The organism is Parageobacillus sp. KH3-4, assembly GCF_022846435.1.
Lineage (GTDB): Bacteria > Bacillota > Bacilli > Bacillales > Anoxybacillaceae > Parageobacillus > Parageobacillus thermoglucosidasius_A.
In genome coordinates this window covers 1,568,361-1,683,703 of the sequence record NZ_AP025627.1, presented here as the reverse complement: position 1 = coordinate 1,683,703, position 115,343 = coordinate 1,568,361, and the positions used below count along the sequence as shown (strand labels likewise).

At 43.9% G+C, this 115,343-nt stretch carries 108 protein-coding genes, 2 other RNA genes, 9 pseudogenes and 1 riboswitch (2 of these 120 cut by a window edge); of the genes and pseudogenes, 22 read left to right on the top strand and 97 right to left on the bottom strand.

Annotated elements, in window-relative coordinates:
- Together MWM02_RS08760 and MWM02_RS08755 are read left to right on the top strand one after the other, a co-directional pair.
- Positions 1-595, top strand: partial view of an LLM class flavin-dependent oxidoreductase gene (locus MWM02_RS08760; RefSeq protein WP_064551818.1) — the 3' portion only. The gene continues 410 nt to the left of window position 1, outside the view; only the last 595 of its 1,005 coding nucleotides appear in the window; its start codon lies beyond the left edge, outside the window; it ends in the stop codon at positions 593-595.
- A 9-nt stretch (positions 596-604) separates the two neighbouring features.
- On the top strand, positions 605-1,252 hold the full coding sequence (locus MWM02_RS08755) for an MOSC domain-containing protein (protein WP_244403474.1): 648 nt from the start codon (positions 605-607) through the stop codon (positions 1,250-1,252).
- Positions 1,253-1,282: 30 nt separating this feature from the next.
- Here the strand turns inward: MWM02_RS08755 and MWM02_RS08750 are convergent, their stop codons facing one another.
- From MWM02_RS08750 to MWM02_RS08715, 8 genes are all read right to left on the bottom strand, one after another.
- Positions 1,283-3,079: an ABC transporter ATP-binding protein gene (locus tag MWM02_RS08750; RefSeq protein ID WP_244403473.1), complete on the bottom strand. Its 1,797-nt coding sequence runs from the start codon at positions 3,077-3,079 to the stop codon at positions 1,283-1,285.
- Positions 3,079-4,797 carry an ABC transporter ATP-binding protein gene (locus MWM02_RS08745; RefSeq protein ID WP_244403472.1) on the bottom strand — a complete coding sequence of 573 codons (1,719 nt, stop codon included), beginning with the start codon at positions 4,795-4,797 and terminating at the stop codon, positions 3,079-3,081. The genes MWM02_RS08750 and MWM02_RS08745 overlap by 1 nt, the downstream gene beginning before the upstream one ends.
- A 153-nt stretch (positions 4,798-4,950) precedes the next feature.
- Positions 4,951-5,382 carry an anti-sigma factor antagonist gene (locus tag MWM02_RS08740; RefSeq protein WP_064551814.1) on the bottom strand — a complete coding sequence of 144 codons (432 nt, stop codon included), beginning with the start codon at positions 5,380-5,382 and terminating at the stop codon, positions 4,951-4,953.
- A complete protein-coding gene (locus MWM02_RS08735; RefSeq protein WP_244403471.1) occupies positions 5,375-5,806 on the bottom strand; it encodes an ATP-binding protein in 432 nt (143 codons plus the stop codon). Before MWM02_RS08735 ends, MWM02_RS08740 begins: the two co-directional genes overlap by 8 nt.
- Before the next feature lie 39 nt (positions 5,807-5,845).
- The gene (locus MWM02_RS08730; protein ID WP_244403470.1) at positions 5,846-7,309 is read right to left on the bottom strand and encodes a SpoIIE family protein phosphatase; all 1,464 of its coding nucleotides are present in this window, start codon (positions 7,307-7,309) and stop codon (positions 5,846-5,848) included.
- A gap of 197 nt (positions 7,310-7,506) precedes the next feature.
- Positions 7,507-8,607, bottom strand: a complete 1,101-nt coding sequence (locus MWM02_RS08725; protein WP_064551967.1) for a GerAB/ArcD/ProY family transporter — start codon at positions 8,605-8,607, stop codon at positions 7,507-7,509.
- 14 nt (positions 8,608-8,621) lie between these two features.
- Positions 8,622-9,830 (bottom strand): Ger(x)C family spore germination protein, encoded by a 1,209-nt coding sequence (locus MWM02_RS08720; RefSeq protein WP_064551811.1) that lies wholly within the window; start codon positions 9,828-9,830, stop codon positions 8,622-8,624.
- Positions 9,831-9,874: 44 nt separating this feature from the next.
- Positions 9,875-11,467, bottom strand: coding sequence for a spore germination protein (locus tag MWM02_RS08715; protein WP_244403469.1), 1,593 nt, complete (start codon positions 11,465-11,467; stop codon positions 9,875-9,877).
- Positions 11,468-11,600: 133 nt separating this feature from the next.
- Here MWM02_RS08715 and MWM02_RS08710 point away from each other — a divergent pair, with 133 nt between their 5' ends.
- Entirely contained in the window at positions 11,601-11,825 is a 225-nt protein-coding gene (locus tag MWM02_RS08710; protein ID WP_064551809.1) for a YczF family membrane protein, read from the top strand.
- Positions 11,826-11,860: 35 nt separating this feature from the next.
- Here MWM02_RS08710 and MWM02_RS08705 read toward each other — a convergent pair whose 3' ends face one another.
- The 6 genes from MWM02_RS08705 to MWM02_RS08680 form a co-directional block, all read right to left on the bottom strand.
- The gene (locus MWM02_RS08705; protein WP_244403468.1) at positions 11,861-13,993 is read right to left on the bottom strand and encodes a heavy metal translocating P-type ATPase; all 2,133 of its coding nucleotides are present in this window, start codon (positions 13,991-13,993) and stop codon (positions 11,861-11,863) included.
- Complete coding sequence (locus tag MWM02_RS08700; RefSeq protein WP_244403467.1) at positions 13,983-14,348, bottom strand: ArsR/SmtB family transcription factor; 366 nt, start codon at positions 14,346-14,348, stop codon at positions 13,983-13,985. Before MWM02_RS08700 ends, MWM02_RS08705 begins: the two co-directional genes overlap by 11 nt.
- A 128-nt stretch (positions 14,349-14,476) precedes the next feature.
- Positions 14,477-16,192, bottom strand: a complete 1,716-nt coding sequence (locus MWM02_RS08695; protein ID WP_244403466.1) for a DUF6449 domain-containing protein — start codon at positions 16,190-16,192, stop codon at positions 14,477-14,479.
- On the bottom strand, positions 16,167-17,066 hold the full coding sequence (locus MWM02_RS08690; protein WP_244403465.1) for an ABC transporter ATP-binding protein: 900 nt from the start codon (positions 17,064-17,066) through the stop codon (positions 16,167-16,169). Before MWM02_RS08690 ends, MWM02_RS08695 begins: the two co-directional genes overlap by 26 nt.
- On the bottom strand, positions 17,032-17,448 hold the full coding sequence (locus MWM02_RS08685; RefSeq protein WP_244403464.1) for a GntR family transcriptional regulator: 417 nt from the start codon (positions 17,446-17,448) through the stop codon (positions 17,032-17,034). Before MWM02_RS08685 ends, MWM02_RS08690 begins: the two co-directional genes overlap by 35 nt.
- Before the next feature lie 118 nt (positions 17,449-17,566).
- Positions 17,567-18,244, bottom strand: a complete 678-nt coding sequence (locus MWM02_RS08680) for a YetF domain-containing protein (protein ID WP_064551803.1) — start codon at positions 18,242-18,244, stop codon at positions 17,567-17,569.
- Positions 18,245-18,444: 200 nt separating this feature from the next.
- On the opposite strand from MWM02_RS08680, the gene MWM02_RS08675 reads away from it, so the two are divergent.
- A complete protein-coding gene (locus MWM02_RS08675) occupies positions 18,445-19,701 on the top strand; it encodes a sensor histidine kinase (RefSeq protein WP_064551802.1) in 1,257 nt (418 codons plus the stop codon).
- Positions 19,702-19,860: 159 nt separating this feature from the next.
- Here the strand turns inward: MWM02_RS08675 and MWM02_RS08670 are convergent, their stop codons facing one another.
- Both MWM02_RS08670 and MWM02_RS08665 read right to left on the bottom strand, forming a co-directional pair.
- The gene (locus MWM02_RS08670; protein WP_244403463.1) at positions 19,861-20,289 is read right to left on the bottom strand and encodes a hypothetical protein; all 429 of its coding nucleotides are present in this window, start codon (positions 20,287-20,289) and stop codon (positions 19,861-19,863) included.
- A 92-nt stretch (positions 20,290-20,381) separates the two neighbouring features.
- Positions 20,382-21,317 carry a DMT family transporter gene (locus MWM02_RS08665; protein ID WP_064551966.1) on the bottom strand — a complete coding sequence of 312 codons (936 nt, stop codon included), beginning with the start codon at positions 21,315-21,317 and terminating at the stop codon, positions 20,382-20,384.
- A gap of 270 nt (positions 21,318-21,587) precedes the next feature.
- Between MWM02_RS08665 and MWM02_RS08660 the strand changes: the two genes are divergently transcribed.
- The 4 genes and pseudogenes from MWM02_RS08660 to MWM02_RS08645 all read left to right on the top strand — a co-directional run.
- Complete coding sequence (locus MWM02_RS08660; RefSeq protein ID WP_064551799.1) at positions 21,588-22,673, top strand: endospore germination permease; 1,086 nt, start codon at positions 21,588-21,590, stop codon at positions 22,671-22,673.
- A 2-nt stretch (positions 22,674-22,675) separates the two neighbouring features.
- Positions 22,676-24,202 (top strand): spore germination protein, encoded by a 1,527-nt coding sequence (locus tag MWM02_RS08655; RefSeq protein ID WP_064551798.1) that lies wholly within the window; start codon positions 22,676-22,678, stop codon positions 24,200-24,202.
- Positions 24,199-25,341, top strand: a pseudogene (locus MWM02_RS08650) (Ger(x)C family spore germination protein). Before MWM02_RS08655 ends, MWM02_RS08650 begins: the two are co-directional and overlap by 4 nt.
- A 168-nt stretch (positions 25,342-25,509) precedes the next feature.
- Positions 25,510-25,827 (top strand): annotated as a pseudogene (locus MWM02_RS08645) (MFS transporter); the annotation flags it as partial.
- Between the two features lie 520 nt (positions 25,828-26,347).
- Here the strand turns inward: MWM02_RS08645 and MWM02_RS08640 are convergent.
- The 12 genes and pseudogenes from MWM02_RS08640 to MWM02_RS08585 all read right to left on the bottom strand — a co-directional run bounded on the left by MWM02_RS08640 (position 26,348) and on the right by MWM02_RS08585 (position 41,700).
- The gene (locus tag MWM02_RS08640) at positions 26,348-26,968 is read right to left on the bottom strand and encodes a hypothetical protein (protein WP_244403462.1); all 621 of its coding nucleotides are present in this window, start codon (positions 26,966-26,968) and stop codon (positions 26,348-26,350) included.
- A 10-nt stretch (positions 26,969-26,978) separates the two neighbouring features.
- Positions 26,979-27,920: pseudogene (locus MWM02_RS08635) on the bottom strand (RHS repeat-associated core domain-containing protein); the annotation flags it as partial.
- Positions 27,921-27,965: 45 nt separating this feature from the next.
- Positions 27,966-28,697 (bottom strand): immunity 26/phosphotriesterase HocA family protein, encoded by a 732-nt coding sequence (locus MWM02_RS08630; protein WP_244403461.1) that lies wholly within the window; start codon positions 28,695-28,697, stop codon positions 27,966-27,968.
- Positions 28,698-28,701: 4 nt separating this feature from the next.
- Positions 28,702-29,430 (bottom strand): annotated as a pseudogene (locus MWM02_RS08625) (RHS repeat-associated core domain-containing protein); the annotation flags it as partial.
- A 12-nt stretch (positions 29,431-29,442) separates the two neighbouring features.
- Positions 29,443-30,357, bottom strand: coding sequence for a hypothetical protein (locus MWM02_RS08620; RefSeq protein WP_244403460.1), 915 nt, complete (start codon positions 30,355-30,357; stop codon positions 29,443-29,445).
- 61 nt (positions 30,358-30,418) lie between these two features.
- On the bottom strand, positions 30,419-30,856 hold the full coding sequence (locus tag MWM02_RS08615) for a hypothetical protein (protein ID WP_244403459.1): 438 nt from the start codon (positions 30,854-30,856) through the stop codon (positions 30,419-30,421).
- A pseudogene (locus tag MWM02_RS19605) lies at positions 30,853-30,976 on the bottom strand (RHS repeat-associated core domain-containing protein); the annotation flags it as partial. The gene MWM02_RS08615 and the pseudogene MWM02_RS19605, both read right to left, overlap by 4 nt.
- Positions 30,977-31,119: 143 nt before the next feature.
- Positions 31,120-31,773: a hypothetical protein gene (locus tag MWM02_RS08610; protein ID WP_244403458.1), complete on the bottom strand. Its 654-nt coding sequence runs from the start codon at positions 31,771-31,773 to the stop codon at positions 31,120-31,122.
- Positions 31,774-31,796: 23 nt separating this feature from the next.
- Positions 31,797-32,405: pseudogene (locus MWM02_RS08605) on the bottom strand (RHS repeat-associated core domain-containing protein); the annotation flags it as partial.
- A gap of 317 nt (positions 32,406-32,722) precedes the next feature.
- A complete protein-coding gene (locus MWM02_RS08600; protein ID WP_244403456.1) occupies positions 32,723-33,520 on the bottom strand; it encodes a hypothetical protein in 798 nt (265 codons plus the stop codon).
- Positions 33,521-33,543: 23 nt separating this feature from the next.
- On the bottom strand, positions 33,544-39,759 hold the full coding sequence (locus MWM02_RS08595; RefSeq protein WP_481861769.1) for a DNRLRE domain-containing protein: 6,216 nt from the start codon (positions 39,757-39,759) through the stop codon (positions 33,544-33,546).
- A gap of 1,806 nt (positions 39,760-41,565) precedes the next feature.
- Positions 41,566-41,700 (bottom strand): phage holin family protein, encoded by a 135-nt coding sequence (locus tag MWM02_RS08585; RefSeq protein ID WP_232509567.1) that lies wholly within the window; start codon positions 41,698-41,700, stop codon positions 41,566-41,568.
- Positions 41,701-41,904: 204 nt separating this feature from the next.
- Between MWM02_RS08585 and MWM02_RS08580 the strand changes: the two are divergent.
- Positions 41,905-42,450 (top strand): annotated as a pseudogene (locus MWM02_RS08580) (RNA-guided endonuclease InsQ/TnpB family protein); the annotation flags it as partial.
- A 212-nt stretch (positions 42,451-42,662) separates the two neighbouring features.
- Here the strand turns inward: MWM02_RS08580 and MWM02_RS08575 are convergent.
- From MWM02_RS08575 to MWM02_RS08510, 14 genes are all read right to left on the bottom strand, one after another.
- A complete protein-coding gene (locus tag MWM02_RS08575) occupies positions 42,663-42,866 on the bottom strand; it encodes a DUF6501 family protein (RefSeq protein ID WP_064551793.1) in 204 nt (67 codons plus the stop codon).
- Positions 42,867-43,066: 200 nt separating this feature from the next.
- Positions 43,067-43,216: a DUF2639 domain-containing protein gene (locus MWM02_RS08570; protein ID WP_081260297.1), complete on the bottom strand. Its 150-nt coding sequence runs from the start codon at positions 43,214-43,216 to the stop codon at positions 43,067-43,069.
- Positions 43,217-43,465: 249 nt separating this feature from the next.
- The gene (locus tag MWM02_RS08565; protein ID WP_244403454.1) at positions 43,466-45,160 is read right to left on the bottom strand and encodes a DHA2 family efflux MFS transporter permease subunit; all 1,695 of its coding nucleotides are present in this window, start codon (positions 45,158-45,160) and stop codon (positions 43,466-43,468) included.
- Positions 45,161-45,170: 10 nt separating this feature from the next.
- Positions 45,171-45,809, bottom strand: a complete 639-nt coding sequence (locus tag MWM02_RS08560; RefSeq protein ID WP_064551791.1) for an HlyD family secretion protein — start codon at positions 45,807-45,809, stop codon at positions 45,171-45,173.
- A gap of 4 nt (positions 45,810-45,813) precedes the next feature.
- Complete coding sequence (locus tag MWM02_RS08555) at positions 45,814-46,254, bottom strand: MarR family winged helix-turn-helix transcriptional regulator (RefSeq protein WP_064551790.1); 441 nt, start codon at positions 46,252-46,254, stop codon at positions 45,814-45,816.
- Positions 46,255-46,434: 180 nt separating this feature from the next.
- Positions 46,435-46,625: non-coding RNA, 6S RNA (ssrS, locus tag MWM02_RS08550), on the bottom strand.
- A gap of 74 nt (positions 46,626-46,699) precedes the next feature.
- On the bottom strand, positions 46,700-48,262 hold the full coding sequence (locus tag MWM02_RS08545; protein WP_244403453.1) for an acyl-CoA carboxylase subunit beta: 1,563 nt from the start codon (positions 48,260-48,262) through the stop codon (positions 46,700-46,702).
- A gap of 13 nt (positions 48,263-48,275) precedes the next feature.
- Positions 48,276-49,058 (bottom strand): enoyl-CoA hydratase, encoded by a 783-nt coding sequence (locus MWM02_RS08540; RefSeq protein WP_244403452.1) that lies wholly within the window; start codon positions 49,056-49,058, stop codon positions 48,276-48,278.
- A gap of 16 nt (positions 49,059-49,074) precedes the next feature.
- On the bottom strand, positions 49,075-49,974 hold the full coding sequence (locus MWM02_RS08535) for a hydroxymethylglutaryl-CoA lyase (RefSeq protein WP_244403451.1): 900 nt from the start codon (positions 49,972-49,974) through the stop codon (positions 49,075-49,077).
- Positions 49,975-49,988: 14 nt separating this feature from the next.
- Positions 49,989-50,201: an acetyl-CoA carboxylase biotin carboxyl carrier protein subunit gene (locus MWM02_RS08530; protein ID WP_064551786.1), complete on the bottom strand. Its 213-nt coding sequence runs from the start codon at positions 50,199-50,201 to the stop codon at positions 49,989-49,991.
- Between the two features lie 26 nt (positions 50,202-50,227).
- Positions 50,228-51,574, bottom strand: a complete 1,347-nt coding sequence (gene accC, locus MWM02_RS08525) for an acetyl-CoA carboxylase biotin carboxylase subunit (RefSeq protein ID WP_064551965.1) — start codon at positions 51,572-51,574, stop codon at positions 50,228-50,230.
- Positions 51,575-51,650: 76 nt separating this feature from the next.
- Positions 51,651-53,285, bottom strand: a complete 1,635-nt coding sequence (locus MWM02_RS08520) for an AMP-binding protein (protein WP_244403450.1) — start codon at positions 53,283-53,285, stop codon at positions 51,651-51,653.
- Between the two features lie 60 nt (positions 53,286-53,345).
- Positions 53,346-54,488 (bottom strand): acyl-CoA dehydrogenase, encoded by a 1,143-nt coding sequence (locus MWM02_RS08515; RefSeq protein ID WP_064551784.1) that lies wholly within the window; start codon positions 54,486-54,488, stop codon positions 53,346-53,348.
- 139 nt (positions 54,489-54,627) lie between these two features.
- Positions 54,628-55,278 carry a TetR/AcrR family transcriptional regulator gene (locus MWM02_RS08510; protein WP_064551783.1) on the bottom strand — a complete coding sequence of 217 codons (651 nt, stop codon included), beginning with the start codon at positions 55,276-55,278 and terminating at the stop codon, positions 54,628-54,630.
- A gap of 142 nt (positions 55,279-55,420) precedes the next feature.
- Here MWM02_RS08510 and MWM02_RS08505 point away from each other — a divergent pair, with 142 nt between their 5' ends.
- A complete protein-coding gene (locus tag MWM02_RS08505) occupies positions 55,421-55,966 on the top strand; it encodes a flavodoxin family protein (RefSeq protein WP_244403449.1) in 546 nt (181 codons plus the stop codon).
- Between the two features lie 71 nt (positions 55,967-56,037).
- On the opposite strand, the pseudogene MWM02_RS19600 reads toward MWM02_RS08505, so the two are convergent.
- Positions 56,038-56,217 (bottom strand): annotated as a pseudogene (locus MWM02_RS19600) (GNAT family N-acetyltransferase); the annotation flags it as partial.
- A gap of 327 nt (positions 56,218-56,544) precedes the next feature.
- A complete protein-coding gene (locus MWM02_RS08500) occupies positions 56,545-57,303 on the bottom strand; it encodes an alpha/beta hydrolase (RefSeq protein WP_064551781.1) in 759 nt (252 codons plus the stop codon).
- A 147-nt stretch (positions 57,304-57,450) separates the two neighbouring features.
- On the opposite strand from MWM02_RS08500, the gene MWM02_RS08495 reads away from it, so the two are divergent.
- The 3 genes from MWM02_RS08495 to MWM02_RS08490 all read left to right on the top strand — a co-directional run bounded on the left by MWM02_RS08495 (position 57,451) and on the right by MWM02_RS08490 (position 58,685).
- Positions 57,451-57,699 (top strand): hypothetical protein, encoded by a 249-nt coding sequence (locus tag MWM02_RS08495; RefSeq protein WP_064551780.1) that lies wholly within the window; start codon positions 57,451-57,453, stop codon positions 57,697-57,699.
- Between the two features lie 5 nt (positions 57,700-57,704).
- Entirely contained in the window at positions 57,705-57,839 is a 135-nt protein-coding gene (locus tag MWM02_RS19380; protein WP_256462211.1) for a hypothetical protein, read from the top strand.
- A 594-nt stretch (positions 57,840-58,433) separates the two neighbouring features.
- The gene (locus tag MWM02_RS08490; protein WP_064551779.1) at positions 58,434-58,685 is read left to right on the top strand and encodes a DUF6154 family protein; all 252 of its coding nucleotides are present in this window, start codon (positions 58,434-58,436) and stop codon (positions 58,683-58,685) included.
- A gap of 45 nt (positions 58,686-58,730) precedes the next feature.
- Here the strand turns inward: MWM02_RS08490 and ilvA are convergent, their stop codons facing one another.
- A complete protein-coding gene (gene ilvA / locus MWM02_RS08485; protein ID WP_244403448.1) occupies positions 58,731-59,939 on the bottom strand; it encodes a threonine ammonia-lyase in 1,209 nt (402 codons plus the stop codon).
- Positions 59,940-60,620: 681 nt separating this feature from the next.
- Here ilvA and MWM02_RS08480 point away from each other — a divergent pair.
- The gene (locus MWM02_RS08480) at positions 60,621-61,979 is read left to right on the top strand and encodes an MATE family efflux transporter (RefSeq protein ID WP_244403447.1); all 1,359 of its coding nucleotides are present in this window, start codon (positions 60,621-60,623) and stop codon (positions 61,977-61,979) included.
- Between the two features lie 418 nt (positions 61,980-62,397).
- Here MWM02_RS08480 and MWM02_RS08475 read toward each other — a convergent pair whose 3' ends face one another.
- From MWM02_RS08475 to MWM02_RS08455, 5 genes are all read right to left on the bottom strand, one after another.
- Entirely contained in the window at positions 62,398-62,538 is a 141-nt protein-coding gene (locus tag MWM02_RS08475) for a YjcZ family sporulation protein (RefSeq protein WP_081260295.1), read from the bottom strand.
- A 31-nt stretch (positions 62,539-62,569) separates the two neighbouring features.
- Positions 62,570-62,668, bottom strand: coding sequence for a YjcZ family sporulation protein (locus MWM02_RS08470; protein WP_081260335.1), 99 nt, complete (start codon positions 62,666-62,668; stop codon positions 62,570-62,572).
- A 208-nt stretch (positions 62,669-62,876) separates the two neighbouring features.
- Complete coding sequence (gene rarD, locus MWM02_RS08465) at positions 62,877-63,812, bottom strand: EamA family transporter RarD (protein ID WP_064551775.1); 936 nt, start codon at positions 63,810-63,812, stop codon at positions 62,877-62,879.
- A gap of 123 nt (positions 63,813-63,935) precedes the next feature.
- On the bottom strand, positions 63,936-64,880 hold the full coding sequence (locus MWM02_RS08460; RefSeq protein WP_244403446.1) for a magnesium transporter CorA family protein: 945 nt from the start codon (positions 64,878-64,880) through the stop codon (positions 63,936-63,938).
- 90 nt (positions 64,881-64,970) lie between these two features.
- A complete protein-coding gene (locus tag MWM02_RS08455) occupies positions 64,971-65,849 on the bottom strand; it encodes a cation diffusion facilitator family transporter (protein WP_064551773.1) in 879 nt (292 codons plus the stop codon).
- A gap of 329 nt (positions 65,850-66,178) precedes the next feature.
- On the opposite strand from MWM02_RS08455, the gene MWM02_RS08450 reads away from it, so the two are divergent.
- A complete protein-coding gene (locus tag MWM02_RS08450) occupies positions 66,179-66,427 on the top strand; it encodes a hypothetical protein (RefSeq protein WP_064551772.1) in 249 nt (82 codons plus the stop codon).
- Between the two features lie 712 nt (positions 66,428-67,139).
- Here the strand turns inward: MWM02_RS08450 and MWM02_RS08445 are convergent.
- The 3 genes from MWM02_RS08445 to MWM02_RS08435 form a co-directional block, all read right to left on the bottom strand.
- Positions 67,140-67,943, bottom strand: a complete 804-nt coding sequence (locus tag MWM02_RS08445; protein ID WP_244403445.1) for a M15 family metallopeptidase — start codon at positions 67,941-67,943, stop codon at positions 67,140-67,142.
- Positions 67,944-68,108: 165 nt separating this feature from the next.
- Positions 68,109-68,816 (bottom strand): purine-nucleoside phosphorylase, encoded by a 708-nt coding sequence (deoD, locus tag MWM02_RS08440; RefSeq protein WP_064551770.1) that lies wholly within the window; start codon positions 68,814-68,816, stop codon positions 68,109-68,111.
- A 435-nt stretch (positions 68,817-69,251) separates the two neighbouring features.
- Positions 69,252-69,653 carry a hypothetical protein gene (locus MWM02_RS08435; RefSeq protein WP_244403606.1) on the bottom strand — a complete coding sequence of 134 codons (402 nt, stop codon included), beginning with the start codon at positions 69,651-69,653 and terminating at the stop codon, positions 69,252-69,254.
- A gap of 107 nt (positions 69,654-69,760) precedes the next feature.
- Between MWM02_RS08435 and MWM02_RS08430 the strand changes: the two genes are divergently transcribed.
- A complete protein-coding gene (locus MWM02_RS08430) occupies positions 69,761-69,919 on the top strand; it encodes a hypothetical protein (protein WP_198401580.1) in 159 nt (52 codons plus the stop codon).
- A gap of 133 nt (positions 69,920-70,052) precedes the next feature.
- On the opposite strand, the gene MWM02_RS08425 is transcribed toward MWM02_RS08430, so the two are convergent.
- The 4 genes from MWM02_RS08425 to MWM02_RS08410 all read right to left on the bottom strand — a co-directional run bounded on the left by MWM02_RS08425 (position 70,053) and on the right by MWM02_RS08410 (position 71,756).
- The gene (locus MWM02_RS08425; protein WP_198401579.1) at positions 70,053-70,211 is read right to left on the bottom strand and encodes a hypothetical protein; all 159 of its coding nucleotides are present in this window, start codon (positions 70,209-70,211) and stop codon (positions 70,053-70,055) included.
- A gap of 114 nt (positions 70,212-70,325) precedes the next feature.
- Complete coding sequence (locus tag MWM02_RS08420; protein ID WP_244403444.1) at positions 70,326-70,643, bottom strand: YodL domain-containing protein; 318 nt, start codon at positions 70,641-70,643, stop codon at positions 70,326-70,328.
- Positions 70,644-70,725: 82 nt separating this feature from the next.
- Positions 70,726-71,556, bottom strand: coding sequence for a serine/threonine protein kinase (locus tag MWM02_RS08415; RefSeq protein ID WP_064551766.1), 831 nt, complete (start codon positions 71,554-71,556; stop codon positions 70,726-70,728).
- Between the two features lie 2 nt (positions 71,557-71,558).
- On the bottom strand, positions 71,559-71,756 hold the full coding sequence (locus MWM02_RS08410; RefSeq protein ID WP_064551765.1) for a hypothetical protein: 198 nt from the start codon (positions 71,754-71,756) through the stop codon (positions 71,559-71,561).
- Between the two features lie 99 nt (positions 71,757-71,855).
- Between MWM02_RS08410 and MWM02_RS08405 the strand changes: the two genes are divergently transcribed.
- Positions 71,856-72,968: a DUF2515 domain-containing protein gene (locus tag MWM02_RS08405; RefSeq protein ID WP_064551764.1), complete on the top strand. Its 1,113-nt coding sequence runs from the start codon at positions 71,856-71,858 to the stop codon at positions 72,966-72,968.
- Positions 72,969-72,985: 17 nt separating this feature from the next.
- On the opposite strand, the gene MWM02_RS08400 is transcribed toward MWM02_RS08405, so the two are convergent.
- The 6 genes from MWM02_RS08400 to MWM02_RS08375 all read right to left on the bottom strand — a co-directional run bounded on the left by MWM02_RS08400 (position 72,986) and on the right by MWM02_RS08375 (position 78,183).
- Positions 72,986-73,171: a YozD family protein gene (locus MWM02_RS08400; RefSeq protein WP_064551763.1), complete on the bottom strand. Its 186-nt coding sequence runs from the start codon at positions 73,169-73,171 to the stop codon at positions 72,986-72,988.
- Positions 73,172-73,522: 351 nt separating this feature from the next.
- Complete coding sequence (locus tag MWM02_RS08395; protein WP_064551762.1) at positions 73,523-73,741, bottom strand: YozE family protein; 219 nt, start codon at positions 73,739-73,741, stop codon at positions 73,523-73,525.
- A gap of 272 nt (positions 73,742-74,013) precedes the next feature.
- Positions 74,014-74,919 carry an NAD(P)/FAD-dependent oxidoreductase gene (locus MWM02_RS08390; RefSeq protein WP_244403443.1) on the bottom strand — a complete coding sequence of 302 codons (906 nt, stop codon included), beginning with the start codon at positions 74,917-74,919 and terminating at the stop codon, positions 74,014-74,016.
- A 113-nt stretch (positions 74,920-75,032) separates the two neighbouring features.
- Positions 75,033-76,028, bottom strand: a complete 996-nt coding sequence (gene bioB / locus MWM02_RS08385; RefSeq protein WP_244403442.1) for a biotin synthase BioB — start codon at positions 76,026-76,028, stop codon at positions 75,033-75,035.
- 126 nt (positions 76,029-76,154) lie between these two features.
- On the bottom strand, positions 76,155-76,631 hold the full coding sequence (locus tag MWM02_RS08380; protein ID WP_244403441.1) for a tetratricopeptide repeat protein: 477 nt from the start codon (positions 76,629-76,631) through the stop codon (positions 76,155-76,157).
- Between the two features lie 112 nt (positions 76,632-76,743).
- On the bottom strand, positions 76,744-78,183 hold the full coding sequence (locus tag MWM02_RS08375) for an NAD(P)/FAD-dependent oxidoreductase (protein ID WP_064551758.1): 1,440 nt from the start codon (positions 78,181-78,183) through the stop codon (positions 76,744-76,746).
- Positions 78,184-78,362: 179 nt separating this feature from the next.
- Between MWM02_RS08375 and MWM02_RS08370 the strand changes: the two genes are divergently transcribed.
- Positions 78,363-78,956, top strand: coding sequence for a DUF502 domain-containing protein (locus MWM02_RS08370; RefSeq protein WP_244403440.1), 594 nt, complete (start codon positions 78,363-78,365; stop codon positions 78,954-78,956).
- Positions 78,957-78,976: 20 nt separating this feature from the next.
- Here the strand turns inward: MWM02_RS08370 and MWM02_RS08365 are convergent, their stop codons facing one another.
- Positions 78,977-79,918 (bottom strand): magnesium transporter CorA family protein, encoded by a 942-nt coding sequence (locus tag MWM02_RS08365; RefSeq protein ID WP_064551756.1) that lies wholly within the window; start codon positions 79,916-79,918, stop codon positions 78,977-78,979.
- A gap of 273 nt (positions 79,919-80,191) precedes the next feature.
- Positions 80,192-80,329: a hypothetical protein gene (locus tag MWM02_RS08360; RefSeq protein ID WP_198401578.1), complete on the bottom strand. Its 138-nt coding sequence runs from the start codon at positions 80,327-80,329 to the stop codon at positions 80,192-80,194.
- Between the two features lie 137 nt (positions 80,330-80,466).
- On the opposite strand from MWM02_RS08360, the gene MWM02_RS08355 reads away from it, so the two are divergent.
- On the top strand, positions 80,467-80,754 hold the full coding sequence (locus tag MWM02_RS08355) for a HesB/YadR/YfhF family protein (protein WP_064551755.1): 288 nt from the start codon (positions 80,467-80,469) through the stop codon (positions 80,752-80,754).
- Positions 80,755-80,866: 112 nt separating this feature from the next.
- On the opposite strand, the gene MWM02_RS08350 is transcribed toward MWM02_RS08355, so the two are convergent.
- The 16 genes from MWM02_RS08350 to MWM02_RS08275 form a co-directional block, all read right to left on the bottom strand.
- Positions 80,867-81,271, bottom strand: a complete 405-nt coding sequence (locus MWM02_RS08350; protein WP_244403439.1) for a hotdog fold thioesterase — start codon at positions 81,269-81,271, stop codon at positions 80,867-80,869.
- Positions 81,268-81,591 carry a hypothetical protein gene (locus MWM02_RS08345; protein WP_244403438.1) on the bottom strand — a complete coding sequence of 108 codons (324 nt, stop codon included), beginning with the start codon at positions 81,589-81,591 and terminating at the stop codon, positions 81,268-81,270. Before MWM02_RS08345 ends, MWM02_RS08350 begins: the two co-directional genes overlap by 4 nt.
- A 14-nt stretch (positions 81,592-81,605) precedes the next feature.
- A complete protein-coding gene (locus MWM02_RS08340; protein WP_062755979.1) occupies positions 81,606-82,022 on the bottom strand; it encodes an acyl-CoA thioesterase in 417 nt (138 codons plus the stop codon).
- 111 nt (positions 82,023-82,133) lie between these two features.
- On the bottom strand, positions 82,134-82,367 hold the full coding sequence (gene tlp, locus MWM02_RS08335) for a small acid-soluble spore protein Tlp (protein WP_064551752.1): 234 nt from the start codon (positions 82,365-82,367) through the stop codon (positions 82,134-82,136).
- 56 nt (positions 82,368-82,423) lie between these two features.
- The gene (locus MWM02_RS08330) at positions 82,424-82,567 is read right to left on the bottom strand and encodes an acid-soluble spore protein N (protein ID WP_043904966.1); all 144 of its coding nucleotides are present in this window, start codon (positions 82,565-82,567) and stop codon (positions 82,424-82,426) included.
- A gap of 55 nt (positions 82,568-82,622) precedes the next feature.
- On the bottom strand, positions 82,623-82,754 hold the full coding sequence (locus MWM02_RS08325; protein WP_081260293.1) for an FbpB family small basic protein: 132 nt from the start codon (positions 82,752-82,754) through the stop codon (positions 82,623-82,625).
- 127 nt (positions 82,755-82,881) lie between these two features.
- Positions 82,882-83,397 (bottom strand): peroxiredoxin family protein, encoded by a 516-nt coding sequence (locus MWM02_RS08320; RefSeq protein WP_064551751.1) that lies wholly within the window; start codon positions 83,395-83,397, stop codon positions 82,882-82,884.
- Between the two features lie 91 nt (positions 83,398-83,488).
- Positions 83,489-83,629 carry a hypothetical protein gene (locus tag MWM02_RS08315; protein ID WP_099458897.1) on the bottom strand — a complete coding sequence of 47 codons (141 nt, stop codon included), beginning with the start codon at positions 83,627-83,629 and terminating at the stop codon, positions 83,489-83,491.
- 65 nt (positions 83,630-83,694) lie between these two features.
- Positions 83,695-84,531, bottom strand: a complete 837-nt coding sequence (locus MWM02_RS08310) for a sulfurtransferase (protein ID WP_064551750.1) — start codon at positions 84,529-84,531, stop codon at positions 83,695-83,697.
- Positions 84,528-84,806 carry a YpbS family protein gene (locus tag MWM02_RS08305; RefSeq protein ID WP_064551749.1) on the bottom strand — a complete coding sequence of 93 codons (279 nt, stop codon included), beginning with the start codon at positions 84,804-84,806 and terminating at the stop codon, positions 84,528-84,530. The genes MWM02_RS08310 and MWM02_RS08305 overlap by 4 nt, the downstream gene beginning before the upstream one ends.
- A complete protein-coding gene (locus MWM02_RS08300; RefSeq protein ID WP_244403437.1) occupies positions 84,803-85,147 on the bottom strand; it encodes a hypothetical protein in 345 nt (114 codons plus the stop codon). The genes MWM02_RS08305 and MWM02_RS08300 overlap by 4 nt, the downstream gene beginning before the upstream one ends.
- Before the next feature lie 30 nt (positions 85,148-85,177).
- A complete protein-coding gene (locus MWM02_RS08295) occupies positions 85,178-88,867 on the bottom strand; it encodes a dynamin family protein (protein ID WP_244403436.1) in 3,690 nt (1,229 codons plus the stop codon).
- Positions 88,868-88,958: 91 nt separating this feature from the next.
- Entirely contained in the window at positions 88,959-89,516 is a 558-nt protein-coding gene (locus MWM02_RS08290) for an isoprenylcysteine carboxyl methyltransferase family protein (RefSeq protein WP_064551964.1), read from the bottom strand.
- 8 nt (positions 89,517-89,524) lie between these two features.
- Entirely contained in the window at positions 89,525-90,598 is a 1,074-nt protein-coding gene (locus tag MWM02_RS08285; protein WP_064551746.1) for a type III polyketide synthase, read from the bottom strand.
- Positions 90,599-90,710: 112 nt separating this feature from the next.
- Positions 90,711-92,018, bottom strand: a complete 1,308-nt coding sequence (locus MWM02_RS08280; RefSeq protein ID WP_244403435.1) for a nucleobase:cation symporter-2 family protein — start codon at positions 92,016-92,018, stop codon at positions 90,711-90,713.
- Entirely contained in the window at positions 92,015-92,602 is a 588-nt protein-coding gene (locus tag MWM02_RS08275) for a xanthine phosphoribosyltransferase (RefSeq protein ID WP_064551744.1), read from the bottom strand. Before MWM02_RS08275 ends, MWM02_RS08280 begins: the two co-directional genes overlap by 4 nt.
- Before the next feature lie 123 nt (positions 92,603-92,725).
- Positions 92,726-92,827, bottom strand: a riboswitch (purine riboswitch).
- 402 nt (positions 92,828-93,229) lie between these two features.
- Between MWM02_RS08275 and MWM02_RS08270 the strand changes: the two genes are divergently transcribed.
- The 3 genes from MWM02_RS08270 to MWM02_RS08260 are packed head-to-tail and all read left to right on the top strand — an operon-like array spanning position 93,230 to position 95,529.
- Entirely contained in the window at positions 93,230-93,379 is a 150-nt protein-coding gene (locus tag MWM02_RS08270; protein WP_064551743.1) for a cytochrome c oxidase subunit 2A, read from the top strand.
- Positions 93,380-93,408: 29 nt separating this feature from the next.
- On the top strand, positions 93,409-93,879 hold the full coding sequence (locus tag MWM02_RS08265) for a cytochrome c oxidase subunit II (RefSeq protein WP_064551742.1): 471 nt from the start codon (positions 93,409-93,411) through the stop codon (positions 93,877-93,879).
- Positions 93,880-95,529: a b(o/a)3-type cytochrome-c oxidase subunit 1 gene (locus MWM02_RS08260; protein WP_064551741.1), complete on the top strand. Its 1,650-nt coding sequence runs from the start codon at positions 93,880-93,882 to the stop codon at positions 95,527-95,529.
- A gap of 44 nt (positions 95,530-95,573) precedes the next feature.
- Here MWM02_RS08260 and MWM02_RS08255 read toward each other — a convergent pair whose 3' ends face one another.
- From MWM02_RS08255 to MWM02_RS08175, 16 genes and pseudogenes are all read right to left on the bottom strand, one after another.
- The gene (locus MWM02_RS08255; RefSeq protein WP_064551740.1) at positions 95,574-97,082 is read right to left on the bottom strand and encodes a carboxypeptidase M32; all 1,509 of its coding nucleotides are present in this window, start codon (positions 97,080-97,082) and stop codon (positions 95,574-95,576) included.
- Between the two features lie 93 nt (positions 97,083-97,175).
- Positions 97,176-99,116 (bottom strand): ATP-dependent DNA helicase, encoded by a 1,941-nt coding sequence (locus MWM02_RS08250; RefSeq protein ID WP_064551739.1) that lies wholly within the window; start codon positions 99,114-99,116, stop codon positions 97,176-97,178.
- Between the two features lie 396 nt (positions 99,117-99,512).
- Positions 99,513-99,683, bottom strand: a complete 171-nt coding sequence (locus MWM02_RS08245) for a hypothetical protein (RefSeq protein WP_198401577.1) — start codon at positions 99,681-99,683, stop codon at positions 99,513-99,515.
- A gap of 207 nt (positions 99,684-99,890) precedes the next feature.
- Entirely contained in the window at positions 99,891-101,027 is a 1,137-nt protein-coding gene (locus MWM02_RS08240) for a THUMP domain-containing class I SAM-dependent RNA methyltransferase (RefSeq protein WP_244403434.1), read from the bottom strand.
- A gap of 119 nt (positions 101,028-101,146) precedes the next feature.
- Positions 101,147-102,872, bottom strand: a pseudogene (locus tag MWM02_RS19450) (putative bifunctional diguanylate cyclase/phosphodiesterase).
- Between the two features lie 149 nt (positions 102,873-103,021).
- Positions 103,022-103,420: RNase P RNA component class B (rnpB, locus tag MWM02_RS08225), an RNA gene on the bottom strand.
- Positions 103,421-103,537: 117 nt separating this feature from the next.
- Entirely contained in the window at positions 103,538-103,834 is a 297-nt protein-coding gene (gpsB, locus tag MWM02_RS08220; protein WP_003250052.1) for a cell division regulator GpsB, read from the bottom strand.
- Positions 103,835-104,062: 228 nt separating this feature from the next.
- Entirely contained in the window at positions 104,063-104,296 is a 234-nt protein-coding gene (locus MWM02_RS08215; RefSeq protein ID WP_244403433.1) for a spore coat protein, read from the bottom strand.
- 349 nt (positions 104,297-104,645) lie between these two features.
- Complete coding sequence (locus tag MWM02_RS08210) at positions 104,646-105,911, bottom strand: ribonuclease H-like domain-containing protein (RefSeq protein ID WP_244403432.1); 1,266 nt, start codon at positions 105,909-105,911, stop codon at positions 104,646-104,648.
- A 13-nt stretch (positions 105,912-105,924) separates the two neighbouring features.
- A complete protein-coding gene (locus MWM02_RS08205; RefSeq protein WP_244403431.1) occupies positions 105,925-108,186 on the bottom strand; it encodes a DEAD/DEAH box helicase in 2,262 nt (753 codons plus the stop codon).
- Positions 108,187-108,281: 95 nt separating this feature from the next.
- Complete coding sequence (locus MWM02_RS08200; protein ID WP_064551734.1) at positions 108,282-109,067, bottom strand: IclR family transcriptional regulator; 786 nt, start codon at positions 109,065-109,067, stop codon at positions 108,282-108,284.
- A 98-nt stretch (positions 109,068-109,165) separates the two neighbouring features.
- A complete protein-coding gene (locus MWM02_RS08195; protein ID WP_244403430.1) occupies positions 109,166-109,945 on the bottom strand; it encodes a fumarylacetoacetate hydrolase family protein in 780 nt (259 codons plus the stop codon).
- A gap of 13 nt (positions 109,946-109,958) precedes the next feature.
- The gene (locus tag MWM02_RS08190) at positions 109,959-111,167 is read right to left on the bottom strand and encodes an NAD(P)-dependent malic enzyme (RefSeq protein WP_244403429.1); all 1,209 of its coding nucleotides are present in this window, start codon (positions 111,165-111,167) and stop codon (positions 109,959-109,961) included.
- Between the two features lie 180 nt (positions 111,168-111,347).
- On the bottom strand, positions 111,348-113,531 hold the full coding sequence (locus tag MWM02_RS08185; protein ID WP_064551731.1) for a malate synthase G: 2,184 nt from the start codon (positions 113,529-113,531) through the stop codon (positions 111,348-111,350).
- A gap of 103 nt (positions 113,532-113,634) precedes the next feature.
- The gene (locus MWM02_RS08180) at positions 113,635-115,092 is read right to left on the bottom strand and encodes an FAD-linked oxidase C-terminal domain-containing protein (protein ID WP_244403428.1); all 1,458 of its coding nucleotides are present in this window, start codon (positions 115,090-115,092) and stop codon (positions 113,635-113,637) included.
- On the bottom strand, positions 115,089-115,343 hold the final stretch of the coding sequence (locus MWM02_RS08175; RefSeq protein WP_244403427.1) for a (Fe-S)-binding protein. It continues 1,104 nt past the right edge of the window; the window shows 255 of its 1,359 coding nt (coding positions 1,105-1,359); its start codon lies off the right edge, out of view; its stop codon occupies positions 115,089-115,091. The genes MWM02_RS08180 and MWM02_RS08175 overlap by 4 nt, the downstream gene beginning before the upstream one ends.

Below are 115,343 nucleotides of genomic sequence, written 5' to 3'. Positions count from 1 at the left end.
CGATTTGCTTGCTTATTTGCATAACGATTTGCCAGAAAAACATCCATTACATGGGCTAAAGGCGACGCCAAACGTTCAGACAGCGCCTGATGTTTGGCTGCTTGGCTCAAGTTCATCCACCGCACTCCTTGCTGCGCAAAAAGGGTTGCCGTATGTGTTTGCCCAATTTATTAACGGCGAAGGCGGGGAATATTATACGAAATTGTACCGCGAACGGTTTGTTCCATCAAAATATTTGAACAAGCCGCGCAATATGGTCGCTGTGTTCGCCATTTGCGCCGAAACGGAAGAAAAAGCGGAATGGGTAGCATCAAGCCTTGATTTATCGCTGTTGATGATTGAGCAAGGCATGGTGTCGAACGGCACGCCAAGCCCAGAAAAAGCAATGGCTTATCCGTACAGCCCGTATGAACGCAAACGGATTGTCGAAAACCGCAAACGAATGATCGTCGGCGCGCCGAAACAAATCAAAGAACAGCTTTTCCGATTAAGCGAGGCATACGAAACAGACGAAATCATGTTAGTCACGATTACGTATGATTTTCAAGATAAATTGACGTCATTCCAATTAATTGCCGAAGAATTATGGGGGTAGAGAAACAAAATGAAAGTGATTTCTGTCAACGTCGGCGCGCCGCAAACGGTGATGATCGATGGAAAACCGCTCACAACGGGGATTTATAAAAAAACTGTGTTCGAACCGCTCTTCGTTACAAAACGCAACTTTGTCGGAGACGGACAAGCGGATTTAGTGCATCACGGCGGATATGACAAAGCGATTTGCGCCTATCCATCCGAGCATTTTTCCGAATGGGAAAAACGGTATCACCGCCCGTTTTCCCCTGGCGCGTTCGGAGAAAACCTTACGTTAGAAGGACTTACAGAAGAGCAAGTATGCATCGGCGATATTTTTTCCGTCGGAACCGCCGTCATTCAACTGTCCCAGCCGAGACAGCCTTGCTTTAAGCTCTCCAAACGGCACGGTCTTCCGGATCTTCCACTTGCGGTGCAGCAAACGGGACGAACCGGTTTTTATTTTCGCGTATTACAAGAAGGAACCGTTCAGCAGGGGGATAAACTCACACTCGTTGAACGCAGCCAAACACGTTTATCTGTACAATATGTCAACCATATTTACTATGTAGAAAAAACAAACGTCGAAGCAATGCAAAAAATCATCGCGGAACCAGCCTTGTCGGAAAGCTGGCGCAAAACGTTTACAACGAGACTTTCCGCCATTGCTAATGAATAAACGACTTGTACGCATGTGTACAAGTCGTTTTTATGATACCTCTTCTTTTTGCAAATAATGATGGTACAAATCATAATAAAACCCTTTTGCTGCTAGCAGCGATTCGTGCGTGCCTTGTTCGATAATTTTCCCTTCATGCAAGACCAGAATGCGGTCCGCGTTTTGAATCGTATTGAGCCGATGGGCAATGACAAAACATGTCCGACCTCTCATCAGCCGTTCGAGTGCTTCCTGAATTTTCATTTCGGTTACTGTATCGATATTGCTTGTTGCTTCGTCTAAAATTAAAATCGACGGGTTTGCCACCATCGCCCTGGCGATTGCCAACAGCTGTCTTTGGCCTTGGCTGATGCCGCTGCCATCTTGTTTTAACACCGTGTCATAACCGTTTGGCAGCTTCATAATAAACGAATGCGCGTTCGCCCATTTTGCCGCCTGCTCGACTTCCTCGTCGCTCGCGTCTAATTTTCCATAGCGAATATTGTCGCGAATCGTCCCTTCAAACAAAAACGTATCTTGCAAAACAAACGCCATATGGGCGCGCAGACTTGCACGTTTAATCGAGCGACTATCGTGCCCGTCAATGAAAATATGGCCGCGATCCGGATCGTAAAAGCGGGCGAGCAGTTGCAAAATCGTCGTTTTCCCCGCACCAGTCGGACCAACGAGCGCTGCCGTTTCTCCCGGAGAAACGGAAAAGCTGACGTCGCGAATGGCGTTTTGTTGTTTGTCATAGGAAAACACGACATGGTCAAATTCTACTTTTCCTTGTATGCGGTCAAGCGAGATTGCTCCTGTTTCGTCCCGTTCTTCTTTTTCCATATCCAAAATTTCAAATACCCGTTCCGCTCCGGCCAATGCCGAAAGCAGTGTATTCCATTGGTTCGCCAAATCGTTTAACGGGCGGGTAAATTGGCGCGCGTATTCGGCAAATACGACGATAACCCCAATGGAGATCATTCCTTTTAGTGCTAAAATACCGCCGACGCCGGCAATAAGCGCGAAGCTTAAGTTGTTTAAAAAGTTCATTAGTTTCGGGATAAATCCAGAATATGTTTGTGCCCAAAATCCCGCTTGCTTCAATGTTTCGTTTTTCCGCAAAAATTCGTCAATCATTCTCCGTTCTTGCGCAAACATTTTCACGATTTTTTGCCCGGAAATCACTTCTTCAATAAATCCATTCATCTCTCCTAAACAGCGCTGCTGCTCGCGAAACCGTTTTTGCGTGCGGTTTGTAATCCATCTCATCCCAATGTACATCAGTGGGACAACAAGTAAAGTGATAAATGTTAAAAGCGGACTTAGCCAAAGCATGACGCAGATCGCTCCAACAAGCGTAAGCGTGCTCGATATCACTTGAATAGCCGTGCTGTTAAACGTTTGGCTCATATTTTCGATATCGTTCGTTATCCGGCTCATTAATTCCCCTTGCTGGCGCTTGTCAAAAAACGAAATCGGCAGTTCATGAAAATGACGGAACAACCGCTGTCGGATGGCATAAATCGTTTTTTGGGCGACCTTGATCATCCAGTAGCCTTGCAAAAAAGTGGATACAGAAAGTGACGCATAAATAAAAAGAAGAAGCGCTACAACAAGAAAAAAGCCGTCCGCCCGCTTCTCAACGATATAGGCATCAATCACCCTTCCTACTACGTATGGACCAAGAAGGCTTAAACAGGAACTAACGATCACCATTGCGATAACGGCAATAAGCCATTTTTTTTGCGGAGCAAGAAACGACCAAAGCCGCTTCAATGTTCCGATGTTGTCTTTTGCTTGCTGCTTTTGCCCCACCGTTGCCATTGTGCCATGTCGCAGTCGCAACATTATGTTCCCTTCTTTCCAAACTGTGATTCTACGATTTTCCGGTACAGCTCGCTTTTCTCTAGCAGCTCATCATGGCTGCCTTTTGCTAAAAGCTTTCCGTCATCCAGCAAGAAAATCGTATCTGCTTTCATCGCTGTTTGAATTTTTTGCGTCACAATGAATGTCGTGCACGTATACGCCTTTAACGCCTGTAGCAATTTTGCCTCCGTTTTTAAATCTAAAGCGCTTGTGCTGTCATCAAGCAATAAAATTTTTGGCATTCCAACGAGCGCCCTCGCGATCGAAAGACGCTGTTTCTGCCCTCCGGACAAGTTCACTCCTTTTTGCCCAATCACTGTGTCATATCCATCCGGAAACTTCATAATCGTATCATGGATTTGCGCATGTTTCGCCGCTTGGATAATCTCTTCCATCGAAGCGCGCTCGTTTCCGAGACGGATGTTTTCGGCAATCGTGCCGGAAAACAGCAATACTTCCTGTGGAACAACACGGATGAATGCACGCAATTGTTCTTGCTTCATTTGCCGAACATCGACGCCATCGATCATCACCCGCCCGCCCACCGGATCATATAGACGGGGAATCAACTGAAGCAGCGACGATTTTCCTGAACCGGTTGCACCTAAAATCGCCACTGTTTCATGAGGACGAACAACAAATGAAATATCTTTTAAAACGAGAGCGCGGCTATTTGGATAACGGAATGACACGTGTTCAAAGCGGACTTCTCCTTGTCCGGAGACTTTATCGCTTGCCTGTTTCTCATCTTCGATATCCACTTTCACGCTTAACACGTCGGCAACACGACCAGCCGATGCTTTAGCGCGCGAAAATGCCATTATAATAAATGTAAACATCGATAACGCTGCAGTAATGCGAGTCGCATAATTAACAATTGCCACTACTTGCCCCGCTGTCGCACTTCCTGATTGAACGTCAATGCGGCCGACAAAAAGAATGACGATCATCGCCATATTCATGACAAATAATAATGCGGGAGTAATCGTTTCTACTAAACGCAACACGCTGATCGTTCGTTCCATCAACGTTTCGTTCTCCTTCATAAACCGCTTTTGCTCGTATGTTCCCCTCATCCATGCCTTAATGAGGCGCATCCCCGCCAAATTTTCGCGCATCACACTATTGACGCGGTCGAGCGCTTGCTGCACGATCGAAAAAGATGCTGCCGCTTTTGTCATCATCCATAAAAGAAACGCGACCAATATCGGAACGGCAACGGCAAATACAAGCGCCAACTGAACATGAACGACAAAAGACATAACTACCCCAAATAAAACAAGAAGCGGCGCCCGCAAAGCAATACGCAAACTCATAAACACCATATTTTGCATTTGCGTCACATCGTTCGTCATTCTTGTGATGAGCGAAGCGGTCGGAAAGCGTTCCAAATCGGCAAACGAAAACGATTGAATTTTTTCAAACAAATGCTTGCGAAGCAAAAACCCGTACTCTTGGCCAACATAGGCAGCGGCAAATGAATTGGCAATCCCCGAAGCAAGCGCCAAAAACGAAGTGCCGAGCATGACCGCTCCCCACATCCAAACAACAGAAAGGTTTTTCGTCATCACCCCATTGTCAATAATTTTCTCCATCAACAACGGCTGCCATAATTCCACTAACAGCTCAATGAACATAAGCGACCAAGCAGCGATCATCCATTTGCGATACGGTTTTAAGTAAGATAACACTTGCTGCATTCTTTCACTCCCCCGCGCCTATGATGTAACTTTTATTCTACTTGCAAAAAACATATTTTACAATTTTCCGATACTCCTCAAAGCGAATTGCCGGGGGAGATGTCTCAGACAATCATTTTCCATGTGTTTTGTTGGTGAAAATCGCACAAATGGTCAATCCCGTTTCCGCGCTTCAGTCCAAATTTGCATCAACGTTTTTTGATCTACAATCGCTCCATACGAAGAAGCGAAAAACGGAATGACATCTTGTTCGCTCTCTACGATTGGAAATAATTTATGAAATTTCGCGATCATCAATAGCTTTTCTATCGTTTTATTCGAAGAAACAGTAAAGATCACTTTCTTTTGTTTGGAAACTTCCTTTTTTAAAAAATGGATTAATAGCGCCAAACCGGTACTATCAATAAACAGGAGATTGCTGACGTCCATCACGACGACGTCCCCTTTCATTTCGGACAGCGCCATTTCAATCATTTGCCTCGCAAGTTGCTGCGTATTGTAAACTAGCTTCCCTTTCAACGATATTTTTCCATATTGTTCTGACGATGTCATCTCCAACTCAAGAGTGGATATCCGACTATCCATTGCGCCCTCTCCTCATTCTCATCGCAATCGCGCATTTTCCATTTTCTTGACGTTCGAACCATATATCATCCATCGTTTCTTTTATCAGCAAAAGCCCGCGACCAGATTCCGCAAGCAACAAATCTTCAAGGCTTTTCTCCCTCATTCGTTCCAGCTGTTTGATCGGAATTCCATCCCCTTCATCCGCAACTGTTACAGTTACATCCTCCTCCGTAATTCGCAAAGATAATAAAAACGTCTTCTTTGCCGCTTCCTTCCCCAATTGCTTGATTGCTTCCACCGAATTAATGACAGCTTCGTGAACAGATAACACGAACATATCGCAATCTTGAACCGAAAGAAAACGGGCAATTTGTTCCGCCAGCAAATCGCAAAAATCAATGGCCTCATCTGTCGCTACACATTGTATTGTCATTTCGTACATGGTTTCGCACCTACTCTGACATGATTCATCACAGGAATGTTATTGAATCGTAATCGATAATAAACATATATCATCGGCGGGATTCGCTGGTGACCGATCGCGATCGATCAACATGCGCAAAAATTGTTTATCTGGCAAATGACTATACATTTTTGCATAGTGGCGAATTTTATTCATGCTTTGCAAAATAGACGGGTCGATTTCCTCCAAAATCCCGTCTGTATATAAAAACAATCTTGTCCGCCGCCGATAACGAATAATCCCCTTTTCAAACGGAACGGAAAACGGACTGCCGATCGCCAACCCGCCTTTATCCAACTCAATGACTTCTCCATCTTCCGTAATTAACAATCCAGCTGGATGCCCGGCATTCGTATATTCGATCTGCTTTTTTTTCGTATCAATGACTAAATAAATCATCGAAAATAAATATCTCAGTTCATTCGCATTGCTAGGGAATAAATTCCGCACATGATTTTCTAGCTCTATGGCGACATACACGGGGTCGATAACGCGCACAATCAACCCTCTTAACAGCGAGCGAAGCAGCATGCCGACGAGCGAAGAGGAAATGCCGTGTCCCATCACGTCAATAATAATGACGCCATAGCGATCATAATCAATTTGATAACACGCGTACATGTCTCCAGACAAGTCGTCCGACGGAATATAAATTGCATCCATCGTCACCGCACCGTTTTGTATCGGGGGCGTTAACACGCTTTGCTGAATTTTTTTCGCAAGCTCCACTTGCTTCTTATACTCCATTTCCTTTTGCTTTTGCTTTGTGATATCGTTGGCCATTATTATGTATCCTGTCACGTTTCCTCCCGAATCAGTGACCGAAATGACGGAATAAGCAACATCCACAAACGTCCCATCTTTTCGCCTTACCGTGCATTCCCCTGTTGCAATCCGCTCTTTTTCCTCTTTTAACGGATGAGAAAACATCGCCATACGTGGTAGCTGATCAGGAAATAACGAAACAAATTCCCGTCCGATGACTTCTTCGCGCTTCCATCCAAATAATGCTTCCGCCGCATTTCCCCATTCTTTTACAGCCATATTTTTGCACAATGAAATGACCGCAATTGGAGCAGTTTGATAAATGGCTTGAAGAATTTGTTCTGGTTCTGGCGAACAGATGGTTGTCTCAATATTCGAAAAACGCCAAATGTAAAATTCGTCCGCTGCACTTGTGAGCGCATAAACAGTTAATGTTTGCGCCAATTTCCGGTCATTGTCGACAAGATAATCGATTTCTCCTTCCCAATAGCCGTTTTCTAACACCGATTTCCATATGAATTCGTACTTCTCAACATGATGTTCATCGGAAACAAGAAGATAAAACGATTGACCGATTAACTGTTCCTTGGAGTAACCAGTTAACGCTACCGCTTCATCGTTTACCGCCACGATCATTTTATTCCGATCTGTAATGACAATTCCTTCGCCTGTACGATGGCCGTATGTTTTCCTTATCGCCTGTAAATCTAGCTTCACTATTGTTCAACCCTTTTTCATAGTAATCTTTCTTCTTGATCATTAAGCAAACATACACCGCATTCCGCTTCATGACAAAAGGTCGCCTTTAAAATAAGGAGACCAATTTTTCAAATTTCAAATATAAAAAGTTTTCTTTTTTATTTACTTCGCTTATCGTTCTTTTTTTCCTGCTTTTTATAAAAAAGAATGTGTTTTTATTGTTGTTTGAAAATGCGGCGACGAATGACTGCAACGATAAGCAAGCATAGCGGGATGACAATTTGCAACGGTACATGCATATAGATGGTGACAATTTTCAACCCTTCTCTAATATGTTCTGGATAGTTGCTCGCAATGGCAATAGACAACAGCAAAACCATCACCCCGAGCGGGTATACGAGGCGCTGATGATTTTGCACGCGAAATAAGTCCGCTGTCCCGATGACCGCCGCGTAAAAAAATACCGATACTTTAAAAAATCCGCCAATAATAAGGGCAATCATAAAAAATATGTCAAGACGTTCCAAAAAATTAGCAACTTGAATTTTCCGTATCGTATCTAAAAGCGGAAACGTGGAACGAACAGCAATATCCGCTCCGAGTACAGCAACGTTGATCGTCATAATAATCGCTAAATTAATGCCGCTTAACGCCATACCTGCAATCGCGACTTGTCTCATTTTTTTCGGGTTATTCATATATGGAAATAACATCGTAAAAACAATCATTTCCCCAAAGGGAACATAAAGCGTTTCCGTAAATACGACTTTCCACACTCTTTTCCATCCTTCTTCCAAAACTGGTTGCAGCCGATGAATATCCACTAACCCTGTGGAAATGATCAAGATAAACCCAGATACGGCAAGAAGATAAAGAAAGGTAAGAAACAACTCCCCCGTCCGCGCAACCACCTCGATCCCTTTGTATACGCCATACATCACCGCCAACATCATAATCGCGTTTAAAATAAAGAGCGGTGTTTCTGGATAGGCAAAGGTTAGCAACAGCTCGCCAAAATCTCGGAGCACGCGGGAAGCGATATAAAGAAAATAGACAATATATATAAACGCCAACACATTGCCGATCCAAGGCCCGGCAATGTATTGCGCATACGCAGTCAATGGAGCATCCGGATAGTAGCGATAGAGATGATAATAGACAAAAAACAATAATAAACCGAATATTAAACCTAATAAAATCGCAAGCCAAACATCCTGTTTTGCCCCTACGCCAAGCGGAATGACAATAGCGCTTCCGTGTTCAAACAAGACAATTAACACAAACAATTGCCGTGCGTTTATTTTCACCGGTTCCATTCCTTTCACCGTCCTTATTCTCCAAATATGTACGGTTTAGTACGCAATCCCGTCCGGCGAATAAACGCATCTACCGTCACATTCACTTCTAATTGTGGGAAAATGCTTTCGTCCCAAGCGCGTTTCATCTTTTTCCATTCACGCGGATACGAACGGTAGACAGCATTTCCAAACCCGAAAATATCCGTTTTTTCTTTTTTCGCTTTTTCCACCGCGTGAACGACTTCACTTTTTATCGTTTGTTCAATCTTTTTTTCTAGCGCAAAAATTTGCATCGGATTTGTAAAGTCAACTGGTACAAGCGATTCGCCGATATCTCCCTCTGCCTTAATGCGAATCGAAATCGACGGTTTCCCGTTTTTCATATGCGCCGCCACACTCGTTTTCGCCCGAACGACTTTATAGGATACTGCTTCTTTTTTTCGTTTCCATTCGACCGTAATGCTCGTCTGTTCAATTTTATCCATCACCCATGACACTCCGCGCGCTGTCTCGCCAAAAACCCATCCAACCAATTTGCCATTCTTAAACATAGCGATACCATTAATATTTAATCGTGTATCAGGCTCGGAAGCTTGCACGTTCGCCTGCCGTTTTCCCTTCTTCACTCCTCCGACAATCTCCACACCGCTAATGACTGGCGCTTTTCCTGTGGAATCAAGATCATAAATGACATCCCCTACATGGACATTCATCGTTTGTCCCCACACTTTTTCCGAAAACTGCAATGTTTTTATAATTTGATTTGCTGAAATTTTATCAATAGGCGTTAATATTTTCAGAACATCTTCTGCGGAATGATGGCGGGCGATCACAACCATCGCGGTCGTGCGAAACTGACTATTTCTTTCGAGTGCATCCAACAGCCCGTCGATTCCTTCTTTCGCAATTTCTTCGCTAATAACAACTAAGTTTGTATGCGCGTAGTATATAAGCCGTGATAGCTTTTTAGACGCTTTCCGGCTCGCTTCGACGATGTTATCTCCTGTCGCTTTATAGATGGAAACCGGCACCCCGCCGCTACCTCCGCCTCGCTGTGTCGCACCGGCGACGTTTCCGGGGTTGACGACTTGAAAAATCATCATATATTTTCCATCCTTTGTTTTATCAATCCCGACCGCGATGACAAATGCCAAATCGGTCAGCTCTTTTTTACTCCAACATCCGGAAAGGATAGTTGCATATAACAAAAGTGAAAGAATGATTGCCATTTTTCGTTTCATGATTGCTCTCCCTCGTTTTCCTTCTGACGATTCGCAAAAGAAGGCTACGGTTGTTGATGTCGTCCTTGACGCACAATATTTTTTTGGCTGATTAAACGAGGTCGCTCTTTAAATACCCATGTCGGCACGCGAAAAAGCGTATCACCCATGTTGGATGGAATAAACGGAGCAAGTGGCGACATATACGGAACGCCAAAGGAGCGCAGGCTGCACAAATGAATCGTCATCACTAAAATTCCGATGATAATGCCGTAAAACCCAAACATAGCGGCGAGAAACATAAGCGCAAAACGGATAAGGCGTGCGGAAATCGCAATCGCAAACGACGGCGTCGCAAAGCTGGCAATTGCCGTAATGGAAACGACAATCACCATCGCCGATGAAACAAACCCGGCCTCTACCGCTGCCTGTCCAATCACAAGCGCCCCGACAATCGAAACGGCTTGGCCAACGGCGCGCGGCAAGCGCACCCCCGCTTCCCGCAAAATTTCAAAAACTACTTCCATTACTAACGCTTCCACAAACGCCGGAAACGGAACCGCCTCTCGTTGGGCAGCAATCGCAATGACAAGTTGCGTTGGGATCATTTCTTGATGAAACGTCGTTGCCGCAATATAAATTGCCGGGGCAACAAGGGAAAGAAAGAAAATGAGAACACGCAAAAACCGCAGTGCTGTCGCAATATCAAAGCGGGCGTAATAATCTTCAACCGCTTGGAAAAATTGAATGAACAAAGCGGGCGCAACAAGCACAAACGGAGTTCCTTCGACAAATATCGCTATTCTCCCTTCCAAAAGGTTCGCCGCCACCACATCTGGCCGCTCTGTATGGTACATCGTTGGGAAAGTCGTAAATGTTTGATCTTCGATTAATTGTTCGACATCTCCTGATTCAAGGACACTGTCAATCCGAATGCGGCGAAGCCGCTTTTTGACTTCCTCGACGATGTCATCGTTGGCAATTCCCTTCACATACATAATGGCAACGTCCGTTTGCGTCACTTCGCCAACTTTCAGCGTTTCCAGCCAAAGATTCGGATTTTTAATGCGGCGGCGAATAAGAGCGGTATTCATGCGCAGCGATTCGGTAAAGCCATCCCGCGGGCCGCGAATCGCCAGCTGCGTTTGCGGTTCTTGAATCGTTCGAGTTTCTCCGCCTTTTGTGCTTGCACTTAAAGCGGATGGTATCCCGTCAAGGAGAATGATCGTTTCTCCAGACGTAAGTGCTAGAAATAAATCAAACCAATGAGAAATACGTTTAATTCCACCAACAGCAGCCAGTTTTTTCTCCACAAAGAAAAACGTGTCTTTCGGAGATAAGGAAATGGGGAACGTTGCAGCCATCAGCGGTTCAAGCAAAAATTGGTACACATTTTTTTCATCGACAAGCCCATCGATAAAAATGAGGGCGGCGCGAATCGACCGTTCTTGTCCAATCGTAAAACGGCGAATGACAATATCGGAACTGCCCCCGGTCGTATGGCGAATGATGTCGAGATTCACATCAAGCAGCGAATGAATCGGCTCACGCGGAACATCTTGCGCTTGACCGCTTTGGTCACATTCTTGTTGGATTGTCGATTCTTTGTTTCCTTTTTTTTCTTTTTGCTTTTTTTGCAATCCCCACTGAAACAGCATCGTTTTCGCCTCTCTCTAGCTCGTTAACTCGTTCACTTGCATTATAGACAACGAATCGTCCTAATATACGACCAAAGAATGATTTCATTGCAGAAAACGAAAACTAAAGAAAAAACGACAGTGGGGGAATTTCATGAAGCTATTGGGGATTTCGCTATTTATTGGCAGCGCTTTAATCATCATTGCCATCGGAATGGATATATTAATTGGTTTAACGTTGCGTCAATCGGCGCAAAACGTCTTTAACCCGTTTCGTGTCATGGAAGCGCCAGAGATGTTTATTCTATTTTTATTTTTATTGCTATGGGTGGTCGATCTGTTAGCGGCGCTATTTTTTCAAAAACAGAAAAAAATATAAAAAGGTTTCTTGCTAAGGCAAGAAACCTTTTTGCATTACCACTTTTTACTTTTACTGACCCCGTCAAGGCGAAGCAACCGCAGCGAATTAAGCAATACGAGCAACGTCGCTCCCATATCCGCAAAAATGGCCATCCATAATGTAAGCCAGCCTGGAACAATTAGAATGAGCGCCAATACTTTTAACAAAAAAGCGATCGCGATGTTTTGTTGGATAATGCGCATCGCTTTTCTGCCTAACCGAATGACATACGGAAGTTTTCCAAGATCATCGCCCATCAAGACAACATCCGCTGTTTCTAATGCCACATCCGTTCCAATATTCCCCATTGCAATGCCAACGTTTGCCGCAGCGAGCGCGGGAGCGTCGTTGACGCCATCGCCGACCATTGCGATGCGTCCGGATTGCCGCTGCAGCATCTGAATCGCCGTCCATTTTTCTTCTGGAAGCAGTTCAGCGCGAATATCGGTAAGCGGAAGGGAAGACGCAATAGCCTGCGCTGTCGCTTCATGGTCGCCGGTTAACATGATCGTTTGCGAGATTCCTAGATTGCGCAATGTTTCGAGCACAAAAGCGGCATTTTCACGCAGTTGATCGGAAACGGCAATCATGCCAAGCACCTTTGTTTCATCTCCAAGCAGCATAACCGTTTTTCCTTGCTTTTGTGCACACATGATTTGCGCGCGCATCTTTTCACTTATAGACAACGCGCTGGAAAACAAGGACGGTTTTCCAATATAATACATCGTTCCATTCACACGGGCTGCCGCGCCTTTGCCAGCCATTGCGCGAAACTCGCTTACCTGCAAATCGTCTAATGATATTTGTAATGCTTCTGCCTTGCGCAAAATGGCGGAAGCAAGCGGATGCTCCGACTGTTTTTCAATGGCTGCAGCGATTTTCAACATTTCCTTGCCATCCAAGTCGCTAAATGAATGAATATCCGTTACTTCCGGCGTTCCTGTCGTTAACGTTCCTGTTTTATCAAACGCAATCGCCGAGATCTTTCCGATTTCTTCTAAATACGCCCCGCCTTTAATCAGCACCCCTTGCCGCGCCGCTTGTCCGATGGCAGTCACGATCGCTACTGGCGTGCTAATGACAAGCGCGCACGGGCAACCGACGACAAGCACCGTTAAGCCGCGGTAAACCCAAGTCATCCATTCTCCGCCAAGCCATAGCGGCGGTACGGTGGCGACAAACAATGCGATCAGCATAATCGCCGGCGTATAATAGCGGGCGAAGCGGTCGACAAATTGCTGGGTTGGCGCCCGCTCGGCCTGCGCTTCTTCGACAAGATGAATGATTTTCGCAATCGTTGTGTCTTCCACGCGCTTTGTCACCCGTACTTCAAGGGCGCCTTCTCCGTTCATTGTTCCCGCATATACTTCATCGCCGGCGGTTTTTGCGACCGGCATCGATTCGCCGGTAATCGCCGCTTCGTTTACTGACGATTCGCCGTGAAGCACGACGCCGTCCATCGCGATTTTTTGCCCCGGTTTCACAAGAATCGTATCGCCGACAACGACATCTTCCACATCTACTTCATACTCTTTGCCGCCCCGAAGCACAGTCGCCTTTTTCGGAGCGACATCAATGAGCCGCTGAAGCGAACGGCGCGCCGTATCCATCGAATAGCGCTCGAGCGCTTCGCTAATCGCAAACAGGAAGACGACAACCGCCCCTTCTTTCCATTCTCCGATGCACGCCGCCCCAATGACAGCAATCGTCATTAAAGTGTTCATATCAAATTGAAAACGCACTAGGTGCATAATCCCTGTTTTCAATAAGCGGTAACCGCCAATGATCGTACTCGCCGCAAATAATAAAATGGTCACGGTATGCCGTTCCCCAATCGCATAAGCAGACATGTAGCCGGCAAAAAGAAATAAAGCCGATATCAGCGCGGTCACGTTTGTTTTCTTTTTCCAAAACGGCTCTTCCTTTTGTTCTTTCCGCTCCGTTTCCGGAATGACGGTAATTCCGTCAAACGCTCCCGCTTTTTCGAGTTCTTCGATCGACGCTTCGCCGATGACCGTCAGTTTCGCCGCGCCAAAATTGACTTCGGCGTCTTTGACCGTCGCAATCGCCTTCACATTTTTCTCAAACGTTGCTGCGCAGTTGGCGCAAGAAAGGCCTTGCAGACGGTACACTTGTTTATTTTCCATCGTTTTCTTCCCCCTCTTTGCTGTGGACAAGCGCTAGGGCTACAAGCTGTTCGACATGATCGTCTTTCAACGAGTAAAACACGAGTTTTCCTTCTTTGCGGCGCTTGGCGATGCCCATATCGCGCAAAAGCCGCAAATGGTGGGAAGCGGTCGCGACCGTGCAGCCGATAATCGTCGCCACATCGCAGACGCATAGCTCTTTTTCAAGCATTAACGCATACGTGATTTTTAAGCGCGTCGCATCGGCGAGCGCTTTAAACAGCTGTTCCACCCCGCTGATTTCATTGATGCGCTGCCGGGCAGCGCCGACCTTTTCCGCGTTAATAGAAAATACTTCACATACATCGTTCGCCATTTTGCCACCTTCATTCAAATATTCGTTTGAATATAGTATATTCCTTCCTAAATAAATGTGTCAATTTATTCAAACAACCATTTGAATATTTTTCAATCAAAAAAGGGAATCATTGCGATTCCCTTCTATCATTCCACATCCTCGCGGGCTTTTTCGAGAAGATGATGATCGTTGAGCCACTTTTCGACATGCGTATATGTTTTTTTCCACGACAGCAAAAAGGTATCGCCATCGCTTTGCAAAAATTCAATATCCCCCTTCCATGCTTTTCCGGCATCCAGCATCACGCTTGCCGGCTCTTCCAGTAAGTCTGCTTTTAACGCTTCCACAAACGAATCAATTTGCTGCGGCTCGATGATCGTCAATGTTCTCTCGTCTGTCTCTGGATGGCGGAAGGTGATTTGGCGAATCGGCGAATATCCTTGATCGCGCAGCAAGAAATAATAATTTTTCTTATATTCTTTCGATTCTAAAATCGGTTTATAATAGGAAAAATACGATTTGCTAGGCACACTATACTGGCGGATCATCCGCTTGCCATCCTTTAGCACATAGCCGATCACCACTTGTCTCTGATCTGTAAACCGAGACGGTCTTGGCTGATCTTTGGCTAACTGTCGGTGAAATGCGTAGACGGCACGAATGTTTTCTTTTTCTTTTAAAAACTGGTTTTCTTGCTCAAACGGCACATACGGACGTTTGTCATTGTTGACAAAATCATAGACAGAACTGCCAAAATAGACTTGGCGGATATCCTTTAGCGCTGGCAGCCGTTTTTCATATCCAGTTATATCAAGATGAAGCAAAAAGCCAATGGCCACCATCGCAGCGGCAAAATAAACATATCCTTTCCATTTATAAAAAACGCGCCACGTTTTTTCAATAACCATTTCAGCAATAAAAAAGCCAAACAATGAGGATGTGATGTATCCGAACAAAATCCAAGCAAACTGATTTTGCGTAACGCCGAAATAAAAACCGCCAAGAAGCATGGTACAAAAGGCGACGCCGTACTTAAAAATCGGGCGGAGCGCCGGAAACGCCAGCGCCTGCGTCGCCGCTTCGCTATGCCGTTTTTGGTACAGCCAAATCGCGAAAATAAGGAACAAAATGATCAAAAGCAGATATACAAGCGATTCGCCCGTCGTCAATAATTTTGTTTCGAGATTTAAATAGCGGTAAAACGGTACAATTTTCTCTAAATTTTTTGACAAATAATAATCGGCCGAGAAACCAACCAATAAAAACGAGGTATTGGCCAATAACAAAACCGTGATGCCTGCCGGGAATAAAAACAAAATATACGTAAATACGACTTGCAGCGTCGACATGCCTGTCATCATGCCGACAAACACGCCAGCGGCAAAAACAAACAATTCCATGATAGCCGTTTCCCACATCCAGCGGATGATGTCACCGATCGTCAGCGGCACGGAAAGGCTTAATCCGTAGCGACAAACGATGGCAAGCAATGAAATAAGCACGATTGGAATGACAACGAGCAGCACTCCAAACATGGCCTGCTGGCAAAACAGTTCCGCCCGCTGGACAGGCAAACTATGCATAAAATCAGACGATTGTTTACCTTGCATATAACGAAATAATAGCACAGCTAATAACACTGGCAACGTAAAGACAATCATCGTTTGAAATGATGCGGAAATGCTGTATAAGCTTTCCCATTCCGGATAATGCCCGCTGTCTTTCTGCTGGGAGTAAGCCATCAATAATTGCAGCGGAATGGCGGCAAACCACAGCAAGAAATGCACGATGCCAATCCAGCCGACGCTGCGAAGATTTTGCGCAAAAAGCCCGCGATTAAACGATAATATTTTCGATGGCATAGCCGACATCCCCCATTTCGTAAATGAAAATTTCTTCGAGCGTAAGCGGCAAAATATCAAAAATAAGCGGCTGAAACGGCTGAATATAGGAAATGATTTCTTGCTTTTCGCCGCGCACAATAAGAAGCAGGACGCTGCCGCGCTCCTCTTTGTAAACGATATTAAATTGCTCAGCAAATTGTTTTGGAATTCCATTGCGAAAAGCGACTTGAATTTTATGGATATCAGTTTTCATTTCATCGAGCTCTTTTTCAAACAGCATTTCACCGCCATGCAAAATGCCGATACAGTCGCAAAGATCTTCCATCTCCCGCAGATTATGCGAAGAAATGACCACTGTCATTTCCCGCTCGGCGACTTCTTGAACGATAATATTTTTTATTTTTTGCCTAACGACGGCATCGAGTCCATCAAGCGGCTCATCCATGATGAGCACATCCGGCATCGTTGAAAAGGCGAGCCAAAACGCGGCCTGGCGCTGCATTCCTTTCGAAAACTGATGAATTTTTTTGCGTGGGTCAAGCAAAAATAGTTCTTGCAATCTCGTAAACCGCTCCCACTGAAAAGATGGATAGACGCTTTCGTAAAACGCAGCCATTTGCTCGATTGTCGTGTGCGGGAAAAAGTATACGTGATCCGGCAAAAACAAGATTCGCTGTTTTATTTCTGGATTTTCCCATACCTCTTCCCTGTCAATGAGCACCGTGCCGTGATCGGGACGGATAATCCCAGCCATCATCTTTAGCAATGTCGTTTTCCCGGCGCCATTGGAACCAAGCAGTCCGTAAATTCTTCCTTTTTGCACCGTCATATTCACTCCGCGAATCGCTTGAAAACGGTCAAACATTTTTGTAACGTTCGTCAAATAAATCATCTGTTTTTCCTCCTCTCTCCCCTTGTTCCGCTTGTTCGATCCATTGTAGCACTTCTTCTTTTGCCACCCCTAAAAAAAGCGCTTCGGCAGCCAGACGGATGATATCGCGACGAATAGCTTTGATTTTTTCTTGGCTTGCTGTTTTCGGCTGCGGAGAAACAAAGTTTCCCTTTCCCGGAATCGAATAAATAAACCCTTGATGTTCTAATTCCCGATACGCTTTTTGAATCGTGTTCGGGTTGATCGTCAACTGTTTGGCAAGCATGCGCACCGATGGCAGCTGCTCATTGGGCTTCCATATTTCGCGGATGATCATTTCTTTCATTTTTTCAACGAGCTGCTCGTAAATCGGCTGGCGGCTGCGGACATCTAGCTCAAACATACCCCCTCCTCCTTTCATTATCTGTACCAACCGTACTATTAATAATAATACACTTATAACAGATAGACAGCAAGTGCTTTTTATAAAAAATGCAACGCAAGGCATTCTATTCCTTGCGTCACGAATACGTCTGCACAAACAAACCGTCGCCTTCCAGCCATTCGGCAATGAAGACGTCCTGATACGATGACACGCCATGGGCACGCAATTGCTCATTTAGCCATTGTTCATCTCTGCCAAGTTCCTGCAATTCATCTCGAAGCAGCTCTCCATCGCGGATAAGCGTAATCGGAACATGAATAGGATGCGGGGGCAATTGAAAATCTTCCCGTATCGTTTTTTGATATTTTGCTTTCTTCAAGACGCTGATCGTTCCGTTTGCCTCTAAATAGCAAAATGCGACCTCTCGCAGCGAAAATGTTTCGTTTTGCCGCAGCAAACTTTGCAGCTGATTGAGCGTCATCCGGTTTTTCTGCAATGCTTTATAATCAATGATTCCATTGCGGATTAATACCGTTGGCTTCCCTTCGCTAATGCGCCGAAACGAGAGCCATTTTTGACTCATGTATTCGACAAGCAACAATAGCGCTCCCCATAATGATATTGAATAGATGATATACCACAGATGGATATGGTTATCATATAGAGCGTTTCCTAACAATTCTCCTAATACAAGCGCTGAAATAAACGTAAATGGGCTTATTTGATGGATCAGTTTTTTACCGGCCACTTTTACAACGAGAAATAAAAGTATAAATCCTGTCACAAGCTCCACTGTTAAATGCATCCATTTCATCCATTGTCACCATCCTGATTGCGATTCGTTAGTTTCATTATGAACGCCAATGTGCTAAATTATGTCATGTCCAAGTTTTTCCGCCAGAAACTAAAAATGATCGGGCGGACGCAACTCTTTCTCAACGATAAAAAACTATTTTTTCGATCCATTCTTGCCGTATAATATAATGTGGAGTTTTCAAAGATAGGAGATATTGTATGGGTGCTTATGTAAACCAGCACGTATTAAACAATTTGTTTTATATTTTGGTAAGCGTATTTGTTTTTTACTTTATTTATGACCACGGCGAGATATTTAAAAAGCGGATATTATACAGAAACGCTCTACTTACTGCTTGCATGGGGTTTCCCATCATTTTATGCATGAAGTTTCCTATTTATATTGATGAGCAGTGCGTCCATGATCTCCGCCAAATTCCTTTTCTGATCGGTACGCTGTATGGCGGGGGAATCGTTGGCTTTATTTTGCTTCTAATCTTATTGGCTGCTCGTTCTCTGATTTACGGGTTTGAGTATATTACAGCGATTGTGTATATGACGATGTTGATTGTCACTGCTCTCATTTCGCCAACATTCCATGCATTAAAGCGTTCAAACAAGCTGTCGATGTCAGTCTGGCTGACTTTTTTTCTGGCGATTCTCGTCACATTTCTTGCCATCATCATCGCTGATTTTCCAGTAACAAATTCTTATATTGTTTATTTCATTTTGCTTCCTCCGATTGGGATGCTGTTTGTCGTATACATTATCGAAACATTAAAAGAGGCAATTATCATGCGCTCCAAACTCGTAAAAATCGAGAAAATGGAAGTGGTTAGCCAGCTCGCCGCCAGCATTTCGCACGAAATTCGCAATCCATTAACCGTTGTAAAAGGGTTTATTCAATTATTAAAAACCCCTTCACTTCCGCAAGATACAAAAGACCGATACATTCAAATTGCTTTAGACGAAATTAATCGAGCGGAAGCAATTATTAACGATTATTTGACGTTTGCCAAACCAACATCTGATAAAGTGGAACGCCTCATGGTCAATGAGGAATTGCAAAAGGTAGTGCAGATGTTAGCGCCAATGGCTCATATGAATTCGATTGAAATCGTTAAAAAGCTGCAACCCGGCGCAATCGTTGGAAACATTCAGTACTTCCAACAATGTTTTTTGAATTTGATCAAAAACAGCATCGAGGCCATGCCGAATGGAGGGACGTTGACGATTTCGTCCCGCTTGCATGGAAATCATATCATCATTACGATTAAAGACACCGGCGTGGGAATGACAGCGGAACAAGTGAACCGGTTTGGCGAGCCATACTTTAGTACAAAAGATAAGGGAACCGGTCTTGGCACAATGGTGGCTGTCAAGATGATTCAAGCAATGCAGGGGAAGCTGCATATCGAAAGTGAAGTAAATAAAGGAACTACGTTAACGATTACGTTTCCTAAAGCCGCGAACTAATTCAGGCAGAAAAAGAGGGCTTATATGCCCTCTTTTCATTTTTATATATAATTTGCATAAAATAATTCCGTCTTCTCTCAAGCCACTCCCGCAATCAACGCGTCTTTGCGCTTCACCATCGCTCCTTTCGCACACACTCGTCATTGGATGCAAGCCGAATTATGTTCCTACTTGTTCAATAAACAAAAGAGAAGTTAAGCCCATCCACATATCGATGCCAATTGCAAAAGTTGCTCTCTTTTTCGGAGACGGCAAAAGAACGGTCACTATCATGCAAACAGCTCCGATGGCTTGAAATAGACTAAACGGAATATGTAAAAAAACGATCGAGACCATTGCGGCTGATAGTGGCTCTAGGCTAGATAGTAAGCTCGATCCGGCATAGACAGGCGCTAAATATTGCAATAACGCCGCCGCATCGGCATTGCCTGTAGCGATCAATGCAAAATACGTATATATTGCACTCCAAGCATGCCGATAAACCCAAACAACAGTCCGATTCAAATCGAAAATATCGCCATCCGTTTGCATGCTGCAAACAATAGTAACACACTTCCCGCCATCATCATTCGCACTACGACAAGCCATGTGCGGTGATTTGCTTTTCCAGAAATAACACTTGCGCCGCAGCTCCTGATCATCCCCAAAGCGCTGCGCCGGTGATGACCATCATTAGCCCTTTATTCGACTAGTGATCGACCATGATTCGCCCCTTCTTTGGACTGACGTTGATGGATAGGAGACAGAATGGCAATAAACACCCCTATGATAATTAGCAATCCACCTAAATAAAACGAAGCTGTTATCTGTTCATGTAAAAACAAAAAGCCAAAAACAGCGCCAACGAGCGGTTGAAAAAAGAAAAACAACGAGCCAATCCCGGCATCCATCATTTCCATTCCTTTATTCCACAGAAAAAACGCCCCCGCTGTCGAAATAATCCCAAGATAAAGAATCCCAAACACGACGCTCATGCTAGGAACAGAAACAGGCTGTTCATGCAGTTCCCAAAGCATAACTGGGGTAGTGAATAATAAGGCAAACCAAATGGCATATGTGGTGATCGCCAAGGCCGAAAAGCGGGCGGATGCCACTTTCACGTACACCGATAAAAGCGCCCATGTCAGCGCCGCCCCAACTAACATCATATTTCCCCAAAATGATTGCCCACCGTTATTGTCCAAACCGATGACGATGACAACTCCGATGGTGGCCAGCAAAAGAGCCACAGCTTTTCTCAAGGTGATCCACTCATGTAAAACAAACTTTGCGAACAAGACAATAAACGCCGGCGTTGCCGACGTGATTAACGCCCCTGTATGCGCATCGGATAATTTTGTTCCGATAAATTGCAATGATATCGAAACAAAATAACCAATAAAACCAATCCATCCTAGCAAAAAATAATCTTGTTTTCGAATGGACAGCCCCATTTTTGTTTTATATTGGCGGAATTTCAATATCCCAAATAAAACAATAAACGCGGTTATATAGCGGAGCCACACTAGCGTAAACGGCGGGACAAAATCAAGGACATATTTGCTGACAACATACATTCCGCCCCAAATGCTGGCTGCTAGTGATAAATAGAAGGAACCAAACAATGTTTTTTTCATTTGAAACAATCCTCCGGCTTCCATAGGGATCAAAGAAACATCCTCCCTAAGAAGAGGCACGGTCATTTAGCCGCTTTTCTCGTCTTAAATGCGAATTTTCCAATATGCTATTTTTTCTATAACTATTCATTTTGTTTCATTGTATCAGATGCTCGCCAACTTCACACTATATTTTTGCATATTGCGCATGCCGCAAAAAAGAATAGGCATTTCCGCTTTTGGAAAAAATAGTGGTGAGATTGGCCATTCTCTTAAAGAAAGGGATATGTTGTGAATAACAATCCATTAAATATCATTCAATTGATTTGTATATTTATGTTGTCCATCGGGCTAATGAATCATGTCATTGTAATTCCACTGCTGTTAGACGCAGCCGGTCGTGATGCGTGGATTTCGGCAATTATAGCCCTTGGCGCATTGCCATTATGGCTTCCGCTCTTGTATTTTATCATGAAGCAATCCAAGCAAATGAATTTATTTTTATGGTTAAAAACAGAATTTAACAGCGCCATTGCATATTTCGTGGCCATTCTTGGAAGCCTATTATTACTGGTTATCAGCTATGTTACACTCAGCGACACGGTTACGTTTACTACTACTACTTACTTAACGCGTACACCCGATTGGGCCATTTTGTTCACTTTAACAGTAATGTGTTTTTATAACGCCTATTATGGCATACCATCCATTGCAAAGACAGCGGTCATTCTTTTACCATTAGTTTCTATTTTTGGGATTTTAGTTGCGATAGCGACGATACCACACAAAGATTATTCCTTATTAAAGCCAATCATGGCGAACGGCTTTGCTCCCGTTTTCAAAGGGATGATCTATGCCGGTGCCGGATATGTGGAAATTTTTCTTATTCTGTTCATGCAACATCATCTTCAAGCCCGCTTTTCTTTTAAAGCGCTGTTCATCATCAGTTTGCTCGCCGCAAGCTTAAGCATTGGCCCAACGATTGGCGCGATTATGGAATTTGGGCCGAAAGAAGCAACGAATTTACGTTATCCTGCCTTTGAAGGATGGCGATTAATCAGTTTAGGAACATACATTGAATATCTTGATTTTCTTGCTGTTTATCAATGGATGTCTGGAGCGTTTATCCGAATTTCCCTAGCTACTGCGCTTATACCAGAGCTATTTCATATAACGGATAAAAAAGCACGATTACGGATTTTAATCATTATTTATATCACCATTTTCTTATTATCATTGATTCCGATCAGCGACGATAAATTTTTAAGCTTATTATATCAATTGGTTTTACCGTTTTCGTTGTTGCTCATTTTCTTTCTCTCTTTATTCGTTGGGATGTTGTCGCTCATTACATATTTCAAAAAGAGGAGAGCATAATCATGCCACTTCCTATTAGAGCTTCGCAAAACAGAAATAACACAAATGATCATAGCGGTTTGGAAACGCTCGTCATTTCCGAACAAACTTTACGTGATCATTTTTCTCGTTGTAAAGATGTCGCGATTCTTACCGCGACGATTCAACCGGACAACACCGCTAGCGGCGCGCTCACCTTAGTGTTCGTCTATTGCGAGGAGCTGTGTGACACCCAACTGATGAAACAAGTTATATTTCCGATGTTTCACGAAATGTGCCGTAAATATCCTTGCCATTCAGTAAACGAAATTGAAGCAAACAAACTGGTGCCAATGGAGTTGCTTGGAAAAGAAGTGCCTATAGATGATCTAGACTTTCATCTCTTTAACGGTGATTTATTAGTCTACTTTCAAGAAGCCGATGTTTTATATTCCCTCACGCTTGCCAATCCGCCGAACCGCGATCCGGAAGAACCAAACACGGAAGTGTCCATCCGCGGTCCAAAAGATGGCTTTATTGAGGAAATTTCGAAAAACGTCGCGCTCATCCGCAAACGAATTAAATCTTATAAGCTCTGCTATGAACAATTTATCGTCGGAACAAGAAGCCAAACAAAAGTGGGATTAATGTACATCGATGACATCGCAAATCGCGAAATGATTCATGAAGTGAAAAAAAGAATTTTGCAGTTAAATATTGATTCCATTATGAGTACCAATCAGTTGGAAGAACTGATTGGCGATAAACGTTTCTCGCTTTTCCCTTTATTTTCCTATACAGGACGCCCAGATTTTGCGGCAAATAGTTTATTGAATGGACGATTTGTCATCTTGCTAGACGGGGCGCCCACCGTCATCATCGGCCCGGGAAACTTAATGTTTTTACTGAATACATCGGAAGATAACGTTACGATACCGCTCTTTGTCATTTTTCAGAGACTCCTTCGCTTCATGGGAATTTCGTTGGCTATTTATTTGCCCGGATTTTGGACCGCCTTATTATCGTTCCATCCGGGAGAAATACCATTCACTCTCTTAGGAACAGTGGTGCTTTCTAGACAAGGAGTGCCGCTACCTGTCCCACTGGAAATGTTTATCATGGTCGGGTTATTCGAAATCTTTAAAGAAGCGGGCATGCGCCTGCCGTTAGCGATCGGGCAAACATTATCGGTTGTCGGCGGATTGATTATCGGACAATCAGCGGTCAACGCTGGCTTATTTACGCCGGGAAGCCTTGTCGTTGCCGCCATTTCCGTTATCGCCACGTTTACGTTAGTGAATCAAAATTTGTCAGGAACTGTGACATTATTGCGTTTTATTGTTTTAGCTGCTTCTTCTGTATTAGGGTTATTTGGGTTTATCGCCTCTTTATTTTTGCTTTTGACATATGTAGCAAATTTAAAAACATTTGGAATTCCGTATCTTACTCCGCTCTCTCCTCCAACCATGGATATTTTCAAAGTCTTAATTCCGAATGGTTGGAAACAATTCAAAAAAAGAGCGGGGTTAGTAAAACCGAAGGATGATACCCCAAGGGGGGAAGCAAATTGAAATGCAAAACAGCCTTTCCCTTGATCATCTCTATATTTTTATTGGCAGGATGCTGGGGGGCACAAAATATTGATCATCTTTTTTATGTTGGTGTAATCGGTGTAGATTATAAGGATAATCAGTTTATCGTTTATGTGGCCCTCACTAGCTTTACCGGATTAGCGAAAGTTGAGAGCGGAGGTGCCAAGGAAAAATCGGGCATTGCCGTTGGAAAAGCCAAAGGCGAAACGTTTAATATTGCCACCGATAACCTGTATTCTTCTATTCAACGAATGGTGTCGTGGGCGCATGTGAAAAGTATTGTGTTTACAAAAAGAGCCTTGAAAAAAGGAGTATTAGAAGACGTCTTAGATGTTTTAGACCGATATCACGAACTCAGGAATACAATATGGGTTTATGCGACAGATGAACCGTTAACAAAACTTTTCTTTGGGGCAGCACCAATTTTGCATACATCCCCATACTATTCTTTATTGGCCAGTCCTGAAGAAAGTTTTCAGCAAAGTTCATTGATTCGGCCGATTCGCTTAAACCGCTTTGTAGCTGACATCCATGAAGCTTCCAAAACAGCGCAACTTCCTTATCTCAACATTACTACGCGCATTTGAAAGGAAGATAACAAAAAAAAGCCGATGTTAAATTTAAAAGGACTATGTTTTATAAACAATGATGAACTTCAAAAATGCTTTGATCGCTCTCAGTTGCTTGGAATCAGGTGGCTGGAAAAAGAAATAAGTAGAACTACTATTTATATTAAAAAAGGCAATAAAGTAATTGCATCGGTCCCTGTCCTTCATCCAAAGACAAAAATTTCCTACCAACATAATGGAAATATTCCCGTATTTAACATAGACATATCTATCAGTGGGAATGTGATTGAGTTAAGGGAAAAGTTAACGGAAAAACAGTTAATCCACCTAGCGCAAAAAACGGTGGAAGAGGAAATAAGAAACCTCTACAAGTTAGGGCTAAAATACGATATCGATACCCTTAACCTTTCTGAAACGTTGTATCGCCAAAATCCAGAAGATTGGAAGAAGTTTTCTAAAAATGGAAAGATTCCATTAACAGATGAAAATTTAAAAAAGATCAACGTAAAAATCTCCATTGATACATCTGGGAAGGAGAAATTACGGTGATAATGTATTAATAATTTTTTTGACACTCAGTGGATCAAAAGATGCTGTTTGTCAAAAATTTTTATTGCAACCATCATCAAATGGTTCATAATGGAAATAAAGAATAAAATGGTTCCCTTCGCGTTAAGCGGAGGGGATTTTTTTTGAAAGCGAAAGGGGGATGGAGAAATGCAAGTAAACGTCCAACGTGTCGCGGGAGTGCAAACAACCGTATATCCCGTGGGACATCTACTGAACGACTCGATGCAAGCGGTCATTCCGGCGTTGTTTCCGATTTTAGAAACATCGATGAATTTATCGTACACCCAAATTGGACGGATCGCGTTTACCCTAAATATGACTTCCTCGGTGATGCAACCGGTTGTTGGCCTTTTTACGGACAGAACCCCTTCTCCTTACTTTCTTCCTCTCGGAATGGCAGCGAGCTTGCTTGGCATGATAGGACTTGCATTTGCACCGCATTTTTTCTTTGTCTTATTATCAATTCATCTGTTTCAAAATCAAACGTCTCTCCTTCAATCACATCAATTACAAGTTCATCTAAGCCATCTGGGTCTTTTACTCCCCCTCAAATATCCCCTTTTCTTCATATTGTCTGTCTTCAAAAAACTCTAATTTTAAACTTATTCTTTACTCGAAAACTCCATTATATCACCTTGCCCTTTCTAACATATCAAAGCTTTATTAACCTATTCTGAATATCCTTATTTTTTCGTATTGACTTTTAAATCACTTAGGGTGTTAAGGTATATTTTTGTTTTCTGTTTTCCACCTGCACCTTTTATTTGAATATGAATATTACCCGAACTTCCACCTGTTGGATACTCAATACAATGTCTTTTAATTTTTCTTCACCAATCAACACATTATTGGTTATGTGTATAGGTTATACTAAAAACTGTTTATTCGGCACCTACACCCCTTCTATAAAAAGAAACCTTGAAAGGCTTATAGCCAATCAAGGTTCTCTTTGTTTTATTTTTGTGTTCGGGATAGGCGTCTATACTTACTTAGCGTCGTTAGAATAATTTAAGAAAAGAGTATTAGCAATTTCTTGTGGAAGTTGTTGATTTACAAAATTGAGTGCCACCCATGATAAAACTGTTTTATCAATAGAACGCCAAGTTTTTAAAATCGGCAATAAATCCGCACCATTGTTCACATCTTGAAGCCCTAAAACACAAACTCCATAACTTCTTTCTCCCCATATTGCCCATTTTATTGAAGGAGGTAGCCAAATAACGGTATAAGAATTGTATAGCACTGCATCCGCCGGACTTTCCTCAGGGCCTAATTCAAGAACATCTAAATATTCATCGGATGATAAATTGACAGGAAGTTTCATCCAATTATAATAATTAAACTCTTTATAAAAATATTCTACTGGATTAGGATCTAACACTGCGGTAAGGACATAATCATCTTTCGTTTCTTTAGATAATTGCTGGATTGTGTTCCAAAAATCCTCGTCCATTGCCCAGTCAAACTCTTCAAATAAAAAATAATTGAATTGTCCTCGGAATACCTGTTTAGGCAATCTATTTTCTAAATAAAACGCATCACTAGCCATTTCTAATAACTTATTAAACTCCTTTTTTTCCCTAACAAATAAAGTTTCTAAATTCACTGAAATCACCCTATTTTTTTAACCTAATTTTTAAAGTCATTCTTTTGCTCCCTTTTGGATAAAAGTCAGCAGTTGGGCCACCCGTGGATTTAGCACCGTCACGAAGAACATATTTTGCGCCATCTTTTGTCAGTATTATTGTTTTTCCGTCTTTAGATATTGATTTTTTCCATCCATCTCTAAGTAGATTTTTTTCGAACTGTGCTTTAGATACATCAGTCGCTCTGTTAGCATAACGACTACCATATTTAGTCACATCTACATATTTAGAAGCTTTGCCTGTACCCTTTATAATAAATCTACCTGTATTTCTAACAAGTTTAAATTTTCCTCCACCAACAAAACCAATAGCTGCCGCAGCCGCGACGCCTTTCCATCCTTTTCCTGACTTGTATGCCTTATACCCATCATACGCCGCAAATCCCGCGTTGATAGCCAGCCATACCCAATGCCCATCCGGATCCACCAACATCACCGGATTGTTATTTGCGTACGTGTATCCATTCTGCGTCAGGATATCGTCCGCATCCCCCGGGTCTGGATCCAAGGATAGGAACACACCTTGTTCTGGGCGGTAGTACCGGGCAATCAGGTAATAAAGACCCGTTTCTTTGTCATATTGGTATCCCGCATATCGGTATGGGTTTTCCTCCGCCAAGGCACCGGATTGAGAGAGAATATTCCCCCATGCATCATATTGATAACGGGCAACGATGTTTCCTTGTTCATCCGTCAGGGCGATGACATCGCTATGGGCGTTTTAGTGGTAAAAATACGTTGCTGCGCCTTTTTTCATGGCAAGGAGCTGGCCATTCGCTCCGTATATATAAGATTTTGCCACATTTCCACTTGCGTCCGTTTCATACAGGACGTTTAAGCTGTCGCCTTAGTAATGGTAATTCGTAATGACGCCATTCACATTCTTTTGGATGCGCCCGCTGTCTTCACTGTACAATAAAAAGGTTATCCCTTAAATCACGGGATAACCTTAAAAAGGCTAAATACATTTTTGATTTTGTTTCTCGTAGTAAGAATTAATAAGCATTTCCACTATATTATTACTACCAATCAGACCAATTGGATTTTTTATTTTTTCCCCTTCCTCTTTAGAAATAGGCTCTAATTCTGCTATTGGTGTATTCGCATCCCCTCGACTCACAAAATATTCCTTGCCATTGTAAAACACAAAATCAGGTAACTCATATTCTTCAGGATTGAATTTTCCTTTAGACAATTTCCCAATAATTTTCCATTCTTTATTAACGATTCCATATATTCCACTGTTAATAGTATATAGAACAGAAAGTTTTTCAAATTGATTACTAAAGTTTTTTATATCTAATATTTCATTAGTGAAGATATCAAAATATTGTATATAAATGTCATCCTTTAGCCCTTCTCCTTTTACTACTAACCCATAAGCATATTTTTCAATTCCTTTAAGCGGGATTGCAAATACAATACCTGGTTCAATGTTAGGAGCCTTTTTTCTCTTTTTCAATTTAAATTTTACATCGGTGATTTCCATTTCCTCCAATTGTTCGGCTATATTTGAATCAAGTTGCATTGCCTCCATAATCAATGCTTCCAATTCAGCTACAGTTGGTTTTCTTTCTAAATCTTCCTCATAAATCTTTCTTATCTCTAAAAGAGTATCACTTAGTAAATCGACTGCATCTTCACTTAAAATAACTGTTTCTTTATTCTTAATACTCTTCCAAAACGCCATGAAATCACCACCCATATCTTCTTATTACTTCTTTATAAATACTTCTAGATTCACTCATATATTTTCTATAACTTTTATTTCTTTGACTAATAGGTCTTATCTTGTTTCTAAGCTTACTTTTTCCACCGTGTTTCAAAAATAGACGATGTTCTAATCCACGAGCTTGTCCATAGGATAGATTGCTAGCAACTTCTTCAAAATCTAAATCAGGATGGTTTTTACTATGGGCATATCTTCTCTTCTGAATATTTTTAGTTCTTCCGACATATTTTACTACATTTCCTTTCTTTAAGACATAAACAGAGTGTTTTGCCGCTTTGAGTCTTCCTCCACCGACAAAACCGATAGCCGCCGCAGCTGCGACACCTGTCCATCCTTTTCCCGACTTGTACGCCTTATACGCATCATACGCCGCAAATCCCGCGTTGATAGCCAGCCATACCCAATGCCCATCCGAATCCACCAACATCACCGGATTGTTATTTGCGTACGTGTATCCATTCTGCGTCAGGATATCGTCCGCATCTCCCGGGTCTGGATCCAAGGATAGGAACACACCTTGTTCTGGGCGGTAGTACCGGGCAATCAGGTAATAAAGACCCGTTTCTTTGTCATATTGATATCCCGCATATCGGTATGGGTTTTTGTCCGCCAAGGCGCCGGATTGAGAAAGAATATTTCCCCACGCATCGTATTGGTAACGGGCCACAATGTTTCCTTGTTGCTCATTTAGAGTGTGAATCGTCTATTTCTTTCGTTTCAATTTCTTTATTGTGATGTTGATATCGTCTAACAGTGCGCTTTCACTTAGCCATTTCCAAAATTTCCTTTTTGTTAAATACTTTTTTTCCTCAACAATTCTTTCAAGTCTTGATGCATCATCAGTATTTCCATATCTACCTATTGCAAGTATGGCATGATTCTTTAGTGTTGTATTAAAATCACCCGTTAAAATTTCAAAGAACTTATTTACTACATCTCTAGTAACTTTGTCCTTAGGAAATTTTTCCGCGAAAGCAAGTAGAGTAACGGCACTAAAAACACGCTCAAATTCCTCACTAAAGAGATCTTCTATTATAACTTTTGATGCTTCTGGATGATCAAATGAATGATAAATAGCCTCTGCTAATGCTTTATGAGAATAACGGGAATCTGGTTTTCTGTACTCCTTAATTATTTCTTCTAGTCCACATATTATTTGTAATTTTGCTACCTTGATTTGTTCCAGTACCTCTTTGTTATTCGTCTTGATTTTGTCTAATTCTCTTATAGCATTGTAATCGCCAATTGTTCCTATCATAGCTATATCTGCGATTAAATCCGTGCCACTTTTTTTAGATAAATTGTGAATTTTTCTTTTTAATTGAGTTTCTTTACCCTCTAAAAAATCCAATACACTTTCTGCATAAGCTTTAACAAAAAATATCTCTGTCTCATCTTCAAGAATAGCTTTCAGAAAAGGGATTACACTACTGTCATTTAATAATTTCAATGTTTCTAATATTCCAATCTTACCATTAGGATCTGCTTTATAAAAGTATTTTTGTAAGATAGTAATTATGTCCCTTCCCATCTTAGCTAAATCTTGAGCAACTATATCTATATTATGCTCATTAAAATTATTAACTAAATTTCTAACCGTCTCCTCATATTGATTCATATTTTTCACCCCTAAAACTATCAAAGAGGGACACACTCTAAGTGTGTGTCCCAAAATATCTTTAATAACTTGCCTTAATTATAATCCATGCGCCGGCTTTCTTATAATTCTTGAGTTGCCTTTTTACATAGCTTCTTTTCCAAGAACCTTTTGGTTTTAATTCAACGACAACCCTTCCTCTAAAAAATTGAAGGTCTGGACGTTTTTTAGTACCTCTTAATGGTTTATCATATTTGCCTCCAGGAACAACTCTTTTCATAGCTTTTGTCCATGCTTGGTGCGCGGCTCTCCCTCTAACATATGCAGGACCCTTAGTAATATTGTAAATATTTCTTGCAACCTTAGCTGCACGGTAAGCACCTGAGCCTATTCCACCGATAGCACCTAAACCAGCTCCTATTGCAACAGAACCCCACAACTTCCAATCTTTGAGACTTCTACTTTTTGCAGACTTATACGACGATACTCCTCCGATTAACGCTCCTACTGCCATCCACACCCAATGCCCATCCGGATCCACCAACATCACCGGATTGTTGTTCGCATACGCATACCCATTCTGCGTGAGAATATCACCCGCATCCCCTGAGTCTGGATCCAAGGAAAGGAACACACCGTGCCCTAGACAATAAGAAAGCTGCTTAACGGAACCCCATAGGATAAAAAAACAGAAGGACGAATTTGCGTCCTTCTGAAGAAAAATTTTAAACTGTCAATCTGGTGAAAAATGATTCAACTTTGATAATATTTTAGAGCTATTCATTATGCCTCTCTTAATTTTACAGAGGTATAACGCTTTGAATTTTTCTCGTAAAGCGCTATTTCATCATCACTTATCCACATTAAATGACCTAAAAACCTATCGTAAATAAGTTCATCGGGTTCAGTTGACACTATTTTTTTTTCAAGTAATACTTTATCTTTTCTATCTTTAATCACCATCTTTATTGTAAAATCATACAGATCGTGATTACAATGTACCTCAGCTTTGTATTTTTTATTTGGACTTAATTTAGGCTTGTTCCAAATAAACTCATTAATATAGTTTAACTCCTTTACTCTCTCATAAGCTTTTTGAAAAGGATTAGGATCCCAATTTTTTTCTCTAATAACAAAATCGAGGCTATTTTTCAACAGTTCTAGGATCTCTATTTTTTTTTTGTTATCTGGATACTCTAGAAATTCTTGAATATTATATGGCACTAAGACTTGACAAAAACCATCAAAACATCCTAATAGTTTCATCTCGGAGTAATTGCCACAATGGAAATTTAACTGCCTACAATCAGCGGTTTTATATTTTTTATCAAAGACCCGTTCATACAATTTGGTAATACATCTAGTTTGAAAAGAAAAACTTTTTTTAACGTCGGATATCCCTTCTTCTCCTAATAATAGAAATGTTTTCAGTAACATAGCTTACCCCTTTCTTTATGTTATCACGGTCTGACATGAAGATACATATTACCCCCAGCTTTTCTCACTGCATAAGCTCTTCCTCTCTCCCACTTTAGAGCTTTCTCTCTTCCATAAATATTTCTCTTAACAATCCGAGCATAGTATCTTTGATACCCCGCTTTTTTATTCCACTTATTGACCTGACGGTTAGCCCTAGGTGATGTACCGTTTTTGTTTAGCTTAGCACCACTAATACCTACTTTAACTATACGTTTTTTACCGTTAACTATTTCATAAATTTCATACCCATGATGAATCCTCTTTGAGAATCGACTATTACCATGCACAGCTTTAATAATTTTACTAGCAGCTTTAAACTTGCCACCAAAACCAACAAAATTGATAGCCGCCGCAGCCGCGACACCTTTCCATCCCTTTCCCGACTTGTATGCCTTATACGCTTCATACGCCGCAAACCCTGCATTAATTAACAACCAAGGAAGGTGCCCATCCGGATCCACCAACATCACTGGGTTGTTGTTCGCGTACGTATATCCGTTCTGTGTGAGGATATCGTCCGCATCCCCTGAGTCTGGATCCAAGAAAAGGGACACGCCATGCTCCGGGTAATAGTACCGGGTAATGAGAAATATCCGCTTAATAGAAGTTCAAAAATATACATGCATGAGTTGCCTACTTCCAACCGGAGCAGGGAAATACGCTGCCTCATCCCTTAACAGTCGAGCTTGTCTGATTTATTCTTGCAGAAAGTAAGACAAAACCCTTAATATTAATAAAGGTTCAAAGTTTTAATTATAAAAAAATGCCTTAGGAGAGAGCGTTTCTCCTAAGGTTCTACAATTACAAAAATAATCCGACCTATCTAATCAATATTTTATTTAATATGTCTGATTTCCTTCACCTTAATCAATATTTTATCACAATGTTTTCCTGTTTTTCATTGAGTTTATGAAGAAAGATAAGACACTTTATTTATTTTCCATATAATCTGTGTTTCGTTTTCTTTTTCTAAAAAAGTTACAACCCACCCGAAATGATGTAAACGATCAGTAAACGTCACCTTATGATTTAGTGTCCATGTTAAATCACCTAAATATCTCCAATAAAAAGATTCGTGTGGTCTGTCTACTCTTACTAATCTTTCTTTCTTTAAAACCTTATTTCCTTTTTGACGTTTTATTTCTAAATATATATCTACATAAGAGACTTCGTGTTCACATATAATGCTACATATATATCTACGATTAGGACTGCTCTTTTTCTTATAGATAAATGTATTTTTGTAATTTAATTCTTTTATCTTGTTGTATATTTCACGAAAAATTTGCTTATCCCATCCTCGCTCATCAGCAAGTTTTTCCATACCCTCTTGTAACACTTCTAATGCCATTTTCTTTTTTTCCAAGTCATCCGTAAGAGAGAAGTATTGATTATAATCCATTTCAACATAAACAGTAATAAAATCGGGTACCATTTCCATTTCAATTTCTTTCTCGCTTAATTTAGATAGATCCGGTACGCATTGAATGATAACTCCCTTTTCCCCATCTGTATGAATTTCGGGCAAAAGACGAGTATAAAGTGATGTAATACATCTTGTTTCATAATGAAAGATGGCGGACTTGCTTTGCCTATAATCGGTAAAGGGGCTTGTCTCACCAGTATCATAGTCAACTATTACAGTATGATCAAAATAGTTTATATCACTTGGAATAGAAAGTTGAATATCCCTTATAACAGTCATTTTTTCACTTCCTTTTATTAAATTTATGGGCGATAGTGAAATGGAGGTGATAATTTGTTGTTAGGCTGGATTCTATTAATGTATTCCGTATGCCTTTTTTCCCATCTCAGTGCATTATACCTACCACGTATGTTAGTTTTTACTATTCGTGAAGCATACCGATCTGTCTTGTATCGCTTATTCCACTTTCTAACTTGCCTTTCAGCGCGATATGATTTTCCCTTTTTAGAAATCCTTCCATCACTAATACCAACTTTGACTACTTTATTAGTTTTTTTATCATAAATTTCATATCCATGATGTATCGCAGGATTTCTTTTACTATTCGAATGATATTTTTTTGAAATCTTTCTATATTTCTTGTAGACCTTATAAATCTTATAAACTCTATAAGCCCCCACTCCAGCTATAATAACAATATGAGCATAATGCCCATCCAAATCCACCAACATCACCGGATTGTTGTTCGCATACGCATACCCGTTCTGCGTGAGAATATCATCTTCATCCCCTGGGTCTGGATCTAGGGATAGGAACACGCCATGTGTTGGGTGGTAGTAACGGGCGATCAGGTAATATAAACCTGTTTCTTGGTCATACTGGTATCCGGCATAACGATATGGGTTTTCCTCTGCCATATCGCCTGATTGGGAAAGAAGGTTGCCCCATGTGTCGTATTCGTAGCGGGCGACCACGTTTCCTTGCGCATCCGTTAAGGCGATGACATCGCCATGCGCGTTATAGTGGTAGAAGTATGTGACGCTGCCTTTTTTCATCGCCAAGAGCTGGCCGTTTTCTCCGTATACATACGATTGTACCACATTTCCACTCGCATCGGTTTCATACAGAACGTTGAGGCTATCGCCTTGGTAATGATAGTTCGTAATAACGCCATTCACATTCTTTTGAATACGGCGGCCGTCTTCATCGTATTTGTACGTGACAAATGGGGTACTTTCGCCTTTTCTTGTAATCGAGACGAGCTGGTCGGCTTCGTTCCATTCATACCGATACTGGCCGTCTTCTACGCGGTTGCCATTCGCATCGTAGGTAATTGTTTCATCCCCGAAACGAACCAATTGATTGGCGGCATTATAATCGGCATTGGTCGTCGTCGACTGCCCATCCTTTGTTTTCACGACTTTCGTCCGGTTGCCAAATCCGTCATACGTATACTCGATCTTCGTTCCGTCTGGCAGCTGTTCTTCCACTAGTTGATCGAGCGCGTCGTAGTGATAAACGATCGTCTCTCCCGTTGGGTACTCAATTTTTGCCCGGTTTCCATTTTCATCGTAACGGTACGTTTCCGATAAAATTTCTTTTCCATCCGCCGTACCGACCGAAACGCTTTCCACAAGGCCGCGGTCATCATACGTAAAGGTCGAACCGGCTCCGTTTCCTGTCGTGAAGGTGCGAACGTTTCCTCTCTCGTCATAGTCAAAACGGTACGTATACGTTCCATCTTGAACGACTGTATTTTGATCCAATGCATTATATTGGTAATTGATCGTTTGGCTAAAGGACCCATGAGAGAACATCAACTGCTGTAATTTATCCGATGTCGTCGGATAGGTCCACTTTTGTACCCCTCCACGGTCAGATTGTTCGATGACCCGATTTGCTTTATCAAAGGTTCTTGTCTTGGTCGTGCCGTCCTTTAAGTATTTTACAGAAAGTTCATTTCCGTTTTTATCGTAACTAAATTCGTAATACGGAACGTTGTTGTAAGAAATCGTTTTGACCCGTTCCGTTCCGTCATACGTCCATTGAATCGTGTTTCCTTTCGGCAAGACCGTTTTGATTTTATTTCCATTGGCATCATATTCATTGGTGGTCACATCATTCAGCGGACCGACGGTTTTAATAAGTTTTCCCGTCTTATCATAAGAATAACGAAATTCTTGTGACTGACCGCCACTCGTTTGAATGACTTTGGAAGTCATATTGCCATTCGCGTCATAATCATAGTTGACGGACGTTCCATTCGCCAATAGGAGCTGTTTTAAACGATTCGATGCATCATACGTGTACTCTTTTTGGTTTCCTTTCTTATCGTACTCGCTTACTAGATTTCCTACAGCATCATACTTCTTTTTCGTGACATACCCGGCTTCATCTGTTTCTTCCTCCACATAGTTGCCATTGGCGTCGTACTTGTTTTTCATCACCACGTTTCCTTCCATGAGCCGGATCGCGTCAAACCATACCGTTCCCGTATAATTGCCGCGGAAGGCAGCGGATACATCGATTTTATCGATTGGCTTGGAAGGTTGGATCGAAACCGCCGCCCGATTCCAATCTTGCGTGCCAGTAGGGAAATCCGCGGTATACGTTTCGGTCGTTCCATCCACCAAGTATACTTTGGCCGTAATCGAATAATCGCTTGGGCTCACTGTGCCATTGGCTTTGACATCTTCAGCTTTCGAAACCCCAGTAAGCGTAAGGTTAATTGGTGCATCACTCGACGTTTGTCCCACGATCACCGTCTGCTTATATTCACTCGCCGATTGTGTGGTACTCGTTCTCGATACTTTGAGGGAGTAAGACCCATCGAATGATTCCGTGCTGTCTATGCTTCCACCTGTTCCACTCCAATTCGCAACGTTTCCTTCAAAGCTGCTGTTTAACACCGGGTTATAGCTCGAAGAAACCTGCGCTTCCTCTAATTGAACATTATCAAACCACGCTTCTCCGGAAGCATCGGGAGACTTATGCTCTACCTCTAAATAGATACGTATTTTGGCTGCATTTGAAGGAGTGGTAAACGTAAATTGTCGTTCTGTCCACGGTCTTGTGCCTGTCAATTGGCTATAACGATGATCGGCCCAAGAAATCGTTTGATTTTGACTACTGATGAATTGAACATTGAAAAAGGCGTTGGCTTTCGTCAAATTCGTTTTGATCTTCCCACTTAACGTGTAGGTCGTATTGGGTTTCACGGTGATTTCTTGGGTAGCCGCCACATAGCCAAGTTCCGTGCTAGGCGAAGTCGAGTTCACCGTGATGTTTAACGTTTTTCGTCCGGTCAATCCATTATATACATTTGTATCTTCTAGTAATTGCCCCGAATCATACGAACGAAGAAGAGTCCAAGCTGTCGTTCCCTGTTCAAAGCCGTTATTAGAGAGTAAATTCGTCGCACTGCCTAATGTATCACTTTCTTCAATAATATTGCCGTATGAATCATACTTCGACACAGAAGAGGTTTTTCCTGATTGATCGGTTTCCGATACCGGATTTAAGCCATCATAGGCAATCGTGGTGGTATCGCCTTCCGTATCTTTCATGGAGACGACATCATTATTTTGGTTATACTCGTATGTTTCCGTACCATAACTATCTTTCGCCGTTAACACATTTCCGTTGGCGTCATACGTATACGATTCAGTAGGATTCGCCGCATGTTGGTCATTGGGATCTCGTGATTCTTTTAAATTATTTCCCTCATAAACATAACTTGTCGTAATGTTTAAGCCATCTAGGTCATCCACGATTTGAATAGGATTCGCTGCTTCATTAAAAGTATATCGAGTTTTGCGGCCATTCGGCTTCGTCATGATCAGTTGCCGTTTCGTTGGATCATAGCTCAAAGTATACGTGTGGTTTTCAGGATCAATGACTTGACTGAGCCTGTCGCCACTGTACACGAACTGATTGACAACCGGCTTGTCCTCCGTATGCGTCGGTTCCAATACTTTCTCTAACCGATCCTGTTCATTGTATTCATATCTCGTCACTTCTCCGCCAGTCTGGGTTACTTTGGTTAACCGATCATTGTCATACTCATACGTAATCGTCCGATTCATCGGATCGGTGATTTTCTGAATTTTTCCATTAGAATTGTACTGAATATCTAATTTTCTGCCGGAAGCATCGGTAATCGCTACTAACTTTCCATTAGAATAACTATATGTCGTCGTATTTCCATGACCATCGACCATTTTGGTTAATTTACCGTCATTTTTATTAAAATGTATTTTCGTTTGATCTTTTGTCGTCAGTATATATTCATCGGTTGTTTCGCTTAACTGAAGGTACACACCTGTTGGGGCTTTATACGTGCCATCGGATAATTTAGTGAATATATGGAGCGTGCCATCTTCATCCGTAAATCTTGCTTCATTTCCTTGAGCAACAACGTTCATTTCCGCGTCGCTATGCCATCCTTTTCCGAACAATCCAACCGATGTGGATAAACTATTGTAGGTTCTTGTGATTCCAAGCTCTGGACCTCTTCCGGAAATCGAAACATCGTCTTCGTCTATAATCAGATTGCCGGTAGCGGCATTGACGCTGCCATACGGAACATCAATGATGGACCAGTACTCTTCCTTACCCAAATATTCATTCGCCGCAGGGATTTTCACCGTCAATGCATTGCTGGAAAATACGGTTTCTCCCTTCTCGTTGTAGGCACTGAGTCGGAACCAATAACTGGTGCTTGTTGCGTATCTCGTTCCCATTTTTGCATACATTGGGGAAGGATCTTTCGGAAGTTCCAATCCTTTTCCATCATGATGTAACGTTAAGGTACTAGAGTTCCCTTGTTGGATTTCCTCCGGAGTTGGCCAAATTCCTTTGTTTTGTGTGGTCCAATGGTCAACGTCTCCTACATCAAATGCTTCATAGTAAAGTCCATTGAAAATCCACACTTTGTATCCTGTTGCGCCATCGATTTTCTCCCAGTCTAACATGACATAACCTGAGTTGCTTCCTAACTGGTTACTGTAAGCAAACCCCGAAGGCGCTGGCGGCACTGGCAAATCCGGAATACTAGGCGTATACTCATCCGAAAGAACCGTTTCGCCTTGAGAATTATAGGCACTTACTCGAATCCAATAGTTTGTAGAAGTTGCATATCTCGTCCCAGCATTTGCATAGACCGGGGAAGGGTCGACAGCCAATTCTGTGCCAAGGCTATCATTTAAATGCAACTTATATCTACCATCACTAATCTCAGTAGATGTTGGCCAATATTTTTTTCCTTTGGTTGTCCATGAAGTGACATTCCCGACATCTAACGATTCATAGTAGGAACCATTAAATATCCAAATTTTATATCCTGTCGCTCCACTCACAGGATTCCATTGAAAATCAATGTAGCCTGTCCCATTTCCATTTGTATAGCTCACCCCAGTTGGAGCAGCTGGTTTGGCTAAATTTGGAATAGTCGGCATGTAAGCCTCAGACATCGCACTTTCGCCTTGAGGGAAAATCGCACTAACTCGGAACCAGTAGTTCTTGTTGTTCGGATAGCTTCCACCTGAATTTCGATAGACAGGGGAAGGGTCCACAGAAAGCTCTGTCCCTAAATTATCTTGATGTAAATCATATCTTCCGACACTAATTTCGGAAGAAGTCGGCCAAATTTTCTTTCCTTTTGTACTCCAAGAAGTGACACTTCCTACATTAAACGCTTCATAGGATTTTCCGTTATAGATCCAAACCTTGTAACCAGTTGCACCTGGAACCGGATCCCATGATAAATTCACATATCCTGTACCATCTCCATTACTGAACACTGTTCCTGTCGGCATGTCTGGAACTGGTATCGTATACGTAACAGACAAGTAAGGTTTATAACTACTGTTCGTGGAAGAGACAACTTTTTTCCAATACGTTTGCCCATTACCATTCGTATGAAGTTTAAATCCGTAATTCGGTTTGGTCCCAGATGCCCATTCTTTCACAATATTAGTCACATTAAATTGCGCCCATTGGTCTCTTGCCACATCGACTTTGCCTATATTGGTGGAAGAAGGTTGATTATTCCATGTGAGCGTACTCGCTGACCATGGGCCGTTAACTGTATCTAGCCATAACCCGGTTGGTGTCGTTGCATAGTACGAATGAGTAACATAGACATTAAATGTGGCACTTGTCACATTCATATTCTTGACACTGGAGAGATCAGGGTTCAAAAACCCATAACAAGTCCCTGTCGTTCCATCATAATATCCTACTTTTAGCACATATTGTCCTTGCGCGGAATCCCACTTACTGGATGAAGAACTATAGTTGGTGGTCGGATATGCGCTCATCACAAATGTATCGGTCGATACATTAATGGACGTACTCGGATCAATATATACTGGATAGACTCGTTTCGGGTCTTTCAGCCACTCTGGATCGGCTTTGACCGTTAATACATATCCTTGATCATCCGGTTGAAGTTCATACGTTACATTTTCGGAACGTTGGACTTCTCCAGAGTGTTCATCAAGATTCGAGTCGACCATAAATGGCTTCGGCAGTTCAAACACCTTTTCATTTTCTTTATTTGTAAATAAAATGGAGCCATCGTCTTGAATGTCTGCATGTAAACTCGTTTTCAGACGGAATTTGAAAATATGATAGCCAGTAAAAGAATGAAGAACTAAATCTTCTTTCGTTGACTCGTTAAATGTAATATTTTGCAGGTCTATGCTTGGAAAAATGTTTTTATGGAGAATTTTGTTGTCTTTTTTCTTATAAGTGGCGGTCACATCCTTCGCCTTGATCGGTTGTACGTCATTACCTGCCGCCTCTAAAATAGAGTAAGAAATCGAATATCCATTGTAATGGAACGTGGCGTATTCTCCATTGATCATTTTTTTATAAAAGTTGGTCTCTAAAATGGTATTCTCTGTTTCAACGTAGTTCGTATTATTGGGACTATCCGTTAGGCTAGAAGATACTTCCTCAAACAGTTTTTGATTCTTTTTCTTAATATGAATAGGTTCAAAGTAGATCTTCTTGGTAAACGTGCCATCTCCATTGTAGTAAACCTTTGTATTCTCAGTCCGTTCTTCTATGATTTCCCCCGGCTTGAGGTTGATTTTAGGAGCTTCTGGCACTTTTGGTGGTAAATGATTTTCTGCCGTATTGTTGACTTTAGAATGAATGGTTTCTGCAAGTCCCTCTAGAGGAATACTTGAGAAAGCTAGCAAACAAACGATAAACCATACCAACCATTTTTTTAAACGAGTGCTTTTCATATAATCCCCCTTTTTACTTACAATTGCCAAAGAAATTGTATTTCACAAAGACGAATCAAACAATATTTTTTGATATACAAAATTCGATATTTTTCGACAAATTTTATGTTATGTGGAGTAAATAATGATACAAAAAAAGCCAACATAAGTGGCTTATTTCTCACTTTTATAGAACTATAAGCATTCGTTTTCTAGTGCATCATCAAATTACAAAGACCTTACATATAAAAGCCCCTCTAAGTGAGAAGAAACTTTTGCATTATTCTGACTCATAAAAACAAACAATCCCTGGCGTTTGGCGGAGGATTTTTTCACGCGCAATTTTTGTCCGACACGAATCAAGTTTGGATTTTTGATGCCATTTAATTTTTGAAGTTTTTCTACCGTTGTTTTATAATCTAGCGGCGATCTTGCTTAATGTATCGCACGGCTTCACGACATAAACATTTGCTTCTGCTTTTGCTTTGTGTTGTTGTCTTCGGCTGTTCCATTTGCTTATATTTGTTCGCCACATCTTGAACAAATTCGCCCATGTAACGCCATGTTCTTCAAAATATTCCAAAGGATCGGGGTGAATCGTGTTACAGAAAGTATAGCTGCAATAGAAATGTCTTAGAAGTGCGATGTTATTTTTCACGCCAAACCGTTTTTGGAATAAAAGATAAGCAAAAAACCATATATAGCGTTTATACGACTCTTGGAATTGGTCATGATCTTTCGTTTGACAAAGCTCTATATACAACATAACGAACATTTGCAGTCTTTCCAGCTCCCCATGCTTTATAATATTATTGACTGTTTGAATAATACTTGTCCAATCGACAAAGAAATGAACGAAGGCTTTTTGCAGTTATTTTTTGATGATTTAACATAATTGATCGCAGAAGCATAGACCGCCGTTGTATGAGCTACAACACCTTCATATGCGCCGATGCCTTTGCTGGCTCTTTATGTAAACAATCAATAAAGTCTTTTATAATGGTATAAGCCATTTTTTATCCTCCCCTTCCTCACTTTTTCCTTGTAAAACTTCAACGACTTGTCGGATTTGTTGTGGAACCGGCCATTCTATCCGGCCAGCATTTCGAGAATGGATAGCAACTCATTCGTTAAATAAAAAAAGATCGTCGCATCTCGGCATAAATTGTTTGTTCCGACTGCGCGATCTGCCAAACGTGCCACAGCTACCATTGCAGAAATCATAACTTTCTTCGAAATACGTTTAAATCCAGTAGCACTTCGCAATTCCCTTCGACGTATGGTGCCATCATGCCTGAACCATAATTAATAAAGACAAGCTAAGATTCCTGGCAATACTGATCGCTCGCCAAAAAAGAAGCCGTAGGCAGCTCCAAATTATGGCCGCCCCAGCTCTGTACATAAAATCGATACGCTCTGACATGCCACATCCTCTCTAAAATGTTATCGGAATGTAAGGAAACATACGAGCAATTCAAGAACGACAAAGCAGCATTAAAAAAGCTAAAATTCCCAATTCCTGCTAAATATAATAAGAAGTTCCCATGGCTCAAAAAAGTCGATAGCCTTGCATTAGCCAATGCTCCACTTCATTTAAAACAGGCATATCAACATTTTTTCTCCGGACGTGCCAGATTTCCTAAGTCCAAAAGCCGTAAGGCAAGACAGTCGTATACAACCAATGTAGTCAACGGAAATATTGCGCTTTTAGATGGCTATATCCAATTACCGAAACTCAAACTTGTTAAAATGAAACAACATCGAGAAATTCCGTCCCGTCATGTGATCAAGTCATGCACTATTTTTCAAACCAAAATCGGAAAATATTATATTTCGATTCTTACAGAATATGAACATCATCCCATGCCAACAGAAGTGCAATCTGTGATTGGTTTAGATTTTTCGATGAACCATTTATTTGTCGATAGCGTTGGCAAGAAAGCCAATTACCCTCGTTTCTATCGACAAACAGTATGACTGCGTGGTTATCGAAGGGCCTCCATATGAAGGGAATGTGGTTACCGAAAAAAATCGTCCGCTTCCCAATAGACGCGAAAAGGCTGTCTTCGCAAGAAACGAAGTCAGCCTTCCTTCGTTTGCATATAAAGCTGACGGTTCAATGATTCCTGATTTGCAGAATGTTAGGAGGTTGCGCACCTTTTCCTAAGCCGTCTCCCTGCGCCTTTTTATACTTCCTCGAAATAGTCTTTATAAAACCCGCCGATTTTCCCGGTGTTATCAATAATAAAATAAAATTCTTCTGTTTCGTTTTTCACTTCATATGTTTTCCCTGGCGTCAGCACATGGTCAACGATGTATTTTTCCGCGTTGGTATGTACACATTTCACTTTTTTTAACGTTGGGCGGTTTAACCAAGTGCGATGAATCATGTCCAACTCTCCTTTTTCTGTCTTCTTCATACTATTCCCATTTTAGCGGTATTTCGATTTGGCCGCAATATCCTTCTGCTTTTATGCGTTCCAGACATTCATCCATCATGTCGCATTCTTCGACGGCAAATACCTTTTCATGCCCATAATCCCCTTATTGTTAGGCGCAAAAACAAACGGAGCGCGATCATGGCGTTCAGTTAGCGGATTTTCTTTACATATTTTTGGTACAGTCCATATAAAATGGCCGCTTTATACGTTTCAACTTTTTTCCTTTCCACAGGATGCCGACGAATTCCCACCTCTTTCAATTGTTGGACAAGCCAGCCTTTCGAACCGAAGTAAGCCATAAAACTCCCCCTTTTTTGTCACTCGCCTTAATATATACGATGAAAACGAAAAAATAGAACTAAAAAACTCCAACAAGCTGCGGAGTTAGCCAACCATCCAAATCTTATCCCCGCTTGTTCATTTAATGGAACTTGCGTTGAGCCTGTTTTCCCCGCTAACGCTCTTTTTCGGTAAGCGCGCGTTTTTCTTTCGCTTCCTCAAGCTAATAAGAAAAACCACCCTTCCCTTTGGAAAGGTGGTTGTCATGTTTAAGAAGACGGAGCGTTTCGCTTTTTCCCTTTTAAGAAAAACGCTAAAATAAGCGCGAGAAACGCGAGCCCTGTCGCGACAAAAAACGCATCGTTAATGCCTTCTATCGCGGAACGCTGCTGCACGATGCCGTATAAAAGCTGTGCGATTGCTTCATCGCTTGGAATGGCTTGTTTTAGCTGCGCTACTATATCTAAAAAGAACGGATTGTTTTCCGTCATCTCATTGCGATAATTTTCTGCATGAAACTTCGAACGGTTCGACATCACCGTAACGAGAAACGCCGTGCCAAGCGAAGCAGCGACTTGCCGCAATGTATTTGCCATCGCCGTTCCATGGCTGTATAAATGGCGCGGCAATGCGTTGAGCCCTTCCGTCATAATCGGCATCCCTAACATCGACATGCCAAACATGCGGAAAATATATAACATCAAAATATGGCTGTATGGCGTATCTATCGTCAGCTTGCTGAACTCCCATGTGGTCACGACCGTAATGACTAGACCGACAATCGCAAGCATCCGCGCGCCGATGCGGTCAAAAATCCAGCCGGAAATCGGCGACATGATGGCCATCACAATCGCTCCAGGCAAGAGCAGCAAACCGGCGTCCAGCGGCGTAAAGCCGCGCAAGTTTTGCAAATAGACCGGAAGCAGCACCATCGCAGCAAACAGCGCCATATTGATGACACAGCCGATAATTGTAGATAATGTAAAGACGTTATATTTAAACACTCGAAAATTTAAAATTGGGTTTTCCACCGTCAACGAACGCCACGTAAATAAAACCAGGAATACGACGCCGATGATAATCGACACAATAACGTTCGTCTGCCCCCAACCATTGCTTCCCGCTTCGCTGAATCCGTATAGCACACCGCCAAAACCGATCGTCGAATAAATCGCTCCGCGCAGATCCAGTGGCGGATTGCCTGTTCTTGATGTATCCTTCAACCAAAGAAAGGCCAGCACAATATCAATAATCGCAATCGGCAATACGACGTAGAATAAAAGACGCCACGAATAGTGTTCAACGATCCATCCGGACAACGTTGGACCGACGGCTGGCGCAAACATCATGGCAATTCCGACTGTTCCCATCGCCACTCCGCGTTTTTCTGGCGGAAAAATATTTAACATAATAACCATCATTAATTGCATAATAATCCCTGCACCGATCGCCTGGATAAGGCGGCCGGTCAGCATGATGGCGAAGGAAGGGGCGACGGAACAAATAAAGGCGCCAATCGCAAAAAATGACATCCCCGAAAGAAACAATTTCTTCGTAGGAAATTTGGCAATCAAGAAAGGGCTGATCGGAATCAACACGCCGTTAATGAGCATGTATCCTGTAACAAGCCACTGAATCGTCGACGTTTCTACGTTAAAATCATTCATCATATGCGGAAGCGCGACGTTGATGAGCGTCTGATTCAAAATCGCCACAAACGCCCCAAGCATAATAGTAGCCACTACTTTATTCCGGCTGTCGCCAATGTTTGCCAAGCCTGCTTGGCGCGGAGGCACCGCTGTCGAAGCGGATTCCTCATGGCGATTTGCAACGGTTGCGTTCGAAAGTTCCGCTTTTTCCGCATCATGCGGGACGGGCGCGTTTTTTCGTCTTCTCACCATAATATTCATCACGGCGAGAACGAAAATGGAAAATATAATATAACCAGTTAAAAACGTTGACATATCCAATCACCTACTTGTGAATGCGAACAGTGACGTTCATCCCTGGTACTAGTCCCGCCCCGTTATCATCGTCAATCGAAATCGTAACCGGAATGACTTGCGTCACTTTCGTATAGTTGCCTGTATTATTGGAACTTGGCAACAAGCTAAACGTATTGGCAGTCGCATATCCAAGCTTCTCCACTTTCCCCGTAAATTTGCGGTCTGGGTAGGCATCCACATAAATGTCGACATCTTGGCCTACTTTGACATCTTCAATATCGGTTTCATCTATGTTTGCCGTGACCCATAAATCGTCTAAATCATAGCCGCGCGCCAACGTCATTCCCGCTGGGACAAACGAATTTTGAACGGCGTTTTGTTGGACAATCGTCATATGATGCGGAACGGTGATTGGAATGTTATGTTTCCCGTCTGATACTTCACCGATTTGGTCGCCGCTATTAAACGTTTTTCCAATGTTTCCCGACCAGTTTGTTAATTTTCCAGAATATGGAGAAGAAATCGAAATGGCTTGCCCGTCGATGCGAGCATTGTCTGTTTTAATATAGTTGGTCACTTCATTGACATAATAATAAGCAGCAAAACCGCCGCCGACAAGTAAAATGAGAACGATAATATTCAACGCGATTAATCTTTTTGCGTTCACTTTCTTATTCCTCCCCTAATAAAATATTTTTCATCTTTTGCTGGAGAGAAAGAAATTGCAAAATTTCTTCCGTATCAATAGTTTGTTCGATTTTTTGCAGCCGCTGCAAAAGGATGGATTCATGATTAAACGCTTCTTTAATCGTCTGTCTGCCTTTATCGGTCAAACTTAATATCACAGCACGGCGGTCTTCTTTCGACGTCTCCCGTGCCACCAACCCGGCGCTGACAAGACGGTCAACCGTACCGCTGACGTTGCTGTTGCTTAAATTTAATTTTTCCGCCAAATCGTTCAAGCGGATATTTTCTTTTTTCAATAACGTGTAGAGAATCATTAGCTGCACTTCTGTAATGCCTACCCGGGCCGCATCTTCGCGGGCGAGCCGGCACAACGCTTTTTGCATTCGAAACACCGAATACATAATTTCTCGCCCAAGCTTTTCCATGAGCCCCCCTCCTCAATTATGTTATGTATAATAGAAATAATTCCAATACGAATTATTTCTATGCGAAGTATAATTATAACATGCTTATGTTATAAATCAACTATATTGTTTCGCCTTTGATAAAAAACTGCATGAGAAAAGCCGATCTCCGCAAGAGACCGGCTTTTCCATTTTCCTTTACGCATCGCCGCGTTTGCCGTTGGTTGAATGCAGTTTCTCAACCACACTCCACCAGGTGGGTGTTCGCAGAAACGTTCCTGTCGTCCTCCAACCTAACGAGTAGGGAGGCATGACATTCCCGTTTCAATATAGAACTCCCTTTCTATTGCCATCGGTTGAAACTCATTCTTCAACGTACAACGCAGCGGTTTTTGGTGATTAATATAATACATAATCTTTTTTCTTTTTGCAAGTGGACGTCTCTTTCATTTTTTTGTAAATACCTTTAAACTGGATACACACCGTGTTTCCTTTCCGAGAATATCATACATTTGGACATGTATGCAGCAAAACGGCGGATTAGTTCATCGCGCAAGTTGTTTGGCGCGATAATGCCATCTACGACCATTTCCGACGCGAGCCGGTAAATATCGATGTCGCGGCGGTATTCTTCACGTTTTTTTTCGACGAAGGCCGCGCGCTCTTCCTCCGGCAATTCCGCAATTTTATTCGCATACACGGCGTTGACGGCTGCTTCCGGCCCCATGACAGCAATTTGCGCGTTTGGAAACGCCAAGCAGCAGTCCGGCTCAAACGCCGGTCCGGCCATCGCGTACAATCCGGCGCCGTACGCTTTGCGCACGATGATCGAAATTTTTGGCACGGTCGCTTCCGACATCGCCGAAATCATTTTCGCTCCGTGGCGGATGATACCGGCGCGTTCGACTTTTGTCCCGATCATAAAACCCGGAACGTCGGTTAAAAAGAGAAGCGGAATGTTAAACGCATCGCAAAGAGTGATAAATTTCGCCGCTTTGTCGGCGGAATCATGGAATAAGACGCCGCCTTTGATGCGCGGCTGATTGGCGATAATGCCGATCGGCTGGCCGTTTAAACGGGCCAGCCCGGTGATGATCTCCGGCGCAAACAGCTTCTTAATTTCGCAAAACGAACCTTCGTCGATCACGCGCTCGATGAGATCGTACATATTAAACGGGGTGTTTTGATTCGTTGGAATAATATCTTCAATCGTTTTTTCAAACGATTTTGGCGGCTTTGCTGCCGACACTGGCGGTTTTTCGCCGCAATGGGACGGAAAGTAGGATAGGTAGCGGCGGGCATAGTCGATCGCTTCTTCTTCCGTTTTCACCAGCACATCTCCGCATCCGGAAACGGTGCAATGCATGCGGGCGCCGCCCATTTCTTCCAGCGTCACTTTCTCGCCGATGACCATTTCCGCCATGCGCGGCGAACCTAAATACATTGACGCGTTTCCTTCAACCATGATGACAATGTCGCAAAACGCCGGAATATACGCTCCACCGGCGGCGGAAGGACCAAACAAGAGGCAAACTTGCGGCACTTTTCCCGATAATTTGACTTGATTATAAAAAATGCGGCCCGCGCCGCGCCGGCCTGGGAACATTTCGATTTGATCCGTGATGCGCGCTCCGGCCGAGTCGACTAGATAAAGAATCGGGCAGCGCAGTTTTTCCGCTGTTTCTTGAATGCGGATGATTTTTTCCACAGTCCGAGCTCCCCAAGAACCCGCTTTCACTGTAGAGTCGTTCGCCATTACGCATACCGTTTGGCCGTTGATTTTTCCGACCCCTGTCACAACCCCATCCGCAGGAAGTCCATCAGCGAGGCAGTTCGCAAAGAGCGCGTCCTCAAATTCAAGCCCGCTATCCAATAACAATTTTAAGCGGTCGCGGACAAACAGCTTTCCTTGCGCCGCGTTTTTTTCGTGATATTTTGCTGCTCCTCCACTCTCAATCTTTTTGGTTCGTTCCATCAATTGTTCCGTAAGCTTTTCGTTTTGTTTGTTCACCACATCGTTTGTTTGCATGTTTCCTTCCCCCCTATTTCCCTTTGTAGATCGGTTTTCGTTTTTCTTTAAACGCTTGCAATCCTTCAAGACGATCTTTTGTTGGAATGGTCACCTCATATGCCATTTGCTCGAGGCGCAATCCAGTCGCCAAATCGACATCGAATCCGCGGTTAACCGCAAGTTTCGCCTGCCTTACGGCGATTGGCGCGTTGGCGGCGATTTGCCCAGCAATCTCAAGCGCTTTCTCCGTTAATTGCTCGCGCGGCACCGCGTATTCGACAAGGCCGATTTGTGCCGCTTCTTTGCCAGTAATACGCTTGGCGGTGAAAATTAATTCCTTCGCTTTTCCGGTTCCAATCAAACGCGGAAGCCGCTGCGTTCCTCCTGCGCCCGGAATGATTCCAAGCGATGTTTCTGTAAGACCGAATTGCGCCGTGTCTGCGGCAATGCGAATATCACAGGCAAGGGCGAGCTCCAACCCGCCGCCAAATGCAGAGCCGTTTAATGCGGCGATGACCGGATGAGGCAGCTGCTCTATCTTGTTGATTGTCTCGCGAATGAGAGCGACCGTTTTTTGTACTTCCGTTTCGTTCATGCCAGCGCGCTCTTTTAAATCCGCTCCGGCGCAAAACGCTTTTTCTCCAGCTCCCGTTATGATGACAACGCGAACGGCCTTATTAAATGCAAGATCATCAAGAAGCTCGGACAACTTGTTCAGGAGAGCGATCGACAGCGCGTTTGCCGCTTCCGGGCGATTTAGCGTTACAAGCGCAATTCCGTTTTCAAGCAATTCGTATGAAACGAATGATGGCATCGTATTCCCCCTTTGATTACCGTGCAATCGTTTGTAAATACCGGCTAGAAAGCGGACGGCCGATTGTGTCCTGGATGAACAATGCCGCAGCCGTTAATCGTTCGACATCAATCCCTGTGGCAATGTCCATGCCGTGAAGCATATAGACTAAATCGTCAGTCGCTACATTCCCAGACGCGCCTGGCGCATACGGGCAACCTCCTAATCCGCCCAGCGAACTGTCAAATGTCGTGATTCCCATTTCCAACGAAACGAGAATATTGGCCAAAGCCGTCCCCCTTGTATCATGAAAATGCATCGCCAGCTTTTCTTTTGGAAAACACTGCAAAACGGCTTCAAGCAATTCCAGCACTTGCTTTGGTGTGGCAACGCCGATCGTGTCGCCTAATGAAAGCTCGTCAATTCCCATGGTAAACAATCGCTCGGAAACGCGGATGACTTGCTCGATCGAAACGTTTCCTTCATATGGGCAGCCAAATGCGGTCGATACGTAGCCACGGACCGTTTTTCCTGCTCGTTTTGCCGTTTTCACCACTTCTTCCAACACCGAAAACGTTTCTTCAATCGACTTATTAATATTTTTTCGGTTATGCGTTTCGCTCGCCGACATAAAAACCGCCACCTCATCCACTTCTGCCGCCAGCGCTTTCTCCAAGCCTTTTTGATTTGGAACGAGCGCGGCGTACGTCACGCCGGGCGCCCGTTCAATTCTCGTCGCCACTTCCATCGCGTCGGCAAGCTGCGGAATCCACTTTGGATGGACGAATGAAGTAATCTCAATATAAGTGAGTCCTGTTTTAGACAATCGATTAATCCAAGCAATTTTATCTTCTGTCGAAATTGCTGTTTTTTCATTTTGCAGCCCATCGCGCGGACCGACTTCCTTAATCGTAACTTGCTTTGGCCATTTGCTCATGATCATCCCCCTTCTTACTCCAGTTCGATAAGCACATCGCCCTCGTTCACAAAGTCCCCTTCCTGCACACAGATGTGCTTGACGACTCCTGAAGACTCTGCCGCAATTGGAATTTCCATTTTCATCGACTCTAAAATGACCACATCTTGACCTTCTTCCACTTTGTCTCCTACCGATACGACAATTTTCCATACACTTCCCGCCATTGATGTGACTACTTGACTCATCGTTGTCTTCCTCCATTTCTTCTATTTTATCGTTGTGATTGCAAGTGTTTTTCTATGAAATTGGTGGTTGTGTCTCCTGCTTGGAACGCAGGGTGGGAAAGCACCTCTTTTAACATTGGAATGTTTGTTTTAATTCCTTCAATTTGATAGTTTTCTAGCGCCGCAAGCATGCGCTTGATCGCTTCCTGACGGTTGTTTCCTTTCGTAATGAGCTTGGCGATCATTGGATCATAAAATGGCGTGACTGTCATGCCGCTTTGCACTGCCGTTTCATTGCGCACGCCTTCTCCTTGCGGCAGTCCGAAGACCGTGATTCTCCCTGGCGACGGCAAAAACGTTTTTGGGTCTTCCGCATAGATGCGCACTTCCATCGCATGACCGTCGCGGCGAATGTCTTCTTGTTTGTAACAAAGCGGTTCCCCCGCGGCGATACGTAATTGTTCCTCAACTAAATCGATACCAGTGATTTCTTCCGTTACTGGATGTTCGACTTGCAATCTCGTATTCATTTCGAGAAAGTAGAAATTTTTGTGCTCATCGACTAAAAATTCCATTGTTCCGGCGTTCGTATAGCCGATATGTTTGGCAGCCTTGACGGCGGCTTCTCCTATTTTTCGCCGCGTTTCCTCATCTAAAAACGGCGATGGCGCCTCTTCGACAATCTTTTGATGGCGGCGCTGAATCGAACATTCCCGTTCCCACAAATAAATGCAGTTCCCGTGTCTGTCAGCGAGAAGCTGAATCTCAATATGACGCGGATTGGCGATATATTTTTCTAAATACATCGCCCCGTCGCCAAAGAATGAAGCGGCCCGCTTTTGGTTACTTGCAAACGCTTTACGGAGCTCTTCCTCATTGTGGATGATTTGCATGCCGATGCCGCCGCCTCCCGCCGAAGCTTTCAACATAATCGGATAACCAATCCCTTCGGCTGTTTCCGCCGCTTCATCGGCATCTTTGAGAGGAAACGAAATGCCGGGAACGATTGGAACGCCAGCTTCTGCCATCGTTTTTCGCGCTTCAATTTTGCTTCCCATTTTTGCGATCACATCCGCTTTCGGCCCAACAAAAACAATGCCCTCTTCTTCGCAGCGGCGGGCAAACTCTGGATTTTCCGAGAGCAATCCATAGCCCGGATGGATGGCTTCCGCCTTCGTCATTTTCGCGACTTCGATCATTTTGTCGATATTTAAATAGCTTTCGCTAACGCGCGGCTTGCCAATAAGATACGCTTCATCCGCTAGTTGTACATGAAGCGAATCAACATCTGCTTCCGAATAGACGGCAACCGTTTGAATTCCTAGTTTTTGGCACGTGCGAATGACACGCGCTGCAATTTCCCCGCGATTGGCGATTAATATTTTTGAAAACATCATAATATTCACCCTTTGCGTCATGTTTTGCTGCCAAGCGCGTCTTCGCGGAAGAAGCGCGCCTGACAGCAACCGTTTAATTCGTTAAGCCAAGGCGTTGCTTCGCCATTTCCCGCAATTTGAATTTTTGGATTTTTCCAGAGGCTGTCATCGGATACGAGTCGGTAAATTCGATATAGCGCGGAATTTTATGGCGTGAAATTTTTCCGCGGCAAAACTCGCGAATGTCATCCGCCGTCGCCGTTTCCCCGTCTTTTAAAATAATCCACGCCATGACTTCTTCGCCGTATTTTTCATCTGGCACGCCGACGACTTGAACATCCAAAATTTTGGGATGTTTGTATAAAAACTCTTCGATTTCGCGCGGATAAATATTTTCCCCACCGCGAATAATCATGTCTTTTAGCCGTCCCGTAATCCGGCAATATCCGTTTTCATCCATCACTGCTAAATCACCGGTATGCAACCATCCGTCTTCATCAATGACTTCTTTTGTTGCTTCCGGATTTTTGTAATAGCCTTTCATCACATGGTAACCGCGTGTGCATAACTCTCCTTGCACGCCTGGCGGCACTTCTTTATTCGTACTTGGATCAACAATTTTTACTTCCACGTTTGGAAGCGCACGCCCGACTGTTTCGACGCGAAGGTAAAGCGGATCGTCCGTTCTCGTTTGCGTAATCACCGGCGATGATTCCGTTTGCCCGTACGCAATCGTAATTTCCTTCGCCCCCATTTTCTCCATGACCGCTTTCATCACTTCAATCGGGCAAGGGGAACCGGCCATAATTCCGGTTCGAAGCGATGACAAATCGTATTTTTCAAAATCAGGGTCGTTTAATTCGGCGATAAACATCGTCGGAACCCCATGCAGCGCGGTGCATTTCTCATCTTGAACCGTTTGCAGCACTTGCTTTGGATGGAATTCCTGAATCGGCACCATCGTCGCGCCGACCGAGACGCATGCTAACGTACCGAGCACACATCCGAAACAATGGAAAAATGGCACGGGAATGCAAAGCCTGTCTTCTTTCGTCAGCTTCATACATTGCGCGATGTTGTAAGCGTTGTTGACAATGTTGTAGTGGGTGAGCATGACTCCTTTTGGGAATCCTGTTGTGCCTGAGGTGTACTGCATGTTGATGACATCATGAGGGTCAAGCGAGTTCATCTGTTCGTCGAGCTGTTCTTCCGTCACGTCGTGCGCCAGCGCAAGAATATCGTTCCACGTATACGTGCCTGGATAGCGCTTGTCACCGATCACGATGACGTTTTTCAATTTTGGAAGCCGCTTTGACTGTAATTGCCCAGGCTCGCATTCACGCAACTCCGGAGCAATTTCGTAAAGGATGTCGATATAGGAGGAATCGCGGTACCGCTCCATTAGCAGAAGAGTGGTCGAATCAGATTGTTTTAATAAATATTCTAGCTCTGCCGCACGGTAATTCGTATTTACCGTAACAAGCACCGCGCCCATTTTTCCTGTGGCGAACTGACACGCAAGCCATTCCGGCACATTGGTCGCCCAAATCGCCACATGTTCTCCTTTTTCGATTCCTAGCCCTATGAATCCCCGCGCAACAAGGCGGCAATAATCGTCAAATTGTTTGTACGTCATTCTGAAACCGCGGTCTGCATACACCACCGCTTCATGATCTGGATGAAGCCTTGCTTTCTCTTCCAGCAGTTTCCCCACCGTGACCGCCAACATAAACCGTCTCCTCCCCCTTTGTCCCAATTCCTTTCTAACTATATGCGCGTTTCCCGACGTTTAGCATCCAAGTTGACGGGCAATAACGAGACGCTGAATTTCCGACGTGCCTTCCCCGATTTCCATCAGTTTGATGTCGCGTAAATGGCGCTCGACTCCATACTCTTTCATATACCCATAGCCGCCGTGAATTTGAATTGCCTGATTGCAAACGCGGAAGCCCATTTCCGAGGCGAACAGTTTCGCGAACGACGCCTCTTTTGTAAACGGTTTCCCTTGATCTTTTAGCCATGCTGCCTTATACACCATATTGCGGGCCAGCTCAATTTCCATCGCCATATCGGCAAGCTTAAACTGTATTGCTTGAAATTTCGAAATAGTCTGACCAAACTGGACGCGCTCTTTCGCGTATTGAAGCGCTTTCTCAAACGCGGCTTGCGCAATGCCAACCGCCAATGCGGCAATCGAAATGCGGCCGCCATCAAGTGTGTGCAAAAATTGTTTAAACCCTTTTTTCGGATCGCCAAGTACGTTTTCTTGTGGCACGCGGACGTTTTCAAATACTAATTCGCACGTGTTCGAGGCGCGGACGCCCATTTTATCGTAGTTCGAGCGGATTGTAAATCCTGGTGTATCTGTTGGAACGATAATCGCGGAAATAATATTTTTGCCGCGCTCATCTTTTCCCGTTACCGCCGTGACAATCACTTGTCTGGAATATTGGGCGTTAGTAATCCAGCACTTTTCGCCGTTAATGACATACTCATCACCGTCCAATACCGCTGTCGTCTGCGTTCCGCCCGCATCGGACCCGGCGTTTGGTTCAGTCAAGCCAAACGCTCCTAACGTTTCTCCTTTTGCCATCGGCACAAGCCATTTTTGCTTTTGTTCTTCCGTGCCGAAATAATAAATCGGGCTTGCCCCTAGGGACACGGCAGCAGCATAACTTAATCCAGTTCCTCCGCATGCGCGGCCGATTTCTTCTACGGCTATCGCATATGAAATCGTATCTCCGCCAGCGCCACCGTATTTTTCGGGAAACGGAATGCCTAAAAGCCCTAACGCGCCCATCTTCTTAAAAACTTCAACGGGGAAATGCGCTTCTTCATCCCATTTCGCCGCGTATGGCGCAATTTCCTTCTCGGCAAAATCACGGACCATCTCTTTAATCATCTGCTGCTCTTTTGTGAATGAGAAATTCATTCTCTCTCCCCCATTAGATTTATATTTATCTTAATTAAAACCGACTAGTCGGTTTTCGTCATTAGCAATAGAAACAGAGGTCAACTATCTCTGTTTCTATTTAGACCGACTAGTTGGTTTCTTTACAAACATATACACATTATTTTTCCTCCGAAAACGAATGAAACAAAGGCGAAAGCAAAAATCGAGAAATGGTCGGTTTTTCCTTCATTTCTTCCCTCAGCACGGCATGCAAAATAAAATCGGCAAAATATTTTGCAATTTGCTCGATCGAAAGCGGGCCTTCCGGGTTATACCATTTATACGTCCAGTTGACCATACCGATAATCGACATGCCAGTAATTTCTACGGATAGTTCAGGACGAAATTCCCCCGCTTCGATCCCCTCGCGGATGACGCGAAAAATGACTTGTTTGAATTCGTCACGTTTTCGGTTGATCTTTTCCGAGTATTCTGGCTTCAAATACGTGCTTTCCTGATAAAAAACAGTAATATGAGGCTTATATAAATGAAACACTTTAACAAACGACTGGATAATGGCATATAAGCGCTCTGTCGGAGTTGTGTAATTTTCATACGCTTCCTGTGCCTTATTCAAGACATACGTAATAAATACGTCATGAATGTGATAAAGCAGCTCGTCTTTTGACTTAAAGTTATGGTAAAAGCCGCCTTTTGATGTATCGCTTTCCGTCACAATGCGGTCAACGGTCACGCCGTGATACCCATATTTTTCAAAGAGGTGAAGAGCAGTGTCAATAATTCGGTCTTTTAGCGGTTTTTCTGCCATGAAAAATCTCCTTTGCTTTTATGTTACCATTATTTTCTGAAAAATAAAATATTTTTTGCTTAATTATAAAATACGGAATGGTTGCCGGAATTGTCAACCATCGTTTATCATCAATTATGACGAAAAAGAAAGGAACGATACGATGGCAAACATATTAGTGTTAAACGGCAGCTCAAGAGAAAACGGAAATACCGAACTGCTGACAGACATAATTTTAGAAGGTGTTTCTTGCACTCGCATCAATATAAGAGACTTTTTGATTCAGCCGATTGTTGACAAACGTCATGATCCGGCAGGATTTACGAAAGTTGATGACGATTATGACCAAATGATTGAGCTCGTTCGCCAGCATGATGTTCTTATATTTGCGACGCCCATCTATTGGTATGGAATGAGCGGACATATGAAACAATTTATCGATCGCTGGTCACAAAGCTTGCGGGATACACGATTTTCTTTTAAAGAGGAAATGAAAAAGAAAAAAGGCTTTGTCGTGATTTGCGGCGGTGACAATCCGTATATAAAAGGTCTTCCGCTCATTCAACAGTTTCAGTATATTTTCCAATTTATCGGCCTTGAATACATCGGCTATGTGATCGGAGAAGGAAATGCTCCTGGGGACGTTTTCCACGACAAACGGGCAATCGGTCAAGCGAATTACTGGAACGCTTTTTTTCGCTCGTTATAAAATTCCCTCCGCTTTATGCGGAGGGAATTTCCTCCATCTCCCAAAAGCATTCCGTCGTTTCCGCGTTTTCGTCAAAACCCAGATTTTTTCAATTCGCGTTTAGAGGCGGTATCAGCGTTGACGCATTCAGCAACGACTTTGTTCACTTTCGGGCATTGCTGCCCCCAATGTACATAAGTAATGGCCGCTTCGGTCGCATATCCTTTTCCCTCATCCCCCGGTACAATCCCATAGCCAATTTCAATGATACCGCGCCTTTGTCTCCGATTTCTCCATAATCATGGATCGCTTTTGTGAACGATAGCTCTACTTTTATTGTTCAGGATGTTGCTTCCATTGCTCCAAAAGCCACGGTAAAAATTCTACATAATCACAATTGGCCATTCTGCTGCAGCGTCATACCCAGAAGCCTTTTTCAACGTTTCCTTGCCTTCCATTGCGGCTTCTAGACGGTTCATGGAAAAATGAAAGATCTATACGTTTTGTTTCTATGGGAAACATTTTTTAGCATACCTCTCTTACTTTATTAATTGCTTCGCTGTTTTGCTGCGCAGCACATCTTTCCCCGACCTTCCTCCCTAGGAAACAAACTCGAGAATCGTCTCAATGACTTCCGTTTCCCAGCAATGTCCGTCAAATGTATGGTTGGCTCCTTCAATCAAATGGATGCCAGCGCGACTGCCATAACATTGTTGCTTATACAGATCGCTGACGCGGTGCGGCACAATATCATCTTTCGTCCCGTGAATAAGCAGCACAGGGCCGTCGTACGGCTTGGCCTTTTCAAATACGTTGATTGTTTGTAAATCTTCCAAAAACGCGCGACCGACCAAATTGCCACCATAATCAAAATAAGGAGCGGTCGCATCGATATTTTCTTGCCGAATCGTCTCTGAAATCAGTTCATACATGTTTCCCGCCGGTGCCATAAGAATTAATTTGGCGACATCGTTCGGTCTTTCGCCGGCAACGACGCTGGCAACGAGCCCGCCCATGCTCAGCCCAAGCAAGTAAATGCGCGACGGATCAATGCGCACATCTCTTTTTACAAAATCCAAGATCGCATGCGCTTCGTCGATTTCTTTCGATACGGTCATTTCTTCAAAATCGCCGTCGCTTTCCCCGCTGCCTAAAAAGTCGAAACGAAAGCTGGCGATTCCTCGTTTCTCAAGCGCGCGCGATATTTTTAAAAACAGGCGGTGCGGCTCGAGCTTCGTGCCGGTAAATCCGTGAAATAAAATAACTGCTGGTACCTTTTCACTAAGCGCTTTTTCCGGAATATGCTCCATCCCGCGCATCGTCATGCCGCGATGAGTCAATGTAATCGCATTTTGCATCTTGCTCCTCTCCTTTCTGATTTTCTCTACTGCATACATGTTCGCTATCTTTAGATGCGATTCCTCTATGGCACATAGATAAACTTCTACAATTTTATACATAATCATGGCTGTTTTTCCAAACTATAAAGATGGAGGTGGTTTCTTTTGGAACCGATGTTATGCCCAAACTGCAAAACAAATCGAACCCGTTTCCATTTCATCGAGCAACATCCAAAAGCAGTAAAACTCAACCCACAAACAGGCGAAATTGAACAAGAATATACGAACGAGACGTTAGAACCGTTCCATCTCCCGTATCGCGGCCCAAGCTACCGCGTCCAATGTGGCACATGCGGGCTCATTGAAGATGCTGAAATGTTTATTCAACGCGCAAAAGCTTCGCAAATGAGGTGATCCATATGGCAAACAAAAAGCAAACTCCATCATCATTGGTCAACCAAAAACAACTTGTTAACGATAAGGCAAAGGCGATGAGAGAAAAAGGCGACCAACATATTCGCCGCGTCACGCCAAACGGAGCGGACGGGCAATAATATATGGGAAGGAGGGCTTACTTTCCGTTTGCCAGTAAGCCCTCCCTTTTCTTAACGATATATCGTCCATGTACCGAAAGCGTAGCCTGCTTGATTTCTATATGGTGCTGGATTCCTTCTGTTGCATTTACAGAAATACATTGCGCGCTTTTTGCTTAGCGGTAGCCATTGTTCGAACCGCTCAACAATGGCCGACTTACCGGAAAGCATGAAAGAAGACGTCCTCATTTGCTAAATCAGCGCGGCAAACCCTTCTACAACAAAACCGCCTTGCACATATGGAATATAAGAATGATAATACCGAAGCAGCACGCTTTTTAGCTTGCCTGCTTCATCCAATTCTCCCCAAGCTTCTTGAAAATCGGCATCGCATCTAAATGATTCGATGTCGCCGATAATAAAAATAGATGAAACGATGGATTTTGTTGTATAAATAGTAAAATTTTGTCATAATCATATCATGTTAGACAACGAATCATCCCTCTCCCCCGCTTTCTTAATATTTTTGCTATTATACTAACTTAACCAAAAATAGGAAATCATTCAGTATTTTGTGGAAACCGGAAGATAAACAAAATGGATGGAGGAAAATCAATGAAATTTGTTGATGAACTTTATGAATATTACAAGGACCGGCTTACAGGGGACGAAGAAGATGCGGAAGTGATGACGATGTCGATTTTGGAAGAGCTCGACCGAAATGATTTGTTGCAGTTCGTTCAAGAAATGAGCAATGAAGAATTAACAGGGATGGTCGGTCTTTACATTCTCGAATGTTTGAAAGCGAAAATGGCACAGGATGGCATTGGACAAACAAAACTGAGAAATATAGCAAACATTCATTAACAACAAAATAGGATGGCGCAGTTTGCGCCATCCCTGAAACGATATTTATTGGAAAAACTCCACGTCATATCCTTCTTTCAGTAGTACTTGATGTATTTGATGAATATGTTCTCGATTTTTTGTTTCGAGCGAAAAATGAATTTCTGCTTGACCCGGCAATACTTTTGCACCGATGCGTTGATGGTGGATCGACATGACGTTTGCTTCCAGTTCGGCGATAATGCGCAACAACTTATTGAGCTGGCCAGGTTTATCGGAAATGACAGTCGTAAATGTAACAAACCGTCCAGATTCGACGAGCCCGCGTTCAATAATTCGCGAAATAAGAGTGACATCAACATTGCCTCCGCTTAAAATGGCAACGACTTTTTTTCCGGTAAACGGTAATTTTTGATACAACAACGCCGCCAGCGGACACGCCGCAGAGCCTTCGACCAACAGTTTGTTACGTTCCAATAAATATAGCATCGTTCGGGAAATTTCTGCTTCGTCAACGCAAACAACACCGTCGACATATTTTTCAATATATCTATACGTAATGTTTCCCGGTTTTTTCACTGCAATGCCATCGGCAATCGTATCAGAAGAAGCAACCATTACCGGTTTTTTATGGCGGAGCGCCGCCGTCATTCCTGGACAAGCAGACGATTCGACACCATATATCTCAATCGACGGCTTTAACTGCTTTAACGTAAATGCCAACCCGGCAAGCAGTCCGCCGCCCCCAACCGGGCATAGCACCACATCGACTTCCGGAAGCTGCTCGATAATTTCTAAGCCAATCGTTCCTTGTCCTGACATAACCGCCAAATCATCAAATGGATGGACAAACGTCATGCCGCGCTGCCGCTGCAATTCGAACGCGTACTCAAGCGACTCGTCAAACACATCGCCATGTAAAATCACTTCTGCTCCGTATCCTTTTGTCGCTTCCACTTTGCTTAACGGCGCTCCTTTCGGCATGACGATCGTGCATGGGATGCCGATCATGCCGCTCGAATAAGCTACTCCTTGGGCATGGTTTCCAGCTGAAGCAGCAATGACTCCGCGTTTTCGTTCCGCTTCGCTCAATGACATAATTTTATTGAACGATCCACGCACTTTAAACGATCCTGTTTTTTGCAAATTTTCTAGCTTCATGTATACTTCATTCCCAGAAAGATTAGTAAACGTTTGGGAATGCTCAAGCGGAGTTTCATGAACAACCTTTTTCATTTTTTCCCTTGCTTCTAAAATATCATTCAATGTTAACATCGTCTTCATCACCTAACTATCGTTCATTTAAAAGCCGCCATTGATCATTATACATTAAAATAATATTTCGCCTACAAAAAATTATATCCGAATATAACGTTTTTCATTTTCTAATAAGTGCGCCGCATACAAAAGGAAAGGAAATCCTAAAAAGCTTAATAACGCGAGTAAGCCCGAATATACCGACCCCATTCGAAATCCCAAATACGGAAATCAAAAATCCTCCCAATGCCGGTCCGAACGAATTCCCAATCGAGGCAACCTCCATCGCACCAAAATATAAACCTTTCATGTGCGGTTTCGCGATTTGATTAATAAACAAATCCGTCACGTATACAACGTATTAATAAGAGCCGTAAGCCAAAATGCTAAGTGGAAGAAGTGCGTCTGGTTTTTAATCCTAGAATCGGGCAATTGTGTTTCTTTTTTCGCTGGTTATTTAGAACATAGTTTAATAAATTCAAAAAATGGCTTCCTTTTCTTGCTTTGCCATAGTATTCGATTTATGAAATATTTTCGTTTGTTTCATAAGGAAAAATTGTATAAAAAGCAGGCAACCGTCATAACTTTGCATTTAGCACAATGTTTGATTAGATATAGTAAAATAAAATGATTGTTTCTTTCTGATTTTTTTCGTAATCTATATTATTGACGCAATTTTTGAGAAAAGAGGCGGTCTCAATGAAAGAAACGATGACGCGAAAAGAGAAAATCATTCAGCTGCTTCATATTTTTCTGCCTGTATTTATTACTCAAGTCGGCCAATACGCAATGAACTTTGCTGATGTCACGATGTCAGGGCACGCCAGTTCGAGCGATTTAGCCGGAGTTGCCATTGGCTCGAACTTGTGGGTTCCTATTTTTACAGGAACGAGCGGAATTTTGCTCGCTCTCACACCGATTGTCGCGCATCACCTCGGAGCAAAGCGATACGAGCAAATTTCCCATGCGGTCATCCAAGCGATGTATTTAGCGATTGTCATCGCCCTAGTCATCATCGCTGGCGGCGCCGCTGCCTTAAATCCGATTTTAAATGGCATGGATTTAGAAGCAAAAGTGCAGCGCATCGCCCATGACTATTTAATCGCCCTTGCATTCGGCATGATTCCGTTGTTTCTTTATTACGTGCTGCGCTGTTTTATTGATGCGCTTGGGCAGACGAAAATCACGATGTGGATCACATTAACAGCACTTCCTATTAACATTTTGTTTAACTACTTGCTCATTTATGGGAGATGGGGCTTTCCGAAACTCGGCGGCGTCGGTGCTGGTTATGCAACGGCAATCACATATTGGTATTCATGTTTTATCGCCATCATCATCGTCGTCCGATTTCAGCGGTTTGCGCGTTTCAACATGTTTCAACGTTTTTACCGCCCTTCTTTCGCCGCATGGAAAGAACTATTAAAAATCGGGCTGCCGATCGGTTTTGCCGTTTTTTTTGAAACGAGCATTTTCGCCGCCGTCACATTGTTGATGAGCGAGTTTCATACGACGACGATCGCCGCCCATCAAAGCGCGATGAATTTCGCTTCGTTTCTTTATATGATCCCATTGAGCATCTCGATGGCATTAACGATCGCCGTTGGTTTCGAAGTTGGGGCGAATCGTTACAAAGACGCGAAACAATACAGCTTTATCGGCATTGGAATGGCAGTGTCGATAGCGACTGTGACTTCGCTTTTGCTTTATTTTTTCCGCGGGGATATTGCCAAAATTTATACGGACGAACAAGAGGTGTTATCGTTGACGGCGCAATTTTTGCTGTATGCGATTTTCTTTCAGTTTTCCGACGCCGTTGCAGCTCCAATCCAAGGAGCGCTTAGAGGATATAAGGATGTCAACGCTACATTCTGGGCCGCTTTCGCTTCATATTGGTGCATCGGGTTGCCATTCGGCTATATGCTTGCCAATCTCACTTCTTTCGGGGCGTTTGGATATTGGATCGGGCTGATTGCCGGATTAGCTTCCGGAGCAGTATTCCTCTTTTTCCGCCTCCTTTATATCCAGTGCCGCTACAGGCAAGTTTCCTCCCAATGAAAAAGGCGGCACTCTTCGTCGGTTGCCTTCATGGCATGGCGAAAGGCAAATGCGGGAACAAAGCGGATTTGTTTACGCGAAAAAAGAGGCTGTACGAAAGCCTCTTTCTCGTTTTTTAATGGCAATTTTTTATCTATTCTCCGTGCTCCCAAATGACTTTCTCTTTTTCCAGTTCACGTTTTTCAAAGTCTGTATGCAATCTTGACAATAAGGAATAACTAATGAGCATTAAAAGCTCTTCATTTTCCATCTTTTCACTAAAATGCTTCCGTCATCGCATCTGGATAATGCTCTAAAGACAAATCGCTAGTCCTGCCATATTGTTCATTGCGAAAAATCCTTTTTCTAAAAACGAAAAAATTGGGAAGAAGCAGTTGGTTAGCTTCTTCCCAATAATCGTTTGTTATCGATTGAACCGTTAGCACCATGTTGCTCCGACAATAATGAGCAAGATGAACAAGACGACGATAAGCACAAAACCATGGCCATAACCGTAGCCACCGCCCCAGCCGTAGCCACCCCAGCCATAGCCGCCCCAGCCGTAGTAACCATATGGCATTGTTGCCCACCTCCTTACGTTAATTAGGCGATTAGTACCACCAACCACCAATACATGCGCATCCAACAATAATCAACAAAATGAACAAAACGACGATTAGCGCAAATCCACCACCGTAAGCTGCACCCATCATTGAGCACCTCCTTCATTTTTGTACTAGTAGACTATTCATTTAGTCCAAAAATGGTTAGATATTTTCATGAAAATGGGTGTTTGGCGCATGATTCAAGCTTTCTGACTTCGACAAAAAGCCATTGGCGGACCGAACATAACTAATTTATTGGTTCATCGCCTCGCTCAGTATAAGAAAAAACGGACCGATGTTTCGGTCCGTTTTTCTACATTCCAAATGAATTCCGTTTAACGAATTTATCGTGCCATCCTTGCATCCATTTTGTTTTGGAAAAAGAAAAAATGACAAGCGCCGCCCAAATGCAGCTAAACGCGTATACATGCGCTTTCGTAAACGCTTCGTGAAACAAAAATATTCCAAATAATAACGTCAACGTCGGGGCAATATATTGGAGAAATCCGAGCATCGTAAGCGAAATCCGTTTCGCTCCTTTGGCGAAATATAAGAGCGGAACGGCAGTCGCCGGCCCAGCGCCGATCAATAATAACGCCTGCCAAATAGTGATCGTCGATAAAAGCGAAGCATGATGGTGATATAAAACGAACAAATAGATGAAAGAAATCGGTGTGATGACCATCGTTTCCAACGTCAAACCAACCGCAGAATCAACGCTTGCCAGTTTTTTCACTAGCCCGTAAACGCCGAAGGAAAAGGCAAGCGATAGCGCAATCCACGGAAGGGCGCCATATTGGAATGTCATGATACAAACTCCGATGGTGGCGAGAAAAAAGGAAATCCATTGCCATACATTGAGCCGTTCTTTTAATACCACCATTCCTAATACGACGCTCACCAGCGGATTAATATAATAACCTAAGCTTGTTTCAACGACATGTCCGTGGTTGACCGCCCATATGTATACAAACCAGTTCACGCTAATTAAAACCGCCGCTGCGCTTATTCCCCATGCTAATTTTGGCTGCTTGATCATCATCGAAACGAGTTTTCGCCACAACGTGATTTGCCTTGTTACAACAAGCAGCGCGACCATAAAGAAAAACGACCATATGATCCGATGGGCTAAAATTTCCATCGCAGGTCGGGATTCTAGCATCTTCCAATAGAGCGGTAAAATCCCCCACAGCAAATAAGAAAATGCCGTGTATAATATTCCGATTTTCTCTTCACTGATTCGATTCACTGCCCTATCCCCTTTTATTTGATTGCTTTTGTTTTACTGATTCATTATAACCATTTTTCTGTTTTTTTCCAAGAAAAACGCCCACTAGAGGCAAAACGCGATTACAAAACGCTTTTCACGGCGTCACTTTTCTTTCGTATCCGTTTCTCCCCACCAGCCTTTTTTCTTAAAATATAGTGCAATGGAAATACCGAGTGCGGCCATTAACAAAAGGGCATAAACATAACCATACTTCCATTTCAGCTCCGGCATTGCTTCAAAATTCATGCCGTATACGCCAGCGATAAACGTCATCGGCATAAAAATCACGCTCACTAATGTCAATGTTTTCATAATGACATTCATGTGATCGGATTTTAATGACAACTGTAAATCAAAAATGCCAGACAGCGTTTCTTTGAACTTGTCCAACGCGGCGGTAATGCGGGAAAAACGGCCGGCGACATCTTGCATATAAGGATTTGTCTCTGCATGAATATATGGAAACTTTGTATGCTGAAGCAGTTTCATCATTTCCTCCTGTGCTTCCGTAATCTGCCGAAGCTCATGAATCCAGACTTTCCAGCGATAAATATTACGACCAATTTCATTGGCAAACGGCGTTTTAAACACTTGTTTTTCCAACGATTGAATACGGTCGGCAATGTCATCAATCACTTGTAAAAAACGACGTGTGGATACATCTAAAAAATAATACAACACATATCCGGGATGTGACGCATGTTCGCGATGATGAAGCAGTTTTTCTTTTACTTGCTCAATCAATGGGTCATTTTCTTCTGCATAGCTAATCATATACTGCTCTGTGACAATCATTTGTATTTTCATTATCTGCAGCCGAGGGCGAATGATAAAAAGCGAAATAAATAAACATCGTTCATACTCGTCCACCATTGGTATGTCCGTTCCGTATAACAACCGCTGCTTTGCTAGCGGATGGACGGAAATGGTCTGCAATAACCGCTCCAAGTCTGTTTTGGAGGCTTTCGTAAAATGCAGCCAACACGCGTCTTTTCCAGCCGGTGCATAACGGTTATTGACGTTAGCAATCATGTCATTATATAGCATCACACATTTCCTTTCTTACGCGGTTATTTCATCACCATATAGTGTTGGCGTTTTTTTCGTAAAAAAACCTTAACCGCTTTTGGAAAGCGGTTAAGGAATTTTTTCCGGCTCAATATGAACGTGCGTCGCTTCAATATTATGATGCTTTTTCATTAAGCGCTCGACTTCATCGGCAATTTCGTGACTTTTAACAACCGTTAAATGCGGATCGACATGTATCGTTACCTCAAGGACGACATAATTTCCCAACATTCTTGCCTTTATATCGGCAACATTTTTTACCCCGTCAACGGTTGCGATTTCGTGTTTGTATGTCGTCAATATACGTTCGTCAAACCCATCGGTTAACGCATGGGACGTTTCCATAAACACTCCCCATGCAGTTTTACAAATCATTCCTCCAATTAGCACAGCAACAAGCGGATCGAGCCACAATAGATGAACTTGCGCTCCAGCAATCCCGACGACCGTCCCAACACTAACAAGGGCATCGGACAAATGGTCTTTTGCGGCCGCGGCAAGCGCTTGGCTATTCGTCCGCTTCGCTAACCGCGTATTAAAAGAATATACGGCTAACATGGCAAGAGCGGATGCAATAGCGACAAACGCGGCAAGAGGTTCAGGAGCGCTTTCGGTTCCGGGATGAAAAATGGAAGAAATTCCTTCAATGATCACATCTATGCCGATCGACATCATCATGAATGCCGCAACTAACGACGAAATATTTTCCGCCCGCGAATGGCCATACGGATGATTATGGTCACGCGGTTTTTTCGCAATTTTAATTCCGATTAGAATCGCAACAGAAGCAATAATATCGCTAAAATTATTCCATCCGTCTGCCTTGACGCCGTCCGAATGAGCAATGGAGCCGACGATCAGTTTGCTTATCGCTAATACGATATAGCTAACGATACTGATCCAAGCCCCTAATTCTGCTTTCCATTTCTTTTCCACATACTTCACCAACCTAGCACTGTCCTTTTTTGCATTTATAAGTGTACCAATACAAAAACGTGTGAGTCTATAGCAACAAAATTGGCTTTTGGAAGGAGTATAGAAGTGGGCAAATTTTTTCCTATTAAGGTAACTTTTTTGGATAAAGCCAAACTAGCGTCAAGTTGCAATCATATAAAAAAAGAGGAATCGACAATACTCATGGTTTTCACAACAGCAGCGCCGCATTGGGCATAAGCTCGGCGATCGTCTATTTTCCTGTTAAACATAGTCATTGATACAAACCGGGCTGTCTTCCCTAACATACACTACCATGAATAATGACAAAAGGAGGAGGACAAATGTCGCCGCATTGGTATCATGTTTGCTGCCGCTACCACGGTAAAGTCGTACGTATCCATGATAAATTTGGCAATGTTCATATCGGACGGATCACCCGTGTCACCCCAACTCGCGTCTATATCGCGCCAGTCGGAGCGCGAAACCTCGGCGGGTTTGGCTACGCGTTTGTTGGCTGGGGATGGGGGTGGGGATACGGAATCGCGCTCGCCGCCATCGCCGCGATCGCATTAATTGGTTTGTTTTGGTAAAAAATTCCTGTATGATGCAAAAAAGTGGCCCTCTAGCAACAAGTGCGGGACCACTTTTTGCATTCTTCTTTATCATTTTAAAATATTTTCGTCCATCACTAAAAGATGCATTTGCTTTTTGGATAAAGCGATCAAATCTTTGATAAACTGAGATTGAATGCGAAAATTCCTCCATAAGTTTGATAATTTGAACATCTTTACCATACAGGAAATTTCACTTTTTTATGTTCTTATGCACATGTGGTTTTCAAGTACATTTTATGGTGAAGAACCTTTATCATCAATCTATTGCACATTTCAACTATTTTTTAAATATTTTTATTAGTATTTGATTGAAATGGTTTATGTTAGGGGGATATTTATATGAAAATTCTTTTCATAAATCGGAATTTTACGCTTTTACTTAGCGGGAGGTTTTTAACGAACATTGTAGATAGCATAGTGGTTAGTATATGAGTTAAGTGAATCTTCCATTTACACATAGCTTTATTAGGCATGAATTGGCTAACCTCAAAACAGCTTCGGTCATTGCCTAGAAATTTCCGAAATAGAATTGGAAATAAGTCAAGAAACTACATAATTGGCTTACGTAATTTAGATTTGCCAGTTTTCATTTTTGTTTTGGATCAATAAAATACGCCTTCTTCTATGTTCTGTAACATGAAAGAAGGCGTTTTTCGTCTTGGTTATATCTCCTTTTCGTGGTTTCCCATTATGTCTTTTTCACAATGCGAAAATATTCTTCCAGCGTTATGTTTCTCTCGAACATCACCTTCGCTGCTTTTTTCCCGACATAGCGAAGATGCCACGGTTCATATTGGTATCCGGTGATCGCTTCTTTTCCTTTCGGATAGCGAATAATAAACCCGTACTCATGAGCATGGAGGGCAACCCATTTTCCTTCTTTCGTTTCTCCAAAAGCGGTCGTCAATTGATATCCAACCGCCGGGCTTGTGATATCCATCGCCAATCCCGTTTGATGTTCGCTTTGCCCTGGCAGCGCGACCGCATGAATCGCCTTTTCTTTTCCTTTTTCTTTTACTTCTTCCGTAAATATTATTTTTTGACGCTCATAGGAACGATAGCCGGATACGGCTGCAAGCCGGATGCCGTCTTTACGGGCAGCGGCGAATAACGCTTCAAGCGCTTTTGCCGCTTCGGCGCGCATATACCGTTTATCCACGTTCGTTTCGGCAAACGAGAACGGAACGCGTGGAACCACTAAATCATCCGGCTTATACGTAGCCGGCAACGATTGTTCTTTGTTCACAAGCGCCAATACATTGCTTGGATTCATAATGACCTTTATACCATTTTGCACTTTGACAACATTCCAATATTCCGGTTCGAGCAATAGCTCCGGGTCCGCAGCTTGTTTCTTCTTCTCGTTCTTATCGATTGCCGCACGCTCATCTATTTTGTCCGCTGCTTTTTCACTCGAAAAATGGTTTAGTTGGCTGCATCCGCTAAATAAAAAAAGCAATGCAACCGCCATCCATCGAAATAGCTGTTTCATCATTTCACCTTTTCTACGTTTCTGCACGGCGAAAGCCGGCGCGTTCTTGGATGCAAAAAAGCTTTTCCCTTCCTGCGCGCAAATGTGATTGCATCGCAGTACTCCCCAGCATAAAAAATCAACGGTGTTTTCATTCATATGCGTGCTTGACGGTCCATTGCGCGATTATTCTACGCGAATCGCCGTTTCCAGCGCCACTTCAATCATATCGTTAAACGTTGTTTGCCGTTCTTGTGCCGTTGTTTCTTCTCCTGTTAAAATATGGTCGCTTACCGTCAGCACCGAAAGCGCTTTTCGACCGAATTTTGCCGCCAGCGTATATAATGCCGCCGTTTCCATCTCGACGGCTAAAACACCGTAGCGGGCCCACATCTCCCAGTCCGGTTCGTCATTATAAAACATATCAGCTGTAAAGACGCTTCCGACCTTTAGCTGAAGCCCTTTTTCGCCGCCGACTTCATAAGCGGTCCGCAGCAAATCAAAATCTGCTGTCGGCGCATAATCCCGTCCACGGAAAGTTAAACGGTTCATGTTCGAATCCGTAGATGCGCTCATCGCCAAAATAACGTCACGAACATTTACATCTTTTTGGATCGCTCCGCACGTTCCAACGCGAATGAGTGTCTGTACATGATAGCTTTGTATTAATTCGTTGACATAAATTGAAATTGATGGAACTCCCATTCCCGTCCCTTGCACGGAAATGCGGTGCCCTTTGTATGTACCAGTAAAACCAAGCATGCCGCGCACGCGATTGTAGCATGTCGCTCCTTCTAAAAACGTTTCCGCGATATATTGGGCGCGGAGCGGATCACCCGGCAACAAAATTTTCTCGGCAATTTCTTGTTGCTTCGCCTCGATATGGATGCTCAAGCAATATACCTCCTTCGTTCGATAACAACAATTTCTTTGGCATCATGTTTGCCTTTCTATCATATCACACATTCATTGGAAATGGCAGCAAAAGATCAAGCACTATTTTCTGCCAATGAACTTCGCTCGTTAGAAAATACAATCGCTTTTTATCGGTTTCTTGTTTGCATTTTGGACACATCATCCAGCAAAGCGTTATGCGTAAAAAATCATCATTATGGGCATACTGAATAACAAGGCGGCGAAATCTTACCAAATTTCATAACACTCCTGTCGCAGCGTTCGGAAGGAGGCGATCACTGATGAAAAAGAAATTGGAACAAGCGGTAGAATACGCCAATAAAACAAACCCGTCATCCCGCTCCAATAACCAACCATCCACTTCGAAAAAAGAAAAAACAAAATTTTGAGGGAGAAACTTTCTCCCCTTCCCGTTTAAGACGTCTTGGAATGATAATCATCGCGGCGGCGCGCTAAATATTTCTCATTAATATACAGCACTTTTTTATCTTTGCTTCGCGTATATTTTTTTTCCCGTTCTTTTCGTTTGCGAACAAGCCAATAACCGAGTAGATACATAGGAAGAACTAACTCTATCGCTCCCGCATAAACGTATAAAAATTGTTTTGTCCATTTTATTTTCGCCAGCTGTACACCGATATCACTGAACGTGTAATAGGAAACCGCCACAATCCCCCCGGCGATAAGCACGTTGACCACATGCAAAAAAGGTATGTCTTTCCAGCGAAAAAACTTTCGTTCTATCTGGTTTTTTACAAATAGCAAAACAACGACGGATACGACGCTAAGCAACATTGAAACAGTAAGCGCGACCATCACCGTTTCCCCTTCCCCTTTACATTCAACTGCAAAAATTTTCTATCAATAAACCCGCCGAAACTGCCCAAACTAACAATGACATAATAACAAGGGAGGAAGCTGTTATGGGTAAAAAACACCGAAACCGCATTAACGGTCAAAAAAAGAATAACCATATTCCAAAAGAAGCATTAATTGCTGAGGACATGGCACACGCGAAAGAATACTCCGCTGCGGGAGGACGAAAAAACGGACCAGGACATCACGACAACCCGGAGTCATAACGATACCCTGATTTTTGTGTAAAATTCCCTTCTCTGGCCGGTGAGCTTGGCTCACTTTTTCGCTGTTTTGAGACCTAATCAGCCGCATCGCCAAGCCTAAGTATGACAGAAAACCCTTGCATGACAACAAGGGTTATGTGGCAGGATCGACTTCATCAAAGGATAATGTCACTACTTTCGTATAATCGCCCTGGGCAATTTCTTCTTTCGTCGCTTTTTCGTTTAGCTCTTCATCATCATCGATTCCCGGCGCGATGGTTGGAAACCTGTTATCATACTTTTTCTTCTCCAAATGACCGCCTCCCTTCCTTTATATCCATACCCGAAATTCACGTAAACTATTCGACTTTTTTCTTCATTATACCATCGTTTTTTTATTTCAGGATGGAATATTTCGAATTTTTCGCTAACGAATGTGAATGCGGCTAATTTTTTGCCATCCTTCCGGACATAATTTGTAATACGCTTGCCCATTTAGTCCTTCGTCAATGAAAACAATATCTCCCGTACTCATAAAACGGGCTTGGTAGTCTTTTGGCAATAAATCGGGTACGTTAAACATACGATAAATATGCGATAATGCTTGATGGTGATTGGCCGCGCTGATTGTCAGCCTGTATACTTGCCTATATCCTTTCGTTTGCCCAAAACTCGGTGTTTGAAATATGGTGATATCATACTCTCGCTTTACATGAAGCATTTTTTTCATCAATAGGCGTACCATCGACATCGCTCCTTTTTGTCATCCTTTTATTATCCAATCATATTAGTGATAAGCGATGTCGATTCCTTTAGCAAAATGGCTGTTATTTTGTCGAATGGATTAGTTGCTTGCCAGTAATTTCGCGTCCGATCAACTGATCAACATCGTTGATCAAAGCGGCAATATTGTCATAAGGCCGGTCTATTTGCAGCATTTTTCGCAATATGCGCCGAGCCTCGGCGGAAAGCGATAATTCTTCTTCCCAGCTTTTTTCTTCCTCCGCCACCGGTTCATAAGAAGAATACAACAAAAATAAAGTGAAATGCCCTAATGCATAAAAATCGCTTTTGGCGCTCGTTTCCCTCCGGAGCCGCTTTTCAAGAACATATGTTTCCAGATGAGGGATTGGTTCTCCAAAAAAACGCGCCAAACCAAAGTCAATGATAAACACCGCGCCATCGCAAAGCAAAATGTTCGGAATGCGCAAGTCGCGGTGCACGACGCCCTTGGCGTGAATATAAGCGACCACTTCGAGCACATCGCGGAGCAGACAAAAAGATTGATGCTCCGTATACGTATGTCCTTTTTCAAAAATCAACGTCTCTACTGTATCTCCTTCTATATGCTCCATCACAAGATGTGGAATCCCTTCTTCCACAAACGTATCATACAATTTCGGGATTTGCGGGTGCTGAAGGCGGCGAAGAATGGCCGCTTCCCGCTGAAACAACGCGTCGCTTATGTTCCGCTTCGTCCGCCCCTGTTTTACCACGACACTCCTTCCCGTCTGTAAATCGCTTGCCATATAAGCAATGCCATAACTTCCCATGCCTAGCTCCTCAATAATTCGATAGCGCTGCCGAAGAAGATGGCCTTTTCGATACCGACGTTCGAATAAACGGGCGAACGAAGAGAAAAAATAAGGTAGTCGCATCGTTAGCTGCCAAAAAAGCTTGAAAAGAAGCTGCCGCTATGGTGTTTCTTTTTATAATGCTTATAACCATATTGGGAAGGATGGATATGCGGATAATGATTCGGCGCATGGTAATGGTCGCTGCTGCTGTAATGGCCTTTGTGGTAATGACGATGCGACATGCTTTGTTGCAAAATTGCTTTGATCATTTTTTTCAGCATCATAATCGCTCCTTTTTGAATAAAGTTTACTCATATATACGAATAAAACAAGCATGAGTTTCACTTTCACGCAAAATAAGTGCTAGGAGGGGTGTCGCCATAGAACGAAATCGTTTTTTATCCCGAATCATTCATCCTGTGCAGTCACTGTACCGTCATTTTTTATATCGGCACCGCATTCAGATTGCTTCCCCATCGTTGTTGCATCAACTTTCGGAACAATGGGAACGTCCGCCGCACCCCCGCATTACCGAAGAAGAAGATAAGCTTGTTTCTGAAATCTGGAAAAAAACAGCGAGGTATAACCGCAACAACATTACGCGGACAGCGGCCTATTGGGCGTTTTTCGAGCGCCACCCCGAAGTCCATTGGGCGCTTTTGGCGCATATCGTTTCCCGAAACGGCGGATGGAATATGACCGATTTGCGGGGAAGCGTCATTCCTCGTCTTCTCCCCTCCGCATCGATTCACCCGCTGTTTTTATTTTTGGAGAGGGCAAACGCGCTGATTTTTCATGACGCTTACCCTCAGCTGTTGCTATATGAACAAAGCAAACAAATGAAAAAACCATTATTTCATTTGCTGCCTTGTTTTTTTGTTTCTTCCTTTATGAAACCATTTTGGGAATATTTTTTTGAAACCAAAAATTCGCCAGTAATCACCGTGGCGTTGATCATTAACGAACAGCAGTACATTCAAAAAAGAGTGATCGAAAACAAATTTTTTCAAGCGCACGTGCTCGAGACAATGCCGTTTATTGCCGAGCAATGGCTCGGTTTTAACGACGTGCTCATTCCGTACAAGGCTGATCGCCATATCCGCCTTGCCGGCACAACTGTCCGCGATTTTGCCGATGTCCATCACCGCATTCATATCGGTAAAACGCTTTACAGCATATTGTTTTTCCAAAAACAGCTAGCAAAGCGCGCCTGCCAATTTGCGTCGCAAACGGCGCATACCGGTTCACGCGCCGATTTTTGGCCGCAGCTATTTTCTCCCGAAAAAACCGATCCTTTTCGCATTTACAGCCCACATTTGGAAGCGGTGTGGCCGAACATCCCCCATCCGTTTTCCGACCGCCGTGACTGGTTTACCGATAAAACAATTATCAAAATGATGGAAACAATCCCTGTGATAAAAGAAAAAGATATGACGACAAACTATATGCATAACATTCAAACCTTAAGAGTTGCCGCCTCCGCGATTCCATAATAAAACGACGAGCGGTGTCACTCGTCGCTGTCTCCGATGTCAAGCTCCTCATCAATGATGCATTTTTCCAATAAATAATCAAACGTAATATCCGCTAGTTCTTCTAATTCTGTCTGTGTCGGCACAAAACCACGGCGGATCAATTCGCGATAAAAAAATTCGGCAATTTCTTCCGTATCAATGACGACTTCAATTTCTTTCACTACGTCTCGCCCCCTTTGTAATGTTTTATGTGCGCTGATACCGTTTTATGTCAAAAGAATTTGCTGATCTATGTACTAATTTTCCCTTTTTGCCCAAGCATTAGTAGAAAAAAACAATATTATATGGACAAGCAGCCATCATCGATAAAACAAAAGGAACCGTTGTAAGCGGCCATCATTAATTTTGCCCAAAAACGCATCGTATCGCCGCACGCCAACCGTTCCGTACAACAAAGCGCCACTCATCTGCAGCCCATGTTGAAATTACGCGGGCACAAATGAGCGGGCGCCTCCGTCAATCCGAAAAAACGTTTTGTTAACGTTTTCAAAAAAGGAAAGATGAGAAGACGTTTACGCCTCCCGTAAAAACTGTTCCCATAGCTCATCAAATATCGTCATGCTATCTAAGTAATCGCCGTTTAACTCTAAGTACCGACTAATTTCATCATAATCGGTTGACATTTTTGGAAAACTGTGATCAAAATATGCTCCATTCGCAAACCGGACAAACGGGTCTTCTTTTGTTCCGTCACGAAATTTTAATAAATAATGATAAAACGAACGCGCCATTGTCCCACATCCTCTTTCTTTTTTTCTTTGTTGTCATTTTAATGAGTTTGCGCGGTTTTGTGAAGTGCTTATTGAAACATTTATGTAGCCTCCGCTCCCTCTTTTACAATGAAAGAGCATGTTCATCACCCACTCATAGGCATGGAAGACTCTCTTTCGCATGCAGGAACCTAGCCGGAAATTTCGCATAATGTTTTATCTTATGCCCTTTCTAATCAACATGACATGGCCCGATGAAAGCGGAAGCAATTCCATCCAATTTATAAATGTTTTTAATCGCCTTGTTCATTCACAATGCTTTTATGAATCCAAATCGCCGCCTGCGCCCCTTCCCCCATGGCGATCGTGACTTGCTCCGAATGAACGCCGATGTCTCCTGCCGCCCAAATATTCGGGACGTTTGTTTCTTTCGTCCGCGGGTTAGTGGGAATATGCTTATTTTCTAACCGCTCCACGCCAAGCAGTTTGGCAAGCTCTGTATTCACTTTGTTATGGCCAAATGCGATAAATCCGCGCTCACCGAAAATTTCCGTACCGTTTTGCAAACGGATGCCGCAAAACATCGGCCCTTCCTCTACTAGCACGGATTCAATCGGTTCGCGAATGTAACGGATGCTTTGTTCGGACAGCTGCTTCCGCCATTTCCCCGATAGCTCTTCACCATCATGATTAACATAAATAATGTCCTTTGTCCAATACAAAAGCGCCATTGCCATGCTCGCCCCAGCGACTCCCGCTCCGAGCACGATCACTTTTTTGTTTGTTACTTCATATCCATCGCAGTCCGGGCAAACGTAAACGCTCGTTCCTAAACATGGAATAAGATTGGGAATGGGGGGAATCCGGTCTTTCACGCCCGTCGCCAATAGCAGCCGTTTGCTTTCATACGTTTTCCCGCTTTTTCCAAACAAAACAAATCGCTTGTCTTTTTTCTCCGCAGCCACTACCTCATCATCGGCAAAATGCACTCCCAATCGTTCCGCTTGTTTTCTGCCGAGCGCACGCAGCGTTTCTCCGCTCACGCCGTCAGGCCAGCCGAGCAAATTATGATACGCGCGACAAAGCGTGGAACGGCCGTTATTCGCATCGATCACAAGAATGCGATGATGGTAGCGGCCGAGCTGAATTGCCGCCTGCAATCCGGCGATTCCGCCTCCGATAATGATGCATTCATACATCGTATATCACCTCCCGTCATTGCTTTTATTTTGTAGTGTTCGTTATTGACTCGTATTCATGCACTTTGCATAAAAAAAGCCGCCTCCGTATAAGAGACGGCGCAAGCCACCTGTTAACAAACCGTTTGTTGTTCCTCGGCAAAATCAATTTCAAAGCCAAGATCCTCCAACATCCGATAATCTTCTGATTTTTCCTGGCCGGCTGTTGTTAAATAATCGCCGACAAAAATGGAGTTTGCCGCATATAAGCCGAGCGGCTGCAGCGAGCGCAAGTTGACTTCGCGCCCGCCGGCAATGCGGATTTCTTTCGTTGGGTTAATGTAGCGGAACAAGGCCAATACTTTTAAACAATAGCGCGGATCCAATTCATTCGTTCCCGCCAGCGGCGTGCCATCCACCGCGTGCAAAAAGTTAACAGGAATCGAATCCGCATCAAGCATGCGCAAGCTCCGCGCCATGTTGATGACATCTTGTTTTGTTTCCTTCATGCCGATAATGACGCCCGAACAAGGAGAAATGCCAGCTTGTTTCACCGTTTCCACCGTTCTTACGCGGTCATCGTATGTATGGGAAGTCGTGATGTTCGGATGATGTTCTTTCGATGTGTTAATATTGTGGTTGTAGCGGTCGACTCCCGCTTCTTTCAGGCGCGCCGCTTGTTCCGGCTTTAAGATGCCAAGGCATGCGCAAATTTTCAAACCGAAGCGTTCCTTAATTTCTTTGACAGCGGAAACGACCGTATCGATTTCTTTTTCGCTCGGACCGCGGCCGCTCGCGACAATGCAGTATGTCCCAATGCGCAGGCGGTACGCTTCTTCCGCTCCGCGGATGAGCGTTTCTTTATCAACTAGTTTATACGTTTTGATCGGCGCCGTCGAAACGGCGGACTGCGCGCAATATCCGCAATTTTCCGGACAAAGCCCCGATTTCGCGTTAATAATCATATTAAGCTTTACTTTATTGCCGTAATACGTGCGGCGAATGTTGTATGCGCCTTGCATCAGCAAAAGCAGCTCCTCATCAGGGCAGTCTAACACCGCCAGCGCTTCCTCATCGGTCAATTCATGCCCTGCAATGACGCGATCAGCCAATGCTAGCCAATTTGGCATTCTTCCTCTCCCCTTTCCATATGATTACATTTATCGTATCGGAAGAGAAGTCATATTGTCAACCAAAATATTTTTTTGGTTAACGGTTAATCCATTATCAAGTTGCCGATGAGCGTCTATTAACTGTTAATTCCAAATTTCATCAAGATGGTCGGCGTAAAAAACTAACGCTTTTTCATATTTTTTGATCCAAGGGTCAGAAGAAGCGGCGACCAGCGCATGAATCAACATTGACACTGCCCTTTTTTCTTCTCTCATATGATAAAGTGCCATCGCCAAAAATGCTTGTAAGGCTACGTTATCAGGAAACTCTTTTAATCCTTTCTTCAACACGTTGGCCGCCTGTTCATACTGGCCGGTACAGCGGTAGCTGCTGCCTAATTGGATCAATGCTCTCTGGCGCAGCTCGCCTTCAAGACCATAATCAATCGCCTTTTCATAATACGGAATTGCCTTTCTTTCCAGCCCTAGTGAATCATAGGTAGTGGCGTAATAAAAATGAATCATTGCATCTTTAGGAAATGCATCAAGCAATGAGCGCAATATCGTTTGTGCTTCTTCATATTGCTTTGCTTCGATCAGTTTTATCGCCTTATTCAACATTTAGTTTCCCTCCTTCTTCTCAATAGGTGTTGTTCGAGCAAATGAACGAAAAATCCTTCACTAGTCATATAAAAAAGGATATGCTCCCATATAGGCGCATATCCTTTTCCATTTATTCCGTTAATTTTTCGACAATATCGCGGGCGATCCATACGCCGCAGGCGCTCGCTTGGGCAAGGCCGCGCGTAATGCCGGCGCCGTCGCCGCCGACGTACAAGCCGGAAATTTCCGTCTCAAACCGGTCGTTTAATTTTGGGCGGGCGGAGTAAAATTTCGCTTCGACCCCGTAAAAAAGCGTATGCTCGGAAGCAATTCCCGGAGTGACGTGATTGAGCGCTTCCGTCATTTCAATAATGCTTTTCATCGTATTATACGGGAGAACAAGACCTAAGTCGCCAGGAACCGCTTCTTTCAGCGTCGGCTCGATAAATCCTTCTTTGATCCGTTTTTCCGTAGAGCGTCTTCCTTTTAAAATGTCGCCGTACTTTTGCACGATGATGCCGCCGTTCGATAACGCGTTAGCAAGCCGGGAAATTTCATGGGCGTATTCATTTGGCTTATCAAACGGGTCGGAAAACTTGTGCGATACAAGGAGCGCAAAGTTGGTGTTATTGCTACCAAGTTCCGGATCTTTATAGGCGTGGCCATTGGCGAGCATAATGCCGGAATGGTTTTCAACGACGACATGCCCTGACGGATTGCTGCAAAACGTGCGTACTTGCGTGCCGACCGACGTGTTGAAAATAAATTTTCCTTCATACAAATGTTCATTAATCTCTTCCATGACAATGTTCGACGTTTCGACACGCACGCCGATATCCACTTGGTTGTTGATCATGCGCAAGCGGCGTTTCCGCAATATTTTGCTCAGCCACACCGACCCATCGCGCCCCGGTGCGATGACGACTTTCTCCGCCATCAGCGTTTCGCCGTTTTTCAGGACTACTCCTGTCACGCGATGCCCATCGTTCGTTTTTTCCGTTATAATATCGTCGACTTCCGTTTTAAAACGCATCTCAATCCGCTCATGCAAATATTCAAAAATGCTTTTTAAAATTTCTAAGTTTTGTTCCGTTCCTAAATGGCGGACGTAGGCGCGAAGCAGCTTCAGCCCAGCGGCGTAAGCGCGGCGTTCAATTTCTTTCACTTTCTCGGTCATCGGGTCAGTAATCGATGTCGTCGCTCCGTGTTTTAAATTAATTTCGTCGACATAGCGAATGAGTTCCAGCACTTTAGACGCCGGCAAATAATCGGTCATCCAGCCGCCGAATTCGCTTGTAATATTAAATTTGCCGTCCGAATAGGCGCCGGCCCCGCCGAAGCCGTTCGTGATCGAGCATGCCGGCACGCAGCCGGCGTAATCTTTTTTGCCGGCCGGCGGCGGGCATTTCTCGATTTTTTTCTGAAGAATCGGGCAATTCCGTTTGTATATATCATGTCCTTTATCAATCAATAGAACGTTTGCTCCCGGAAGTTTTAACGTTAGTTCATAGCATGTAAAAATTCCTGCCGGCCCTGCGCCGACGACGATTACATCGTAACGGTTGTTCATCTGTCCATCCCCCATTTTCCGTATTCCATTTGTAACTATACTAAGAATTTTTTGTCTCGTCAATATAAAATACGAACTTTTAAATAATTTTATATAAAAAATGTTCGTTTTTAATCGCTTGTTTTTCGATCATAAAATTGATAAGTTGATAGAGTAGCAAAAAGAAAGGGTGTGAACAGATGAAATTTTTAGTGAAAAATTTTATTAACGGCGTGATTACGATCGTCCCGATTATTTTGGCGATATATGTATGTTATAAAGTGTTTGCGTTTTTGGATGGGCTGCTTGGCCGCTACGTACGCCCGTATTTAAAAGAAGACTACATACCGGGAATCGGAATATTATGCACGATCATTCTCATTACCGTTCTTGGCTGGCTGTCCACGCAATACGTGAGCGGGCGCGTGATTCGGTTGATCGATCGCCTGTTAGAAAGCATCCCGTTGATTAAAACGGTTTATTCAGTAATAAAAGATACGATTACTTCTTTCGTCGGCGAAAAACGGTCATTTTCCAAAGTAGTGCTCGTGGAATTGCCTAATACCGGAATGAAATGCCTTGGCTTTATCACGTCAGAGGAGGTCGAAAACTGGCTCAATCCGCTTAAAGACCATGTCGCCGTCTACATTCCGCAAACGTTCCAAGTAGCAGGCATTACCTTTTTAGTCCCGAAACAACAAGTGCAAATCATTGATATGAAACCAGAAGAAGCGATGAAATTCGTTCTTTCCGGAGGAATGGCCTCAGCAAAAAAGAAAGGGCTGCCTGAATAGAAGGCAGCCCTTTTGACACATCATAAAAAATATCGCTTTTTCCAAAAAATAAACGCAGTAACCGTCGACAATAAAGCAGCGATCAACATCGCCACCATAAACGCATATGGGGAATGCTGATATGGAATCGGCACATTCATGCCATAAAAACTCGCCACCATCGTCGGCAAGGAAATGACAATCGTAATTGCCGTTAAAAACTTCATGACAATGTTTAAGTTATTTGAGATGACCGAAGCGAACGCGTTCATCATCCCGCTTAAAATGCTGCTGTATACTTCCGCCATTTCAATAGCCTGCTTATTTTCGATAATGACGTCTTGAAGCAAATCCTGATCGTCTTCGTACATGCGCAAGTAGTTTAGGCGCAACAAGCGCTCCATCACAATATTGTTCGCTTTGAGCGATGTCATGAAATATACTAAACTTTTTTCCATGCTGAGAAGCGAAAACAGCTCTTTATTTTTCATCGACTGATGCAGTTCTTTTTCAATTTCGCTCGTTCTGCGGTTAATTTGTTTCAAATAGCGCAAATAATATGTCGCAATCATATATAACATTTGCAACGCAAATCTCGTCTTCATGAACGTGTAAAAATTTTTGATTTTATTGTTGGAAAATTCCTCAAAAATCGGATTTTCTTGAAGGCAAACGGTAATAAAGCATGTATCGGTGATGATCATGCCGATCGGAATCGTTTCATACATTGGCCCATCTACTTCATCATTGGCGGCAATCGGAATATCGACAATAATCAATACATGGTTGTCTTCTTTTTCGACGCGCGACCGCTCTTCGTCGTCCAACGCGTCTTTGATCGAATCGATCGGAATATCAAGATGATTGGCGATATAGCGGATTTCGTCTTCCGTCGGCGCTACTAAATTAATCCAGCAGCCATTTTTAATTTCATCAATTTCTGCCATTTTTCCGTTGGCATCGGATAAATACATTTTCATCATACGCATCCTTCCTCCTTTTCATCGCGAGGAAGTTTGCTCTTCTCCTTTTTCGATCGGAGCCCGTTTTCGTACGATGAGTAGCTCGGTGATCGAAAAAGAAGAAGACGGCGCTCCCCCGCTATATTCCGGCTCTGGTTCACTCGAACTTCGACTACTCATATACGAAAACGTCACTCCTTTCGCAAAAAATATTCCTCGATTAATAATAACGTTGAATGGCGCATTTGTATAGTGGTTTTCGAAAGAAAAAGCAGCCTGCCGGCTACTTTTACTTTATTCACTCGACGGCGTCGTGTTGAAAAAATCGCGTTGATTTTGTTCTGCCTTGCCGCGATTGGATCGTTTTTTCTGTTTGTTTCCCATCACTCCATCGGATTCGTAGCTCAGCGGAAACGCCTGTTTTTTCTCCATTTTTGCCCTCCTTCTTCGCTTCTCTCTTTACTTTTTGCCAATGAAACGCGATTTAGTCAAAAATGTCATAAGATATTCACTAACTTTTTACATAGTATCGCTTTCTCCCTTATAATAAAAATAAGGAGGGTGCAGAAATGGAGATCATTTTAACGCCAAAAGCATTTGCATGGTACAAGGAAGAACTTAATTTGCAAAAAGGCGATGCCGTCCGCTTTTTCGCGCGCTATGGCGGATGCAGCACCGTACAAAGCGGATTTTCCCTCGGTGTGGCCAAGGACGACCCTATCGAACCAGGAGCGCAAACAACAATCGATGGAATCACCTTTTTTGTGGAAGACCGCGACATATGGTATTTCGATGGCCATAATTTAGTCATCGATTTCAATAAGCAGGCAAATGAGCCAGTGTTTATGATCGGATGAACCGCTCTCGCCTGTGCTCCATGAAGATATAAACCAATAATAGTTGAATATCCCTTATTTTCCAATTATTTCTGATTGATTCAGAATAAAAAAGCTAGCTCTTTCGCAATGGCTAGCTTTTTTTGATTATGGCAATCGTACAGCGCGAAACAGAGACGAGACGCTGTTGTTCATCGACGATTTTAATATCCCATACCATCGTCGTTTTGCCGCGGTGAAGAACGGTGCCTGTAGCGGTAACGGTGCCGCTCCGAACAGCGCGGATATGGTTGGCGTTTATTTCTAAACCGACGACGTTTTCCGTTTCTTGATCGACAAGCGCATATGCGCCGATGCTCGCCACCGTTTCCGCCAAGGCGACAGAAGCGCCGCCATGAAGAATCCCGAACGGCTGATGCGTGCGGTGGTCGACCGGCATCGTCGCTACGACGCGCCCTTCGCCTAACTCGGTAATCTCAATGCCTAGCGCTTCTAATAGCGTTCCTTTCCCTATCTCTTTTAAATGAGCCAAATTCACCTTTCTCCCTCTCCTTTACTTGCTAAACGAAACCGTTTCAGATGGTCAAACAAGCCCTCTTGTCGCAAAATCATGATCTGCTTTTCTCCAAACAAGTCAAAATGCGGAAACAGATCGCGCTCATGAATCCATTCCCGGCACAATCCGTATTTTTCCCCCCATGCGGCAAGTTTTTCGATGTCTGAACAGCCGACTTTTGTTACCGTCGTATATTGCGGAAACCGTTCGTCATACCAATAATGAGTTAAGAACGCGATTTCCCCTTTTTGTACTTTCTCCTTCCATTCGATTAATTCCTGCCTACGAATGCCGAAAGCCATCGTATGTATCTCCTTTACTTTTTCGCGCGTTCATACGCTTCATGCCAATCCGGAAAATATTTGCGAATGACAATCGGGCGAAACGTATCGCGCTTGACGCAAACATGCTGCGATTTTCCCGTCACGGCGATTTCTCCGTCCGGCGTTAAAATTTCATACCCATAAGTGACGCGAATGCCGTCATAAGCGTCGATCCATGTGCGGACGGTCGCCGTCTCCCCGTAATGAAGCGGTTTTTTGTAGGAAACTTGCAAATCGACAACGGGAGAAATAATTCCTTCTTTCTCCATATCGGCATAATGAAAGCCTAACTGTTTGATCAGCTCCGTGCGCCCGACTTCCATCCAGACGAGATAATTGGCATGGTAAACAACCCCCATTTGATCGGTTTCCGCATAACGCACTTCAATTTGTTTTTCAGCGACTTTCATTCGTTCTCCCTCCGTTACCATCTTCTATAACAACTATATCTTATCATACTCTATGTTTTATGAAATAAAAAACGGAGTCATCCTATAATGTGGATCACTCCGTTTTCGACATTACTGATAGCCGCTTTCACGTGCCGCTGCTTCGTCTTTAATTTCGGCACGCATCGCCGCAATCGCTTCTTCGCGGCGTTTATTTTTTTCGCGAATTTGTTCCCGTTCTTCCGGGGAAGCAAATTGCATCGTTTCTTCTGCTTTTTCGATATTTTCAATTGTATTTTGCACCATATCTTGCAGTTTTTCCACGTTGTCGCTGCGGTCATCCGGTTTCGGACGATGATGTGCCATCACGTTTCCTCCTTCGTGATTGTCATTTGGCATTTATGTTTTATATGAACAAGCAATTATTCGCCTTTCGTTTGAATGACTTGAGCATGTTGCCCAGATTGATCTTGCATTTGTTTCCCTTTATTTCCTCCAGCGGCACGAGGTTGGGTGCCTAGATGGTTCGGATTGAAATATTTCGGGTTTCCTCTCGGATTGCTCATGTGCCTCGCCTCCTCACCATCTAGTTTGTCCGCCCGGATGATCGCTATGCCCGGATTATTCTGCTTTTTTTAGCATTCGTTCTTCCAATTTTTTTTCGATTTTTTCCATTGCTTCACGGTCATTTAGCAATTGACGCTTATTTTCCATTATTAATTCTTGAAATGTCACTTTACGGGTTCTTCGCATTTTTTCACCCTCCCCTCAATTATTATTTTAATTTCATTAATTCCCGAAATAGACAAAAATTATTACAACTTTTTGAAAAATAATGCGCGGAAAATAAGAAAAAGCACCTTTCCATGGAAAGATGCTTTTAGTCGCGGAGCGCCGCTGTTACTTCCACCATCTGTTTGTACGTCATCGGACCGACCACTTTTTTGCGAATGACTCCATCCCGGTCAATGATATACGATGTCGGAATCGTTTGAATATGATACAGCTTTAACGCTTTCTGTTTTTCGTCAAGCGCGACCGGAAACGATAATTGATGTTCGTTAACGAATGACTTTGCATTTTCGCGAGTATCTTGCGATGTTAAATGAACAGCTAGCAATTCCACATCAGAATGATGGGCTTTATAAAATTTTTCCATATCGGGCATTTCTTTTTTGCATGGCGGGCACCATGTCGTCCAAAAGTTGACGATGACCGGCTTCCCGCGAAAATCCGATAAACGCACCGTTTGGCCGTCGAGCGTCCGCAACGAAAAATCCGGCGCAACGTTGCCTACAGAAAGGCCGACTTCCTTTGCCTTTTCAGCGGCAAGCGCGTTCCAAATGCCGTATCCGGTAAGGGCAAGCAGCAAGATAACGCCAATGAATTTTTTCATTTATTTCCCTCCCGCTCGCTTTTATTAAACCATAAAATCGTAAAGAAAAAAAGCAAAAAAGGGGCGTCCATAAGACACCCCCGTTGATCGATTAGCGGATATTTTTATGTTCGTTTTTCATTTTTTTCGTTTCTACTTCCGCATAGGAAGCAAATTCATGATTAAAGCCGTTTTTTTGCTTGGCGTTGTTGTTTCGTTGCGCATTGGCGTTGCCGAGTTTTGTGCGGCCCATTCGCCTTCCTCCTTTGCAACAAGGGTATATCGGTAGTATAGGTAAACGGTGAAAAAATTATGTTGTTATTTTTCCCCTGTCGCAATCGGATTTTCTGAATAGGAAATCCAATCACTCCAACTTCCGGCATACAATCGCACGTTCGTATAACCTGCCTCTTTCAACGCAAGCACGTTTGGACATGCCGTCACTCCAGAACCGCAGTACACGATAATGGGAGCATCTTTTTTGATTGCGGCAAAACGCTCCGCTTGTTCTTGCGGATTTTTCCAATATCCCTCGTCCGTCACACAGTCTTTCCAAAACATGTGGCGGGCTCCCGGAATATGTCCGGCAACACGATCGATTGGTTCTTCTATACCTGCGTATCGCTTCCATTCCCGTGAATCGATAATAATTGCTGATGACTCTTGAACCGCACGGCGCACGTCATCGACAGTCGCCAACCACGAAGGCTGAAGACGAGGCTGAAATGATCGCGGTTTTACGGCAGCAACCTTTGATGTGACTGGATACCCCGCTTCTTTCCATTTTGTATAGCCTCCATCTAGGACATAGACACACTCATGCCCAAGATAGCGAAGCAGCCACCAACACCGTGAAGCCATCGCCCCATCCTGGTCATCATATGCAACAACTGTAACCGTTTCATCAATTCCTGACGCTGATAGCTTCTCTGCCAATTCTTCAACAGGCGGAAGCGGATGCCGTCCGCCATGTTTGCTGGCAGGCGCGGATAAATCTTTTTCTAAATCAAAATATAATGCTCCAGGAAGATGATCTTTCCTATATTCATTTAATCCCCGAGTTGGATCATTAAGATAAAAACGGCAGTCAATAATGCGGATATTTTCGTGATCGAGTCTCTCTATAAGCCATTCATGTGAAACAATATAGTTCATTTCTTTCCCCCTTGCTTTGTTAAACGTTCCACATATTCTTTTACCATTTCGACCGTCACATATTTTCGCTGCGGCACAACGCCGTGTTTTGCCAATTCATTCATTTCCTTCGTTATCTGATTAATTTTGTCGACAGTAAACGGCAACCCCTTTTGGCAAAGCGCAACAGCTTCATCAATATAGCGTTCCCGATCTGCCTCTAATTGGACAAAACGCTTAATGATCGCATGCTGTTTTTGGATGTGGGCGGTAATCGCTTCATGAACTTCACTCATTCGAATCTTCCTTTCTCTTTTCCTTTTCCATTCAATGCGGACGTACGGCTTTGGTGCTCAACAGCAAAATGGATAACGTAACCAAGCCGCTGACAATAAGTATAAAGCCCTTTATCCGTTTTTTGAATCCCGAGCGCACGTACTGTTTCTCCCCTTTTTGGAAGCGGTGCAAGACGGCGGCAAACGAACGCCGATTGCTTCTCTGCCGGGAACGGGAAACAGATAAATCCCGGGCGCTTCATATCGATTGCGGCGGATAGCCAGGCGAAGAGTGAATTTTGCGCGCAGCATCGCTGTGAATAATCTTTGCGCCCTCCAGCAAGCGAATCGGCTTCATCCATCCCGCTGAAAACGGCGGAAATTCGCTCCCTTTATTGTTGCTCTTCTAATAAGCTCGCTAGCCGCCGTTCGCAATGATGCAGCTGTTCAACATCCACTTCCGCTGATAATGTTGCTTGCAAACCGGAAAAATAATCATCGACTTGTCGCAAAAGAAATAAGGCCAACTTTTGGACCGCCGCCGCATATTGCTCGTTGTAAAATTGGAACATACGCTGCTCTTGTTCCGCAGCATAATCGCTGATCGGCCCTTGTATTTGTTTTTCCATTTCTTCTTTCATATAACGTTTTTCATCGCGCTCAAAAAACGATTTCGCGTTTTTATACATCGACAGCGCTTTAGAAAATCTGGCTTCATCGATTTGCGTAAAACCGTGCGGAAACTCTGGAGTAGGAAACGAAATCGATTCTAACGGCGACAGCGGCACTCCTTTATGAATCCGCTCGATTTTGCCGCATAGATCGACAAATTGTTCGTGAAGGCGTTCTTTTAAAAATCGTTCGATTCTTAAGCTTGTCGCGCGCATTTCCTGCGTCAAATCAAAACCGACAGAATGCAGCAATTCTTCTAAACAAGTGCGGAGCGCCTGACGAATATCGCGGACGTCGTCGCGCAGCGCAGCCGGATTGAACGATTCTTTAAACCAATCATGGAAGCGGAACGACACGCGCTGTTTTACATAATAAACAAGCTCGGCAATTTCTTGTTTCATGGCGTGTACGTCATGGTCAATAATGGCGACAGACTCAAGCAGCTTGCGAATCGCCGCTTGCTCTTGCGAAAGCGCGCGTTGTTTTGCGGCTTTTTCCTCATTGCTTTGCTGCGCGGCATTAATATAGTCAAGAAGCGTCTGGTGCGCGCGCTTCATTTCGGCATATGCACCTTGAATCGCTACTTCCGCCAGCTCTTCAGAAATAAAACGAGCAAAATCTTCTTCAAACCGACGAATTCCCGATTCCGTTAAGAAACCGTATCCTTCATCCGCCTTTCTGCCTGTTTTTTCATCAAGGGCGAAACGGCTCGAAAGTGCGTAAAGGCGCGGAAAACGAATGCCGAATTGAGCGAGCTGTTCTTCGACATACGCCAGCACCGCATTGAGTTCCTCCGGTGAATGCGCCAAATCTGCGGCGTTGACAATAAAAAACATTTTATCCAGCGCAAACGTATCTTTGACGCGCCCGAGTTGGATTAAAAATTCGCGATCCGCTTTCGAAAACGCATGGTTATAATAAGTGACAAACAAAATCGCATCAGCATTTTTTATATATTCGAATGCAACATCCGTGTGCCGGGCGTTAATCGAATCTGCCCCGGGCGTATCGACAAGCGTTATTCCCCGGCGAGTGAGGGCGCAGTCATAATACAGCTCAACCGACTCAATAAAGCAAGCGGTCGTTTCTTCAGCAACGTATTTCGTAAATTCATCGAGCCCGATGCGAAGTTTGCGGCCGAGATCGCCTTTCATGCGCTCAATGCCGGAAAGAACCGCTTGAAGAAAAGAACGATGCGGTTTTTCGTGCGCGGCATTCGCCTGCATGTCCGCTATCTTTTCGCACGCTGCCAGCGCTTCGTCCCACGTTTCCGCCTTCATCCGAAAATGGCGGAGCGAAGCTTGAACGTCGGAAAAAAGCTGCTTGCCGCTTTTAACTTGAACAATTACAGTGCCGTGCGGGCATTCTTCAGTCGGAGGGACAATTTTATTAATCGTCGCGGTCGTCGGATTCGGCGATGACGGCAGCACCCTCTCCCCAATCAGCGCATTGGCAAACGACGACTTTCCGGCGCTAAACGCTCCAAAAAGCGCGACGGTAAATGTGCGGTGCTCCAAGCGCTCGGCTTTTTCCGTCAATTCGCGGACGAAGCGATTCATCCAATCGAATCCGGCTACGATCTTTGCCGCTTTTCGCAGGCATTCCGCCGTTTTTGGCAATGTTTTCCGCGCCGGCTCTCCCCGACTGAGCGCTTGCTCTTGAACGCGCGGATGTTTCTTTTCATGAATTTGTTTTGAAGGATCCGTTAATGATGAATGTTTGCGCTTTCTCATCGCAGGCAGAGCCGTCAATGCCGCAAGCCGCTTGTCATCCCCCTCTTCGAAAACGCGGTCGGACGCTAGCAAGCACATAAGCTGTTCATGCGCCTGTTTGCGCGCTTTTTGCAGGTGATCAATCCGTTGAATCCACTCATATTTTTCGCTTTCCAACGCGATGTCATCTTCAAGCCGGCGGCGCTTTTCTTCCGCTTGTTCCTGCCATTTCGAGAATAATTGGCCAAATAGCTGCATCGCCGCGTTTCGATATCGCTTTTTCAATTCATAAGCAACATCGTCCGCGTAATGGAGGACTGCTTCTCCAGCAGCGCCCGCTCCCTTTTTCACCAGTCCGCTTAAAACGTCCGCTTCCCAATCGACCATCCATTGCTGGCAGCGGTTCAATAAAGTGTAATCCTCGATACCGTGCGCTTTCAGGAAGCGGATCAACAGCTCGCGGACATGCCACTCGATTTGCGAAACCGCTTTTTCTTTTACGTTTTTATAAAACGCCTGCAGCCGGTTTTCCCGCTCTTGCGCAGTTTTTGCTTTGGCAAACAAAAACCCGACTTTAAAATCTGGTTGCATTGATTGCAAATACGCTTTCGCCAGTTCCCGCGTTTCAAACGGCATAATGTAAGCGTTCTCTAAAAGAGAATCCAGCTCTTGGCGAAATTCCGCTTCCAAGTTTATATGTATCGCTTCCAGCTGTTTGCGTTCCTCTTGCATCCGGCTGAGGCGCTTTCGTATTTGCTCTTTTTCCGTTTCATCGCTTCCCAGCGCAGCAAGGCGGGCGCGGATCGCTGCTTCTTCCTCCGCGTCTTTCTCCGCAAGCCAACGAGCATGTTCGTCAACGAGCCGCTTCAACGAAATTTCCACGCCGTGTAAAAGGCGTTCGTCTTTTGTATGGAAAAGCTGTTGAAAACATTTTACTAGTTCGTTCCATTCGTTATGCGGATGATTCGCCGCTTTCAAGGAAGTAAAAAATATGCGTTCCGCCTTGACGCCCCACGTTTGAAACGCTTCCTCGACAGAGCGGCGAAACTCATGAAACGACAGCTCCTTGTCGCGGTGCTTATCGATTTGATTAATAACAAGATATAACGTTTTTCCGTAGCTTGTTAATTTTTTCGTAAATTGAAAATTTAATTCCGCCTGCACATGGTTGTAGTCCATCATATAAAACACCACATCCGCCAAGTGAAGCGCCGATTCGGTGGCGAGCCGGTGCGCGTCATCGGTCGAATCGATTCCCGGCGTATCCATTATTACGATTCCGTTTGGTATGCTCGATGTTTGCCGGCTTACTTCGATGAATTCAATCGCATCCCCGTCTTTGCATTGCGCGCGAATCAGTTCAAGATCATATGGCGGCTCATATTCCGCCGGCGGTTCATGCTTGTAAAACACCCGGATGTATTCCTGCCCTGATTTTACTTTTACGAGATTGGCGCTTGTCGGAATCGGGCTAGACGGCAATAATGGTTCGCCAAGAAGAGCATTAATCATGCTCGATTTTCCTGCGGAAAAATGACCGCAAAAAGCGATGGCAAGTTGTTCGTTCGCCGTTTTTTCCAGCAGCTGCTTCGCTTTTTTCGCGTTTGCCTCATCGCCATGGGCGATAAACATATCATGCACATCGATCATTTTTTTTAGCCATGGCGTTAACGATGTTTGCTGAGTCACTGATCCCATATCCAAACCCCTCGCATTTATATCATATACAACCATTTTACTGTATTTACACACTTTTCCCAATACAAAAAATATAAAAAAATCCCGTCCTCTATTTGACGGGGCGAAGCGGTAAAAAGCGGGGACGCTCATCAAATTGGTCGGCATAATTGGTCAATGACTTCAGCGCTTTTTCTTCCACATCTATTCGAATCGCCAGCATGACCGCATTAGCGACGGAAAAAACAAGCGCCGTCCCATACGCTTGAAACATCAGCGGAATGAGCCACATTTCGAGAACAACGACTAGATAATTTGGATGGCGCAGCCAGCGGTACGGTCCTTTTGCAACCACTTTCGCGTTCGGCAATACTAAAATTTTTGTATTCCAAAACCTCCCGAGCGACCGCAATGTCCAAACCCGCAATCCTTGCGTGGCAACAAACAAGCCGAAAAGAAGCGGCCACCGCGGGGAAAGATCCGCTCCTTTTGCCAGCGATTCGGAGGCGAACGAAAGCAAAAACAATATATGCATGATGACGATCCAACGATAATGGCGAACGCCGAATTCTTTTGCCCCCATCGCCTTTAACGTTCGTTCATTCCGCCTTGCTATCGTTAATTCGACGACGCGCTCGATGACAATAAAAAGAAAGAAAAGATAAAACATTTCCTTCATCACTCCCATTTGAGCAAAATCATTTCCGCGCTAAATCCAGGGCCGAGCGCAACCAGCAATCCATAGTCGCCGGGCGGAATCGGTTGCGCCATAAAGCGCTCCAGCACAACATACACCGTCGCGGATGACATATTGCCAAATTCTTGAAGCACTTGAAACGATACATTTGTTTTTTCCTTGCCGATCCCAAGCGCATCTTCGTATGCATCGATAACTTTTTTCCCGCCTGGATGAGCAATAAAATGATGAATGTCGCTGATCGATAGATGATGTTTTTGCAAAAACGATTGCACTTGCGGTTTTAACCACGACTGGATAAGAGAAGGAATATCTTTGGAAAAAACAACGAACAATCCATCATCGCGAATGTCCCAACCCATCACTTCTTCCGAGTTGGGCATAAGCGCTGATTGCGTTGCGATCACGCGCGGGCGAACTTCCGCATCCGCCGCCTTGTCCCCCGCGACGCATACGCATGCCACGCCGTCGGAAAACAACGAAGTCCCAATTAAATTGCTTTTCGTATGATCATTTTCCTGAAACGTTAAGCTGCAAAATTCCGCCGCAATCACCAGCACTTTTGCATTGGGAAACGCCATGCAATATTCATACGCGCGAGCAATGCCCGCCGCTCCTCCCGCGCATCCTAGCCCCCAAATCGGAATCCGCTTCGTATGCGGGGAAAATGGCAGCACATTCATGATGCGCGCTTCCACGCTCGGAGTCGCTAAACCTGTTGAGGAGATATAAAAAATCGCATTTATTTCATCGTACGCGATCGGTTTGGACAAAAATGCCGGATGCTGCAAACATTTTCGGATCGCCTCGCAACCGTATTGAACCGCGCTTTCTATATAAACATCGTTTTTTTCCGAAAACCGATGTTTCTCTTTATACCATTCAAGCGGCCGGACGAATGACCGCGATCGGATTTCTCCGTTTTCAAACACGTTTAACATCCTGTCAATGCTTGAAAACGAGTGGGCAAATAACTGCTTTACATACCGTTTTGTTTCTTCTTGCTTTACTTGATAGGGCATTGCCGCGATTCCAACAGATAAGATTGCCGGCATAAAAACACCTCGATTTTTTCGCTTTTCCTGTTATTGTTATCTTGTTACCAATCGTTGCGTTTATTCCGTTGATTATGTAAAAATCCGCTTCCTGTGAAAAGGAAGCGGATTTTTATGATACTTGCTGTTGATATGCAGAGGAAGCCGGTTTGATGCGCTTTTTATTCGGGATGACGTGAAACAATATATTTAACACAATCGCTGTGACGCTGCCGGCAACAATGCCGCTGTCCGTTAAAATGCGGATGCTTGCCGGCAGCTCGGCGAATAAGTCCGGAACTGCCGTGACGCCAAGCCCCATGCCGACCGAGCAGGCAATGATAAATAAATTTTCTTGTGACGCAAACTCGACTTGGCTTAACATTTTGATTCCGTAGGCAATGACCATGCCAAACATCGCCAGCATCGCGCCGCCGAGCACCGGCGCCGGAATAATCGTGGCGATGGCGGCAATTTTCGGGACCAATCCAAGCATAATCAGCATGATCCCCGCCGCATAAATGACGCGGCGCGTTTTGACTCCCGACAGCTGGACAAGCCCGACGTTTTGCGAATATGTCGTATACGGAAACGCGTTAAACAAACCGCCGATGATCATCGCCACCCCTTCTGCACGATAACCGTTTGCCAAATCTTTTTCCGATAAATTCCGGTCACAAATATCGCCGAGCGCAAAATAAACTCCTGTCGATTCGACTAAACTAACGATCGCTACTAGCACCATTGTCAAAATAGCTGTCCCATTAAATGTCGGCACGCCAAAGTAAAAAATATGGGGGACGTGAACCCACGAAGCTTCCGTGACCGCGCTGACATCAACTTTCCCCATAAATGCCGCCGCGATCGTTCCAGCGACCATCCCTAATAAAATAGCAATCGAGCGAATAAACCCTGTAAAGAATCGGTATAAAACAACAATGAATAAAAGCACTCCAAATGAAAGGGCGATATTGTGAATATCCCCAAAATCCTCGGCTCCCTGCCCGCCTGCCATATTATTCATCGCCGCCGGAATCAGCGTAAGTCCGATAATAGTAACGACCGATCCGGTAACAATCGGCGGAAACAAAACACGCAATTTACTAAAATATTTCGCAATAATAACAACGAATAATCCCGCCGCAATAATCGCCCCATACACCGCAGGCAACCCATACTGCTTGCCGATCGCAATCATCGGGCCAACCGCGGTAAACGTGCATCCTAACATGACAGGCAAACCGATGCCGAAAAATTTATTTTTCCATACTTGAAGCAGCGTCGCAACACCGCATGTAAACAAGTCTATCGCCACTAAATACGTCAGCTGTGTGCTCGTAAGCTGCAGCGCCCCTCCGACAATGAGCGGAACGATGATCGCTCCTGCATACATGGCAAGTACATGTTGAACCCCTAATGAGCCTAATTGGAATGGTTTCATCGGCACATCACCTCTGTCGCAAACTGGACCATTCCATCTCGCATTGACGCAATGCGCGCTAGTGACACAACGCGAAATCCGCGGGAGCGAAGCAACTGTCCGCCATTTTGGAACGCTTTTTCGATTACAGCGCCAATTCCAGCCACAGAAGCACCAGACTGTTGGACAATGCTCGTAAGACCTAAAGCCGCTTGACCGTTTGCTAAAAAATCGTCAATGATCAAAACATGGTCTTGACAGTGGAGAAGCGACCGGGAAACAAAAATTTCCGTTTCTTCTTGTTTTGTAAATGAATACACTTTCGCCGTATACAAATCTTCCGAAAGTGTAATTGGCTTTCGTTTACGTGCCACTAATAACGGAACACCTAATTCATAAGCTGTCATCAAGGCAGGGCTAATGCCAGACGACTCGAGCGTTAGCACTTTTGTGACTCCCTCATGGCGAAACGCATTGGCAAACGCTTCACCAATCTTTTTCATCAGTTGAGGGTCTACTTGATGATTTAAAAAGCGATCTACTTTTAACACATGTTCGGAAAGCACTTTTCCTTCTTCCATAATCTTTTCCATTAACTCGCGCATACTGTTCCCCCTTAAAATAAAAAAGCTTAAAAAACACTGGCCTCACCCATCTAAATGAGTCAGGCAATGTCTTTTAAGCAAAAACAGACAAGGCGAATGCCGTTGGCTTTCGCTTAGTCATGCCGTTCTGACATTGCCACTCATAGTCGGCCGATTTACGGTCGGCCGGTAGAGACTTGCAGGCCATATTCCTGCAATTATATGAGTGAGTCAGCAGTATGAAGTTACTAGCAGTATAGCATAATTCTTACCATTTGAAAAGCTATTTTTTGATATATTTACGAATATTTTTAACAAAAAAATCTTTATCGTTCGGATATGATTTTTCTGACAATGAATAAAAACACCGTCCGACAATAAGCGTTTTCCCGTACTCCCCCGTGACAAGATGGCAATAAGAAGTGAAGCAATCGATTGAAAAATTCCAGCGCATAAGTCGACGTTCACAATATTTTCACATTTTTTTGGACTCATGTGAAGAAAATCACAGTTATATCAATTTTTTTGCATTATCATAGTGAAAAAGTAAGGAATGAACAATTTGTGAACTAGTAAAATACGCCTACCATTTTCCAAACGATTTTGTATGATGAAAGTAAGGACAGCACTTTGGAAAGGGGGATAAACATGGCCAAAGCGGAATTACAACAAACAAATCCAAAAACGAAAGAGCAGGAGTCACCATTAAAAGGCACGCTCGCCTCTGTGTTTTTGCTCGGATTTTTTATTATTTTCTCATGGGTTAGCGTTTATTTCTTATTCTTGCACCGCTTATAAGTAAGCTTTATAAAAGGAGGGGATATAGAATGCATATGCATAAATACGAAAAAATTTGGCTTGCGTTCGGCATCGGCTGTCTTTTTGTATTCTTAACCGTCATCGGCGTAAGCGCATTCGCCGAAGGCAATCAGCCGCCAAGCTGTTTGACGACCATCGATCCGGAAAAGGTAGACCAAACGCCGCCGTTTGACAAACCTGGATTAGTGAAAACCGGGGATAATGAGTACCAACTTAACATTGTCGTATCCGCCTTCGCGTTTACGCCAAACCAAATTGAAATCCCCAAAGGGGCAAAAGTGACAATCAATGTGACATCAAAAGATGTAATCCACGGTTTTGAAGTGGCTGGCACAAACATCAACATGATGGTAGAGCCCGGTTATATCAACACATTGACAAAGACGTTTGACAAACCGGGCGAATATACCATCCTTTGCAATGAATATTGCGGTGCCGGTCACCATATGATGACTGGACGAATTAAGGTGGTGGAGTAAATGATGGGAGAAACAATGAAAGTAGACCGTCGTGACGCAAAATTGGCGCTGGCGCATCTATATGTCGCATTTATCGCGCTTGGATTGGGCGGATTGGCAGGATTATTGCAAACATTGGTGCGTTCGGGAAAATTTAATTTGCCGTCGGGCATTAGCTATTATACGATTTTAACGACACACGGCGTATTGCTTGGCCTTGTCTTAACAACATTCTTTATTATCGGCTTTCAATTCGCTGCAGTAAGCCGGACGTCCGGAACGTTTTCCGATCGCGTCCGTTTTTGGGGCTGGGTTGGTTTCTGGACGATGACCATTGGCACGGCAATGACAGCGTTTTTCATTTTAACAGGGCAAGCTTCTGTCCTTTATACATTTTACGCGCCATTGCAAGCACATGCCGGCTTTTATCTTGGTTTAACGCTCTTGGTCGTTGGCAGCTGGATTAGCGGCTTTGCCATTTTCGCTCACTATGCTCGTTGGAAAAAACAGAATCCTGGCAAAGCAAGCCCGCTTCTTACATTTATGTCTGTAACAAATATGATTTTATGGCTTGTTTGCACATTAGGTGTTGCCGCAACCGTTTTGGTTCAATTGCTGCCGTGGTCGCTCGGCATCACCGACCGAATCAACATTTTAGTCAGCCGGACGTTGTTCTGGTATTTCGGGCACCCGCTCGTCTATTTCTGGCTGCTTCCAGCTTATATGATTTGGTATGTCGTCATTCCAAAAGTGATCGGCGGAAAAATTTTCTCTGATTCGTTAGCGCGTTTAGCGTTTTTATTGTTCCTGTTCTTCTCGATTCCTGTCGGATTCCACCATCAATTGCTTGAACCGGGCATTACGCCGTTTTGGAAATACGTGCAAGTGATCTTAACATTTATGGTTGTCATTCCATCGTTAATGACTGCATTTGCAATGTTCGCGACATTTGAATCATACGGGCGCTCCAAAGGCGCGACTGGGCTGTTTGGCTGGCTTCGCACACTTCCTTGGGGAGATGCGCGCTTTTTCGCGCCGTTCGTCGGAATGGTGTTTTTTATTCCTGCTGGCACGGGCGGAATCATTAACGCTTCCCACCAATTAGACCAAGTCGTCCATAATACGATTTGGGTAACAGGGCATTTCCATTTGACCGTAGCAACGACCGTTGTACTGACGTTCTTTGGCGCCGCATACTGGCTCATTCCACATTTAAGCGGTCGCGTCATGACAAAAGCGATGAACCGCCTTGCCATTATTCAAACGGTCGTATGGGCGATCGGCATGACGTTTATGTCTGGAGCGATGCATTTTGCTGGATTGCTTGGGGCGCCGCGTCGTTCGGCATTTTCCACCTACGGGAACTCGCCGCAAGCGCTCGAGTGGATTCCATATCAAATCGCCCAAGCGGTCGGCGGAACGATTTTATTCATCGGCATTATTTTAGTGCTTGTGATTGTCACGAACTTAGCGTTTTTCGCACCAAAAGGGGAAACAGAGTTTCCGGTCGCCGAAGCGGCAGAACCGGCGGAACGCGCAGCGCTTGCGATGGAAAACTGGAAATTATGGATTGGAATTACCGTGGCGCTCATTTTAGTCGCTTACACGATCCCGTTTGTCGATATGATTCAAAATGCGCCGCCGGGTTCAAAAGGATATAAACTATGGTAATAAAACAATCCCCCTCCTGTTTGCATGGAGGGGGATATGTTTGTTTATAACTGATATATCGCTTTATATTTTTCTTCTAAATGGCGAATGAGATAGTCAGCGTTTAATCCTTCCCCCGTTGCGTCTTGTAAAATTTCCAGCGGCTTTTTCGTTTTCCCGAAACGATGCACCCGCTCCGTCAGCCATTCGCGAATCGGCGACAGTTCCCCTTTTTCAAGCAATTCGTCGAAATGCGGCAAGTCCTTTAGCATCGCATGCTTGAGCTGTGCGGCATACATATAGCCGAGCGCATAAGACGGGAAGTAGCCGAAGCTGCCGCCAGACCAATGGACATCTTGCAATACGCCGACAGCGTCATTGTCTGGTCGGATGCCGAGATATTCCTCGTATTTATCGTTCCAAATCTCCGGCAGATCTTTTACCTCGATCGTTCCATTAAACAATCCTTTTTCGATTTCATAACGAACAATAATGTGCAGCGGATACGTCAATTCATCGGCCTCGATGCGAATAAGCGACGGTTTTGCTTCATTAATCGCGCGATAAAACGCGTCGAGGGACACGCCGGAAAACTGTTCAGGAGCATACCGCTGCAAACGCGGATAATTTCGTTTCCAATATGCATAATGGCGGGCGATAAAGTTTTCGTAAAATAGCGACTGCGACTCATGAATGCCCATCGATGTGCCCGTACATAGCGGCGTTCCGATCAACGCTTCTGAAATATGCTGTTCGTATAAAGCATGGCCGCACTCATGAATCGTTCCAAAGATGGCGGTGCGAAAATCGCGCTCATCATACCGCGTCGTAATCCGGACATCGTTCGGATTGAGGCCAATCGCAAACGGATGGACCGTTTCATCCAACCGGCCTTTCGCAAAATCATAGCCAAGCTCTCGCAATAATTCCAGACTGAAAGCACGTTGCTTTTCTTTCGGAAACGGATGGAACAAAAACGACGTTTCCGGCTTGTTTGGAGACGCGACAACTTCTTGCACAAGCGGAACAATATGTTCGCGCAGCTTCTGAAACACTTCGTCCAGCACATCCACCGTTATTCCAGGCTCATATAAATCAAGAAGCGGATTGTACGGATTGCCTTCATATCCCCAATATTCAATAAATCGCTTATTGAATTCCACCAATTTTTCTAAATACGGGCGAAACAGGGAAAAATCCGCCGTTGCCTTCGCTTCTTCCCATATGCTTTCCGCTTTCGATTGCAGCACGACGTATTCTTTATATTCATCCGCCGGAATTTTTTTGTTTCGCTCGTATTCTTTTTTGCATTCTTCTAACGTATAACGAGTGATTTCCGAAAGCTGCTCATACGCGTTTTTTGGCGACAATTCGGCGATGAAAGCGGCCATTTCTTCCGATGTGGACATTTTAAACACTTCTTGCGAAAGAACGCCGATCACTTCCGAACGTTGTTCCACTCCCTTTTTTGGGGCACCTGTTCGTAGATCCCAATACATTAATTGAATCGCTTCATTATAGCTCATCATTTTTTTTACATATTGTAAAAACTGTTCTTCTATTTTTTTGATCATTTCGTTTCCCCCTGTATCTTTTGTTGCATTGATAATATTTCCATGATCAAGAGCGGATTTCCTCTTTTTTGCGATAAAAAAGAAGGGAAGAAATTATTCTTCCCTCACTTTTGTCGGCAGTACCTCCTTAATTGCTTCGATCACTCGCTTGTCCTCATCATCTGTCACAAAAATCGATACGATGCCGCGGTCTTCATGCGTGCGGATCAAGCGGCCCACTCCTTGGCGGAGCCTTAATAACATATACGGCACATCGACACCCCAAAACGGGTCGTCATACGCCTTTCGCTTCGCCTGAAATACCGGATCATTCGGCGGATATGGAAGCGACCAAATAATGACGTTCGATAGCGACGGGCCCGGAATATCCAACCCTTCCCATAAATGTTCCGAGCATAATATCGTTTCTTCATTTGCTTGGAATGTCGCGACGAGTTCACTAATTTCTTTGTCCCCTTCAAACAAAAAGGTGAATTGTTTCTCGCCGCTCGCTAGTTCTTTAAATTGCTGCAACTCTTGTCTTGACGGGAACAAAATAAGCGCTCGTCCTTCTGTTTCGCGAATTTTGCGCAACGCATACTCATATTTTTGTGAAAATAAGTTTTCATCATTCGCAAACGTCGGCATAAAAATCGTCATTTGGTTGTCGTAATCAAACGGCGATTCTACGCTAAACGATAAATACTCATCAATTCCAAGGCTTTCTGCAATATATTGAAACGATTTGCGGTTTGATAGTGTGGCAGAGGAAAAAATAAATGGAATGCGCTTGCTAAACACTTTTTCTCGTAATACTTCCTGCACGGTGCGCGGCATAACAACAAGGGTCGTTTCCTGACGGGACGACTCCAGCCATGTAATGGCATCGGCGTTATTCATAAATAAATCCAGCGAGTATTCAATTTGATCTAAATATTCATCGACAATGTTTAATTGATAATGGTCAATCGTATACGTTTCACTTTCAAACACAAGCTCATTGCCAATCTCAACAATTTTCGCATGCAATTGTTTGGCGAGGCGAAGCAATTTCGGCGAAAATGAAATTTCTTGGCGGTTCGAACCGGCCACTTCTTTGGAACATGTTTTCAGCTCATCAAAAAATCGTACGCTTACTTGCAACGTTTCTTCGATCAAATAAGCAAGCTCTTCGCGGATATCGTTTTCCAACAGCCGCGTCAGCAGCGTTTCCAGCGTCGTTTCTTTCATCCGGTAGGTTAACGCTTTTTGCGCCGCAAACTCTAGTAAATGCCCTTCATCAAAGACGACGCAGCTTGCCTCTGGCAAAAGTGGGAGCTGCCCTTCGCGTTTACGCGCTTCATACGTCCAAACATGTTCCATGTAAAAGTCGTGCGAACAGACGATTAAATCAGTCGCTTTCCGGTAATATTCCCGCGATAATGTTTGCCCGCAGCGATGGCGCTTTTCGCACGTAAAGCAGTCTTGGAACGGGTCCCACGCGATTTTTTGCCATTGTTCATCGCTTAAATGGGCGTATTCTTTGCGATCGCCATAATGATAGAACGCTTGCAGCGGCTTATTATCATGAACAAATGCCGGAAGCTCGTCGTAAATTTGTTCGTAAAGCTCGATATCTTTGTCATCATACATGACGATTTCATCGAGTTTATTTAAACATAAATATTGATCTGGGGATTTCGCTAAACGGACGTCAATCTGCAAACCTAGCACATTCGATAATTTCGCAATATCTCCTTCTTTTTTTACAAGCTGTTCAATGAGCGTTTCGTCAGCACAGGCAATAATGGCAGGCTTCCCGGTATAACGGGCGTAGCAAATCGCATAAAGCAAATAAACGATCGTTTTTCCGGTGCCGACTCCCGCTTCCGCAAACATTACTTTTTTCTCTCGAAATGCGCGTTCAAGCTGAAACGCCATATATATTTGTTCATCGCGCAGCTCAAACCCTGCTTCTGGCAAAATGTCGTAAAAGACATCGCCAATCCATTCTCCTAGTTTATCAAAAAAATTTTCGTTTTTTTCTAACGTAAAAGGATAGCGCTCACGGCTCATCGTCCAAAAACCCTCCAAAAATATAAGAAATATAATACAACTTTTTCTTCTGTCCAATCCGTTCAATGCAACTTGCTGTTTCGTTTTTTACAAGATTTTTCGACTGTCGGAGGCAAGTCGACGGCTGGCCTTTGTCACACATCAGTGCGGCAAAGGCCAGCCAATTCTGTGCCGGACACAATTTAACGGTTGCTTGCCCGATCACCGACAGCCGAAACAACGGCTCACCAACTTATTGTTCCGCAAAAACCATAATTTTCAACAGCGCATATCGTTTTTTCTCTGCGCACCAACGATCTTGTGAAAAAGTCTAACAAGATATTATTATGATTGATCGTGCAACAGAAGTCAATAAATAAGAAATGAGCCGAGCGCAAACCTTCAACCGCTTTTACTTTATGCTTTCAGAGAACTAGATATGCGGTACGCAAATGCCTGCTTCCACATCTTTTTCGCCGCTTCGATTTGTTTTAAATGCTCATCTTCAACGTTTTGCTGCACTAAAAATTCATACGCATTGTCGAGCGCTTCAGAAATTTTGATCCAGTCAATGGAAGAATGTCTCATCGCATATCCCCTTCTTGCTAAAATGATTCATTCATAATATCCGTATTATATGCAGAAAGGGATTTTCTCATTCTCCTAGATGACAATATTACAATTCGATCAAATCCATGTAAAATCCTGCTCCAAGTCCAGCGAACTTGGAGCCATGGAAAAACAAAAAAATTGCTTTTTGCCGATTTCTCTTTTTATATTCTGGATCTTCCTCCATCAGCATTCTTTCGGCGGCCGCGGCCCCCAAAACTGATAATAATGCGTTTCGATAAATCCGTTAAACAGTTTGCGCCGTTTCGTCGCTTTTTTACCGTAATATTTCTCAAACTGTTTATGCGCAGTCAAAATGTACACCGACCATGTATCCAACTTGGAAAACGTTTTTCCCATTTCCTTATACATGATTTCGACTTCTTTACGTTCTCCGAGACGTTCCCCGTACGGCGGGTTCCCGACAATCACACCGTATTGTTTTTTCGAAACGAAATCTTTCACTTGCATTTGCTTGAACGTAATGAAATCGCCCAGCCCCGCCTCCAACGCGTTTGCTTTGGCAATCTCGATCATGCGGTGATTAATGTCAAAACCTGAAATATCAAGAGGTTGATCGTAATTAGCAAGGTCCTCTGCTTCCTCTCTCGCTCGTTCCCATACTTTTTCGCCAATCCATCCCCATTGTTCAGAAGCAAAGTCACGGTTAAATCCCGGCGCGATGTTTTGACCGATCAGCGCCGCCTCGATTGGAATTGTTCCTGACCCGCAGAACGGGTCGACAAATGGGCGGTTAGGCGTCCAATTCGTTAGTTGTACAAGCGCTGCCGCCAACGTTTCCTTTAATGGCGCCTCCCCTTGGGCAATGCGGTAGCCGCGCTTATGCAACCCTGCGCCGCTCGTGTCGATCGTTAATGTCGCAATATCTTTATGCAAAGCTACTTCAATACGATAAAGCGGCCCTGTTTCAGCGAACCACGAAACATGGTAATGTTTTTTCAAACTTTCCACCACCGCTTTTTTCACGATCGCCTGACAGTCGGAAACGCTAAAAAGCTTTGATTTGACCGATTTTCCGACAACAGGAAAATTCGCGTTTATTGGCAAGTAATCAGCCCATGGCAGCGCTTTTGTCTGCTCAAACAGCTCTTCAAACGTCGTCGCTTTAAATTCCCCGACTTTTAGTTTCACGCGGTCTGCGGTCCGCAGCCATAAATTAGCGCGGCAAATCGCCAGCTCATCGCCTTGAAACGTTACTTTGCCGTTTTCGACTTGGCATTCATAGCCGAGACGCCGCACCTCATCGGCAACGATCGCTTCCACTCCCATCGCCGCCGTAGCGATTAACGTAATCGACCCCATGATATTCCTCCCTAATTTTTATTACTGCAAGACATCCGATAAAAGTTATCAAAATATTCCTTTTAAAAATAATTCTGTTTTAAACTTCCATCATCAGTCATTATCCATGTTCCATAATCTTAAATGCAATGATCAACGCGAAAATGGTTCCACATATCTAAAAATTCATGTAACTCGCCAATGGACAGCGGATTGGACACATAATACCCTTGGACAAAATCACAATGTTGCTTTTCCAGTATTTGATACTGCTTCTCTGTTTCCACGCCTTCCGCTACCACTTGGATTTGCAGGCTGTGCGCCATCATAATAATCGCCTTAACAATAGCCAAGTCTTCTTGGTATTGAGATAATTGTTTGATAAAACTTTGATCGATTTTCAATACATCAATTGGGAAACGATGCAAATAGCTTAATGAGGAAAATCCCGTTCCAAAATCATCGATCGCAATGCTGATTCCCATTGTTTTTAACGTGGTAAGCCTTGACACCGACTGTGCAGCATGGGGCATGACGGCGCTTTCCGTCAATTCCAGTTCGAGCGAACGCGGATTCACGTTTACTGATTCTATCGTTTTTTGCAATTTCTCCAAAAAATCGATTTGTTGAAAATAGATGGGGGAAATATTTATGCTCATTTTCACATAAGGAAAATGCAATTGCAATTGTTTCAAATGTTCACATGCTTGCATCATAATCCAATCGCTAATCGGCGCAATTAAACCCGACTCTTCGGCAAGCGGAATAAATTTTCCTGGAGAAATAACCCCTTTTTCTCGATGATTCCATCGGATCAGCGCCTCTACCGCGCGAATTTGTTTTGTTCTCATGTCTACTTGCGGCTGAAAGTAAAGCTCAAACTCTCCCCGGTCAAATGCTTTCCTTAATGCGGTTTCCAGTTGAAACAACTGTCTGCCATTGCTGTTCATTCCGTCATGATACAAGGCAAACTGGTTTCTTCCGTTCTTTTTTGCTTGGTACATTGCTCGATCCGCCATGCGTATCAATGTTTCTTTGTCTGTTCCGTCATATGGATAAACACTGATTCCAATGCTAGTCGATATATACACTTCTTGATGGTTAAAGTAAAACGGTCTTTTTGAATGATTCAATGATGTTTTCCGCCATATATACCGCTTCGCGAATATGCTTTAAGTTTGGCAAAATAATGACGAATTCGTCCCCGCCAAATCTCGCGATCGTATCTTGTTTTCGTAGCATGCCTTTAAGCCGTTGTGCCGTTTCTTTCAATAACATATCTCCCATTCGATGTCCTAACGTATCGTTAATGTTTTTGAAACGATCCAAATCTAAAAATAATAACGCAAATGACTGATTATGTTTTTTGGACATTCGAATAATGCTTTCCAATCGTTTTTCGAGCAAATAGCGGTTCGGCACGTTTGTTAATGGATCGTAAAGCGCCAGTTTTGTCAATTGCTCCATATTTCGTTTATGTTCGGTAATGTCAGAAAAAATCGCCACATAATTTGTCACATTCCCTGTTTGGTCCTTTACTACGCTAATTGTCAGCCATTCCAGATACAATTCCCCATCTTTCCGCTTATTCCATATTTCCCCTTTCCACACTCCATATTGTTTGATGTCATTCCACATTTTTTCATAAAATTGTTTATCATGCATCCCTGATTGCAAAATGCGCGGATTTTTGCCAATGACTTCATCCGCGCTGTATCCGGTAACGATTTCAAACGTCGGATTGACGAATAAAATTTTATTTTGTGCGTCTGTCACCATCATGCTTTCGCTGGAATATTCGAGAATGTTTTTGGCAATTCCAGCAAATGTATGTACATCGATTAGCTTTTGATAATGATCATGCACTTCCATCCCTCTCCCTTTTATCACTACTGGGCAATATAAAACATATTCATATTGTGATTATAGCGATTTTTACATGGTATATGAAAGCAAAATAAAAAGCCCTCCTTTCACAAGGAGAGCTTTTACGAAATATCCAGACGTTAATAATGTTCTATAAGCCATGTTCTGTACCTTCGTACTGCAAGCGGCTTGTCGCCTCGTACTCCGGCGGTAATCATCTATCTACAGATGGAAAAATTCCATCTGTCCTTCCCTCCGTTCATTTCCTTCGGGAAGGTGCCCCTACCATCATTTGGGTTTCTCGCTCGTGGGGTTTACCGCGTTCCACCTCTAAGGTTTCCCTTAGAGCTGCGTCACTGTGGCACTTTCAGGGTAATCGAACCATATCCCGCAACGGGACTTAGGTTCTTTCCCCGCCGTCAGCCCAGCGTTGCGCCAGACTGCCCTAGCTTATGGTTTCGCTAGGCACGAACACTACGGGCATCTCAGCACCGTGCGAGCATGGACTTTCCTCTACGGCAATGCTGCCGCAGCGATTACCCGAACATTATTAACGTCCTGTGCATATTGTAGTATAGTTTATTTTTTGAGTGATTTCAATAGCAAAATTTCTATCTATATGTATTCATCAACACACGCTGCTTTGCATTGGCACGCATAAAAAATTAATCGTATAATTTGTTGCCAAACACATGTTTTTCTAAATTGGATAGCCGCCGCAAAATATCATAATTTGTCGTTCCTGCTTGTGCCGACGGCCGTTTTTGCAGCTCTTCCACTTGCCGCTTCAGACGAGCGTTTTCTTGTTGCAACTGCTCAATTTCTTGTTGAAATGTTTCATAATCTTTAATAATAATGTCCAAAAATTGATCAACTTCGTCTTGATTGTACCCCCGCATGCTCACTTTAAATTCTTTTTCTAAAATATCTTTTGGTGTTAATTTAATACGACCGGCTAACATCACTTTCACCTCAATTTCACATTCCGCTATTGTCTTTACTTTATTTTTTCAGAAATCCAACCGATTGTCAATTTGCGCTTCACTGATTCGCGCTTCTTCTATAATAGCTTGTAAATCGAAAAACGTAATGGGAAAAATGGCGCAATTTTCTTTCTGCATTTTATAACATATATCCAAGTTCTTTGCTAAAAAACAGGAACCGCCTCGACGGTTCCTGTTTCGCCACGGTTAATACCCCCATGGAAACGGACCAGGACCTCCGCAATACAATTGCTGGTTCGCTACTTGGTTGACAACTGACTCCGTATGCGGGAAATAATGCTGATGTTGGAAAAGATGATGGTTGACATGTGTCGTATGAGATGGATGAATGTGCGGTACGACCGTTGCTTGGAAATGATGCTGCACACAGCATTTCGGTGGATGAACAATCGGCCCCACTACATGTGGTACGCAATGCATATCCCATTCTCCTTTCTTTTCATAAGCTTATGTTTTACAATACCAGCCTATGATGAAAGGAGCGGACATGTACTAGGGTAAATACCCATTTTTCCATATTCGTCTATAACGAGCTGCTAAATTACGTCAAGTTGGTAAAAACAACAAACGTTAAACATATGATGATAAAAAACAAGTAAAAAATTTTTTTGTACATGCTCCGCATCGTTTTCTCCCCGCCATCGTTTTTGTTTTTTACCTATCCCGAAGCAATTGTACATATTTTTTATCTTTTCTACAATATTCGCAATAAAAAAATAAAATTTTTTATTTTCTGTCGCATTTTGCGCTTTCCACGGAAATATTTTTTTTAACGATTCAATTTCCGCTGAAGGCGCTCTATACGCTTGATCAATTCCATCTCTTGCGCATCATCCCGTTGCTTGTAGGAGCGGGACAACGCTTTCCAACGTTCATATACGCTGACGGCGTAACGATGCGCCGCATGGACATCACGGAAATGATGTTCATACGCTTTCGCCAATTCAACCCCGGCTTTTATTTTCCACGTATCATTGCCATGCTGCCATAATTGTTCCCAAATGTTTACGGCATCTTTATACCGTTTTTCTTTTTTATATAACAGTGAGAGCTGCCATTTGGCCTGCCAAGCTTCTTTTGTTTCTTTTTCGATCACACGCTCGTACACGCTTTTCGCGGCAGCCGTTTCCCCCAATGTCTCGAACCAGCGGGCTGTTTCCAACTGTTCCAACGCGTCTTTTAGCTGCGGTGCTTCTAGCAGCTGTCTCGATAAATGAATATAGAGGCAAATTAATGATAAAACATCGAGTTCATTATGGCGAAGCACCGGAAAAATCCGGTCAGGATGCGGCGTCGATAAAAAGTCCATGTACATCATTGGCGCCAAAAAGCCAGGAACATCTTCTCCGCGCTCGATTTGCAATATTTCTTTTTCGACATTGGAAAGGCGAACGGACTCCAATCTTTGCTTCCATATTCTCTTTGCTGCATGATATAAATCAAAATGGCCGAATGCCGGCAATTTCGGGACGGCATCGCGAATGAGCGTATGGCGCGTCTTGACTTTCGGCCAGTCAAACGCTTTTCCGTTATATGTGACAAGCGTCGTATAGTCGACTTCCGACAAAAAACTTTGATACAACGCCACTTCCGCCCCCGGGTGCGGCAAAAAATGCTGGCGGACGACAACCCGGTCGGCGTATACGCGGGCGTGGCCAAGCAAAAAAATGAAATGGCCCGTTCCGCTGCTAAGCCCGGTCGTTTCCGTATCAAAGAAAAATAAATCGCTCACTTCATGCTCTTTGCTTGACAACGGATGCGCAAAAGAAGCTTCTTGCCAACGTTCATGAATATGATGAAGCTCTCCGAGTCGATACCGTCCATGCTGATAATCTAACGGATATACTACTTCGCGAATCAAACAATAATCTCCATCAAAGAAGAACGGCTGCACATTTTTTCGCCGCCACTCATCAAGAAATGGAACCTCCTTTTCTCGTTGCTCCTCAAAGAGCATGCTAGGCCGTTCTTCCTGAACGGAAGCCCGGGAGGCCAGCTGCTCCTTCCATCTTGCTAATTTTTGCTTCATTGACATCGTGTTCATCCCTTCAATCGCTTGCTAACAGTTTATGCAAAAAGGCAATGACGTTTTTTTTCACAGAATGATTGCCCGCTTCGATTACCCCGATGCAAGAAGGGCAGCCGTTTTCACACGGACAGCGTTCGATAAAATGTTTCACTGCTTCCATAATTTCATCATACCGTTCGAAAACCGCTTCCGACAAACCAATGCCGCCCGGATAACGATCATACAAAAAAATCGTCGGCATTCCAGAATGAGGTGCTTTCATTTGCGGCACAACATGAATATCGGTGCGGTCGCACATAACAAACATCGGTACGAGATGACGAAGCATATTGGAAATTCCAACAAGCGCTTGTTCCACGACCGGCGCGTCCATTTGCGCCAGCTTTTCGCCGAGTTCGATCCATGTCGCCGTCGTATGCAGCTCCTCTTCCGGCAAACGGATCGGCCCCGAACCAATGTTTTCAAATGTGGACAATTTAATTTTTTTAAAAATGGTCGCCATCGCACGAACAGAAACGTCGCCGTAGTGCAAGCTCAGCTGCGGTTTTTGTTCGCAGCGATCTTCTTCCAATACATGAAGCTGCACAGCTAAATTGGCATCCGTAAAATATTCTACGTTCACTTCGCGGACATACGCTTTTTTTTCTTCCCAATCGAGTTTTTCCACTTGATATTGCACACCCTCATGAAGGTAAATCGCCTCTTCGTGCAATAGCGTCATTGCGCTGAACCGGTCCATCTCGCCGATGACGCGGTGATTGCCGGTTTCGGAAATATCGATAATGACGACATTTTCTTGGGATGCGGAACGCAAGCTAATGTCATGCGCCGGAAATGCATCGCTCATCCAATACCATTTGCCGGCACGGTGATGCAATACTTTTTGCTCTGTTAAAAATTCAAGCACTTCGTCTACTTCCACGCCGCCAAACTTCTCGCCGCGGCGAAACGGAAGTTCATATGCAGCACATTTCAAATGGTCGACGAGAATAAGGATATTGTCGGGATTAATCCGCGCCGTTTCCGGAGAGCGCTGAAAAAAATACTCCGGATGTTGTACGATATATTGGTCAATCGGATTGGAACTCGCCACCATAATGACAAGGGAATCGCCGTGGCGTCGGCCGGCTCTCCCTGCCTGCTGCCAAGTGCTTGCGACCGTTCCAGGATACCCTGTCATAATACATACTTGCAATTGGCCAATATCGACGCCGAGCTCCAGCGCGTTTGTGCTAACGACCCCGATAATTTCCCCGCTGCGCAGCCCTTTTTCGATTTCCCGTCTTTCTTTTGGCAAATAACCGCCGCGATAGCCACGAATCGTTTTTCGACCTAATTGATCTTTTATCAGCTCTTGAAGATGGCTTAAAATCAGTTCGACACGAACGCGGCTGCGGGCAAATACAATCGTTTGAATGCCGTTTTCCAAAAACTGTTTTGCCAACCTGTTCACTTCGGCCGCAGCGCTTTTGCGAATATTAAGAGATGGATGAACAACCGGTGGATTGTAAAAAACAAAATGTTTTCTCCCCCGCGGCGCCCCATTGTTATCAATCAGCGTCATTTCTTCGCCTGTTAAACGTTCTGCAAATTCTTTGCAATTGGAAAGAGTCGCAGAGGTGCAAATAAAAGTTGGGCGGCTTCCGTAAAACTCGCAAATGCGCTTCAAGCGGCGGATGACGTTCGCCACATGGCTTCCGAACACGCCGCGATATGTGTGAAGTTCATCGATGACGACATATCGCAAATTCTCGAATAATGCCACCCATTTCGTATGGTGCGGCAAAATCGCAGAATGCAGCATATCCGGATTCGTCATGACGATATGGCCGGCTTTGCGGATTTTTTGGCGAATGTTTGGTGGGGTATCGCCATCATATGTATAACTATGAATCGGCACGCCCATTTCCTCAATGATTTCATGCAGCTCGCTTTTTTGATCTTGCGCAAGCGCTTTTGTCGGAAATAAGTAAAGCGCTCGGGTATGTTCATTTTCTGCGATCGCTTGCAGTACAGGCAAATTGTAACAAAGCGTTTTCCCAGAGGCAGTCGGAGTGACAGCGACGATATGCTTTCCGTTTCGCACCGCCTCAAAAGCAGACGCCTGATGCGTATAAAGGGAAGCGATCCCTCGTTTTTCAAGCGCTGTTCGCAAACGCAAATCAAGGTGTTCCGGCATCGGAACTGTATTCGCTTCTTGCGGCTCGATTTCGTGCCAATATACCACATTCGGATCATCGCGCAATTGTTCCACCAATTCGCGTAACGTTTTTTTCTTCATGATCGTTCACCTCAATGATTTCCTCTTTCTATTTTAATAATAATAGAGGTATTGCCAAGAAAAATCACGTTCTTTACATAAAAAGCTCGGCCGTTTTACTGCCGAGCATGATCTTTTTGCCTATATCCAAGTCTTTTCGATATTTGTCTGCCAATGTACCGAATGCGTTCCTGCAGTTTTTCTATCCGTTCGTCTGTCATGCGGATCGTCGGGCCGGAAATGCTGACCGCGGCAACGACGCTGCCGGTATAATCGAAAATAGGAACAGCGATACAGCGAATTCCGTACTCGTTTTCTTCTAAATCAAGCGCGTATCCCTTTTGTTTTACTTTCTCTAATTCTTTTAAAAACACATCGCGGTCTGTAATCGTAAAATCCGTATGCTTGGGCAATCCTTTTCTCTCGATGATCTCCAGCGCCACATTGACAGGCAAATGGGCAAGAATGGCTTTCCCGACCGCCGTGCAATGCATTGGCGCCCGTTTTCCTACCTTCGAATGCATGCGCAATGTTTCTGTTCCTTCCAATTTTTCGATATAAATGACTTCCCCTTGGTCATAGACGACAAGATGAATAACTTCGTTCGTTTCTTTCTCTAGCTGCTGCAAATACGGCTTCGCTTCTTTCCGCAAATCGATCGATTCGAGCAATTTGGAACTAATTTCCAAAAATTTATAACCAAGTTTATATCGCTCCGTTTCCTTATCTTGCTCGACATATCCGTATTGCACCAGCGTCGACAAAATGCGATAGACCGAACTTTTGTTGATATCCATTTGTTTCGCAATTTCCGTCACGCCTAATCCATCTTTTTGGGAACTGACAATATCGATAATATGTAATGCCCGGCTTACCGATTTCACTAAATTTTCTCTTTCCATTTTATTCACCTCGAAAAATTCCTTCGTTCATTGACATTATACACTTATCGCCGGGCATTTCCCATCCGGTTGGTCGCATGCATCTGTTCGCGGCGCCTTTAACATGTTTTCGCCCGCTCTTTGGCCGCCACGAACGTATTTCGCAGCGTTCCGATTTCGGCGATTTCGCATTCGATCACATCGCCGGCTCCCACTAGTTCGGCTCCTACCGGGCTTCCTGTCAAAATCACGTCTCCCGGTTTTAATGTCATCACATTCGTCAAATAAGAAATCATCTTGCCGATTGGGATAATCATCAATTCCGTCGGGCTGTTTTGCTTTTCGATCCCGTTTAGTCTAGCTTTCACGTAAACGGAAGACGGGTCAAGCTCCGTTTCGATGACAGGACCTAACGGAGTAAACGTATCGAACGATTTTCCAATCGTCCAATGTCCGTCTGGATGGAAAAATTGCGGTGCCGTCACATCGTTCGCCACCGTATAGCCGAAGACGTATTGCCATACATCCGATTCTGGGACGTTTTTCGCTTCTTTTCCGATAATAACGGCTAATTCCGATTCAAACTTTACTTTGTCCACCCCTGCCGGTATGACGATTTCTTCTTCCGGGCCAATGACCGACGAAGACGGTTTAAAGAAAAAGACCGGAATTTCCGGCAGCTTATTTGGCAATTGTTCCCTCTTTGCCACATAGTTGGCGCCGATGCCGATGATTTCGTTCGGAATGAGCGGAGCAAGCAAAGCGATTTCTTTGATATGAAAAGTATTTCCCGTATATTCCCAATTGGTGAATAAGTCGCCGGTAATTTCGCGAATTAGATCATCTGCTACAACGCCCATATGCGTTTTTCCGCCTGCAGCAAATCTAGCAAACTTCATCGCACTACCCCTTTCAAACGATGTTTTCCTTCTCCTCCGCAACAGTTGTTCTGGCGACTCCCGTTCGTATCGCCGCGCGCGCAACCGCGTCTGCCACCGCTTCCACAACACGCCTATCAAAAGGATTCGGGACGACATAATCGTTCGTTAATTCCTCCGGGCTGATCAAATCAGCAATCGCGTTGACAGCAGCGAATTTCATTTCTTCATTAATGTCAGACGCCCTCACTCGCAACGCTCCTTTAAAAATGCCCGGAAAAGCGAGCACATTGTTCACTTGGTTTGGAAGGTCGGATCTTCCCGTTGCCACAACTGCAGCCCCAGCAGCTTTCGCGTCGTCCGGCATAATTTCCGGAACAGGGTTAGCAAGCGCAAAAACGATGGCATTGTCGTTCATGGAACGAACCATTTCCGGCGTTAGCGCTCCGGCAACCGAAACCCCAATAAATATATCAGCTCCTTTAATCACGTCTTTTAAAGCCCCTTGCACGCAGTTTCGGTTCGTTAATTTTGCCAACGATTCTTTTATGTCATTCATTCCGTACGGGCGGCCTTCATAAATAGCCCCTTTCGAATCGCATAAAATGAGATCGCCTACCCCCATGTAAAGAAGCAGCTTCGTAATGGCGATTCCGGCAGCGCCGGCTCCATTGACAACTACTTTGCAATCGTTCAATCGCTTTTTCACTACCTTTAATGCATTGATCAACCCTGCAGCGGTGACAATCGCTGTACCGTGCTGATCATCATGAAATACCGGTATCGATAATTCTTGCTTTAGTCGTTCCTCAATCCAAAAGCAGTTTGGCGCAGCGATGTCTTCCAAATTAATTCCGCCAAACGTCGGCTCCAACAATTTCACTGTTTGAACAATTTGTTCCGGATCATTTGTATTAATGCAAAGCGGCACTGCATCAATGCCGGCAAACGCTTTAAATAAGGCGGCTTTTCCTTCCATGACAGGCATGGATGCACTTGCTCCAATATTCCCCAATCCCAGCACTGCAGATCCATCGGAAACAACCGCCACAAAATTTCCTTTCATCGTATAATCATAAATCGATTCTGGATTTGCATAAATCGCTTTGCATGGTTCCGCCACTCCCGGAGAATAGATGATGCTTAAATCTTCCGCATTTTGCACCGGAACTTTTACGTCTACACGCAATTTTCCTTTTGCATGCTGATGAACAAACAGCGATTTTTCCCGAAGGTTCCGCATCTTTTCCACCTAGCTACTAACTTTCTCATCGATTCTGCCGCCTTGTTGCTGCTTTTCATTCGGCAATGCTTGTATAGTAACTAGGATTCGCACCTCCTTTATTTTTGAATATTCAGAAAAATATTAGTGTCATTGATGAACAAGGACATCCATCTACAATGCCCTTGTTCACCCTGTTTTTTATCGCTGAACGGTTGCGTATTTTGCTTTCGCCTCTAAACGGCGGCGGTGCAAGATCGGTTCAGTGTATCCATTTGGCTGTTCATAACCTTTAAATATTAAGTCGCACGCCGCTTGGAATGCAACCGAATTGTCATAGTCAGGAGCCATTGGGCGATAGTTCGGATCACCGGCGTTTTGTTCGTCGACAACTTTTGCCATCCGTTTTAACGTTTCCAATACTTGTTCTTTCGTGCAAATGCCGTGATGGAGCCAGTTCGCAATATGCTGGCTGGAGATCCGCAATGTCGCGCGGTCTTCCATTAGACCGATATTATTAATATCAGGCACCTTCGAGCATCCGATTCCTTGGTCGATCCAGCGAACGACGTAGCCGAGTATGCCTTGGCAATTGTTATCAAGCTCTTCTTGAATTTCTTCCGGCGTCCATTGCGGGTTCACAGCAACTGGTATTTGTAAAATTTCATCGCGGTAATCTTTCCGTTCTTTTCGCAATTCCTCTTGCACTTCAGCGACGTTAATCTGATGGTAATGAAGCGCGTGAAGCGTCGCAGCTGTCGGCGAAGGTACCCAAGCCGTATTCGCGCCCGCTTTTAGTTGCCCGCCTTTTTGCTTTAGCATTTCCGCCATCATATCCGGCATCGCCCACATTCCTTTGCCGATTTGGGCGCGGCCTTGGAATCCAGCGGCCAAGCCAATGCTGACGTTCGATTTTTCATAGCCCTGCAGCCACGCTGATGTTTTCATATCATTTTTGCGAATCATCGGTCCAGCTTCCATCGACGTATGGATTTCATCGCCAGTCCGGTCTAAAAAGCCTGTATTAATGAAGACGATGCGGTCTTTCACCTGATAAATGCAGTTTTTCAAGTTCAACGTTGTGCGGCGTTCTTCGTCCATGACGCCGATTTTAATCGTGTTGCGTTTCAACCCAAGCATATCTTCGACGCGGTCGAACAGCTCGTTTGCGAAAGCGACTTCTTCAGAACCATGCATTTTCGGTTTTACGATATAAATCGAGCCTTTGCGTGAATTTGCGTAACGAGTGTTGCCAAGAAGCGAATGTTTCATAATTAAGCTTGTCACAACCGCATCCATGATTCCTTCATATACTTCTTCGCCGTTCGCATCCAAAATCGCATTGTTCGTCATCAAATGGCCAACGTTGCGGACGAACATAAGCGAACGGCCTGGCAATGTAAGTTCTTTGCCATCCGGTGTTTGATAAACACGATCTGGTTTAAGCTTGCGCGTAATCGTTTTTCCGCCTTTTGTGAACGTTGCCGTCAAATCTCCTTTGACAAGGCCGAGCAAATTGCGGTATACGAGCACCTTATCTTCCGCATCTACCGCCGCCACCGAATCTTCGCAGTCCATAATCGTCGTAACGGCCGCTTCTAAATAAACATCTTTTACACCTGCTTTATCCGTTTTTCCGACAGGGTGGTTGCGGTCAATTTGAATTTCAATGTGAAGACCGTTATTTTTTAGCAAAACCGCCGTCGGATTTTCCGGGCTTCCTTGGAAACCGACGAATTTTTCTTCCTCTTTTAGCGTTGTCGTATTGCCGCTTTCAACGGATACTACCAGTTTTCCGTCGACTACCGCATATTGAACGGCGTCCTTGTGCGAATATTCTTTCAACGGCACGGCTTGATCGAGAAACTCGCGCGCATAAGCGATCACTTTTGCCCCACGGACTGGATTATAAGAATCGCCGCGTTCCGCTCCGCCCTCTTCGCTGATTGCGTCCGTACCATATAAGGCATCATAAAGGCTGCCCCAGCGGGCATTCGCTGCATTCAGCGCATAACGGGCATTCGTGACCGGCACGACTAATTGCGGACCAGCTTGAATGGCAATTTCATCGTCTACTCCTTCGGTAGTGATCTCGAAATCCTCCACCTCTGGCTCTAAATAGCCGATATCCGTTAAAAACGCTTTATATTCTTCCATGTCAAAATTGCCGCGGTGCTCTTTATGCCATTGATTTAATTTTTCTTGAATTTCATCGCGGCGCGCAAGAAGCGCTTTGTTTCTCGGCGTTAAATCGGCAATCAGCGTTTCAAAGTCTTTCCAAAACTTTTCGCTGTTCACTTCACTTCCCGGAAGCACTTCATCGTTTATAAACTCATAAAACAGTTTTGCGACTTGGAGATTTCCTACTTTTACGTATTCTCCCATTTTCTCCTCTCCTCCATATGTTTTTGTTTCCTATTACGAAACGATGTTTTGTAATTGTTTAAAAAAATCATAGCATGGAGTGAAATATATTTCAACAATTTTCTTATAATGATTGCCTTTGTTTTTGCCCATGTTTTACCTCAACGCAGCGCCCCGGTGTCGGGAACAGTTTTCCCGCGTTCAATAAGTTTTTTGGATTAAACACATCGCGAATGTCAGTTTGCGCAGCGATTTCTTCGTCGCTGAAAATAAAGCGCATTTCTTCTTTTTTCTCAATGCCGACCCCGTGTTCCCCTGTAATCGACCCACCGACGGCTGCGCACGCTTGCAAACATTCACTTCCCGCGGCAAGCGCCTTTTCTGTTTCACCCGGTTTGCTCGCATCAAACAAAACGAGCGGATGAAGATTTCCATCGCCGGCGTGGAAAATGTTTGCGATGCGCAACCCATACTTTTTGCTAATTTGTTGAATGTTTTTTAGCACTTCCGGCAATTTGCTGCGCGGAATGACTCCGTCTTGCACTAAATAATCAGGAGAAATCGCGCCCATCGCGCCAAACCCCGTTTTTCGGTTTGCCCACCAGCGCGCCCGTTCTTCTTCTGTTTGCGCCACTTTCACTTCCCGGACATTCCGGTTGCGGCAAATGCGCAGAATCTCTTCGGTTTGCTCGGAAATCCCCGCGGAAATGCCGTCCACTTCGATTAAAAGAAGCGCCTCAATGTCCTTCGGATGCCCGACCGGAAAAGCGGCCGCTTCGACTCCTTCAATTGCCGTTTGGTCCATCATCTCTAATGCCGCCGGAACCATCCCCGCGGAGATGATATCGGAAACGGCCTGGCTCGCATCTTCCACACGGTCAAAATAAGCAAGCACCGTCTGTTTCGCTTCTGGATTTTTTAAAATTCGCACCGTAATTTTTGTAACAATCCCCAACGTTCCTTCTGAACCAGTCAACAATCCGATTAAATCATATCCCGGTGGGTCTGGAATGCCGTTTTTGCCGATTTCGATAATTTCCCCGTTTGGAAGCACGACTTCAAGCCCTAAAATATGGTTCGTCGTGACGCCATATTTCAGACAATGCGCGCCACCGGCGTTTTCCGCGACATTTCCGCCAATCGTGCAGCAATATTGACTCGATGGGTCGGGAGCGTAATAGTATCCTCTGTCGGAAATGGAGTTCGTCAGCTTTAAGTTGACAAACCCTGGCTCGACGACCGCGCGGCGGTTTTCTAAATCGACGCTAATGAGCCGTTTCATCCGGACTAAGCTGATGATCACTTCGCCGTTTAACGGAATCGCGCCACCGCTTAATCCCGTTCCCGCCCCGCGGGCAAGAAACGGCAAATCATGTTCATGACAATACTTCATAATCGCGGCAACTTCTTCCGTATTTTTCGGGAACACCACCGCTTTCGGCAAATGGCGGTGAACGGTAAATCCGTCGCAGTCATAAGCGACCAAATCTTCTTTTTTATACAAAATCGAGTTCTCCCCTCCGACAATGCGAGCTAGCGCCTGAATATGCGGGTCGTTTGTTTGTATCCTTTTTCTTCTCATATGCGTACCTCCTTTCCGTCTTCTTTTTGATACGCCCAGTCTAGCAGCTGTACGGTATGGACGACTTTTTGATTTCGGCCGTATTTCAAAACCCCCATCGCCATTTGCAGCATGCAGCCAGGGTTCCCCATGGAAATAAGCTCCACATCTTCCGGAACATTTTGCATTTTGCTTTCCAATATCTCGTTTGCCATTTCCGGATGGGTAAGGTTATAAATCCCCGCGCTTCCGCAGCAGCGGTCGGCGTTTGG

Coding starts and splice junctions, on each gene's coding strand:
- MWM02_RS08530 (WP_064551786.1), bottom strand. CDS start 50,201: ATGAGTCAAGTAGTCACATCAATGGCGGGAAGTGTATGGAAAATTGTC.
- MWM02_RS08600 (WP_244403456.1), bottom strand. CDS start 33,520: ATGACTGTTATAAGGGATATTCAACTTTCTATTCCAAGTGATATAAAC.
- MWM02_RS08505 (WP_244403449.1), top strand. CDS start 55,421: ATGGCAAACATATTAGTGTTAAACGGCAGCTCAAGAGAAAACGGAAAT.
- MWM02_RS08435 (WP_244403606.1), bottom strand. CDS start 69,653: ATGGTCGCGCTTACTGTTTCAATGTTGCTTAGCGTCGTATCCGTCGTT.
- MWM02_RS08450 (WP_064551772.1), top strand. CDS start 66,179: ATGTCGCCGCATTGGTATCATGTTTGCTGCCGCTACCACGGTAAAGTC.
- MWM02_RS08750 (WP_244403473.1), bottom strand. CDS start 3,079: ATGTTGCGACTGCGACATGGCACAATGGCAACGGTGGGGCAAAAGCAG.
- MWM02_RS08290 (WP_064551964.1), bottom strand. CDS start 89,516: ATGTTTTATCTTTTCTTTCTTTTTATTGTCATCGAGCGCGTCGTCGAA.
- MWM02_RS08610 (WP_244403458.1), bottom strand. CDS start 31,773: ATGTTACTGAAAACATTTCTATTATTAGGAGAAGAAGGGATATCCGAC.
- MWM02_RS08265 (WP_064551742.1), top strand. CDS start 93,409: ATGCATATGCATAAATACGAAAAAATTTGGCTTGCGTTCGGCATCGGC.
- MWM02_RS08340 (WP_062755979.1), bottom strand. CDS start 82,022: ATGAAAGTCGCTGAAAAACAAATTGAAGTGCGTTATGCGGAAACCGAT.
- MWM02_RS08300 (WP_244403437.1), bottom strand. CDS start 85,147: ATGGATGAAGCCGATTCGCTTGCTGGAGGGCGCAAAGATTATTCACAG.
- MWM02_RS08555 (WP_064551790.1), bottom strand. CDS start 46,254: ATGGAAAAGCTTGGGCGAGAAATTATGTATTCGGTGTTTCGAATGCAA.
- MWM02_RS08710 (WP_064551809.1), top strand. CDS start 11,601: ATGAAGCTATTGGGGATTTCGCTATTTATTGGCAGCGCTTTAATCATC.
- MWM02_RS08295 (WP_244403436.1), bottom strand. CDS start 88,867: ATGGGATCAGTGACTCAGCAAACATCGTTAACGCCATGGCTAAAAAAA.
- MWM02_RS08585 (WP_232509567.1), bottom strand. CDS start 41,700: ATGATTTCTGCAATGGTAGCTGTGGCACGTTTGGCAGATCGCGCAGTC.
- accC (WP_064551965.1), bottom strand. CDS start 51,574: ATGTTTTCAAAAATATTAATCGCCAATCGCGGGGAAATTGCAGCGCGT.
- MWM02_RS08305 (WP_064551749.1), bottom strand. CDS start 84,806: ATGAGTGAAGTTCATGAAGCGATTACCGCCCACATCCAAAAACAGCAT.
- MWM02_RS08410 (WP_064551765.1), bottom strand. CDS start 71,756: ATGCTGAAAAAAATGATCAAAGCAATTTTGCAACAAAGCATGTCGCAT.
- MWM02_RS08725 (WP_064551967.1), bottom strand. CDS start 8,607: ATGGAACCGGTGAAAATAAACGCACGGCAATTGTTTGTGTTAATTGTC.
- MWM02_RS08325 (WP_081260293.1), bottom strand. CDS start 82,754: ATGCGAAGAACCCGTAAAGTGACATTTCAAGAATTAATAATGGAAAAT.
- MWM02_RS08705 (WP_244403468.1), bottom strand. CDS start 13,993: ATGGAAAATAAACAAGTGTACCGTCTGCAAGGCCTTTCTTGCGCCAAC.
- MWM02_RS08355 (WP_064551755.1), top strand. CDS start 80,467: ATGGAGATCATTTTAACGCCAAAAGCATTTGCATGGTACAAGGAAGAA.
- MWM02_RS08460 (WP_244403446.1), bottom strand. CDS start 64,880: ATGCTATATAATGACATGATTGCTAACGTCAATAACCGTTATGCACCG.
- MWM02_RS08700 (WP_244403467.1), bottom strand. CDS start 14,348: ATGGCGAACGATGTATGTGAAGTATTTTCTATTAACGCGGAAAAGGTC.
- MWM02_RS08345 (WP_244403438.1), bottom strand. CDS start 81,591: ATGGCTTTCGGCATTCGTAGGCAGGAATTAATCGAATGGAAGGAGAAA.
- tlp (WP_064551752.1), bottom strand. CDS start 82,367: ATGGCACATCATCGTCCGAAACCGGATGACCGCAGCGACAACGTGGAA.
- MWM02_RS08720 (WP_064551811.1), bottom strand. CDS start 9,830: ATGAAACGAAAAATGGCAATCATTCTTTCACTTTTGTTATATGCAACT.
- MWM02_RS08315 (WP_099458897.1), bottom strand. CDS start 83,629: ATGGGCCGCACAAAACTCGGCAACGCCAATGCGCAACGAAACAACAAC.
- MWM02_RS08185 (WP_064551731.1), bottom strand. CDS start 113,531: ATGGGAGAATACGTAAAAGTAGGAAATCTCCAAGTCGCAAAACTGTTT.
- MWM02_RS08740 (WP_064551814.1), bottom strand. CDS start 5,382: ATGGATAGTCGGATATCCACTCTTGAGTTGGAGATGACATCGTCAGAA.
- MWM02_RS08415 (WP_064551766.1), bottom strand. CDS start 71,556: ATGCGACTACCTTATTTTTTCTCTTCGTTCGCCCGTTTATTCGAACGT.
- MWM02_RS08270 (WP_064551743.1), top strand. CDS start 93,230: ATGGCCAAAGCGGAATTACAACAAACAAATCCAAAAACGAAAGAGCAG.
- MWM02_RS08430 (WP_198401580.1), top strand. CDS start 69,761: ATGGGTAAAAAACACCGAAACCGCATTAACGGTCAAAAAAAGAATAAC.
- MWM02_RS08665 (WP_064551966.1), bottom strand. CDS start 21,317: ATGAAAAAAACATTGTTTGGTTCCTTCTATTTATCACTAGCAGCCAGC.
- MWM02_RS08570 (WP_081260297.1), bottom strand. CDS start 43,216: ATGGCTTACTTCGGTTCGAAAGGCTGGCTTGTCCAACAATTGAAAGAG.
- MWM02_RS08445 (WP_244403445.1), bottom strand. CDS start 67,943: ATGAAACAGCTATTTCGATGGATGGCGGTTGCATTGCTTTTTTTATTT.
- MWM02_RS08500 (WP_064551781.1), bottom strand. CDS start 57,303: ATGCAAAATGCGATTACATTGACTCATCGCGGCATGACGATGCGCGGG.
- MWM02_RS08250 (WP_064551739.1), bottom strand. CDS start 99,116: ATGAGCCGTGAGCGCTATCCTTTTACGTTAGAAAAAAACGAAAATTTT.
- MWM02_RS08675 (WP_064551802.1), top strand. CDS start 18,445: ATGGGTGCTTATGTAAACCAGCACGTATTAAACAATTTGTTTTATATT.
- MWM02_RS08670 (WP_244403463.1), bottom strand. CDS start 20,289: ATGGCTTGTCGTAGTGCGAATGATGATGGCGGGAAGTGTGTTACTATT.
- MWM02_RS19380 (WP_256462211.1), top strand. CDS start 57,705: ATGGCAAACAAAAAGCAAACTCCATCATCATTGGTCAACCAAAAACAA.
- MWM02_RS08275 (WP_064551744.1), bottom strand. CDS start 92,602: ATGCGCGAGTTAATGGAAAAGATTATGGAAGAAGGAAAAGTGCTTTCC.
- MWM02_RS08330 (WP_043904966.1), bottom strand. CDS start 82,567: ATGAGCAATCCGAGAGGAAACCCGAAATATTTCAATCCGAACCATCTA.
- MWM02_RS08520 (WP_244403450.1), bottom strand. CDS start 53,285: ATGTTGGCGGTCACGGTGGGGAAACTGCTGGAAGAGAAAGCAAGGCTT.
- MWM02_RS08655 (WP_064551798.1), top strand. CDS start 22,676: ATGCCACTTCCTATTAGAGCTTCGCAAAACAGAAATAACACAAATGAT.
- MWM02_RS08715 (WP_244403469.1), bottom strand. CDS start 11,467: ATGCTGTTTCAGTGGGGATTGCAAAAAAAGCAAAAAGAAAAAAAAGGA.
- MWM02_RS08360 (WP_198401578.1), bottom strand. CDS start 80,329: ATGGAGAAAAAACAGGCGTTTCCGCTGAGCTACGAATCCGATGGAGTG.
- MWM02_RS08695 (WP_244403466.1), bottom strand. CDS start 16,192: ATGCCATCGAAAATATTATCGTTTAATCGCGGGCTTTTTGCGCAAAAT.
- MWM02_RS08475 (WP_081260295.1), bottom strand. CDS start 62,538: ATGCCATATGGTTACTACGGCTGGGGCGGCTATGGCTGGGGTGGCTAC.
- MWM02_RS08180 (WP_244403428.1), bottom strand. CDS start 115,092: ATGAGAAGAAAAAGGATACAAACAAACGACCCGCATATTCAGGCGCTA.
- ilvA (WP_244403448.1), bottom strand. CDS start 59,939: ATGTTAACATTGAATGATATTTTAGAAGCAAGGGAAAAAATGAAAAAG.
- MWM02_RS08420 (WP_244403444.1), bottom strand. CDS start 70,643: ATGGTACGCCTATTGATGAAAAAAATGCTTCATGTAAAGCGAGAGTAT.
- gpsB (WP_003250052.1), bottom strand. CDS start 103,834: ATGTTAGCCGGTCGTATTAAATTAACACCAAAAGATATTTTAGAAAAA.
- MWM02_RS08680 (WP_064551803.1), bottom strand. CDS start 18,244: ATGAAATGGATGCATTTAACAGTGGAGCTTGTGACAGGATTTATACTT.
- MWM02_RS08470 (WP_081260335.1), bottom strand. CDS start 62,668: ATGGGTGCAGCTTACGGTGGTGGATTTGCGCTAATCGTCGTTTTGTTC.
- MWM02_RS08390 (WP_244403443.1), bottom strand. CDS start 74,919: ATGTATGAATGCATCATTATCGGAGGCGGAATCGCCGGATTGCAGGCG.
- MWM02_RS08215 (WP_244403433.1), bottom strand. CDS start 104,296: ATGCATTGCGTACCACATGTAGTGGGGCCGATTGTTCATCCACCGAAA.
- MWM02_RS08735 (WP_244403471.1), bottom strand. CDS start 5,806: ATGTACGAAATGACAATACAATGTGTAGCGACAGATGAGGCCATTGAT.
- bioB (WP_244403442.1), bottom strand. CDS start 76,028: ATGCCAAATTGGCTAGCATTGGCTGATCGCGTCATTGCAGGGCATGAA.
- MWM02_RS08200 (WP_064551734.1), bottom strand. CDS start 109,067: ATGGAAAGAGAAAATTTAGTGAAATCGGTAAGCCGGGCATTACATATT.
- MWM02_RS08540 (WP_244403452.1), bottom strand. CDS start 49,058: ATGCCATCATTCGTTTCATACGAATTGCTTGAAAACGGAATTGCGCTT.
- MWM02_RS08280 (WP_244403435.1), bottom strand. CDS start 92,018: ATGAAACCATTCCAATTAGGCTCATTAGGGGTTCAACATGTACTTGCC.
- MWM02_RS08195 (WP_244403430.1), bottom strand. CDS start 109,945: ATGAAGTTTGCTAGATTTGCTGCAGGCGGAAAAACGCATATGGGCGTT.
- MWM02_RS08685 (WP_244403464.1), bottom strand. CDS start 17,448: ATGTTTGAGCTAGATGTCCGCAGCCGCCAGCCGATTTACGAGCAGCTC.
- MWM02_RS08510 (WP_064551783.1), bottom strand. CDS start 55,278: ATGGCAGAAAAACCGCTAAAAGACCGAATTATTGACACTGCTCTTCAC.
- MWM02_RS08755 (WP_244403474.1), top strand. CDS start 605: ATGAAAGTGATTTCTGTCAACGTCGGCGCGCCGCAAACGGTGATGATC.
- MWM02_RS08480 (WP_244403447.1), top strand. CDS start 60,621: ATGAAAGAAACGATGACGCGAAAAGAGAAAATCATTCAGCTGCTTCAT.
- MWM02_RS08260 (WP_064551741.1), top strand. CDS start 93,880: ATGATGGGAGAAACAATGAAAGTAGACCGTCGTGACGCAAAATTGGCG.
- MWM02_RS08285 (WP_064551746.1), bottom strand. CDS start 90,598: ATGCCGGCAATCTTATCTGTTGGAATCGCGGCAATGCCCTATCAAGTA.
- MWM02_RS08370 (WP_244403440.1), top strand. CDS start 78,363: ATGAAATTTTTAGTGAAAAATTTTATTAACGGCGTGATTACGATCGTC.
- MWM02_RS08630 (WP_244403461.1), bottom strand. CDS start 28,697: ATGGCGTTTTGGAAGAGTATTAAGAATAAAGAAACAGTTATTTTAAGT.
- MWM02_RS08240 (WP_244403434.1), bottom strand. CDS start 101,027: ATGGGGTCGATTACGTTAATCGCTACGGCGGCGATGGGAGTGGAAGCG.
- MWM02_RS08210 (WP_244403432.1), bottom strand. CDS start 105,911: ATGTCAATGAAGCAAAAATTAGCAAGATGGAAGGAGCAGCTGGCCTCC.
- MWM02_RS08690 (WP_244403465.1), bottom strand. CDS start 17,066: ATGATTTATTTGACGAACGTTACAAAAATGTTTGACCGTTTTCAAGCG.
- MWM02_RS08205 (WP_244403431.1), bottom strand. CDS start 108,186: ATGAAGAAAAAAACGTTACGCGAATTGGTGGAACAATTGCGCGATGAT.
- MWM02_RS08575 (WP_064551793.1), bottom strand. CDS start 42,866: ATGATTCATCGCACTTGGTTAAACCGCCCAACGTTAAAAAAAGTGAAA.
- MWM02_RS08745 (WP_244403472.1), bottom strand. CDS start 4,797: ATGCAGCAAGTGTTATCTTACTTAAAACCGTATCGCAAATGGATGATC.
- MWM02_RS08595 (WP_481861769.1), bottom strand. CDS start 39,759: ATGGTCGACTCGAATCTTGATGAACACTCTGGAGAAGTCCAACGTTCC.
- MWM02_RS08515 (WP_064551784.1), bottom strand. CDS start 54,488: ATGAATTTCTCATTCACAAAAGAGCAGCAGATGATTAAAGAGATGGTC.
- MWM02_RS08395 (WP_064551762.1), bottom strand. CDS start 73,741: ATGGCGCGTTCGTTTTATCATTATTTATTAAAATTTCGTGACGGAACA.
- MWM02_RS08565 (WP_244403454.1), bottom strand. CDS start 45,160: ATGTCAACGTTTTTAACTGGTTATATTATATTTTCCATTTTCGTTCTC.
- MWM02_RS08365 (WP_064551756.1), bottom strand. CDS start 79,918: ATGATGAAAATGTATTTATCCGATGCCAACGGAAAAATGGCAGAAATT.
- MWM02_RS08620 (WP_244403460.1), bottom strand. CDS start 30,357: ATGAATCAATATGAGGAGACGGTTAGAAATTTAGTTAATAATTTTAAT.
- MWM02_RS08545 (WP_244403453.1), bottom strand. CDS start 48,262: ATGCAAACAAACGATGTGGTGAACAAACAAAACGAAAAGCTTACGGAA.
- MWM02_RS08375 (WP_064551758.1), bottom strand. CDS start 78,183: ATGAACAACCGTTACGATGTAATCGTCGTCGGCGCAGGGCCGGCAGGA.
- MWM02_RS08245 (WP_198401577.1), bottom strand. CDS start 99,683: ATGAGACATTCTTCCATTGACTGGATCAAAATTTCTGAAGCGCTCGAC.
- MWM02_RS08320 (WP_064551751.1), bottom strand. CDS start 83,397: ATGAAAAAATTCATTGGCGTTATCTTGCTGCTTGCCCTTACCGGATAC.
- MWM02_RS08310 (WP_064551750.1), bottom strand. CDS start 84,531: ATGAACTATATTGTTTCACATGAATGGCTTATAGAGAGACTCGATCAC.
- MWM02_RS08190 (WP_244403429.1), bottom strand. CDS start 111,167: ATGCGGAACCTTCGGGAAAAATCGCTGTTTGTTCATCAGCATGCAAAA.
- MWM02_RS08535 (WP_244403451.1), bottom strand. CDS start 49,974: ATGAGCAAATGGCCAAAGCAAGTTACGATTAAGGAAGTCGGTCCGCGC.
- MWM02_RS08490 (WP_064551779.1), top strand. CDS start 58,434: ATGAAATTTGTTGATGAACTTTATGAATATTACAAGGACCGGCTTACA.
- MWM02_RS08380 (WP_244403441.1), bottom strand. CDS start 76,631: ATGTTGAATAAGGCGATAAAACTGATCGAAGCAAAGCAATATGAAGAA.
- MWM02_RS08255 (WP_064551740.1), bottom strand. CDS start 97,082: ATGATCAAAAAAATAGAAGAACAGTTTTTACAATATGTAAAAAAAATG.